Source organism: Pseudooceanicola marinus (assembly GCF_002786295.1).
In the GTDB taxonomy this organism is placed as follows: domain Bacteria; phylum Pseudomonadota; class Alphaproteobacteria; order Rhodobacterales; family Rhodobacteraceae; genus Pseudooceanicola; species Pseudooceanicola marinus.
This window is the reverse complement of record NZ_PGTC01000021.1, coordinates 1-99416: the sequence shown is the minus strand read 5'-3', so window position 1 is coordinate 99416 and position 99416 is coordinate 1. Positions and strand designations below refer to the sequence as shown.

At 63.3% G+C, this 99416-nt stretch carries 96 protein-coding genes, 1 tRNA gene and 4 pseudogenes; 52 read left to right on the top strand and 49 right to left on the bottom strand.

Annotation, left to right across the window (positions count from 1 at the left end; genetic code table 11):
• Window positions 1–417 (top strand): LysR substrate-binding domain-containing protein (locus tag CVM50_RS17070; protein ID WP_157792217.1); only part of this gene is annotated, 417 nt, incomplete at its 5' end.
• 483 nt (window positions 418–900) lie between these two features.
• Here the strand turns inward: CVM50_RS17070 and CVM50_RS17065 are convergent.
• Window positions 901–1353, bottom strand: a complete 453-nt coding sequence (locus CVM50_RS17065) for an Lrp/AsnC family transcriptional regulator (RefSeq protein ID WP_085886491.1) — start codon at window positions 1351–1353, stop codon at window positions 901–903.
• A gap of 102 nt (window positions 1354–1455) precedes the next feature.
• Between CVM50_RS17065 and CVM50_RS17060 the strand changes: the two genes are divergently transcribed.
• Window positions 1456–2136: an AzlC family ABC transporter permease gene (locus tag CVM50_RS17060; RefSeq protein ID WP_198431930.1), complete on the top strand. Its 681-nt coding sequence runs from the start codon at window positions 1456–1458 to the stop codon at window positions 2134–2136.
• Window positions 2133–2429, top strand: a complete 297-nt coding sequence (locus CVM50_RS17055) for an AzlD domain-containing protein (protein ID WP_085886493.1) — start codon at window positions 2133–2135, stop codon at window positions 2427–2429. The genes CVM50_RS17060 and CVM50_RS17055 overlap by 4 nt, the downstream gene beginning before the upstream one ends.
• Window positions 2430–2657: 228 nt before the next feature.
• On the opposite strand, the gene CVM50_RS17050 is transcribed toward CVM50_RS17055, so the two are convergent.
• From CVM50_RS17050 to CVM50_RS17030, 5 genes are all read right to left on the bottom strand, one after another.
• Window positions 2658–5117, bottom strand: coding sequence for a glycoside hydrolase family 3 C-terminal domain-containing protein (locus tag CVM50_RS17050; protein WP_085886494.1), 2460 nt, complete (start codon window positions 5115–5117; stop codon window positions 2658–2660).
• A gap of 13 nt (window positions 5118–5130) precedes the next feature.
• The gene (locus CVM50_RS17045) at window positions 5131–5961 is read right to left on the bottom strand and encodes an ABC transporter permease (RefSeq protein ID WP_085886495.1); all 831 of its coding nucleotides are present in this window, start codon (window positions 5959–5961) and stop codon (window positions 5131–5133) included.
• 1 nt (window position 5962) lies between these two features.
• Window positions 5963–7015 carry an ABC transporter substrate-binding protein gene (locus CVM50_RS17040; protein WP_198431929.1) on the bottom strand — a complete coding sequence of 351 codons (1053 nt, stop codon included), beginning with the start codon at window positions 7013–7015 and terminating at the stop codon, window positions 5963–5965.
• Window positions 7016–7099: 84 nt separating this feature from the next.
• Entirely contained in the window at window positions 7100–8164 is a 1065-nt protein-coding gene (locus CVM50_RS17035; RefSeq protein WP_085886497.1) for an ABC transporter ATP-binding protein, read from the bottom strand.
• 21 nt (window positions 8165–8185) lie between these two features.
• Window positions 8186–8998, bottom strand: coding sequence for an ABC transporter permease (locus CVM50_RS17030; protein WP_085886498.1), 813 nt, complete (start codon window positions 8996–8998; stop codon window positions 8186–8188).
• A gap of 85 nt (window positions 8999–9083) precedes the next feature.
• Here CVM50_RS17030 and CVM50_RS17025 point away from each other — a divergent pair, with 85 nt between their 5' ends.
• The 5 genes from CVM50_RS17025 to CVM50_RS17010 all read left to right on the top strand — a co-directional run bounded on the left by CVM50_RS17025 (window position 9084) and on the right by CVM50_RS17010 (window position 13792).
• Window positions 9084–10184: a LacI family DNA-binding transcriptional regulator gene (locus CVM50_RS17025; RefSeq protein ID WP_232618281.1), complete on the top strand. Its 1101-nt coding sequence runs from the start codon at window positions 9084–9086 to the stop codon at window positions 10182–10184.
• A gap of 480 nt (window positions 10185–10664) precedes the next feature.
• Window positions 10665–10925 (top strand): hypothetical protein, encoded by a 261-nt coding sequence (locus CVM50_RS21460; protein ID WP_143515552.1) that lies wholly within the window; start codon window positions 10665–10667, stop codon window positions 10923–10925.
• On the top strand, window positions 10922–11761 hold the full coding sequence (locus CVM50_RS17020; RefSeq protein ID WP_085886499.1) for a hypothetical protein: 840 nt from the start codon (window positions 10922–10924) through the stop codon (window positions 11759–11761). Before CVM50_RS21460 ends, CVM50_RS17020 begins: the two co-directional genes overlap by 4 nt.
• Before the next feature lie 226 nt (window positions 11762–11987).
• Complete coding sequence (locus tag CVM50_RS17015) at window positions 11988–13427, top strand: hypothetical protein (protein WP_085886500.1); 1440 nt, start codon at window positions 11988–11990, stop codon at window positions 13425–13427.
• Window positions 13424–13792, top strand: a complete 369-nt coding sequence (locus CVM50_RS17010) for a hypothetical protein (protein WP_085886501.1) — start codon at window positions 13424–13426, stop codon at window positions 13790–13792. Before CVM50_RS17015 ends, CVM50_RS17010 begins: the two co-directional genes overlap by 4 nt.
• A 20-nt stretch (window positions 13793–13812) precedes the next feature.
• On the opposite strand, the gene CVM50_RS17005 is transcribed toward CVM50_RS17010, so the two are convergent.
• Complete coding sequence (locus CVM50_RS17005) at window positions 13813–14085, bottom strand: helix-turn-helix domain-containing protein (protein WP_085886502.1); 273 nt, start codon at window positions 14083–14085, stop codon at window positions 13813–13815.
• 84 nt (window positions 14086–14169) lie between these two features.
• Here CVM50_RS17005 and CVM50_RS17000 point away from each other — a divergent pair, with 84 nt between their 5' ends.
• From CVM50_RS17000 to CVM50_RS22270, 3 genes are read left to right on the top strand one after another with little or no spacing between them, the layout of a single operon-like run.
• Window positions 14170–15048: a hypothetical protein gene (locus CVM50_RS17000; protein ID WP_085886503.1), complete on the top strand. Its 879-nt coding sequence runs from the start codon at window positions 14170–14172 to the stop codon at window positions 15046–15048.
• Window positions 15045–15461 carry a hypothetical protein gene (locus CVM50_RS16995; protein WP_085886504.1) on the top strand — a complete coding sequence of 139 codons (417 nt, stop codon included), beginning with the start codon at window positions 15045–15047 and terminating at the stop codon, window positions 15459–15461. The genes CVM50_RS17000 and CVM50_RS16995 overlap by 4 nt, the downstream gene beginning before the upstream one ends.
• Window positions 15458–15913: a DUF6634 family protein gene (locus tag CVM50_RS22270; RefSeq protein WP_408634069.1), complete on the top strand. Its 456-nt coding sequence runs from the start codon at window positions 15458–15460 to the stop codon at window positions 15911–15913. Before CVM50_RS16995 ends, CVM50_RS22270 begins: the two co-directional genes overlap by 4 nt.
• On the opposite strand, the gene CVM50_RS16990 is transcribed toward CVM50_RS22270, so the two are convergent.
• Window positions 15813–16304: a hypothetical protein gene (locus CVM50_RS16990; RefSeq protein WP_085886505.1), complete on the bottom strand. Its 492-nt coding sequence runs from the start codon at window positions 16302–16304 to the stop codon at window positions 15813–15815. The genes CVM50_RS22270 and CVM50_RS16990 overlap by 101 nt on opposite strands.
• Window positions 16305–16820: 516 nt before the next feature.
• On the opposite strand from CVM50_RS16990, the gene CVM50_RS16985 reads away from it, so the two are divergent.
• The 7 genes from CVM50_RS16985 (at window position 16821) to CVM50_RS16960 (ending at window position 27341) form a co-directional block, all read left to right on the top strand.
• Window positions 16821–17096 carry a hypothetical protein gene (locus CVM50_RS16985; RefSeq protein ID WP_085886659.1) on the top strand — a complete coding sequence of 92 codons (276 nt, stop codon included), beginning with the start codon at window positions 16821–16823 and terminating at the stop codon, window positions 17094–17096.
• Between the two features lie 19 nt (window positions 17097–17115).
• Window positions 17116–18843: an N-6 DNA methylase gene (locus CVM50_RS16980; RefSeq protein WP_085886506.1), complete on the top strand. Its 1728-nt coding sequence runs from the start codon at window positions 17116–17118 to the stop codon at window positions 18841–18843.
• Between the two features lie 112 nt (window positions 18844–18955).
• Complete coding sequence (locus CVM50_RS16975) at window positions 18956–20977, top strand: type I restriction-modification system subunit M (protein ID WP_085886507.1); 2022 nt, start codon at window positions 18956–18958, stop codon at window positions 20975–20977.
• On the top strand, window positions 20974–22197 hold the full coding sequence (locus tag CVM50_RS16970; RefSeq protein WP_085886508.1) for a restriction endonuclease subunit S domain-containing protein: 1224 nt from the start codon (window positions 20974–20976) through the stop codon (window positions 22195–22197). The genes CVM50_RS16975 and CVM50_RS16970 overlap by 4 nt, the downstream gene beginning before the upstream one ends.
• The gene (locus CVM50_RS16965) at window positions 22194–25421 is read left to right on the top strand and encodes a type I restriction endonuclease subunit R (protein WP_085886509.1); all 3228 of its coding nucleotides are present in this window, start codon (window positions 22194–22196) and stop codon (window positions 25419–25421) included. Before CVM50_RS16970 ends, CVM50_RS16965 begins: the two co-directional genes overlap by 4 nt.
• 37 nt (window positions 25422–25458) lie before the next feature.
• Window positions 25459–26454: a hypothetical protein gene (locus CVM50_RS21455; RefSeq protein WP_143515553.1), complete on the top strand. Its 996-nt coding sequence runs from the start codon at window positions 25459–25461 to the stop codon at window positions 26452–26454.
• Window positions 26455–26492: 38 nt separating this feature from the next.
• A complete protein-coding gene (locus CVM50_RS16960) occupies window positions 26493–27341 on the top strand; it encodes a hypothetical protein (protein ID WP_085886510.1) in 849 nt (282 codons plus the stop codon).
• Between the two features lie 93 nt (window positions 27342–27434).
• On the opposite strand, the gene CVM50_RS16955 is transcribed toward CVM50_RS16960, so the two are convergent.
• Window positions 27435–27959 (bottom strand): helix-turn-helix domain-containing protein, encoded by a 525-nt coding sequence (locus CVM50_RS16955; RefSeq protein WP_157792215.1) that lies wholly within the window; start codon window positions 27957–27959, stop codon window positions 27435–27437.
• A 366-nt stretch (window positions 27960–28325) separates the two neighbouring features.
• Between CVM50_RS16955 and CVM50_RS16950 the strand changes: the two genes are divergently transcribed.
• Both CVM50_RS16950 and CVM50_RS16945 read left to right on the top strand, forming a co-directional pair.
• Window positions 28326–28535, top strand: coding sequence for a hypothetical protein (locus CVM50_RS16950; protein ID WP_085886512.1), 210 nt, complete (start codon window positions 28326–28328; stop codon window positions 28533–28535).
• On the top strand, window positions 28532–29548 hold the full coding sequence (locus CVM50_RS16945) for a tyrosine-type recombinase/integrase (RefSeq protein WP_232618279.1): 1017 nt from the start codon (window positions 28532–28534) through the stop codon (window positions 29546–29548). The genes CVM50_RS16950 and CVM50_RS16945 overlap by 4 nt, the downstream gene beginning before the upstream one ends.
• A 69-nt stretch (window positions 29549–29617) precedes the next feature.
• On the opposite strand, the gene CVM50_RS16940 is transcribed toward CVM50_RS16945, so the two are convergent.
• A tRNA-Cys gene (locus CVM50_RS16940) sits at window positions 29618–29691 on the bottom strand.
• Window positions 29692–29863: 172 nt separating this feature from the next.
• A complete protein-coding gene (locus CVM50_RS16935) occupies window positions 29864–30841 on the bottom strand; it encodes a zinc-dependent alcohol dehydrogenase family protein (protein ID WP_232618278.1) in 978 nt (325 codons plus the stop codon).
• Window positions 30842–31177: 336 nt separating this feature from the next.
• On the opposite strand from CVM50_RS16935, the gene CVM50_RS16930 reads away from it, so the two are divergent.
• Genes CVM50_RS16930 through CVM50_RS16920 form a run of 3 tightly spaced genes read left to right on the top strand, consistent with a single transcriptional unit; the run spans window position 31178 to window position 33983 of the window.
• Complete coding sequence (locus CVM50_RS16930) at window positions 31178–32188, top strand: ABC transporter substrate-binding protein (protein WP_085886662.1); 1011 nt, start codon at window positions 31178–31180, stop codon at window positions 32186–32188.
• Complete coding sequence (locus CVM50_RS16925) at window positions 32185–33222, top strand: FecCD family ABC transporter permease (RefSeq protein WP_085886513.1); 1038 nt, start codon at window positions 32185–32187, stop codon at window positions 33220–33222. The genes CVM50_RS16930 and CVM50_RS16925 overlap by 4 nt, the downstream gene beginning before the upstream one ends.
• Complete coding sequence (locus CVM50_RS16920; protein WP_085886514.1) at window positions 33219–33983, top strand: ABC transporter ATP-binding protein; 765 nt, start codon at window positions 33219–33221, stop codon at window positions 33981–33983. Before CVM50_RS16925 ends, CVM50_RS16920 begins: the two co-directional genes overlap by 4 nt.
• Before the next feature lie 614 nt (window positions 33984–34597).
• Here the strand turns inward: CVM50_RS16920 and CVM50_RS16915 are convergent.
• The 3 genes from CVM50_RS16915 to CVM50_RS16905 all read right to left on the bottom strand — a co-directional run bounded on the left by CVM50_RS16915 (window position 34598) and on the right by CVM50_RS16905 (window position 37533).
• Window positions 34598–35374, bottom strand: a complete 777-nt coding sequence (locus CVM50_RS16915; protein WP_085886515.1) for an ATP-binding cassette domain-containing protein — start codon at window positions 35372–35374, stop codon at window positions 34598–34600.
• A complete protein-coding gene (locus tag CVM50_RS16910) occupies window positions 35371–36435 on the bottom strand; it encodes an ABC transporter permease (RefSeq protein ID WP_085886516.1) in 1065 nt (354 codons plus the stop codon). Before CVM50_RS16910 ends, CVM50_RS16915 begins: the two co-directional genes overlap by 4 nt.
• Window positions 36436–36516: 81 nt before the next feature.
• Complete coding sequence (locus tag CVM50_RS16905) at window positions 36517–37533, bottom strand: sugar ABC transporter substrate-binding protein (protein ID WP_085886517.1); 1017 nt, start codon at window positions 37531–37533, stop codon at window positions 36517–36519.
• Between the two features lie 182 nt (window positions 37534–37715).
• Here CVM50_RS16905 and CVM50_RS16900 point away from each other — a divergent pair, with 182 nt between their 5' ends.
• From CVM50_RS16900 to CVM50_RS16850, 10 genes are all read left to right on the top strand, one after another.
• Window positions 37716–38879: an ROK family transcriptional regulator gene (locus CVM50_RS16900; protein WP_085886518.1), complete on the top strand. Its 1164-nt coding sequence runs from the start codon at window positions 37716–37718 to the stop codon at window positions 38877–38879.
• Window positions 38880–39844: 965 nt separating this feature from the next.
• On the top strand, window positions 39845–40726 hold the full coding sequence (locus CVM50_RS16890; RefSeq protein WP_198431928.1) for a helix-turn-helix domain-containing protein: 882 nt from the start codon (window positions 39845–39847) through the stop codon (window positions 40724–40726).
• A 160-nt stretch (window positions 40727–40886) separates the two neighbouring features.
• The gene (locus CVM50_RS16885) at window positions 40887–41897 is read left to right on the top strand and encodes a TRAP transporter substrate-binding protein (RefSeq protein ID WP_085886520.1); all 1011 of its coding nucleotides are present in this window, start codon (window positions 40887–40889) and stop codon (window positions 41895–41897) included.
• A 106-nt stretch (window positions 41898–42003) separates the two neighbouring features.
• The gene (locus CVM50_RS16880; RefSeq protein ID WP_085886521.1) at window positions 42004–42501 is read left to right on the top strand and encodes a TRAP transporter small permease; all 498 of its coding nucleotides are present in this window, start codon (window positions 42004–42006) and stop codon (window positions 42499–42501) included.
• Entirely contained in the window at window positions 42498–43781 is a 1284-nt protein-coding gene (locus tag CVM50_RS16875) for a TRAP transporter large permease (RefSeq protein ID WP_085886522.1), read from the top strand. Before CVM50_RS16880 ends, CVM50_RS16875 begins: the two co-directional genes overlap by 4 nt.
• Window positions 43782–43809: 28 nt before the next feature.
• Window positions 43810–44655: a dihydroorotate dehydrogenase electron transfer subunit gene (locus tag CVM50_RS16870; protein ID WP_085886523.1), complete on the top strand. Its 846-nt coding sequence runs from the start codon at window positions 43810–43812 to the stop codon at window positions 44653–44655.
• Window positions 44652–45578 (top strand): dihydroorotate dehydrogenase, encoded by a 927-nt coding sequence (locus CVM50_RS16865; protein WP_085886524.1) that lies wholly within the window; start codon window positions 44652–44654, stop codon window positions 45576–45578. Before CVM50_RS16870 ends, CVM50_RS16865 begins: the two co-directional genes overlap by 4 nt.
• Window positions 45575–46855: a Zn-dependent hydrolase gene (locus CVM50_RS16860; protein WP_085886525.1), complete on the top strand. Its 1281-nt coding sequence runs from the start codon at window positions 45575–45577 to the stop codon at window positions 46853–46855. The genes CVM50_RS16865 and CVM50_RS16860 overlap by 4 nt, the downstream gene beginning before the upstream one ends.
• Window positions 46852–47562, top strand: coding sequence for an orotate phosphoribosyltransferase (locus tag CVM50_RS16855; protein WP_085886526.1), 711 nt, complete (start codon window positions 46852–46854; stop codon window positions 47560–47562). The genes CVM50_RS16860 and CVM50_RS16855 overlap by 4 nt, the downstream gene beginning before the upstream one ends.
• Before the next feature lie 32 nt (window positions 47563–47594).
• Window positions 47595–47915, top strand: a complete 321-nt coding sequence (locus CVM50_RS16850; protein WP_085886527.1) for a hypothetical protein — start codon at window positions 47595–47597, stop codon at window positions 47913–47915.
• 325 nt (window positions 47916–48240) lie between these two features.
• On the opposite strand, the gene blaRCP is transcribed toward CVM50_RS16850, so the two are convergent.
• Window positions 48241–49122 (bottom strand): RCP family class A beta-lactamase, encoded by an 882-nt coding sequence (gene blaRCP / locus CVM50_RS16845; RefSeq protein ID WP_085886528.1) that lies wholly within the window; start codon window positions 49120–49122, stop codon window positions 48241–48243.
• 138 nt (window positions 49123–49260) lie between these two features.
• Here blaRCP and CVM50_RS16840 point away from each other — a divergent pair, with 138 nt between their 5' ends.
• Together CVM50_RS16840 and CVM50_RS16835 are read left to right on the top strand one after the other, a co-directional pair.
• Complete coding sequence (locus CVM50_RS16840; protein ID WP_085886529.1) at window positions 49261–50130, top strand: LysR family transcriptional regulator; 870 nt, start codon at window positions 49261–49263, stop codon at window positions 50128–50130.
• Between the two features lie 373 nt (window positions 50131–50503).
• Complete coding sequence (locus CVM50_RS16835; RefSeq protein ID WP_085886530.1) at window positions 50504–51520, top strand: alpha/beta hydrolase family protein; 1017 nt, start codon at window positions 50504–50506, stop codon at window positions 51518–51520.
• On the opposite strand, the gene CVM50_RS16830 is transcribed toward CVM50_RS16835, so the two are convergent.
• The 6 genes from CVM50_RS16830 to CVM50_RS16805 form a co-directional block, all read right to left on the bottom strand.
• Window positions 51483–52547 (bottom strand): helix-turn-helix domain-containing protein, encoded by a 1065-nt coding sequence (locus CVM50_RS16830; RefSeq protein ID WP_085886531.1) that lies wholly within the window; start codon window positions 52545–52547, stop codon window positions 51483–51485. The two genes, CVM50_RS16835 and CVM50_RS16830, sit on opposite strands and share 38 nt — an antisense overlap.
• A 652-nt stretch (window positions 52548–53199) precedes the next feature.
• Window positions 53200–53553: an alpha/beta fold hydrolase gene (locus CVM50_RS16825; protein ID WP_085886532.1), complete on the bottom strand. Its 354-nt coding sequence runs from the start codon at window positions 53551–53553 to the stop codon at window positions 53200–53202.
• A complete protein-coding gene (locus CVM50_RS16820) occupies window positions 53550–54203 on the bottom strand; it encodes a glutathione S-transferase family protein (RefSeq protein ID WP_085886533.1) in 654 nt (217 codons plus the stop codon). Before CVM50_RS16820 ends, CVM50_RS16825 begins: the two co-directional genes overlap by 4 nt.
• 4 nt (window positions 54204–54207) lie before the next feature.
• Window positions 54208–54561 carry a DUF1428 domain-containing protein gene (locus CVM50_RS16815; protein ID WP_043146993.1) on the bottom strand — a complete coding sequence of 118 codons (354 nt, stop codon included), beginning with the start codon at window positions 54559–54561 and terminating at the stop codon, window positions 54208–54210.
• Complete coding sequence (locus tag CVM50_RS16810; protein WP_085886534.1) at window positions 54558–55277, bottom strand: glutathione S-transferase family protein; 720 nt, start codon at window positions 55275–55277, stop codon at window positions 54558–54560. Before CVM50_RS16810 ends, CVM50_RS16815 begins: the two co-directional genes overlap by 4 nt.
• On the bottom strand, window positions 55267–55701 hold the full coding sequence (locus CVM50_RS16805) for a VOC family protein (protein WP_085886535.1): 435 nt from the start codon (window positions 55699–55701) through the stop codon (window positions 55267–55269). Before CVM50_RS16805 ends, CVM50_RS16810 begins: the two co-directional genes overlap by 11 nt.
• A 67-nt stretch (window positions 55702–55768) precedes the next feature.
• On the opposite strand from CVM50_RS16805, the gene CVM50_RS16800 reads away from it, so the two are divergent.
• The 3 genes from CVM50_RS16800 to CVM50_RS16790 all read left to right on the top strand — a co-directional run bounded on the left by CVM50_RS16800 (window position 55769) and on the right by CVM50_RS16790 (window position 58882).
• Window positions 55769–56467 carry a winged helix-turn-helix transcriptional regulator gene (locus CVM50_RS16800; protein ID WP_085886536.1) on the top strand — a complete coding sequence of 233 codons (699 nt, stop codon included), beginning with the start codon at window positions 55769–55771 and terminating at the stop codon, window positions 56465–56467.
• Window positions 56468–56848: 381 nt separating this feature from the next.
• Complete coding sequence (gene nirK / locus CVM50_RS16795; protein ID WP_085886537.1) at window positions 56849–57997, top strand: copper-containing nitrite reductase; 1149 nt, start codon at window positions 56849–56851, stop codon at window positions 57995–57997.
• A gap of 84 nt (window positions 57998–58081) precedes the next feature.
• On the top strand, window positions 58082–58882 hold the full coding sequence (locus tag CVM50_RS16790) for a formylglycine-generating enzyme family protein (protein ID WP_085886538.1): 801 nt from the start codon (window positions 58082–58084) through the stop codon (window positions 58880–58882).
• 28 nt (window positions 58883–58910) lie between these two features.
• On the opposite strand, the gene hemN is transcribed toward CVM50_RS16790, so the two are convergent.
• From hemN to CVM50_RS16755, 8 genes are read right to left on the bottom strand one after another with little or no spacing between them, the layout of a single operon-like run.
• Complete coding sequence (hemN, locus tag CVM50_RS16785; protein WP_085886539.1) at window positions 58911–60266, bottom strand: oxygen-independent coproporphyrinogen III oxidase; 1356 nt, start codon at window positions 60264–60266, stop codon at window positions 58911–58913.
• A gap of 50 nt (window positions 60267–60316) precedes the next feature.
• Window positions 60317–61006 carry an NnrU family protein gene (locus CVM50_RS16780; protein ID WP_085886540.1) on the bottom strand — a complete coding sequence of 230 codons (690 nt, stop codon included), beginning with the start codon at window positions 61004–61006 and terminating at the stop codon, window positions 60317–60319.
• Window positions 61003–61221 (bottom strand): NnrT protein, encoded by a 219-nt coding sequence (locus tag CVM50_RS16775; RefSeq protein ID WP_085886541.1) that lies wholly within the window; start codon window positions 61219–61221, stop codon window positions 61003–61005. The genes CVM50_RS16780 and CVM50_RS16775 overlap by 4 nt, the downstream gene beginning before the upstream one ends.
• Window positions 61218–61391 carry a hypothetical protein gene (locus CVM50_RS21765; RefSeq protein ID WP_198431926.1) on the bottom strand — a complete coding sequence of 58 codons (174 nt, stop codon included), beginning with the start codon at window positions 61389–61391 and terminating at the stop codon, window positions 61218–61220. The genes CVM50_RS16775 and CVM50_RS21765 overlap by 4 nt, the downstream gene beginning before the upstream one ends.
• 1 nt (window position 61392) lies before the next feature.
• Window positions 61393–63270, bottom strand: a complete 1878-nt coding sequence (locus CVM50_RS16770; protein ID WP_085886542.1) for a nitric oxide reductase activation protein NorD — start codon at window positions 63268–63270, stop codon at window positions 61393–61395.
• Between the two features lie 4 nt (window positions 63271–63274).
• Window positions 63275–64069: a CbbQ/NirQ/NorQ/GpvN family protein gene (locus tag CVM50_RS16765; RefSeq protein WP_085886543.1), complete on the bottom strand. Its 795-nt coding sequence runs from the start codon at window positions 64067–64069 to the stop codon at window positions 63275–63277.
• Between the two features lie 4 nt (window positions 64070–64073).
• Window positions 64074–65429: a cbb3-type cytochrome c oxidase subunit I gene (locus CVM50_RS16760; protein ID WP_085886544.1), complete on the bottom strand. Its 1356-nt coding sequence runs from the start codon at window positions 65427–65429 to the stop codon at window positions 64074–64076.
• Window positions 65430–65452: 23 nt separating this feature from the next.
• Entirely contained in the window at window positions 65453–65905 is a 453-nt protein-coding gene (locus tag CVM50_RS16755; RefSeq protein WP_085886545.1) for a c-type cytochrome, read from the bottom strand.
• Between the two features lie 125 nt (window positions 65906–66030).
• Here CVM50_RS16755 and CVM50_RS16750 point away from each other — a divergent pair, with 125 nt between their 5' ends.
• Window positions 66031–66237 carry a DUF1858 domain-containing protein gene (locus CVM50_RS16750; protein WP_085886546.1) on the top strand — a complete coding sequence of 69 codons (207 nt, stop codon included), beginning with the start codon at window positions 66031–66033 and terminating at the stop codon, window positions 66235–66237.
• A gap of 24 nt (window positions 66238–66261) precedes the next feature.
• Here the strand turns inward: CVM50_RS16750 and CVM50_RS16745 are convergent, their stop codons facing one another.
• A complete protein-coding gene (locus CVM50_RS16745; protein ID WP_085886547.1) occupies window positions 66262–66957 on the bottom strand; it encodes a Crp/Fnr family transcriptional regulator in 696 nt (231 codons plus the stop codon).
• Window positions 66958–67056: 99 nt separating this feature from the next.
• Between CVM50_RS16745 and CVM50_RS16740 the strand changes: the two genes are divergently transcribed.
• Together CVM50_RS16740 and CVM50_RS16735 are read left to right on the top strand one after the other, a co-directional pair.
• A complete protein-coding gene (locus tag CVM50_RS16740) occupies window positions 67057–67485 on the top strand; it encodes a pseudoazurin (RefSeq protein ID WP_085886548.1) in 429 nt (142 codons plus the stop codon).
• Between the two features lie 76 nt (window positions 67486–67561).
• Window positions 67562–68788, top strand: coding sequence for an NnrS family protein (locus CVM50_RS16735; RefSeq protein WP_232618277.1), 1227 nt, complete (start codon window positions 67562–67564; stop codon window positions 68786–68788).
• 196 nt (window positions 68789–68984) lie between these two features.
• Here CVM50_RS16735 and catB read toward each other — a convergent pair whose 3' ends face one another.
• Window positions 68985–69620, bottom strand: coding sequence for a type B chloramphenicol O-acetyltransferase (catB, locus tag CVM50_RS16730; protein WP_085886550.1), 636 nt, complete (start codon window positions 69618–69620; stop codon window positions 68985–68987).
• A gap of 545 nt (window positions 69621–70165) precedes the next feature.
• Between catB and CVM50_RS16725 the strand changes: the two genes are divergently transcribed.
• The gene (locus CVM50_RS16725; RefSeq protein ID WP_085886551.1) at window positions 70166–70918 is read left to right on the top strand and encodes an SDR family oxidoreductase; all 753 of its coding nucleotides are present in this window, start codon (window positions 70166–70168) and stop codon (window positions 70916–70918) included.
• A 694-nt stretch (window positions 70919–71612) separates the two neighbouring features.
• Here the strand turns inward: CVM50_RS16725 and tcuB are convergent.
• From tcuB to CVM50_RS16710, 3 genes are read right to left on the bottom strand one after another with little or no spacing between them, the layout of a single operon-like run.
• Window positions 71613–72674 (bottom strand): tricarballylate utilization 4Fe-4S protein TcuB, encoded by a 1062-nt coding sequence (gene tcuB, locus CVM50_RS16720; protein ID WP_085886552.1) that lies wholly within the window; start codon window positions 72672–72674, stop codon window positions 71613–71615.
• On the bottom strand, window positions 72664–74058 hold the full coding sequence (gene tcuA, locus CVM50_RS16715; protein ID WP_085886553.1) for an FAD-dependent tricarballylate dehydrogenase TcuA: 1395 nt from the start codon (window positions 74056–74058) through the stop codon (window positions 72664–72666). Before tcuA ends, tcuB begins: the two co-directional genes overlap by 11 nt.
• On the bottom strand, window positions 74055–74735 hold the full coding sequence (locus CVM50_RS16710) for a GntR family transcriptional regulator (protein WP_085886554.1): 681 nt from the start codon (window positions 74733–74735) through the stop codon (window positions 74055–74057). The genes tcuA and CVM50_RS16710 overlap by 4 nt, the downstream gene beginning before the upstream one ends.
• A gap of 114 nt (window positions 74736–74849) precedes the next feature.
• Here CVM50_RS16710 and CVM50_RS16705 point away from each other — a divergent pair, with 114 nt between their 5' ends.
• Window positions 74850–75875, top strand: coding sequence for an AbrB family transcriptional regulator (locus CVM50_RS16705; RefSeq protein WP_085886555.1), 1026 nt, complete (start codon window positions 74850–74852; stop codon window positions 75873–75875).
• On the opposite strand, the gene CVM50_RS16700 is transcribed toward CVM50_RS16705, so the two are convergent.
• The 6 genes from CVM50_RS16700 to CVM50_RS16680 all read right to left on the bottom strand — a co-directional run bounded on the left by CVM50_RS16700 (window position 75850) and on the right by CVM50_RS16680 (window position 82131).
• Entirely contained in the window at window positions 75850–76824 is a 975-nt protein-coding gene (locus CVM50_RS16700) for a D-2-hydroxyacid dehydrogenase family protein (RefSeq protein ID WP_085886556.1), read from the bottom strand. The two genes, CVM50_RS16705 and CVM50_RS16700, sit on opposite strands and share 26 nt — an antisense overlap.
• A gap of 9 nt (window positions 76825–76833) precedes the next feature.
• Window positions 76834–76992, bottom strand: a complete 159-nt coding sequence (locus CVM50_RS21760) for a hypothetical protein (RefSeq protein ID WP_188790191.1) — start codon at window positions 76990–76992, stop codon at window positions 76834–76836.
• Window positions 76993–77008: 16 nt separating this feature from the next.
• Window positions 77009–77824, bottom strand: a complete 816-nt coding sequence (locus CVM50_RS16695) for a universal stress protein (RefSeq protein ID WP_085886557.1) — start codon at window positions 77822–77824, stop codon at window positions 77009–77011.
• A 1-nt stretch (window position 77825) separates the two neighbouring features.
• Window positions 77826–78914: a 4-oxalomesaconate tautomerase gene (locus tag CVM50_RS16690; RefSeq protein WP_085886558.1), complete on the bottom strand. Its 1089-nt coding sequence runs from the start codon at window positions 78912–78914 to the stop codon at window positions 77826–77828.
• Window positions 78915–78932: 18 nt separating this feature from the next.
• Complete coding sequence (locus CVM50_RS16685; RefSeq protein WP_085886559.1) at window positions 78933–80963, bottom strand: tripartite tricarboxylate transporter permease; 2031 nt, start codon at window positions 80961–80963, stop codon at window positions 78933–78935.
• 91 nt (window positions 80964–81054) lie between these two features.
• Window positions 81055–82131, bottom strand: a complete 1077-nt coding sequence (locus tag CVM50_RS16680; protein ID WP_085886560.1) for a type 2 periplasmic-binding domain-containing protein — start codon at window positions 82129–82131, stop codon at window positions 81055–81057.
• A 151-nt stretch (window positions 82132–82282) separates the two neighbouring features.
• Here CVM50_RS16680 and CVM50_RS16675 point away from each other — a divergent pair, with 151 nt between their 5' ends.
• The 5 genes and pseudogenes from CVM50_RS16675 to CVM50_RS22010 form a co-directional block, all read left to right on the top strand.
• On the top strand, window positions 82283–82954 hold the full coding sequence (locus CVM50_RS16675) for a response regulator transcription factor (RefSeq protein ID WP_085886561.1): 672 nt from the start codon (window positions 82283–82285) through the stop codon (window positions 82952–82954).
• Complete coding sequence (locus CVM50_RS16670; protein WP_085886562.1) at window positions 82951–84303, top strand: sensor histidine kinase; 1353 nt, start codon at window positions 82951–82953, stop codon at window positions 84301–84303. Before CVM50_RS16675 ends, CVM50_RS16670 begins: the two co-directional genes overlap by 4 nt.
• Window positions 84304–84684: 381 nt before the next feature.
• Window positions 84685–85086 carry a DNA cytosine methyltransferase gene (locus CVM50_RS16660; RefSeq protein WP_143515555.1) on the top strand — a complete coding sequence of 134 codons (402 nt, stop codon included), beginning with the start codon at window positions 84685–84687 and terminating at the stop codon, window positions 85084–85086.
• Between the two features lie 306 nt (window positions 85087–85392).
• A complete protein-coding gene (locus CVM50_RS16655) occupies window positions 85393–86043 on the top strand; it encodes a tyrosine-type recombinase/integrase (protein ID WP_085886564.1) in 651 nt (216 codons plus the stop codon).
• A 175-nt stretch (window positions 86044–86218) separates the two neighbouring features.
• A pseudogene (locus tag CVM50_RS22010) lies at window positions 86219–86392 on the top strand (IS66 family transposase); the annotation flags it as partial.
• Between the two features lie 144 nt (window positions 86393–86536).
• Here the strand turns inward: CVM50_RS22010 and CVM50_RS16645 are convergent.
• Window positions 86537–87054 (bottom strand): annotated as a pseudogene (locus CVM50_RS16645) (IS3 family transposase); the annotation flags it as partial.
• Between the two features lie 157 nt (window positions 87055–87211).
• On the opposite strand from CVM50_RS16645, the pseudogene CVM50_RS16640 reads away from it, so the two are divergent.
• Window positions 87212–87349 (top strand): annotated as a pseudogene (locus tag CVM50_RS16640) (transposase); the annotation flags it as partial.
• 22 nt (window positions 87350–87371) lie between these two features.
• On the opposite strand, the gene CVM50_RS16635 reads toward CVM50_RS16640, so the two are convergent.
• Together CVM50_RS16635 and CVM50_RS16630 are read right to left on the bottom strand one after the other, a co-directional pair.
• Window positions 87372–89648: an ATP-binding cassette domain-containing protein gene (locus CVM50_RS16635; protein ID WP_100148536.1), complete on the bottom strand. Its 2277-nt coding sequence runs from the start codon at window positions 89646–89648 to the stop codon at window positions 87372–87374.
• The gene (locus CVM50_RS16630; RefSeq protein ID WP_232618275.1) at window positions 89641–90213 is read right to left on the bottom strand and encodes a MarR family winged helix-turn-helix transcriptional regulator; all 573 of its coding nucleotides are present in this window, start codon (window positions 90211–90213) and stop codon (window positions 89641–89643) included. The genes CVM50_RS16635 and CVM50_RS16630 overlap by 8 nt, the downstream gene beginning before the upstream one ends.
• Between CVM50_RS16630 and CVM50_RS16625 the strand changes: the two genes are divergently transcribed.
• From CVM50_RS16625 to CVM50_RS16615, 3 genes and pseudogenes are all read left to right on the top strand, one after another.
• Window positions 90200–91228 carry an IS110 family RNA-guided transposase gene (locus CVM50_RS16625; RefSeq protein ID WP_085886567.1) on the top strand — a complete coding sequence of 343 codons (1029 nt, stop codon included), beginning with the start codon at window positions 90200–90202 and terminating at the stop codon, window positions 91226–91228. The genes CVM50_RS16630 and CVM50_RS16625 overlap by 14 nt on opposite strands.
• Window positions 91229–91502: 274 nt before the next feature.
• Window positions 91503–91622: pseudogene (locus CVM50_RS16620) on the top strand (IS5/IS1182 family transposase); the annotation flags it as partial.
• An 88-nt stretch (window positions 91623–91710) separates the two neighbouring features.
• Window positions 91711–92739 (top strand): IS110 family RNA-guided transposase, encoded by a 1029-nt coding sequence (locus tag CVM50_RS16615; RefSeq protein WP_085886568.1) that lies wholly within the window; start codon window positions 91711–91713, stop codon window positions 92737–92739.
• 321 nt (window positions 92740–93060) lie between these two features.
• Here the strand turns inward: CVM50_RS16615 and CVM50_RS16610 are convergent, their stop codons facing one another.
• From CVM50_RS16610 to CVM50_RS16585, 6 genes are all read right to left on the bottom strand, one after another.
• Entirely contained in the window at window positions 93061–93864 is an 804-nt protein-coding gene (locus CVM50_RS16610; protein WP_232618274.1) for a FadR/GntR family transcriptional regulator, read from the bottom strand.
• Window positions 93795–94799 (bottom strand): galactofuranose ABC transporter, permease protein YjfF, encoded by a 1005-nt coding sequence (yjfF, locus tag CVM50_RS16605; protein ID WP_198431925.1) that lies wholly within the window; start codon window positions 94797–94799, stop codon window positions 93795–93797. The genes CVM50_RS16610 and yjfF overlap by 70 nt, the downstream gene beginning before the upstream one ends.
• A complete protein-coding gene (locus CVM50_RS16600) occupies window positions 94796–95857 on the bottom strand; it encodes an ABC transporter permease (protein WP_085886570.1) in 1062 nt (353 codons plus the stop codon). Before CVM50_RS16600 ends, yjfF begins: the two co-directional genes overlap by 4 nt.
• Window positions 95854–97368, bottom strand: coding sequence for a sugar ABC transporter ATP-binding protein (locus tag CVM50_RS16595; protein ID WP_085886571.1), 1515 nt, complete (start codon window positions 97366–97368; stop codon window positions 95854–95856). The genes CVM50_RS16600 and CVM50_RS16595 overlap by 4 nt, the downstream gene beginning before the upstream one ends.
• Before the next feature lie 89 nt (window positions 97369–97457).
• A complete protein-coding gene (gene ytfQ, locus CVM50_RS16590; RefSeq protein ID WP_085886572.1) occupies window positions 97458–98411 on the bottom strand; it encodes a galactofuranose ABC transporter, galactofuranose-binding protein YtfQ in 954 nt (317 codons plus the stop codon).
• A gap of 438 nt (window positions 98412–98849) precedes the next feature.
• The coding region (locus CVM50_RS16585) for an integrase core domain-containing protein (RefSeq protein WP_157792109.1) at window positions 98850–99416 on the bottom strand (567 nt) is incomplete at its 5' end.

Here is a 99416-nt window from a genome sequence, read left to right as displayed (position 1 = left end):
TTTCAGCAGTTCCGCACGGTGAACATGGTTGCCGTGACCCGCAAGAAGGACCTCGCCAAGCCGCAATCCTGGGAGGCGCTCACCCACGAGCAGTGGGTGCTAAACCCCTCACCTGCGACCACGGATGCCTACTTCCACAGCTGGATGTCTCGCAAGGGTGTCAAATTGCGAAACAAGACCATCCTCTGCCGCTCGGCGCAGATGCTTTCTTCTCTTGTCGAGGAGCTGGACGTGATCGCTGTCTGTCCGGAACCGCTATACTATGCTCGGCTGGCCCCGGCGGGAATCTACCGTGTCGGCCTGCCGGAACTACCCGAGCCCATACCCATGGGCGCGCTCACGATGACACATATGCCCAAGAGCCAGGCCGTTCAGGACCTGATCTCCATCGCTGAACATATCAGCTTGAAGATCTAGCCCCACCTCTTCGAATTCTGACGCTCATAGCTTACGCCCGAAACAATTAAGATCCCGACAGCAAAGAAATGCTCGCAAAATATCAATCCAGTACCGGGAATTGGAATTCTCAGCTGGCTTCTTTCTCCAATTAGCCGAGCACAAAAATGAAGTCTCCTCACAAGTCAGGAGCACTTTGCCCTGCTTTTCAGATATCCCCCCGGGAGGGGCGAGCCCCGCCAGAGCCTAAGCTGACCTAGCTCCGGGGATAGATAGGCCTGCCGAACTCGGCGCGATCGGCTCAGAGCCGCTGTTGGCAAGGATCGCCATTGGCGCAGGGCGGCTTCCCCATGCCGGAATTTCATGGCACCGCGCAGCGTTGATCTGGGCCCCGACGTCCGCATAGCGGGACAAACCGACGAGCCGCAGCGCAGTCTCGAATGACCGCTACGGTTCTGCGAATTTCGAACGTGGTCATTGCCGATGAGGATCATATCCACCTTGTCAGATCGGCAACTCCGACGTGGCCTTCTCTGTCGACACCACAATGGACGTTCTGAACTTGCGGACGTTCCTGTCGGCAAAGAAGAACCGATGCGTGAACGCCTCGTAATCCGCCATGTCTGCGGCCATCACGACAAGAATGAAGTCCGCGTCCCCGGCAATGCAGTAACAATGGGTCACCTGCCGATCCTCCCGCGCCTTGCGCTTGAAGGCGTCGATCTGGTCGAGCCGATCACGCTCGAGCTCGATCGCAACGATGGCCGTGATGCCAAGGCCCAAGGGTTTGGGGTCGAGGATGGCTACTTCGCGCTGGATGACGCCGGCCTCTCGTAGCGATCGCATCCTCCGCTGCACGGATGCAGTCGAGACCCCGATCGTGTCGGCAAGAGACTGGATCGATATCTTCGAGTTCCGCTGCACCTGATCGAGTAACTTCCGGTCCGTCGCATCCATGATTGCCTCCCATGCATAACATACCAAATATGATGTTATCCGATCATCACTCTGCCAAGATAAGCGTATTTCGCATCATCATATCCACCTATGTTGAATGGCATGAAACACGGTGCCCTTACCATCCTTCCCCTTGCCCTCGGCGCAGCCGTCTACGGCTTCGCATTTGGGTTGCTGGCGGCGCAGGTCGGCTTTCCGTCGTGGAGCGTTGGCCTGATGAGCGCGTCCGTCCATGCCGGGTCGTCGCAGATCGTAGCCGTCGAGCAATTCGCCACGACCGGCACGGTTCTGGGAGCGGTGCTGGCCGGGGCCGCGCTAAACCTGCGCTACGTCGGCATGATCGCCTCGCTCTCGGAGGTGTTGGTCGGGCTTTCATGGCGGTGGAAGATCCTCGCGATCCACGTCACGGGTGACGAGAACTGGGCCCTGACCATGGCAGAGCGCGCGAAGTCGCCGGAGGTCGGCGCGGCGTTTCTTTTGGGGTCGGGTTTCGTGATGATTTCTGTCTGGACCGCGTCGACCGTCGCGGGCGCGGCGATTGGAGCCGTGTTGCCCGACCTCGAACGCTTCGGCCTCGGCTTTGCGTTCACAGCCGCCTTCATTGCCATGGCGCGGGGCCTGTGGCGGGGCCGGTCGCAGGCTCTGCCTTGGGTCCTTGCCGCAGGGGCGACGGTGGCCACAGTCTCCCTCGGGGTGCCGCAGGCATACGGGATCGTCGTCGGGGCACTTGTCGGGCTGGCGGCCTGCGCTCTGATGCGCCGCAAGAAGGTCGCCGTCGCATGAGTGGGCAATACTGGGCGGTGATCGGGCTGTTGGCCCTCGCGGCGTTCGCGATCCGTGTGACCGGGCTTATCGCGGGCGGGCGCATCCGGGCGTCGCGTCACGCCTGGGTGCTGGATGAATTGCCGGGGCTGATCGTGGTCAGCCTGGTCGCGTCGTCGCTGGCCGGACAACCACCGGCGACCTGGCTCGCGGCCGGTATCGCGGTTGGCGTCGCGATTGGAACGAACCACGTTATTGCGACCATGGCCCTCGGTATGGCCGCCTTCGCGGGGTTAGGGTGGCTGGGCGTTTAAACGTTCCTGCCAGAACGCGCCTCAAAGACCGTAAAGCAAAGCCAATGCAATCTGGACTGGCCGACAGGGACAACCGAGAACGGACGAAGCCGTCGTTCAGCCCCCCCGCTGCATCTGGTGGTGAAGACTAGTTCCGGACTTCGCTGCGCGGCAGGGCCAATCGCCTGGCCGCACCGTGGGCGGCGTCGCTCCCGGCCCATGGCCGCCATTCGCCAAGTGGCCATCACGTCAACGCAGCGTCTCCGAACCAGCCGTTTGTGACATCGCAAAGCAGTGCTTCGATCCAGCCAGGTCGACCATATGGGTATTGTGGATCACCTCCACCGAACGGCCGATGAGAATTTCAACGGGGCCAACCATCTCGCGCCATTCCCCATCCTCCTCGGACCAGCGGCTGAAATCTCGCCGCGTCAGGTCGAGCCTCACTTCGCCTCGCTCGCCCGGCTGCAGACGCAGCTTCCGGAAGGCACGAAGCCAGCAAGCGTTGTCCTCCGCCCCCCGCAGGTAGATCTGGACCACCTCCTGACCCGGGCGGTCAGAATGGTTCTGCAACACGACCTCGACCGACGCGCCCTCGGGCGTCGCGCTCACGCGGCTCTCGCCAAAACGGATGTCGGCGTAGCCGAGCCCGTGTCCGAAGGGAAAGGCCGGTCGATCGCCGCGCCGGAGGAAGCCACGGTATCCGATAAAGGAGCCTTCGTCGTAGGGAACGCTCGCGCCTCGGTCCGGTCGCTGCATGACGCCTTCCAACCCTTCGGGACCTGCGGGAAAGCTCTGCGGCAGCCTGCCACCGGGCTCTGCCCGCCCCGTCAGCACATCGGCCAGGGCGTGACCGCATTCCTGTCCCGGATACCAGAGCTGAAGGATCGACCGCGCACGGTCCGCCCAGGGCATCTGCACGGGAGACCCGGACTGGATGACGACCGTGGTGGCCGGGTTCGCCGCAAGCACCGCCTCGATCAGCGCATCCTGCGGCTCTGGCAGGGCAAGCGAGGCGCGGTCTTCCGCCTCGGTCTCCCAGCTGTCGTTCAACCCGGCGACGACGATCACGGCGTCGGCCTCTTTCGCCAGCGCCACGGCCTCTTCCAACGAGCCCTTCGCCGAAGGCGGGCGCAGACCGAAGCGCACGGCCTTCAGCGTGGTGGTCAAACCGTCGCCGCAGGCATAGTCCAACGTGATCTCGTAGCGGCGACCGGCCTGCATGTGAAGCACCGTCCGGCGCTCGTCGGAACCGTGGCCAAAGTAGCTTTGCCCGCGCGACCAGCCGTTCCAGGCGTCGAGCACAAGGACGCCGTCGACATAGAGCCGACTGGTGCCCGCGCTCATGAGGCCGATTTCATATGCGCCGGTTTCCGGCGCCTCGTATGTGGTCGCGAGCCGCGCCGAGAAGGCCAGATGATCGACCTCGGGCGCGACCGGGCCGAACCAGCGGAATTCGCTTGTCTCGCCCTGCTTCACGAGGACCGGATCTCCCTGCATCGTCACGCCTTCGAAGAAACGGATCTCGACGGGCTGATCCAGAAGCGGCAGGTAGCGGTCGCCGGGGCAGCCGATTGCATGTGTGATTTCGACACCGGGCAGCGCCTGCCTAAGGCCCTGCAAAGGGGACACGCTGTAGTGGGCGTTGATCTGCGCCGATCCGCCCCCGAACATCACCGCCTTGGCGCTATTGGGGCCGATCACCGCGACGCGCGACAGCCGGGCCGGGTCGAGCGGCAACTGCCTGTCGTCGTTTTTCAGCAATACCGCGGCCTCTGCCCCCAGCCGCCGGATCAGCGCCCGGGTCTCGGGACGGTCCTCGGCCCGTTCCGTGTCGAGATCGTCTTGCTCCCCTGCCCCGACCCTGTCGGCCAGCGCGAGGATGCGCCGCGCCGAGCGTCGCACGGCCCCGGCCAGCGCCGCATCGTCCCGCGCGGCCGCGATCAGCTTCGCGCCCCGGTGGACCGTCGGCCCAGGCATCTCCAGGTCGAGCCCCGCCAGAAGCCCCTCGGCGGTGGAATGTGTGGCCGTCCAGTCGGACATGACCACCCCGTCGAATCCCCATTCGCCGCGCAGGACATCCTCCAACAACCAGTGGTTCTGCGAGGTATGCACCCCGTTGAGGGCATTGTAGGCCGTCATCACGCAGGCGACGCGGGCTTCCTTCACAGCGGCCTCGAAGGGCGGCAGGTAGATCTCGCGCAGCGTGGTTTCGTCGATTTGCGAACTCGTCGTGCGCCGCTCGTGTTCGCATTCGTTGCCGATGAAATGCTTGATCGTCGCCCCAACACCCTGGGACTGCACCCCCCGGACATAGGCCACCGCCATCGCCGAGGCGAGCGTGGGGTCCTCCGAGAAGCACTCGAAATTCCGGCCGTTCAGCGGGTTCCGGTGCATGTTCACCGTCGGCCCGAGCAAGACCCGCGCGCCCTTGCTGCGGGCCTCGCGTGCCAGATCGGCAGCGGCCTCCTCCACCAGCGAAGGGGCCCAGGTGGCAGCCAGGGCGATACCGACCGGATAGGCGGCGGATCTGATGCCGCCGCTGAAATCCTCGCCCCGGGCGCCGTTCGGCCCGTCCGTCAGCTTGACCGGGGCAACACCCAGCCGCTCGATGGCCGCCGTGCGCCAGAAGCTGGCACCGGACAACAGGCTGACCTGCTCCTCGAGCGTCATCGCCTCGAGGAGGGCATCGTAGTCTTTATCGGGCATTGGGTCGGTCGTCCTAGCGCGTGCGGCGTTTCAGGGATCTGGTGAGGAAAAGGCTGACAGCCAGCGTCAGGATCAGCGTGGCGCTGAGCAGGACAAAGGCCAGCGCGGCGCCGAAGGGCCAGTTGCCGGCGCTGACGAACTGCTCATAGACCGCCGGCGCAAGCATCGTGAATCCGGGCCCGCCCAGCAGAACCGGGGTGGCATAGGCGTTCATCGACAGGATGAACACCAGCACGCAGCCCGCCAGCACCCCCGGCGCCGCCTGCGGCAACAGCACGCGAAAGAACATCCGCAGCGGCGAGGCGCCAAGGTTGATCGCAGCTTCCTCGGTCTGGCGCGGGACGGCCTCGACCACCGAGGCCAGGGTGAGGATCATGTAGGGCAGCACCACCGCGGTGGTGGCGACCACCACGGCAAAGGGCGTGTACATCATCTGAAGCGTCTCGCCGCCGAGGCTGCGCCAGAAGGCGTTGATCGCCCCGTCGGTGCCGAAAAGCGCCATCCAGCCCGCCGCCCGCACGACATTGCCCACCAGCAGCGGGAACAGCGTCAGGATCATCACCAGCGATTTCCATCGGCTGCGCATCCGCGCAAGCCAGTAGGCCGGCGCCAGCGACAGCGCCAGCGAAAGCACCATGCAGAGAAGGGCGACCCCGATCGTGGTCAGCAGGATGCGCTGATAATAAGGGTCGCCCAGAGCGTCGAGATAGTTTTCCCCGCTCAGGGCCTGAACCATCAGCTCCTGCGGCGAATAGAGGTTCAGCGACGTCCGGAACAGGCCGAGCATTGGCAGGACCAGCAGGACGACGACCATCAGGGTCGCGGGGAAAACCAGCAGGAACATGTCAGCCCTTGAACTCGCGGTTCCAGAAATCGAGGATCTCGGCCTGGTGCTCCATCAGGTAGGCCTCGTCGAGCGACAGGAGCCTGTCGCGATCCTCGACCGGCAGGCCGATGGCCGCTTCAAGCTCGGGATCGAGTACGGCGTCGGTGACCGTAGGCAGATAGCCCATCATCTCGGCGAACCCGGTCTGCGCCGAAGGGTCCAACGCCGCGTTCAGGTAGGCGATGGCGCCTTCGGGGTTCGGTGCGTTGGTCGGCACCGCCATCTCGAAGGCAATCGGAATGGCGCCCTCGCTGGCCACGGCGCGCTCGATGTTCAGGCCGGACTTCTTCCAGGAATAGGCCCGCGAGACATAGTTGACCGTGATCCAGATATCGCCGGAATCGAAGGCTGCCGCGATCGCTTCGTTCGACGGCAGGATCTTCACGTCCTGATCGTTCTTCAGCTCCAGAAGCTTGTCGCGCCCGGGTGCGAAATCGCTCATCGAGCCGCCGGCCACCAGCGAGGCCACAGCCGAGGTTGCCACGTGAAGCGCGTCCGAGACGCCGACCTTGCCCTTGTACTTCGGGTCCCAGAGATCCGCGAAAGAGGTGGGCGGCGTGTCCACCTTCTCGGGATTGTAGAGGATCGCGATGTAGGAATAGATCTGCGGGATCGCATAGGGCTTGCGCAGGGCCGGAAGCACGGCCGAAAGCCGCGGCACGCTGGCTTCGTCGATCTCGGTCAGCGCGCCGATCTGCGCCATCGGGAACATGTCGAGATCGGCCAGAACGGCGACGTCGAAGCTTGCGTTCCGGCGCCGACGTTCGGTGCGCAGTTTGGTCTGCCGCGCCTCGGTCGAGGAGATATCCTGAATCACCTCGTAGCCTTCGGGGGCCATGATCCCCTCGTCGACGGTGCGGCGCAGGATATCGCCGTAATCACCGCCAAAGACCGAGGCGATCACCTGGCCCTTGTCCTGGGCAAGGGCGGGGCCGCTGAGACCGGCAACCACGGCCGCGGCGCTGCTGCCGGCCAGGAAGGCGCGGCGGGACGGGAGCATTCTGTTGGACATCAGTTTTTCCTTTCTGGGGGCTCTCGCGCATTGGCCGGCCCCGGCTTCATCCGCCGGTTTTCCCGGCAATCCTTGAAACGAAAATCACGCCCCGGCCGGGAGCAGGCGCGCATCTTCGGGCGCCCAATCGGCGCTGACCATATCGCCTTCGGCCAGACCCGCCATCGGATCGCGGGCCTGCGGCGTCGGCATGGTGACCAGGATACGCGTGCCCTGCAGATCGACACGGATTTCGGACTGGGCGCCCAGATAGGTCACGCCGACCACTTGGGCCGAGGCAGCCCCCTGCTGCGGCGGCGACAGCCGGACCCGCTCGGGACGCAAGGCAAGCACCCTGCTCTCGTCTGCGTCAGCGGCCTCCGACCTAGCGCAGGGAAGCAGCGCACCCGAGGTGCTGCGGAACATGCCCTCGCCCTCGCGCTTGCCCTCGATGAGATTGCAGTTGCCGACAAAGCTCGCCACGAAAACGCTGTCGGGCGCGTCGTAAAGCTCTCGCGGGGCGCCCACCTGGCGGATACGGCCGCCCTGCATGACCACCATCTTGTCGGACATGGTCAGCGCCTCTTCCTGATCGTGGGTCACGATCAGCGTGGTCAGACCGAGGCGCTGCTGAAGGGCGCGGATCTCGTGCTGGACCTCGCCGCGCAGCTTGGCGTCGAGGTTCGAAAGCGGTTCGTCCAGAAGCAGAAGGTCCGGGTTGACGGCAAGCGCCCGCGCCAGCGCGACCCGCTGCTGCTGACCGCCGGAAAGTTGTGCCGGCATCCGATCTGCCAGATGCCCCAGCTGCACCATGTCCAGCGCCTGCCGGACCTTGGCCTCGCGGTCGGAACGGCCGATCTTGCGCATCTCCAACCCGAAGCCGACGTTGTCCGCCACACTCATGTGCGGGAAAAGCGCGTAGGACTGGAACACCATTCCGGTGTTGCGGCGGTGCGCGGGTGTCGCCGTGATGTCGGTCCCGCCCAGCTCGATCCGCCCGGATGTCGCCGTCTCGAAACCGGCCACGATGCGCAGCGTCGTGGACTTGCCGCAGCCAGAAGGCCCCAGCAGGGCCACCATCTCGCCCTCCGCGATGCCGAGGTTGATGTCCTGCAGCACCTCTGTCGTGCCGAAGCTCTTTGCCAGGTGTTCGATCTTGAGACTGCTCAAGGAAGGTCTCCCGAAAAGGGGTTAAAAGACGCGCGACAGCTTCACGTAGCGGTCGGTGATCAGCATCAGCACGCCGATCAGAAGGATCTGGAGCGTGCCGACGGCGGCCAGGGTCGGGTCGATGCGGAATTCCAGATAGTTCAGCATGGCCACCGGCAGGGTGATCTTGCCCGGCGCCACCAGCAGCAGTGAAAGCTCGAGGTTCTCAAAGCTCTGGATGAACGAGAACATGCAGCCCGCCACGATCCCCGACCGCAGCATCGGCAGGGTGACCCGCCAGACCACGACCCGGGGCGGCGCACCGAGGTTCGCCGCCGCCTCTTCGACCTTCATGTCCATGCCTTCCATCGAGGCCGAGACCAGCCGCACCGTCCAGGGGATCGTCAGCAGCACGTGCGCCGCAACGAGGCTGGCCATTGTCCCGACAACACCGCGGTCGAGGATGAATTCGGCCCGGATATAGAAGATGTAGAGCGCCGTCCCCGCGATGATCGCTGGCACCGCCAGCGGACCCAGCAGCAGCCCCGAAATGGCCCGCCGCCCGGGGAACCGCCCCCTGTGCAGACCATAGGCCGCGGCCGTTCCCAGTGGCACGCCGATAAGCGTCGCAAGCGCCGCAAGCTGAAGCGAGAAGATCATGCCGTCGGTGAACTCGCGCCTGGCCCAGGCATTCGCGAACCAGTCGAGCGTCAGGCCCTGCGGCGGAAAGCTGACGATCTCCTGATCGAAGAAGCTGATCACGATCACGGTCAGCACCGGCGCCATGACCACGACGTAGGCCAGAAGCACAAGCGCCATGAACAGCAGCCGCTTCAGCGAAAATCCGGTGGTCATCAGTTGGAAGGCCCTTCACTGGCGTCGCGATACTCCGGTCTGGCGAAATCGCTTCGAATCGTTATGATGACGTCATCAATTGCAAATGATGACGTCATCATCAACGGATAAAACTGGACATCAGGTGCGTGCCACAAAACGGATGGCGACCATGGGCGACGTTGCACGATATGCGGGCGTCTCTCCGGCGACGGTCGCAAGAGTGCTCTACGAGCCCGAAAAGGTCAGCGAAGAGAAGCGCTTGCGCATCCGCGAGGCGCTGAAGGCGACGGGCTATCGCCCAAATGCCGCCGCCCGCGGATTGCGCACCCAAAAAAGTCACAGCATCGGCCTCCTGATGGTCGACGGCTCGCTCAACCCGTTCTTCAGCCAGCTGAGCCAGGTCATCCGGTCGGAAGCGATGAAACGCGGCTACACCGTCCTGACCTACCAGCACGGCATGAATGCCCGGCGCGAGGCCGACGCCGTGGCGCAATGCCTCCAGCAACAGGCGGATGCGGTGATCTTCGCCTATGCCGTCACTGCCGAGGGCATGCAGCCCCTTCTCGATGCGGGCGTGCCAATCGTTCAGGTCGAACAGGCGCGGCGCCCCGGCACCGACATGGTGCTTGTGGACCCGGCAACCGGAATCGACGAGGCGGTGCGTCACCTCACGGATCTCGGGCACCGTCGCATCGGCTTCATCGGCGCCGATCCCGATCGGTATGCCCGCGCACGGCACCATGGGCGCACGCAGGAGGAGGACCGTATCCTGGCGTTTCAGGGGGCTGTCCTGCGCCACGGCGCCTCTCCCGATCCGGATCTGATCCGGCTCGGGCTCTACTCGGCCCCGGACGATGACCCCGCCCGGGAAGGCCGCCGGATGATGCAGGAGCTTCTCGACCTCCCTCAGCGCCCGACGGCGGCGATCAGTTCCGGCGACATACTGGCCGCAGGCGCCCTGCAGACACTGCATGCTGCGGGGCTCAACGTTCCCGGAGACATCTCCCTGATCGGCTTCGACAACTCGATCTCGAACCTGCTGTCGCCCCCCCTGACGTCGATCGGCCGACCGCTGGAAGAAATGGCCCGCGCCGCGCTCGACATGGCCCTGGCGGCCACGGCCGACGAAACCCGAGACCACCGCTGCGAAATCTTCTTGACCTCGCTCGTGCTGCGCGCCTCTACCGGACTTCGCGGGGAATAGCCCAAGACCAAGCGCGCTAGGAGGCCCGCAGAGGCCAAGGTCGTGCTGGCTCGGGATGGTCGCAATGACGGCCCGAAAGTGACCCAGCTTCGGCTACTGAAGGCCCATCCCCTTCGCCCCCCCCGCTGGCGCAGAATTGCGATACCGTCGACACGTCGCTCACGAGACCTACCTCTCGGATGCATGCACAAGGATTTTCATGCGGCAGCCCGAACAGCTGCCACCTGCGCCTCGCGCACACCCGCCTGAGTTGCAGAAAATGATCGCGCCCCGCGTCTCGTGACGATCAGACGGGGGCTGCTGGCCCTGCTCGCCAGCGAGCTCGCGCGAAACTGCCCAGTCGAGACGGCGGTAGGACTGAGTGACACGCCTCTCTCGCCACTGAACAGAACGTGACCGAAACCGGAATGTTGAGAGCAGTGTTGAGACGAAGAAGCCAGAACTGGCTAAGTAGTGGAGGCGAGTACCGGAATCGAACCGGTGTACACGGATTTGCAATCCATACATTTTCTACTTATTTTCAAATCATTAGCGCCATTTTCGTATCAGGACAAAGTCCGAACAGATGGGGAATCTGATACACGGAAAACTGCTCATCATGGCGATGAGCTGAAATCGGTTACGGCGCAAGGAAAAGCCGCCGGGGAAGCTGCAACTTCCGCCGACGGCACTAAAGAATTCTATTTGAAATCAACGTACAGCCGCGATGCTCTTCTGGCAAGTGGCAGAGGTGCAGCATGAAGGTCCATTGCTTTGACCCGAAGCTTGCAAATCAAGTCGGCATGGCTGCCGCGGTGATCTTTTATCATATTTCGTTCTGGATCGATCATAACGCCAAGAACGAGCAGAATTTTCGCGATGGCCGCTACTGGACGTACAACTCCGTTAAAGCTTTCTCTCTGCAATTCCCCTACCTGACGCCAAAACAGATCAGAACAGCCTTGGACAAGCTCGTGACGAGCCGCTTGATCATCAAGGCGGAACACAACGCTGATCGCTCTGATCGGACGACCTGGTATGCACTGGGGGATGCCATTTGCCCTGAGGGGCAAGCCGACTTGCCCGGGGAGGCAAATGAGGGAGTTGCCCCTCAGGGCAGCTCTAAAGAGAACAGATATAAACCAGATAAAGAACCTCCTTCACGCGCGGAAGCGCGTGAGGAAGCGGATCCCAACTTTGACAAGGTTTGGCACGCCTATCCGGCTGACAGGCGCCGGAACTGGGCTGCCAGCCGTGATGCTGCGAGAGCTGCCATTGATCGTGGTGAAGTCTCGCTGGAAGAGCTGCAGTCTGCGGCGGAGGCTTATGCAACTGAGAGCTCTGGATACACGCGAAGCAAGGTCAGCTATTCGGATAACTGGTTTGGCGGACGCCGATGGCAGCGATACGTCGATCGACATCGCGTAGATCGCGCAGGGGCAGCCGCGAAAAGCCAAGCCGCGCTGGCTGGTTTCGCTGAGTGGGTCATCAGCAGATCGGAGCTCTGTCGCAACATATCGAGATCGCAGGGGATCGCGATGCAAGAGGCTGGGCTGGTCACGTTTGGGCAGCTGAGGGCGGCAGGGGTCAACATATGATCGGACTTCGGACAACGCCTTCTCCTTTGCATCCCGAGATCGCCCGGCCAAAAGGCAGGCGAGGGTTGGAAAGGAGGTCGACGGGACGTCGACTACGACGCGCCTTGGCGTGTCGGCGTCCTTCAGGACGCGGGCTGGGTCGAGGGGCGCAGCGTCCTCGCCGACATGTTGCTTGCAACATAATAGTCGGTCCATATTGCGTTTCCCGGGGAACGGTGGCGGCGCGATGAGCGGCCCTCAGTTCTTCCACCTCCAGAGCTTTTCGCGCAAGGCCAACCCTGCCGGACAATCGGTGGAGCAGGTGCTGGCCGAAGCAGGCCGTGTGCCCCGGTTTTCCACCCACGTCACCGCACCCCGGCCCCCGCGCGTTGTCGCTGGTCTGCACCCGGCGCGGATCAAGGAGCGCCACGACGCCATGGTCGAAGCCGGGCGGATTTCCGTGACGCTTGCCGATGGCTCGACCAAGGAGCGCGGCATCCGCAAGGACCGTCACACCCTGCTGACCTGCGTGGCCTCGCATCCGCTTCTGTCCAGCCAGGTCGAGGCGGACGCGGAAGCCCGGCGGAAATACGAGACTTGGGTCGAGTACAATCTCGCCCATTTCCGGAGGATGTTCGGCGAGAATCTGATGGGCGTCGTCGAGCACCTCGACGAAGAGCACCCGCACCTGCACGCCTTCGTCCTGCCGACAGATGATCCCACCTGTTCGGCCCGTGACCTGAACCCTGCCTGGGCCGCGAAGGCCGAAGCCGAAGCCGCCGCCCGGGAGGCCGGTCACGACGCCAAGGCCGCGGTGAAACTCGGGAACGCGGCCTACAAGGTCCGGGCGCGGGAGCTTCAGGACGAGTACCACCGCGAGGTCGGCATCGCAGCCGCCCTGACCCGCCTGGGTCCGAAGCGGGAAAGGCTGTCCCGGGCGGAGTGGCGGGCACGCAAGGCGACTGCGGAGCAGGATGCGCTGCTACTGAGGGAGATGGAGGATCGTGTCTCGGCGCTGGCCATCCACGAGGAAGAACTCTCGGCCACGGAGGATGAGATCACGGCCCGTCTGGCGGAGCAGCTGGAACAAGCCGCACTCCTGGACGCCGAGGCAGAGGCGAAGCGACAGAGCGCATCGACCGAAAGCGACGCGCTGCTCGAGGCGGCCCGTCGCGATCGGGAGGCGGCAGTGGCCAGGCTGGCCACTGCGGAGGCGGAGGCAGGAAGGTTGGAAAAACGTGCCCGGAAGAAGGCCGAGGAAGATACCGCGGTGGCCGACGCCTACCTCCTCGACACCAAGCGCAAGGCGCGGCAGCTGCGGCTCGACGCCGAGCGTAAGATGGAAGAGGTCCACTCCCAGGCCGATGCCTACCGCCGTGACGGGGTGCGCGAGGCCTTCGAGCTGGCCCGCAAGTTGATGATCGGCGTACTGACCGGTGAAGTCGTGCCGGCGCCAACGGGGGAAGGCTGGACCATCCACGATGAACGCCTGAAGCGTCGGGTCGGAGAGCTGGATGTCGCGAGCTCCCTGAACCGCATCCTTCAGATCGTCTCCCGGTGCTGGGAGCTGATCAAGCGCCACCTGAGACCGGCTGCGGCCGAGGCTGAACTGAGCGACTTGGTGGAGGATCAGCCCCCGGCCGGGCGCAATCCACGACTTCAATCCGAGAGGGAGATCGAACCATGACCAGAGAGCTGGACGCCCGGATCGAGGAGCTTCGGGCCAGGCGAAACGACACGATCCGGAAGACGGAGGCAGAGCTGGTGGAGATGCAGGCTGAGCTCGAGCGGCAGATGACGGCCTTCCGCAAGGAGGTGGCGGCTGAGGCAAATCGGATCGGTGGCGTCATGCAGGTCACCGGCCGAAGGGTTGTTGCGGCAGAGAAACGGCAAGCAGATCTTGAGGAAAATCTTACCGCTTTAGGACAGGAAAGGCGGGCAATCCTGCGGAAACACAGGCGACTTGGCCTCGGGATACTAATCGGAAGCGCTATGGTAGGTAGCGTGATCGTTTTTGGCGCTACGTGTAGCACGCTTCTTGAACCTTGGTAGTTATTCTCGAAACGCAATGATCACGCACGGTTCGTGGTATCCGCTGCTTCAATGCCGACTGTGCGCAGAACAGGCTCGAGCAGATCGCCATAGTCGGCGCCTAGGGCGATGGTCCACTCGGCGAACTCAACGACGTCCAGGCGCCGCTCACCACCTTCCACTTTCGCGACAAACGACTGGGGTCGTTTCATGCGGTCTGCGAGTTGCTGCTGGGTCATTCCAGCGGATTTGCGGGCATCCGTCAGTGCGCGAAGCAGCGCCAGATGCCCCGGTGTTCTGAGACTACGCGCCAATCGCCGCTCTCCAAAAGGGTCATACCCTTGCCGCGTAATCCTGTTTTGGTATTATCCCATTATAGGATAATTGGAGATGTTGAGATGAATTCAGTTCTGTCCGGTTCTTGTCGCACGTCGTCGATAGCGCTTTCCGCCATCATATTACTTGGTGCCGCGAGCGGGTCGGCTACCGCCGACAACTTGCAGGAGGTCGGCGGCATCGAGGCGCGGCCTTACCCTTACAGGCTCCTTGGCCTGCGGCCGGGTGATCCGGTCGATGATCTGGCTGAACTTCTCGCTGAGCGGTCGGAGGCAGCGCCGACACAAACAGAGCGCCGCCTGCGCATTCAGTCGCCACAGGGAAAGGCGTTTGACCTACGCTATGAAGCGACCCGTGAGATCGGCGATGTCGGCATGCAGGGGCGTCTTGCTAACGCGCCGCAAGACGACATCACGGCGTTCCTGGCCACTGAAGCCTTCGGAAAACGTCCATTGGCACTGTTCCGGGTGCTGAAGGTACTGACTGAGGAGGCCCCTGAGCCTGCTGCGCTGAGAGCCCAGATGGAAGAGCTTTACGGGCAACCTTCCATGGCGGAGATGCAAGGGCAGTCGATGACCCTCATCTACGCTTGGGGAACCGATGGCTTCATCGCGGACCTCGAAGGCCAACCGGTGCAGACATTCGTCGAGGATCTTGGCGGAAATCGTACCAGCGAGCGCCAATTTCGGACCTGCGCAGCTGGTGGACCGTTCAACACCTCCGTCGAATACACCTTCAAGTCTCCGCGCCGCGCCGAAGATGAGATCATGCCGGACTGCGTCGCGACCTATGAGATCACGTATCAGGGCGGCCCGGAGATCAGCACCATCAAGTTCGCGCTGAAGGACTACGAGCTGGCGCGCTTGCACCAAGCAGAGACCGATCGCCAGATCATGGAAGCACTCTCATCCCCCACCTCGCAATCGGATATGGACCTATGACCCGCATGGCAGACTGGGCAGAGCCCATCCAAGTGGAACACATGTATCGCGAGCTATTCGGCAGCACGCTGATGCTTGTGGACCAAGCCCGGTGGGAAGATGCCTCCCCCGGAACGGCTGCAGAGACCATGCAGAGATTTCGGCAGGCCATGCCCCCCATTCACCAGCACTGTGAGGTCTTCACCGAGGTCGAGGTGGATGAAGCGGCGACGCAGATCACATTCACCGATGAAGCACGAGGAAAGGTCTTCCGGTTGTCGGCGCGTCCCGATGGCCTTTGGGACCTCTACGTCCGTAAGCCAGGGCTGCAATCAGATGAGCTTGGGTTGGTTCAGGACGTCGCCTTGCTCAAGCTGCTCGCCTACGATTGCGGACCAGCGGGGGACGTCCCGCTAGGGGAAATTTTCGAATGAAGCTTCACGCTATCGATAACGTCGATGGCGCGCGGAACAGAGAATTTGAGGTTATGCGCTATATCAACTGTGAAGACTTGCTAGTGGCTCTCGACGAGGCAGAATCCGGCCCCGAACCGGATGATCTTCAGGACGCCCCGATGATCGACAATTGGTTCCTGATCTGGCGCGACGGTGATGCCGTGCGCGCCGACGGTGATGTGCACGGCCACCCGACGATTAACGACCCTTGGGTCACGACCTCGCCAGTGCTTGCATACGACTATCACTTCGACAGGGAAGAAGGCTGGCTGCGTTCAATCTCGCGCTGGTACCGCCTTGGGCGGCTAAGGGAGGTACCAGTCAACTCGACTAGTCCTGAGCAAGCGCGCCGTGACACTTTGTCCGCTGCAAACCGCCACCTCGCGCGGCAGCGGTCTGATTGGCGCGAACGCTACGGGCCGTCTCGCTAATGGCGCGCGTCACTTCGTCATCAGCCTCGTGGTCTGCCTCACGCACGGCGGCGAAAATCTGGGTATCGCGAAGTTCGATCTGGTCGATGTTCGCGTCGGTCAGGAGCTGGACGCCATCGGTATAGACGTACTCGCGCGCGCACCAGGTGACTTCGCCAATCTCCTGAAGGAAGACCCGTGAGACGAGACGGATTTTCGGCTTGATGGTATCGGCGATGCGGTAGCCGTCCTGCAGGATGGCGACGATGTCGAAGATGTGTTCCCGGAGATCATCTTCATCTTCGGGGAAGATGAACCGCTGCTCCTCGGCGAGGTCGGCAGCTGATTGCCAATGGAGATATCGAACATGGGAGCCCCCTCTACGCGGTAGTCCGGATCGGCGTCCGGACAAGAAACGGTGAGATCGGCCGTAGACCGGCGGGGGCACGGGCGTATCGCGTCGAGGAGTGGTGTGAAGATGTGGAGCATGCACACCTTCGCGGGAATCATCGGAGGACCGGCGTTGAGACCGGTCACGGGGCCGGGGTCAGGCCGTCCGTATGAAAGCGAAAGGGTGTGCTGCGTCGTCTTCATCGCGCGGTGAACCTTGGGTGCCACGGGGAATCTGTCAAAGGTGGCGATGAAAGACCTGTTTTTCTCAAGGTCCTGAAGTTGAGATCGGGGATCGAGACGCTCAACACCTCCGTCGCTAATTTTTCACTTGTAGAGAGATGCTTGACGACTGAAACCGACGGTTGGTAGGGGCGGGATTTCCGTGGGCAAGGTGGCAAAAATTCTTGTCTGGCCCCCCGCAGCAGAAAGAAACATGCATCTCAATTATAAAAAGGTAGCTTCTGCCTATTTAATTTTCATTGACTCGTGTATCCAGGTCGTGCATAACTCCATCATCAACACGGAGCGTCCCCTCATGAACATGTCCACCCATTTCGATTGCAGGATGAACCAACGCGGCATCAGGAAAGGCCTGACCGATCTCGCCCTCGAGCTGGGTGAGATGGACGGCGATCGCTACGTCCTGACCACGAGGATCATCGACCAGGAAAACGAGAAGATGCGCCTCAGGAAGAAACTTCTCGACGATGCCCGCAAGAAGGGCGGCGTGGTGGTCATAGCCGAGGACGGCACCCTGATTACCACCTATCACACCGACAGCTTTAACGCTAAGCTCGCCAAAAATAAGTAACTCCTGCCTCTAGGTTATCATGAAAACTCAAGAAATCCTCGACCAGCTCAGGTCTGCCATGACCCTCTCGCAGGGTGTTTCCGGGCTCCTGGAGATCACCGCAAACCTGGTTGGCGACAACCGGCCGCTTGAAGCGCTCGAATGCGCCGATACGCTGCGCAAGGAGGTCGCCCAAATCTTTGAAGGCGTAGGCCGCGCAATCCTCGGCACCACGCAGCAGGAGCGTTATCGGACGCTGTCTGAACTGCTTGATGCTGTCTCCGACGACCGCTTCCTCGGAGAGGAGTGGATCCGACCTGAGGCCAGCCAGAAGCTCATCGCCATGATCGGAGACGCAGCTTTGGTCCGGTTCTCCTATCCGGCCGCCATGCGCCCCTGCTTGGATTACACGATGGACTGCGTCCTTGCCGGACGCGCTCCGAACATCCGTTTCGTGACGCCCTCCGCGAGTCAGTCGAGCATGATGGGGCACATTCTGACGATCCTCGATCTGCAGGGCATGGTTTCCCTGGACATCGACTGGGGCTGGGATCGCCCTGGGGTCAGCGAGACCGATGTCGAGGTCATGCTCCCGCCGTTCGGCGTGACCGGGAAAGATGACCACACCATTCCGCAGCGCACCCTGGCCAGCCTCGGTCTGGAGCGCGGGAAGATCGGGCGTCTGCTCTCAGAAACCCTGGCCATTGCCGATGCGATGGAGATGACGCTTGGTCGAGTGATCCTCTCGACGACACCGGGCTCCATGTTCCGGATGGTCGGCAGCGAGACCGTGGCGCGGGAAAACCTCCTGCGCAGCGATCGCCTTGAAGCGATCATGGGTGTGCCGTCCGGCATGATGTTCACCAACACGGCCATTCCGACCCTGCTCGTCACCCTGTCGCCGGCGGACGGGAAGCGCAACACCGTGCGGTTTGTCGACCTCGGGCATGAGCTCGTGGCCTCGAAGGGGCGCCGTGGTCGGTTCGAGGTACTGCCGAGCGCATCCTGGGCGGACCTGGCGGCCGGAGCGAAGGTCAAGGACCGCGCGCTGGCGCGGGACGTCTCCTTCGAAGAAATCCGCGAGAACAACCTCGTGCTCGTGCCGAACCGATACCTGAGCACAGGGGCCCGCGAGCGTATCGATGCGCTTCTGGCAAAGCACGATGTCGCTGCACTGGAGGAGCTCGTCGAGTTCATCCGCCCAGTCAGCATTTCCGAGGATGAAGGGGGTGAACTCACCCTGCTCGAGGCCATGCCGTCGGACATCGGACTGGACGGGTTCGTCGGCGAACCGAGGCGCGCCGTGCGTGTGGGTGCGGCCAAGTACAACAAGGCTCGCAACCAGCGCCTGATCCCTGGCGACGTGCTCATCGCCGTGAAGGGGACCGTGGGTTCGGTCGCCCTGGTGCCGGAAGGCATCCCGGAGGAAAACGCCGAGACGATCTGGACCGCGGGCCAGTCGATGATGATCCTGCGCCCCACCCGGCGCGGCGGCATCGCGGCGCTGACGCTCTACGAGTACCTCTCTGACCCGACGGTGCAGGAGCACATTCAGTCGCTTGCCGGCGGCGCGGTGATCCAGTCGATCGGCATGAAGGACCTCAAAGCGCTGCCGATCCCTCTGCCGGACCTCGAGACCCTGACGGAGATGCACGAGGGCTTCCAGCGCCGGCAGGAAATCCTCGTCCGGATCGAGGAGCTGCGGAAGCAACTCGAGGATGACAGGGCCGCCTGCTGGCCGCATCAGAAGCTCCGAGCGACTGACTGAATAAAAGGCCGGGATTCCACAAGAATTCCGGCGACCAGCTATATCAATCCGCAATCCTTGCGCCTACTTTCCCGGTAGGTCGAGCATTGCACTACGAAATTGGAGACCGGCCTTGAGCCAAGAAACGAAGAACAACACGACCCTCGCGGACTTCATCTGGAAAAACGCGGACGACCTCTGGGGCAATTTCAAACACACCGATTTCGGCAAGATCATCCTGCCGTTCACCCTTCTACGCCGCCTGGAATGCGTGCTCGAACCGACGCGCGAAACCACCCTGCAAGCAGTCGAGACCTTCAAGGACAGTGGCATCGACATGGGCGTGCTGCTGCGCCAGCAGACCGGCTATCCGTTCTACAACACCTCGAACTACACCCTGGCAAGCCTGGGTGCGACGCGGACCCGTCAAAACCTCGAGGACTACATCGGTCAGTTCTCGGACAACGCCCGGGTCATCTTCGACCAGTTCGATTTCATCAACACGATCGCCCGCATGGACCGGGCCGGTGTGCTCTATAAGATCTGCTTGAACTTCGCCGCGATGGACTTGCACCCCGAGGCGGTCCCCGAGCGGACCATGTCCAACGTCTACGAACACCTGATCCGCAAGTTCGGCGCCGAGGTGAACGAGGCTGCGGAAGACTTCATGACGCCGCGCGACGTGGTTCACCTGGCAATCGAGCTTCTGCTGGAGCCGGACGACGAGTTGTTCCGCCAGGACGAAGGCCTGATCCGCACCCTTTACGACCCGACATGCGGCACCGGTGGCTTCCTGTCGGACGGCATGGAGCACTTCGCCAACCTGCGTGACCGTTTCAAGGTTGCCCCGGTGATCATCCCCTACGGCCAAGAGCTCGAACCCGAGACCCATGCGGTCTGCCTTGCAAGCATGCTGCTCAAGACGGTGGAGTCCGACCCGGGCCGCGACCTGTCGAAGAACATCAAGCTAGGCAGCACGCTGTCGGACGACCAGCACCGACCGGAGAAGTTCCACTACTGCGTTTCGAATCCCCCGTTCGGAAAAAAATGGGAGATGGATCAGGTTGCAGTGACCCGCGAGCACAAGGAGCAGCAGTTCGAGGGCCGCTTCGGACCCAAGCTGCCGCGCGTCAGCGATGGGTCCATGCTGTTCCTGCTGCACCTGCTGAGCAAGCTTGAACGCCCCGAGAACGGCGGCGGCCGCGCGGCGATCGTCCTGTCGGGGTCTCCCCTGTTCAACGGCAACGCTGGCCAAGGTGAATCCGAGATCCGTCGCCATCTGCTCGAGCAGGATGCGGTTGAGGCTATCATCGCCCTGCCGACGGAGATCTTTTTCCGGACCGGGATCGGCACCTACATCTGGATCCTGTCTAACAAGAAACCCGCTCATCGCAAGGGTAAGGTCCAGCTGATCAATGCCACCGGTCTTTACGAGTCCCTGCGCAAGAGCGAGGGCAACAAGCGCCGCAAGGTCGGCGAGGAGCAGACGCGCGAAATCGTGCGGATGTACTCCGAATTTGAGGCGTCTAAGGAAAGCCTGATCCTCGACAGCACCGAGTTCGGCTATCGCCGTATCAAGGTGTTGCGCCCGCTGCGCAAGAAGATGGTCCTCTCCGAGGACGGCATCGCCGCACTGGCGGACGAGAAGGCGTGGGAGAAGCGGTCCGCCGAGGAGCAGGCCGCCTGGCTGGACCTGTTCCGTGAGAACATGGACCGCGAAGAAGGTTGGCACTGGATGGAGTCCTTCGCCAAGAACTCCGCGAAGCGCACCGATGCCCTGGGCAAGGTCGATGCGGCCCTGATCAAGGCGTTCCAGAAGGCCTTCGGCGTGCGTGCCCCCGAACTCGACGAGGTGGTCGACAAGAAGGGCAACGTGATCCCGGATGATGACCTGACGGACCACGAGAACGTGCCGCTGGGGACAGACATCCGCGACTACCTGGCCGCCGAGGTGCTGCCCCATGCGGAAGACGCCTACATTGACGAGACCTTCCGGGATGAGACAGATAACGGCATTGGCATCGTGGGCTACGAGATCAATTTCAACCGCTACTTCTACGAATACCAGCCGCCGCGCGAGCTGGAGGATATCGACGCCGAGCTAAAAGCTGTGGAAGCTGAGATTGCCGGGATGCTGGCGGAGGTGACGGAATGAGCCTGCCGAAACATACCTCGTTCAAGCCCGCTGTTGCGCCGTGGATCCAGGAAATCCCCTCGCATTGGGTTGAAAAACCCTTCTACGCTTTGGCACGCGAACGGAAGGTGAAGAACAAGGGGATGAAGGAAGACAATCTCCTGTCTCTAAGCTACGGGGAGATTGTTCGCAAAGACATTAACACCCCCAATGGCTTGTTGCCGGAGAGCTTCGAGACCTATCAAATCGTTGAGCCCGATGATGTTATATTTCGCCTAACTGATTTGCAGAACGACAAACGCAGCCTTCGAAGTGCAATCTGCTCCGAGCGCGGCATCATCACGTCTGCATATTTGGCGGCTCAGTTTGAAGGCATTCTGCCTGCATTCATGAACTACCTTATGCGTGCTTATGACGTGCAAAAGGTCTTCTATTCGATGGGCGGAGGCCTTCGACAGTCGTTGGGCTTCGAAGATCTGCGCAGAATGTCGATTGTCTCGCCTTCTATCGATGAACAAGTCGCCGTCGTGAATTTCCTCGATCATGAGACCTCGCAGATCGACAGATTAATCAAGAAGAAGTCCCGGTTCATAGAGCTTCTAACAGAAAAACGCGTCGTAGAAATCATCGCAGCAATTTCTCCAAAGGAAAGTTGGAAAGTTTTCCCGTTCTGGTCTATTGCGAAATCGAAGTCCGTCTCAGGGCACCCAGAAGAAGGGCTATTGTCCGTTTATCTCGACAGGGGCGTCATTCCATATTCAGAGGGTGGGGGCCTTGTTCACAAGCCGGCCGAAAGCCTTGAGAAGTATCAGCTGGTTGAACCTGGAGATTTGGTCATGAACAACCAACAAGCATGGCGCGGATCACTGGGTGTTTCTAACCATCGAGGTATTGTAAGCCCTGCTTACCTCGTTTTGCATCTTGATCAGACCAAGATCGATCCCAGCTTCGCCAATTATATGTTCCGCGCTCGTCCTTACGTGGAAAAATTTATGCTGGCGTCCATGAGCGTTGGCGACATTCAACGTCAGATTAAATGGCCCCACCTTAGGGTGGTACCTGTCACAGTACCTGATGTGGCAGAACAAAAGAGGCTTGCAGTAGCACTCGATCAGGAGGGTGACCGCATCGCCGGACTTATCACCAAGACCGAACGCAGCATTGAGCTTTTGAAAGAGAAACGCTCTGCCCTGATCACCGCCGCCGTGACCGGCAAAATCGACGCAAGGACCGCGGCATGAGCGACCTGCACCACGAAAAGCACCTCGAAACCTACATCGTGTCCAAGCTCCAGGCGCAAGGCTGGCTGGTGGGCACCTCGGCCGGATACGACCAGGACCGCGCACTCTACCCCGAGGACCTCGAGGCTTGGCTGAAGAATAGCCAGAAGGCCAAGTGGGATCGTCTGGAAGCCACCAACAGCGCCAACACCATGAAGAAGGTGATGAACCGCCTCGAGGACGCCCTCGAAAAGCACGGCACCATGCACGTCCTGCGCCGCGGGTTCGACATCGCTGGCGCCGGGCACCTCGACATCTCTGAGGCTGCACCCGAGGACAAGCGCAATGCCAGCATCCTGGCGCGTTACGCCGCCAACCGCCTGCGCGTGGTGCCCCAGCTGCGCTACCATCCCGGTCGCGAGCTGGCGATCGACCTAGCGATGTTCCTGAACGGCCTGCCGCTCGCCACCGTCGAGCTGAAGACCGACTTCACCCAGTCGGTCGAGCACGCAAAGGAGCAGTACCGCACGGATCGCCTGCCGGTGGACCCGGTATCGAAGCGCAAGCACCCGCTGCTGACCTTCAAGCGCGGTGCCGTGGTCCATTTCGCCATGTCGGACAGCGAGATCTGGATGACGACCAAGCTCGCGGGTGAAGGCACGTTCTTCCTGCCCTTCAACAAGGGTTTCGAAGGTCATGGTGGCAACCCGCCGGGCGAGAATGGCGAATACCCGGTGTCCTATTTCTGGGAGGATATCTGCCGCCCGGATGCCTTCCTGCGGATCTTCCACAACTTCGTTTACGTCGAGAAGAAGAACGTAGTGGACCTGAAAGGTAACTGGTCCGTCAAGGAGACGCTGATCTTCCCGCGCTTCCATCAGCTCGACGCCGTCAACAAGATGATCTCCGACGCCAAGGAAAAGGGCCCGGGCCAGTCCTACCTGTGCGAACATAGCGCAGGTTCCGGCAAGACATCGACGATTGCCTGGACCGCACATGACCTAGTGAAGCTGCGCCAGGATGACGGCACGCCGGTCTTCGACGCGGCGATCATCGTGACCGACCGAAACGTGCTGGATGGCCAGCTGCAGGATGCCGTTCAGCAGATCGACCACCAAGCAGGCCTGATCGCAGCGATCGATCGCGAGGGCACCTCGAAGACGAAAAGCGAGCAGCTGACTGAGGCGATGCTGAAAGGCACGCCGATCATCGTCGTGACGATTCAGACGTTCCCCTTCGCTATGGAGGCCATCCTCACCGAAGGCTCTCTGCAGAACAAGAACTTCGCCGTGATCATCGACGAGGCCCACACCTCCCAGACCGGCAACACGGCGTCGAAGCTGCAGGCGACCTTGGCGCTTTCCTCGAAGACGGACATGGCGGACATGACGATCGAGGAAATTCTTCTCGAGGTGCAGAAGGCCCGCAAGCGTCCGGAAAACGTCTCTCATTTCGCATTCACGGCAACGCCCAAGCATTCGACCATGATGCTATTCGGCCGCCCGGAAGACCCGACACGGCCGGCTGCCGACGACAACCTGCCGGTCTCGTTCCACAAGTACGAGATGCGTCAGGCGATCGACGAAGGCTTCATCATGGACGTCCTGCAGGGCTACGTACCCTACAAGACCGCGTTCAACCTCGGTCAGGACATGGTGGAAGAGGAGCGGGTTGACGGGAAGGCCGCGAAACGGGCGCTTGCGAAGTGGATGGCGCTGCACCCGACGAACGTGACCCAGAAGGTCCAGTTCATCATGGAGCACTTCTCTGCCAACGTGGCGCATCTGCTCGAAGGCAAAGCGAAAGCGATGGTCGTCACCAGTTCGCGTGCCGCAGCTGTTCGCTACAAGCTGGCCATCGATGCCTTCATCGAGCAGAACCCTTCTTACCAGGGCATCCGCGCGCTGGTTGCATTCTCGAGCAAGATTACCGGTCGAGAAGCCATGCATCCCAGCGATGAGATGCTGCAAAACGACCTGTTCATGGTCGACGAGGATGCCGAATTCACCGAGTCAAACATGAACCCGGGCCTGGGCGGGCAGGATCTTCGGATCGCGTTCGACCGGCCGGAATACCGGGTCATGTTGGTCGCCAACAAATTCCAGACCGGCTTTGACCAGCCGAAGCTGGTGGCAATGTACATCGACAAGAAGATCGCGAATGCCGTCGAGATCGTTCAGACACTGTCACGCCTGAACCGGAATTTCCCCGGCAAAGAAAACGTGTTCATCATTGACTTTATCAATGATCCCGAGACCATCGAGGCTGCGTTTCAGCAGTACGACAGCGGCGCCAAAATCGAACAGGTACAGGACCTGGATGTCATCTACGACATGAAGGACCAGCTCGACGAGCAAGGCATCTACGACCTTTCGCACGTGGAAGCTTTCAGCATCGCCCGATACCAGACCGCTGCGGCCTTCGCAGCGAAAAGCGACACCGAGCATCGGGCCATGTACGCAGCGACCCAGGCGCCGACCGACACTTACAATGCCCGCCTCAAGGATCTTCGAAAGGTCGCGCAGGATGCGGAGGACGCCTTCGAGGCAGCTGAGGCTTCAGGTAATGAAGAAGCGAAGAAGAAGGCTGACCATGATCGCCGGAAGGCGGCCGAAGCAATCGGGCAGATGACTGAGTTCAAGGCCGGTTTGGCGCGCTTCTCGCGGACCTATGCCTACATTGCGCAGCTGATCGACCTCGGCGACCCCGACCTCGAGAATTTCGCGGCCTTTGCGAAACTGCTGGCCAACCGTCTCGACGGTGTACCGCTGCAGAACGTCGACTTGATGGGCATCACCCTGACCGGCTACGACATCAAGGAACTGGACCCGACAGGGAAAGCTCCCGAGCCCGCAGAACCTCTCGCGCCGGTCGGGCCGGGCGGCTCACCGCAGCCTGGAGGTTTGCCGGTTTACATCCGGGAGATCATCGAGAAGCTGAATGGCATCTTCGGAGAGGCAACTCCTCTGAACGACCAGATCAATTTCGTGAACCAGATTGCGTCCATCACTCGTGAAAACGGGAACGTCATGGCTCAGGTGGAGAAGAACACCAAAGAGCAGGCAATGAAGGGCAACCTGCCCGGCGCTGTTGAGGCGGCAGTCGCACGCGCGATGTCTTCGCATGCGGCCCTGGCGACGATGCTCCTGAAAACCGACAAGCAGGGGCTCGGGCTGTTGAATGCCGTCGTCTACGACATGCTGAAGTCAGGTGGGCACATCGATCTGGAGGGGCCGGGAGCATGAGCGACATCCCTATCTCAGGAACACAGCGCGGTTTGGCATGCCAGTATTGAACCTTCCTTCAGCTGAAAGGCTCCATGACTTTGCGCTGTCGCTGCACTTCGACGCGTGGGAACGCTTACTCAGGCTCATCGAAGATTTCGAAATGGACGAGCAAGGTGACTTTAAAGCTCGTGCGGATGAATGGGCTGCATTCACGGCAACAGCAAACCGTGAACTCGAAATGACAACAAGCTATATCGCACAGGCGTCGGAACTAGCGATGAAGGCCACACTTTGTGAGGTTTCACCATACCTATTATTGCTCGGGCACGGAGATGCGTTGAAGTCCGGCAAGACTAATATCGATTTTTCTGACCTCAGAACAATTGATGCAGTCGATTTGCCAAATGCTATCAAGGTTTTCGGCACCACACCTCTGCCGGATCGGTTTATCGACAGCTTCAACGAGCTACGAAAACTGAGGAACAAGTCGACACATATGGGTGAGAGTTTCACGTCACTGGATCCCAAATTTCTCGTTGAAGCTCTCACCGTGCAGTTCTGCAGCCTCTGGCCAAACCGAAGATTTCTGCATGAATGGCTGAGGCTTTCTGAGCGCGGAACCAATTCATACTGGAAGAAAGACGAAAACTGGTCACGCGAAAACCACGTTTTTCGTTTTCTTCCATTCCTCCAAAGACTGCTGACCAAGGGTCAATTCAAGAGGCTACTCAATCGAGAAAAGTCCACCCGCAGATATCTTTGCCTGAAATGCCTGTATGAAGCTGAAAATGATTGGAGTGACTGGCATCTCTCTGAAATTCAGACTTGTTTCTTATCAGAAAGCGGAGACACCCTTGAGTGCGAGGTGTGCCTGCAGTCCTATCCAGTAACACGCCAGAAGTGCCTCGATGGAAAATGCCGTGGAAACGTGATTTCGGGAAACCACCCCGAGGTGGACGCGGGCTTGTGCCACACCTGCAGGCAGGACCAGGAAGAATTGGCGGCAAGCGCCAAGAAGCCCCCTCCGCAGCCTGATTTGAAAATCGTGTGAAGCTCAGCTCAACTGAAATGAACGAGCAAGGCAGACTAATGAAAGACCCCAAGGTTTTCCTCAAGAAGATCGGCATGCAATTCGACGTCAAGCCGGCGCAGATCGACAAACGCTTCCAGAAATCGCTCTCCCCTGACAAACAGGATGAAGTCGAAGAGATCTGGGCGATGATGTCCATGAACATGGCGACTGGATGTGACCTGTACCCTTTGCCAGAGACCCTGAAGCAGGCCGCGATCCTTTTCTCTCACGATGCTCCGCGCTACCGCGCCAGCCTTGCATGGTTGCGAACGGTTGCCTTGGCGTCGGAGGCATCAAGCGTTTTTGAAGTTGGGTCTGGCGCTGGCTTTGCCAGCGCATTCCTTCAATCCGAGATTGCTGGCGTGTCCGTCGGCGGCATTGACGCCATTCCGAGCCTTGTCGACATTGCCTCCGAACTCACTGGATCCGAGTTCGCCTGCGGGAACTACCTTGATACAGAGGGGCGTCCCGAGAACGATCTGGTCATCTGTGATTTTGGCTTCGACCTTGCGAATTTCCATCCCTCTCGCAAGCCACATGGAACCGCAGTCGCTGGTCGATATGAATACTGCCCAGGGTGCAGTGAGGACTTCGTCCCGCAGTTTGCACCGTACTTCGCAGCTTGGAAGTCTTGGATGCGCCCGACGGGGCGTTTGGCAGTTGTCGGGCGTTTCCAGAACGTTGGGATGGTGCTGGCCGCCGGGCGCGCCGCTGCGAGCTGTGGCCTCGGCCTCGTGGATGACCTTTCGACCAAGTTGAGAGTCGACACACCTGTCGGCAAGCAGGCGTTCCCGGCGCTGGTGTTCGAAATTTCCTCAGAGCCTACCTTCACACCTGAGGATTCGGCCAGGGTCTACGCTCGCTGATCAACGCAAACGCGGCCGACCCAGCGTCTCCGCGCGCTCCAGCATTTGCACCACGTCCCGCAGGCTCATCCGGCGCCCCGTCAGCGGGGGCACTCAGTCATGGGAAATGTCATCGTCTCGAAACATTGCGTTGTAGAAGTTTGAGACCTTGTCGAGATCAATGGGCTGCTCGGGATCACTTACCGCCACGTAGACATGAGAGAGCTTCCTTACCTCAACCATCGTGAGGCTGGGGTGGACTGAGAGTAGAGCGTCCTGCACCCGGTCGTAGTGCTGCAAGAGAGCTTCGGCCTTCTCTGGTGCGATGACCGAAGGCTTACCTGTGAAGAGCTCTTCTAGATCGCAACCCGTCATGATCAGAAGCTCCTTGATGGCCTCGCTGGGAACCGCACGCTCGCCTTGCTCGTAAAAGCGGTAAGTGCGCAGGGATACGCCCATCAGCTTGCCCATCTCCGTTTGTGACAGCTTCCACTGCTTTCGAAGGCGTTGCAGTCCCTTGTCGATCGCGTACCGGTCTCGTTTCGCCGCTCGCTCCCTATCTTGAGTCTCCGCAAAGACGTCAGGACCTTGGTCCTTCAAGGTCTCTGGGGGCTGGGGCTTGAAGCGAAACTTGTCCATTTGAACTCCTATGGGTCGCATCCTGCCTACCATGGCTTGACATGGATTTCTATGGGTCTCATTGTGCCTAAGTGTGACGGACATGGGTTCCATACGACCCTTTTGCCGAAAGGAGGTTGATATGAGAAGTGAGTTTCTCGGCGAATGCCGCACGCCAGAACAATGGTGCCAGCTGCTGCGGTCTCAAAACGTTGTCATGTCGTCCCGCCGTTTGCGGTCCAATGCGCGCCGATTGGGTCAGTTTTATCGACTTGGGCGCACCATGCTTCTCGATTCCGATCACCTTAAGGCGATTCTTGAAGCGGAGGCTGACGGCACAAGGGTCCAATGCAAGACCGGGGCAAAATCGCCCGAGGAGCGTTAGTGATGTCGAGGATTGCTCCATTCTTCGCGAAGGAGGAGACCGCAGCACGTCTGCTGGACATGGGCGTTACCGAGTTCCGTGCGCTTGTCATGGACGGCCATCTCCCGAAAGCACGCGAGATAGCGCCTGGCGTGTCGCGCTGGAATTCAGAAGACATACGGAAGCTCGATCAGGGGAGCAAAATTGACGGCATGGATGAGGTCGACTGGTGAAAAGAAAAAAGTACCTTTGGCAGCATCCATCGGGCCGTTGGTATGTTCGTAAGGCTGGGCGCTATTATCCGATCGACGCGCTTGAAGGGACTTCAGAGTTTGATGCGCTGTATTGGCAGATACTGAGCGGTCGAGCCATTCATGCGCGAAGGTCTTGGTCTCCACTGATCGTAGAGCTCAAGCAGACCGAGAAATGGGCGAATTTCTCGGCTCGCTACCGAAAGGACCTTGAGCCGATTTTTCTCTATCTCGATGAAAAGATTGGATCAAAAGACGTTTCTCTGCTGCGTCCCAAGCACGTTTATGAAGCCATGGATGCGAATGCTCATCGTGTGAGGTTTGCGAACTACATCCCCGTAGCGATCACCTTATTGGCCCGCTTGGCTCGGCGAAAAGGTTGGCGGACTGATAACCCAGCCGAGGGTATCGAGCGACTGGCGGTTCCGAAAGAACGACAGAAGCCCCACTATGCTTGGCCAGACGATGCGGTCCAAAAGATGCGCGAAGAAGGTGCCGAGTTGCCAAAGCTGATCCTCGAGATAGGGATCGGCAGCGTACAGAGGCCAGGAGATTGGGTCGGCTTTACTTGGGGTGACTACGACGGGGAAAGTTTGAGGCTTGTCCAGAACAAGACTGGCACCTCGCTGAAGTTGCCATGCACCGAGGAGCTCAAGCTGAAGCTCGATGCCGCTAAGGCAAGCCTAAAGGCGCCGCCCTTGCCAGAACGGCCAATTCTGGCGCGGGCCGATGGCACGTCGATGTCATACTACATGCTCGCTCGTATCATGCGAGAGGAGCGAGCCAGGCTGGGTCTGAGCAAATACGATCTTCACGCCCTGAGGTACCGGGGGGTGAAGGAGTTAGCGTACGCTGGATGCACTGACGACGAGATTGCAAGCTACTCTGGCCACATGTCGAAGTCCATGATCCGCAAATATGCGGGGGAAGCGCGGCAAGAAATGCAGGCGAAGCTCGCGCATGCGAAGCGCGAACGGTTCCGAACCAAATCATGAACGAACAGAGAAACTGATACTAGGAGTGATACACTATGAGACTTCAAGCTGCTAAGCGCTTGAAAATATTGGAGGCGAGTACCGGAATCGAACCGGTGTACACGGATTTGCAATCCGCTGCGTCACCACTCCGCCAACTCGCCATCCGTGGTGTGTTTCAGGCGTTTAGACGACTCGACGGTGTTGCGCAAGTGGTTCTGCCATACAGTTTCCCACACATTCCTGTTCCGTTCTTGGTCCAGCCTGAGCGACGTTTGGCCTGGTCGCCAGACGGAGTTCGGCAAGGGCGACGGTGGCGCTCGACGCTGTCCTTCCTCAGCTGAGGCTGGAAAGGTCGAGTATCGGCTTCTGGCCACCGGGGCGTTCGGCCTCGGCAAGGGCTTGTTGCCATTGCGGGGCCGGGAATACTCTTGGCTCTGAGGGCGGGGCCTCTGCGAGCAACGGCCAGATTTCCGAGAACGCGGCCTGCATGCCCTGCCTTGCCAGGACCGTGAAATGATCGCGCATGTGAAACCGGTGATAGCGCGCCCTGAGCCCGGCTCCGGTTGTCACTGGTTTGCCCGTCAGAAGGCCATAGGCCACGAAGTTCGCCTCGCCGCGCATCCCTCCCAGAACATGTGTCCCGATGTCGCCGCCAAGAGAGTCGAAGACAATGTCGGCCAAGGCGGAGGCCTTCGAAATGGTGCCGAGATCCTGGGTTGAGATCGGTTCGATGCCCATTTGGCGCAACCGACCCTTCCGGCTCTCCGAACGATAAGTACCCATGACACGCGTGGCTCCGTGGGCGATGGCCCACCGCCCCAGATGTTCGGCACAGCTAGATCCCGCGCCACTGAGCAGAACCACCTTGCCGCAGGCGGGCCAAAGCCGAAGCATCGTGGCGGCAGCCATGGGATTGATATAGGCCCGCGCCGCAACGATGTCGGGAATCGTGTCGGGCACCTCCACGGCATGGTGGGCCGGACACTCGACATAGGTTTGCCAGGTGCCTTCTCCCCGCAGCGGCAGGACACGTCGACCAACCATGTGAGAGAGGGCCTCCGGAGCTTCAACCACACGCCCGACACCTTCGTATCCCGCGACGGCCGGCAGCGAAATCCGATGGGCATAGGCTCCGGTGATCGGGATCAGATCGGAGGGATTGACCGGCGCATGTGAGACTTTCACGCGAAATGTCCCAGGGGCGCGGGGCGGCAGCTCGCGATCAAGCATTTCAAGGGTCGTTTGTGGCGCGCCGAACGCCCTGTAGATGAACGAGACACGCTTGCGCACCGGAAGGCTTTTGCTGGACATGCGTTGCCTTAGCCCAAGACAAGAGCGTCAGGAATAGGCTGGATCCGGCCATGCGACGTCGCCGCGGGTCGGGCACCGGGCAGACAGCAGCGGACGTCGCTCACGGTCCAGAGCCGCCCTTGATGGTCTGCGCCGTGAGTGTCCGGCGCTGTGCCGCGTTGATCGTGAATACCTCATGTTCGCATTTGGCATGACCGGCTGCTCAGGAGGTGGTCACACGAGTCTGCGCGCTCTTCTGCCTCGCGGTGAAGTTCCTGAGCAAAACACCTTGATATCGCCGCCGGACGCCACTAGTCGGGTTTCCGACAGATACACTCGACAATGGGGGCGCTCTCGATGCCGCACAAAACGATCATGGCGATTGCAATCGCATCTGCGGCCTGCCTTGGCTCGGCGGCCCTGGCAGAAACGGACTACCCCCTCACGATAGAAAACTGCGGGCAGTCGGTCACCTTCGAAGAGGCGCCGCAAAACGCCGTCGCCCTCGGACAGAACAGCGCCGAGATCATGCTGATGCTGGGGCTCGAGGACCGCATGGCCGCAACCGCCTTCTGGCCCAACACGGTGCTGCCGGAATTGGCCGAGGCGAATGACGAGGTGGAGCTTCTGACGGTCGAATTTCCCTCGCTGGAATCGGTGCTGGCAAAGCAGCCCGATTTCGTGGCGGCGATGCTGGTCACGCTCATGGGGCCTGACAGCAAGGTCGCCAAGCGCGAGGATTTCGAGCGCCTGGGCATTCCGACCTACCTGTCCCCGAGTGCCTGCTCGGTGACCGAGGTCTCCACCGACATCTACGGCGCGCGCTCCGAGCTCTGGACCATGGAGCAGCTCTACAAGGAGATCGAGGACCTGTCGCGCATCTTCGATGTCGCCGATCGCGGCGAGGCCGTCATCGCCGAACTGAAGGCGCGCGAGGAGGCCCTGCGCGGGCGCTTCGAGGACCGTGAGGACCTGTCCTTCCTGTTCTGGTTCTCCAGCCCCTCGCCCGAAGACGATGCGTACCTTGCCGGCGGCAATGGCCCCTCAACTTATATCGCGGACCTTCTGGGCGGCACCAACGCCGTCAAGGCATCCTCCGAATGGCCGACCCTTGGATGGGAAGGCATCATGGCGACCGATCCCACCGTGATCGTCGCGGCCCAGGTTGACCGCAAGCGCTGGAGCCTCGACGAGGCCGAGAACAAGATCGCCTTTCTCGAGAACGATCCGATCGTCAGCCAGATGGAGGCCGTGCAGAAGGGCCGCATCGTGGTGATGCCCGGCGCCGCGACCAATGCCAGCATCCAGACCCTCTACGGGGCCGAGCAGGTAGCCGAGCAGCTCGAGGCGCTCGACCTCTCGGAATGAGTACGGGCGTCATGGATCGCGGCATGGTGCGGCTCGGGCTGCTGACGTTGGTCTCGGCCGCGGTCCTGGCCTTTGCCATCGCCTTCGCGACCGCCATCGGGGACTACACGATCGGGCTCGGCACCGTGTCCCTGGCCATCACCAACGGGCTTGGACTGACCTCCGCCGAGCTTCCGCCCATAGAGGAAAGTGTGGTCTGGGATCTGCGCCTCAGCCGGGCGCTCGTCGCGGCGCTTGCCGGGGCGGGGTTGTCGCTCTGCGGCGCGATTCTCCAGGCGCTGCTGCGCAACCCGCTGGCCGAACCCTTCGTGCTGGGCATCTCGGCCGGCGCCTCGACCGGCGCGGTCTGCGTGATCGTGCTCGGCGTCGGTGCGGGCAGCCTCTCGCTCTCGGCCGGCGCCTTCGCCGGGGCCTTCGCGGCCTTCGGCGTGGTGGCGATCCTGTCGAACGGCGCGACCAGCGGGCCGAACCACACGATCCTGGCCGGCGTCGCCGCCTCGCAGCTGTTCAACGCCCTGACCTCCTACATCGTGACTACGTCCGGGAATGCCGAACAGGCGCGCAACGTGATGTTCTGGCTGCTGGGCAGCTTCGGCGGCGTGCGCTGGCCCGACGTCCAGCTTCTGATGCTGATCGTGCCGATGGGCCTGGCGCTCTGCATCTACCTGGCGCGCGCCCTCGACGCCTTCACCTTCGGAGACGAGGACGCGGCGGCGCTCGGCGTACCGGTGGGGCGGATACGGCTCGTGCTCTTCGCACTGACGGCCGTGATGACGGCCACGATCGTCAGCATGGTCGGCGCGATCGGCTTCGTCGGCCTTGTCGTGCCCCATGCCGCGCGCTTCGTCGTGGGGCCGATGCACATGCGCCTTTTGCCCGCATGCGCGGTCATCGGGGCGATATTCATGGTGACCGCGGACATCGTGTCGCGTGTGATCGTGGCGCAGCAGACGGTGCCGATCGGCGTCGTCACCGCGCTGGTGGGCGTGCCCTTCTTCGCCATCATCCTCTACCGTGCGAGGCCGCAGGCATGAGCGTCGTTGCGGAAAACCTCTTCTGGGGCGTCAAGCGCAGGACCATAGTGTCGGACGTGTCGCTGACGGTCGCACCCGGCGAGACGCTGGGCCTGATCGGCCCCAACGGATCGGGCAAGTCCTCCCTGCTGAGGCTCCTGGCAGGGCTGCGGCGCCCCACCTCGGGGCATGTCGAGATCAACGGCCAGGACGTGACGCAGGTCTCCCGCAAGGCGCTGTCGCGCGAGGTGGCCTTCGTCCAGCAAAGCTCCGCGACCGATACCAATGTCACCGTCGCGGACGTGGTGCGGCTCGGGCGCACGCCGCACCGCTCGGCGCTCGCGGGCTGGTCCGAAACCGACGAGGCTGCGGTTGGCGAAGCGCTCGAGAGCGTCGGCATGACCTCGCGCAAGCGGCAGTCTTGGCAGACCCTTTCCGGCGGCGAACGCCAGCGGGTGCATATCGCCCGCGCGCTGGCGCAGACGCCGAAGGTGATGTTCCTCGACGAGCCGACCAATCACCTCGACATTCATCACCAGATCGAGATCCTCCGCATGGTGCGCGATCTCGACCTGACCAGCATCATCGCCCTGCACGACCTCAACCTCGCCGCGATGTTCTGCGACCGCATCGTGGTCCTTCAACAGGGCGCTATCTGCGCCTGCGGGACGCCCCAGGCCGTGCTCACGCGAGATACCCTGCGCGATGTGTTTCGCGTCTCGGCACACATCGGCGTATCGGAAGATGCCGGTCGCCCGCATATCCGCTTCAGCGCAGAATGAGCCTCTTCGGATCGAGCAGGATGATGGAATGCCCCGCTGCACGCGCCGACGCCCTGGCCGTGCAGGCGTGAACGTGGCGCTACCACATGCAAGCAACCTGGCGGCCTGACCGGACGCAGCGCCTGGCAACACACTACGTGTCCTTTCGCCCCTCGCCTTTGCCATCATGGGCGCCTGACCGCAGCACGCCCTAGCTGCCGGTGACCGCGTCTGCCCCGTGGCGGGGCTCCAGGCCAGTTCGGTCCAGCCGTGCCAGCGGCCCTCGGCATCCATCCAGCTGGCGCCGAGAGAGGTGTTGACCGACAGGCGAGCGCCCCTGGTCGACCAGCGAGAAGCCCCCTACGCATCGCAGCCTAGGGGGCGCAGCGCGGATCACCGACTGACCCGCCGCCGAACGATTGGGTTCAGGGGGGCGCCGAGGAGGATGCCGAGGTTCCAAGAGGACCGCGGCTCCCGCAGGCGCGCGCAATCTCCATCCACCTGTCGAAGATGGGGATCGCGACGGGCCACCGGTTTCCATCGAAAAGGCGCGCCAGCGTTCTTGCGAAACCCGCGATTCGAAGGTTCAGCCCGTGCCGTTGCGGGGCAGGAGGCCGCGCCGCCCGCCCCCCGCGTCAGGCCGCCCGGGGGCCGTCTGGCTCCTTGGCGCCGGTCATGAAGGCCACGGCGTCGGACATGCTGTATTCCTTCGGATCGATCACGCAGAGGCGACGGCCAAGACGGTGGACATGAATCCGGTCGGCCAGCTCGAAGACATGGGGCATGTTGTGGCTGATCAGGATGATCGGGATGCCCCGCTTCTTCACGTCCTGGATCAGTTCCAGCACGCGGCGGCTCTCCTTGACGCCGAGGGCCGCCGTCGGTTCATCGAGGATGATCACCTTCGACCCGAAGGCCGCGGCCCGCGCCACTGCGACCCCCTGCCTCTGGCCGCCCGAAAGGGTCTCGACCGGCTGACTGATGTTCTGGATGGTCATCAATCCGAGATCCGACAGCTTCTGCCGGGCGAAATCCTCCATCGCCTTTCGGTCGAGCTGGCGCAGGAGTTTTCCCATCCACCCTTTCTTCCTGATCTCGCGGCCCATGAACATGTTGTCGGTGATCGACAGCGCGGGCGACATGGCGAGGGTCTGGTAGACGGTCTCGATCCCGGCCTCACGACCGTCGTTGGGCGATGCGAAACGGACTTGTTTGCCCTCAACGTAGATCTCGCCCTCGTCGGCGGTCACGGCCCCCGACAACGCCTTGATCAAGGTGGACTTGCCGGCCCCGTTGTCACCGATCACGGCAAGGATCTCACCCGGGTAGAGCTCGAAATCGCAGTTATCCAGCGCGGTGACCTTGCCATAGCGTTTGGTCAGGTTCTTTGCAGAGAGAACGGGCTCAGTCATGCCGACACCTTTCTGATCCATTGGTCCACGGCGACGGCGACGATGATCAGCACGCCGATGAAGAAGTAGGTCCACTGCGCGTCGGCCCCCAGAAGCCGCAGCCCCAGGGAGAAGACACCGACGATCAGCGCCCCGAACAGCGCGCCCAGGATCGACCCACGCCCCCCGAACAGGGAAATGCCGCCGATCACCACGGCAGTGATGGATTCGATATTCGCCTCGTAGGCCGAGGTGGGGGAGACCGAGCCGAGCCGCCCGATCAGCGCCCATCCGGCAAAGCCGCAGATCAGGCCGCCCAGCATGTAGACCGACATCAGGGTGCGGTGGACGTTGACGCCCGACAGCGCCGCGGCCTCGGCATCGTCGCCCACGGCATAGACATGCCGCCCCCAGGCCGTGTTCTTCAATGCCCAGGCGAGCCCCAGCATCAGCAGGATCATGAAGACCACACCGATGGTAAAGACCGCGCCGGCGACCTCGAACCGCGTGCCCATGAATTGCAGGATCGGCGCGCTGGCCTCGATGTCCTGAGAGCGGATCGTCTCGTTCCGGGAATAGAGGTAGTTCGACGCCAGGATGATCTGCCACGTGCCAAGCGTGACGATGAAGGGCGGCAGCTTCATCTTGCTGACAAGCAGCCCGTTCAGCGCGCCGCAGAGCGTACCGAACCCAAGCCCGCACACCACCGCGATGGAGGGCGGGATCCCGTAGCGGAAGGCGAACTGGCCCATCACGACGGAGGAGAACACCGTGATCGCCCCCACCGACAGGTCGATCCCGGCGGTCAGGATGATCAGCGACTGCGCCGCTGCGACGATGCCGACAATCTGCACCTGCTGCAGGATCAGCGTCAGCGCGAAGGGCGAGAAGAACCGCGATCCCAGCAGCAGCCCGAAGACTGCGATCGAAGCCAGCAGGACGATCAGCGGCACCAGCGCGGGGTTCCCGTGAAGGACATCGTGGACCTTGTGCAGCAGGCCCTTCTGCCGGCTTTCGAACGAGGCGAAACTCTCCTCTCGCCGCGTTTTGACGACATCCTCGTAAGCGTCATCCTGGCTCATGAGCTGTCCCTCCCGTGACAGGCGTTATGACCGGGGCGCATGCGCCCCGGCTCTTTCAGGCTTGGCGTGTCGCGGTCTGGATCAGCCCCAGCACCGCTCCAGCCCCTCGTCCACGGTGATCGACGTGACGCCCTCGACCGGTTCGCCCGTCACGAGCTCGACCCCGGTGTCGAAGAAGTCCTTGCCTTCGGTCGGCTGCGGCAGCGTGCCGTCCTGAGCATACTGGTGGATCGCCTCGATCCCGAGGGCCGCCATGTCCAGAGGGTATTGCTGCGCCGTCGCCCCGATCACCCCGTCGCGGATGTTCTGGACGCCCGGGCAGCCGCCATCGACCGACACGATCAGCACGTCGTCGGCCCGGCCAAGCGCGTCCAGCGCCTCGTAGGCGCCAGCGGCGGCGGGTTCGTTGATCGTGTAGACCACGTTGATGTTGGGGTCCTTCGCCAGCAGGTTCTCCATGGCGCGGCGACCGCCTTCCTCGTTGCCCTGCGTCACGTCATGTCCGACGATGCGCGGGTCATCCTCGTCCCCGTAGCGGCCCGGATCCTTGATATCGATCCCGAAGCCCTGCATGAAACCCTGGTCGCGCAGCACGCCCACCGTGGGCTGGCTGACATTCAGGTCGAGGAACGCAATGCGGGCGTCCTCGGCCGCGTCGCCCAGCTTGGCGGCGGCCCATTGCCCGATCAGCTCACCGGCACGGAAATTGTCCGTCGCGAAGGTCGCGTCCGCTGCATCCGCCGGGCTCAGCGGCGTATCCAGGGCAATCACGATGGCACCCGCCTCCTGGGCCTGTTCGACTGAGGACACGATCGACGAGGTGTCCGAGGCCAGCAGCAGGATACCGTCGGCTCCGGCGGCGATGCAGGTTTCGATGGCCTGGGCCTGCGTTTCGTGGTCGCCGTCATACTTGCCGGCGAAGTTCATCAGCTCGATGCCCAGCTCTTCCGCCTTCTGTTGCGCGCCTTCACGCATCTTCACGAAGAACGGGTTGGTGTCCGTTTTGGTGATCAGGCAGGCCGTGGTCTGGTCCTGCGCCATCGCCGCGCCGCCGGACACGGCAAGCGCCATGGCCGTGAGTGCCGTTGCGTATTTCATGATGTCTCCTCCTGAATTTTGCCCACGGTTGCGACAGGTCAAGCCCACCGAACTGCCGAAAGCGGCCGACTCCTCCAGTCGGCAGGCAGAGCATGGACCAACGAAAAAGCGCTCGTCAATGCCTTTTGTAAACTTGCTTTATAAAGTCTGGTTGACAAAAATAGCCGAAGGGAGGGGCTGACATGGACGATATGCTGCAAGATCGCCTGGCCGCCGCGCAGGAGCGCAGCGCGAACGAACGGGCGATCCTGAACCTGCTCCGGCAGGAAGGGCCAACGCCGGCGGCCGAGATCGCCCGGCGGATGGATCTTTCCGTTCAATCGGCCTCGGTCATCACCCGCAAGCTTGAGGCCGAGGGACTCGTCCAGCGCGGCGCGCCCGTTCGGGGCGGGATCGGCAAGCCGTCGCGGCCGATCAGCCTTAATCCGAACGGCGCGTTCTCGATCGGGTTGCGGATCGGCAGGCGGCGTTCCGACCTGATCCTCATCGATTTCGAGGGGCGGGTGCTGGGCCAGCGCACGGCCACCTATGCCTATCCGACGCCCTCGCTATGCCTCGACCTCGCGCGGGCCGGGCTCGAGGCGTTCGGCAAGATCCTGACGCCGGAGCAGAGAGAGCGCATCGCGGGGATCGGAATCGGGATGCCCTTCGACCTGTGGAACTGGCTGGACCTTCTCGACGCCCCCCAGGCCGAGATGCAGGCCTGGCGCGACTTCCCGGCGCAGGAAGCCTTCTCCGAAGCGCTCGGGCTGCCCGCCTTCGTCGGCAATGACGGCTCTCTCGCCTGCCATGGCGAGCATCTTTTCGGTGCCGCGCGGGACCTGCCGGATTTCGGCTATATCTATGTCGGCGCCTTCCTGGGGGGCGGTATCGTCATCGACGGGCGCCTCTATCTCGGGACGCGCGGAAATGCCGGGGCCCTGGCCTCGCTGCCCGTGCCGGGGGCGGACGGTGCCATGACACAGATGGTCGAGTTCGCCTCGATCCACAGTCTCGAACGTCGCCTCGATGCGCGCAGTCCCGGGGATGGGGCGTCGCTGCTGAAGCAGGATGCCTGGCTCGGCTTCGACGACCTGAAAGCGACCTGGATCGAAGAGACGGCCCGGCAGATCGCGGCGGCCAGCATGACCCTCGTGGCCGTCCTCGATGTTCCCGTCATCGTCATCGACGGCAGCTTTCCCTCCGAGGTGCGGGAGACGTTGGTGTCGCGGGTCGACGCCCTCGTTGCGGTCTGGGACGCGAGGGGCATCCACCGCCCGCAGATCGTCGCCGGCACGCTGGGAACCAAGGCCTGCGCGCTCGGTGCGGGCTATCGTCCGATCGTCGCACGCTACCTTGTGGAGTGAAGCCCTCCGGTCATCGCATTGCGGGATGCGCGCATTTGTCTTCTGCTCCGAATGATCCGTAGAAGTGAGCGCGAAGCGATCTTGCAGCGGCGTTGCGTGAAGCTGAGTTGCGAACTGTCGAGTGTCGGTTCGGCGGACCCGCGCAGGGTATTCGATTGCGCAGCGAGCCTCCGCTGTCCGCCCTTCGTGTCGGCGCCTGGCTATTGGTCCGGCGTGCCGCTGTCGGCAGTGTGCTTCGAGGTGATTTCCTGGACGGGCTTCCGACCTATCGACGCGGTGTCTATCGGCCCTGGCCACGTCGACCGCGACGGAGTGATGGTGTTTCGGCAGTCGAAAGTGAAGGCCCCGGCCTTCATGCCCAGGACCGCCGCCGGCGTCGAGAAGTGCGCACACAGCCTGAGAAAGAGCCGCGGATTCGCTCTAGCCGAGGGTGGAGCCTCGGCGCATCAATTCATGAGCTGGGGAGGTTGGCAGACCCTTAAGGAAGCCGAGCATTACTGCCGCCTGGCAGACCGCAGATGTGCTGGGTGACGGGCGACAGGGCCAAGACGGAGGCACCGCCGTCCATTTCGAACCGCTTCGTCAGGCCGGACACACTGATCACGAGGGATGTCCTCTTCTTCGCATACGACTTCGGCCCCAGTTCCGAGCGGCAGGCGGCGCGAGATTCAAGCGCCAGCTCTCATTTTTTAGACTGCGCGGCACGTTCTTCTCAAAAAATGGGAAAAATCGCCCAAAAAGGGGGCGCCAAATGTGGAAGATCTAAAAAAATGCAGCTGATTGGCGCCTGATCCCTTCGTCTGAAAGCCGACGTTTTCCCTTCAAAACTTGGAGAGTCATCGAATCCAGCTGGGATTGCAGAGGCTTGCATCTCGTGATTGGATCATTTCCGAGACGGACCATGGCCGGGGCGCATTGCGCCGCCAGCCACAAGGACCGTCAGAAAGATCCGGAGGGGCCAGCCCGTGACGCAGGCAAACAAGGTGAATTTCGTCGAGCTGGGCGCCCGGTTGCGCGCCCACAGGCTAGGCCGCGCCCTGTCGCCAGAGGATCTGGCCGCCCGCCTCGGCATCTCTCGCGCAGCGCTCTACCGCGCCGAAAAAGGCGAAATCGCCAAGATCGAGATGCTGACCGCCATCGCGGACGAACTGCAGGTTTCCCTGCCCTCCCTGCTGGGCGTGGGCATCGAATATGTCGACAACGCCGTCAGCTTCTTCGAGCGGATGCGCCAGATCGAAGAGGATAGCGAGCAGATCATCGGCCTCTTCAGCCCGATCTCCTACTTGGTCACCACGGGCGGCTATGACGCCGTGCTGGCAGACGTGATGCGCGAATCGACCACCGCCGACCAGGGGAAGGATGTCGATCAGATCCTTGATATCCTGAAGAAAAGAAAGACGCGCTTCGATCAACGCCGGCCGCACCTGGCCTCGATCATCTCGGACGCGGACATCGAACGCTTCCTGCGCGAGGGCCTGATCGGCCGCAGCGAGCTGCCCCCCGCGACGCTGGACGCCCGCCGCCGCATGGCCCTGCGCGAAGCACAGCATATCTCGGCGATGCTGCGTGAACCGCTCATCGGAATCCAGGTCGGCGTCGCGCGCGAGCCGATTCCCGCGACCTCTTTCCAGATCGTGCGCAAGGGCAGCGAGTCGACTCTGACCATTTCGCCCTTCCGGCTGGGCCATAACCCCAACATCGGGATCGGTGTCGGCCTGATCACCTCGGCCCCCGAGGCGCTGGAGCTGCACGAAGGGATCACCCAACGCCTCTGGACCAGCTCGCTCAAGGGTCGCGAGGCTGCCGACCACGTCGATGCGCTGATCGAACGGCACGGGATTCGCTAAGCGGCCGTCACCCCCTCCGCTCAAAAACTAGACGACCTAAAGCTGACCATCCGATAAATTTTCCCTGCCGTCTCATTTTTTAGATTTTTCCGTTGACCCCTTGCACGACCATCGTGATCCTTCAGGCATCAGACAAGATGAGCATGACAGGGAGTCACAGATGTTCCGCAAAACCACCGTCCTCTCCGGACTGACCGCACTGGGCCTGGTTCTGGCCTCCGGCGCGCAGGCGCAGGAATACGTCGCCAAAATCGGTCACCTCGAAAGCCCGGCGCAAAGCCGCAACGTGACGCTTGAGAAGGTTGCCGAACTGGTGAAAGAGCGCACCGACGGCGAGGTCGAGTTCCAGATCTTCCCGCAGGGCCAGCTGGGCAACCAGCGCCAGATGAACGAAGGCGTCCAGCTAGGCACCATCGAGGGCACCGTGGCCCCCGCCGCTTTCCTCGGCGGCTTCAACCCGGCCGTGTCGATCATGGACATCCCCTACCTTCTGCCCGAAGACGACGCCAAGGCGCAGGAACTGCGCGACGGTCCTTTCGGCCAGGCGCTGCTGGACACCTTCTCGGACAAGGGCATGTTCGCCGTGACGCTCTGGCCCAACGGCAAGAAGCAGTTCACCTCGAACAAGCCGCTCGACACCTTGGCCGACTTCGCCGACCAGAAGTTTCGCGTCATGGACAGCTCGATCCTGATCGAACAGTTCAACGCCCTTGGGGCCTCGGCCATCGCCCTGCCCTTCGGCGAGCTCTACACCTCGCTGCAGACCGGCGTCGTGGACGGGGAAGAGAACCCGCTGGATACCATCATGAACATGAAGTTCTACGAGGTGCAGGAGTACCTCGTGGTCTCTGATCACGGCGCGATGGAGGACGTCGTGCTGTTCAACCCGATGTGGTGGGACAGCCTGCCGGCCGAGTACCAGGAGGTGATCACCACCGCCTTCCACGAAGTCATCCCCGAGCTGACCGCCCACAAGGCCGCCGCTGTGGAAGAAGCGCTGGAAACCATCGAGGCCGCCGGCACCAACGTCCGCGTCGCCGGTGAGGAAGAACGCGCCGCGCTGCGCGAAGCCACCTTTGGCCCGGCCTCCGAGGCCTATGTCGCCAAGGCCGGCGACACCGGCAAGGCCCTGCTGTCCACCTACGAAGAAGCCTACGAGGCCCTTCATTAAGCCGTTTCCACGGCTTCGCTCCCCGGGCCCGTCCTTCGCGGCGGGCCCTCCCCCTTCCGGCCCCACTTCTTCAGGCGGCCCGCCCCGACTGTACGAGGCACATCCCATGAAATTCCTGACCCTGCTGAGGACGATCGAGCGCAGCCTTCTGGTGGCTCTCTTCCTTGCAATGGTGGTTCTCTACACCGGCTCTGTCGTCACCCGCGAAATCGGGGGCACCTTCGCCTCGCGCTTCGCCTGGGTCGAGGAAGCGGTGCGGATGATGAACCTCTTCCTCGTTTTCCTGGCCCTGGGCCTGGCGCTTGAACGCGGCAAGCACGTCGGCATCACCAACCTACGCGAACGTCTACCGGCCGGCGCCATCCGCGCGGTCTGCAAGCTGATCGACCTTTGCGGCCTGTTCTTTGGCCTCTACTTGGCCTGGTTGGCTTTCAGCCTGGTGCAATTCGTCCTGAAGTCCGGCCAGGCCTCGCCCACGCTGGGCGTGCCCATGGGCTACATCTACCTCGCCCCCGTCGTGGGATTCCTGCTGCTGGCGCTGCGCTATGGCCTCAGCCTGTTCGGTATCATCGACCGTTTCAACGCACAGGAGCAGGCAGAATGATCCTCGCCCTCATCCTCCTTCTTGCCGTGCTGCTGCTTGTCGCCGGCTTCGAAATGTTCCTGGTGCTGGGCCTGCCCGCGCTGGCTTACAAGGAAGCCTTCTACGGCCGTCTGCCCGATGCGGCGGTGGTGCAGAAGATCGTCGGCGGAATCGACCATTCGACTCTGCTGGCCATCCCCTTCTTCATCTTCGCGGCCAACCTCATGGGCTCGGGCCAGATCGCCCGCCAGCTGGTGGGCGTGGTGACCGCGCTGGTCGGTCACAGCCGCGGCGGCATCGGCCACGTGGTGGTCGGCGGCTCCATGGCCTTCGGCGCCGTCTCAGGCTCTGCCCCCGCCACCGTCGCGGCCATGGGCCGCATGGTCTACCCCGAGATGCGGAAGGCCGGGTATTCCGAGAAGTTCTCGCTGGGGCTGCTCGTCTCCTCCGCCGAAACCGCTCTGCTGATCCCGCCCTCAATCACGCTGATCGTATACGGCTGGATTACCGGCACATCGATCTCGCAGCTGTTCGCCGCAGGGCTGGGCGTGGGCCTGGTGCTCGGCGTGGCTTTTGCCATCTTCGTCGAGATCCAGGCCCGCCGCGACAACGTCAGCCACAGCGACCGCCTGCCCTGGGGCGCCCGCCTGCGCGCCATTTGGAACGCGAAATGGGCGCTTGGCATGCCGGTCATCATCCTGGGCGGCATCTACTCGGGCGTGATCACCCCCACCGAGGCCGCCGCCGTCAGCGTGGTCTATGCCATCCTGGTCGAGACCCTAGTCTTCCGCAGCCTGAACTGGGGCGCCCTGGTCAAGATCACCGAAGACAGCGCGATCAACACCTCGATCATCTTCGTGCTGCTGGCCATGGGGGGTCTGATCTCGTTCTTCGTGACGCTGGCGCAGGTACCGACGGCGATCCTGGGGCTGCTGGACAGCGCCGACGCCGGCCGCATCGCCTTCCTGATCGCGGTGAACATCTGCTTCTTCATCGCCGGCATGTTCATCGACCCGAACTCGACCCTGCTGGTCCTCGTGCCGCCGCTCTACCCCGTGGCGCAGAGTTTCGGCATCGATCCGGTGCACTTCGGGATGCTGGTCACCTTCAACGTCTGCCTGGGCATGATCACCCCACCCTTCGGGTTGGACATCTTCGTCGCCTCCTCGACCCTGGGCAAACCGGTGGCCGACATCATCCGCGGCGTCTGGCCCTTCGTGCTGGTCAACGTGATCGTGCTCCTGCTGATCACCTACATCCCGCAGATATCCCTCTTCGTGCCACGCCTGATCTACGGCTGATCCGCGCACTTCCCCGAAAGGTCCTCTCATGACCCTCATCCCCTCAATCCTGTCCGTCCCCCCCTCGCCCGGTGTCACCGCACGCTGCGCCGAGGCCCGGGCCATCGTACTCTCGAACATGCCGGTCAACGGCGAGTACCGCCTGCTGACCCTGGACGCCCCGGCCGAGGTGCTGGACTGCGCCCCGGGCCAGTTCTTCCAGTTGCTCTGCCCAGTACCCGAGGGCGAGCACCCCTTCCTGCGCCGCCCGATGTCGATCTACGGCTACGACGCCCACGCAGAGCAGTTGCAGTTCCTCTACAAGATCGCAGGCGCCGGCACCCGTGGCTTGGCCACCCTGCGCGCGGGCGACACGCTGAACGTGCTGGGCCCGCTGGGCCAGGGCTTCACCATGCCCGACGCCTGGCAGAACCTGATGCTGGTGGCGCGCGGCGTGGGCTTGGCCACCCTGGCGCCACTCGCCCGGATGGCACAGCAACAGGGCCGCAGCCTGACCGCGATCTGCTCGGCCCGCAGCCCGGAACTGGCCATGTCGGTCGACCTCTTCCGCAGCTACGGCGCCGAGGTCATCGTGGTGCATGACGAAGACGGCTCGTCCGAAGTGCCGGCGCTGGAAGCCCTGATTGAGGCGCGCATCGCCGCAGGCAGTGTCGATGCCTTCTACACCTGCGGCTCCCGCCGTCTTTTGACCATGCTGCAGCGCCTGGGCCAGAAGCATGGCATCCCCGGCGAAATCGCCATGGAGCAGCAGATGGCCTGCGGCCTGGGCATGTGCCAGGCCTGCGTCCGCCCCTTCCGCGAAGGCAACGAGGTCGTCCACCGCCGTGTCTGCCGCGAAGGTCCAGTCTTTCCCATCTCGGAGGCCATCGCATGAGCACCTCCGACCTCTCCGTCAAAGTCGGCGAGCTGACCTTCGCCAACCCGATCATGCCCGCCTCCGGCACCTTCTCCGAGGATCTATCGGATGTTTTCGACCTGGATGTGCTGGGCGCCCATGTGTTGAAGACGATCATGCACGGCAAGCGCGCCGGCAACCCGACGCCCCGGGTCTGCGACCTGCAGGGCGGCATGCTGAACGCCATCGGCATCCCGTCCAAAGGGATCGACGATTTCCGCGACCGGATGCTGCCCTATTGGTCCGACTACAAGGCGCCGCTAGTGGTCTCGATCTCGGCCCATTCGATGGATGAGTTCGCCCGCCTCGCCGCCGAGGTCTCGCTGCCCGGCGTGGCGGCGATCGAGGCCAATATTTCCTGCCCGAACATCGAGGCAGACGGCAACGCCTTCGCGATGCGTCCCGACACCACCGCCGAAGTGATGCGCCGCCTGCGGGCCGAGACGGACCTGCCGCTCTGGGCCAAGCTGACGCCCAACACCGGAGAACCGGTCGCCGTGGCCCTGGCCGCCGAAGCCGAGGGCGCCGATGCCATCGTCACCGCGAACACTGCGCTTGGCATGTCCATCGACGTGCGCACCCGGCAGCCCAGGCTGGGCAACGTCATGGGCGGCATGTCCGGCCCCGCGGTGAAGCCCATAGCGTTGCGCATGACCTACCAATGCGCCCACGCCTGCCGCGTGCCGGTGATCGGCTGCGGCGGCATCGCCACGCTGGACGACGTGCTAGAATTCCTCATCGCCGGCGCCGCCGCCGTGCAGGTCGGCACCGCCACCTTCCAGTCGCCCACCGTCATGGCCCGGCTGATCGCAGAACTCTCGGACTGGATGCAGGCGCAGGGCGTCACCTCGCTCGGCGAGATCATCGGCTCGGTGCAGATCCCGGGCGGAGAGGCCGCATGATGCTGCAATCCTTCAAGGGCCACGACGATGCGGCCATGGGCGCCCTGGCGGCGCAGGTCTTCGACGGCATTCGCGCCCTCTCGCCCGACAGCGCGGGCGTCAGCCGCCCTGCCTTTTCGGACATCGAGACGCGGACGCTGGACTGGCTGGCCGATTTCGCCCGCACCGAGGGCCTGCACGTCGAAGAAGACGCAGGCCGCAACCTGCTGTTCTGCCTGCCCAAGGATGCGCAGGCGGAAAGCTGGGTGCTGATCGGCAGCCATGTCGACAGCGTGCCCATGGGCGGCAACTACGATGGCCTGGCGGGCGTCGTGGCGGGGCTGATCGTCCTGATCCGCGCCGCGCGCAGCGGGCGTTCCTTCCGGCGCCCGGTCAAATGCCTGGCCATGCGCGGCGAGGAAAGCGCCTGGTTCGGCGCCTGCTACCTGGGCTCCAAGATGCTGACCGGGCAATTGCCCGACGCGGAGCTTGCCGCGGCCCACAAGGGCGATGGCCGCTCGCTGCGTGATCACCTGGACGGCCTGGGCATCGACACCGCGCCGCTGGCCGCGCGGACCCCGATCTGCGACCTGTCAAAGATCGAAGGCTACCTGGAACTGCACATCGAGCAGGGCCCGCTGCTGGTCGAACGGGGCCTGCCCGCCGCCGTCGTCTCGGGCATCCGGGGCAACTTCCGCCACCGGCTGGTGCGCTGCATCGGCGAGGCCGGGCACTCCGGCGCCGTGCCCCGCGCCTACCGCCACGACCCGGTGCTGGCCTTCGCCGAACTGATGCACCGGCTGGACGATACCTGGGATCACCTACTACGGACCGGGCGCGACCTGGTGCTGACCTCGGGCATCGTGGGCACCGACCCGGCCTCGCACGCGATCTCGCGCATTCCGGACGAGCTGGGCTTCTCGCTCGACATCCGTTCGCAGGATGCGGCGATCCTCGACCAGATGCGCGCCTACCTGCGCGAGCAGATGGACGACATCGGCCGTAGCCGTGGCGTGCGTTTCGACACCGGCGCCGAGGTGGCCGTGGCCCCTGCCCTTATGGACCCCACCGTCATCGCCGGGCTGGAGACAGCCATGGCCCGGGTCACGGACGAGCCCTTCACCATGCCCTCGGGCGGCGGCCATGACGCGGCGATCTTCGCCCAAGCGGGCATTCCCGCCGGTATGGTCTTCGTGCGAAACCGCAATGGCAGCCACAATCCCGACGAAGCGATGGAAATCGGCGATTTCCTCGTAGGCACGGCGATCCTCTCCGCTTATCTGGAGGCGGAAGAATGAAGGAAGCCCTGCCAATGCAGCTCTCGCCCGAGACCCGCAAAGACTTTGCCCGCCGCACCGCGCGGGCGCTGCTGGACATCGGCGCCGTGGAATGCGCGGACCAGCGGCCCTTCATCCTGTCCTCCGGCGTGGCCAGCCCGGTCTACATCAATGTCCGCAAGGTAATCTCTTACCCCGCGCTGCGCGAGATGATGATGGGCTTCGCGACCGAGATCCTGGACTCCGAGATCGGGCGCGACCGCATCGATGCTGTCGCCGGCGCCGAAACGGCCGGCATCCCCTTCGCCGCCTGGATCGCGGCCCTGTCCGGCCTGCCGATGCAATACGTGCGCAAGCGCGCCCAGGGCTTCGGCCCGGCGGCGCGGATCGAGGGCGTCTCGACCCCAGGCCAGCGGGTCCTGCTGATCGAGGATCTGACCACCGACGGCGCCTCGAAGATCCGTTTCTGTCAGGCCCTGCGCGAAGCCGGGCTGAAGGTGTCGCACGTGCTGATGCTGTTCCACTACGACATCTTCCCCGAGACCCGTGTCGCGCTGGACCAGCACGGCCTGCGCCTGCATGCCCTGGCCAACTGGGGCGACATCTTGGCCGAGGCCGAGACCCGCGACAGCTTCCCCCGCCCGGCGCTGGATGCGCTGCGGGCCTTCATCGACGCCCCTCTCGACTGGTCGGCCGCCCATGGCGGCGTCGGCAGTCTTTCCTTCTGACCCTTCACGTCCCGTTCCGAAAGGAGACACCTATGTTCACCCCGCTTCTGGAGACGCTCGCCGAACAGGGCAACGGTATCCATGCCTACCGGGCAGCTTCGCAGATGTCGTGGCAAAAGGCCGCCGAGATCCCCGACCATGCGGCCGCCTTCTACCTGCTGGCGACGACTATCGACGCCTTCGTCGACCGCCACGAGCGCATGCCCCTGATGTTCGCCGAGGTCAAACAAAGCTTTGACACCCTCAAACAGGAGATCGAAGCCCTTGGCGCAGCCTATGCGGCCGGCGACCCAGCCCAGATCCTCGAGGCCCTGAACAAGATCGCCGCAACCCGCGCGGCAGAACTGGACTGAGCGCAAACATCACGGCACCCCAGGCTTTCGAAGGCCGGCTCTTCTTGCGAAGGTCCGGCCTTCGTCGTTCTTCCCTCCCGCGTCCCTGCGGCAAATCGGACGCGAAATCAGGCTCTGGACGTCGGTAACGGGTCTCCGTCCGTCAGGCGATTTTGCGTTTGAGTTCAGCCACTCGTCCATTTCGATGCGCTGCAAGGGCGCTTCGATCTCAAGACCCTGTCCGTAAGGTCCACCGGCACTGGCAGCTGCGCAAGCGCGCGATGTCGCGCTGCGCCCCGGCCCAACGCTTCTTCTGGCTCAGAGCGGAAGCCGCGCCCGAGAGACTTCACTCTCGAACAACAGCGACCACCGCCCTGCTCAGGTCCTTCAGCGCCTCGTTGCGAGCCTCGAACTCCGCGTCCGTATCCGAGACGAACATCGTCGCGATCCAGGGCGCCTCGCCGTCAGGCTGGATCACCGCGACGAGGTTGCGCGTGTGGCTTCCGCTGCCCGACTTGTCGAGGATCAGCCAGTCGTCGTCGGCCTCGGCGCGCAGCAATGCGCCGGTCACGCCGCCGTGGCGCATCCACTCCGCCAGCTGCCCGCGGGCCTGCGGAGACAGCGCGTCGCTCAGCAGCAGCGCCCGCAGCGTCTCGGACATGGCGGCCGGGCTCGTGGTGTCCCGCTCGTCTCCAGGCGTGAAGTCGTTCAGCTCGGGCTCGATGCGGTCGAGACGGCTCGTAATGTCGCCGACGCTGCGGAAGAACTGCGTCACTGCCTCCGGCCCGCCGAGATGCCCGATCAGGAGGTTCGCCGCCACGTTGTCGCTCATGTCGATCGCCGCGAGGCAGAGCTGGTCGAGGGTCATGGTGCCGCCGACCCGCGTCTCTGTGACCGGCGCATAGGGCACAAGGTCGGCCTTGCGCACCGGCAGCGCTTCGGAGAGCGACAGCGTGCCCGCGTCCCAGCGTGCGAGGATGGCGCCGCAGACCGGCACCTTGACCGTGCTGTTCATGAGGAAACGCTCGTCCTCGCGGTGCGACCAGGACCACCCCGAGCCGGTCTCCACAAGCGAGAGACCGACGCGGGCGTCGAGCTGCTCTTCGATCCGGGCGACGGTGTTCGAGAGCGCCTCGACAGGCGTTTCGGCGAGGGAGGCGGTGGCCATGAACAGGCCGAGAGTGAGCCCTGTCGCGACACGCGACAGGACGGAAGCGGGGAACCGCATGAGACCATTCCTTTCAGGATCTGCGCCACTGGCGCCTGGGAGGCGACATCAAATGATGTCATGCGGACTATATATTTCGGCTTGATCGCAGCCATCAAACGACAAATCTTATGGCCTACCATTAGCTGAGGTACTGCCATGGACCGCCCCGACCTGCCGCTCAATGCCCTGCGCGTATTCGAGGTCGCCATGCGCCAGGGCAGCTTCACCAAGGCCGCGATCGAGCTGCGCGTCACCCAAGCTGCCGTCAGCCACCAAGTCGCACGACTTGAGGACCTGCTAGGCGCGGCGCTGTTCCTGAGGACATCACAAGGGCTGGTGCCGACTGACGAGGGCCGCCTGCTCTTCCCCGTGCTCGAACATGGCTTCGACGCGATGGCGCGGGTGCTCGACCGGCTCGGCGGGCGGCGCGACATCGAGGTGCTGAAGGTCGGCGTCAACACGACCTTCGCGATGGGCTGGCTGATGCCAAGGCTCGAGGCGTTCCGGCAGGCCCATCCCGAGATCGACCTCAGGATCTCCACCAACAACAACCGCGTGGAGATCCTGCGCGAAGGGCTCGACATGGCGATCCGCTTCGGCACCGGAGGCTGGACCGGCCACGATGCGATCCCGCTGGCAGACGCACCGATGGCGCCGCTCTGCGCGCCTGGCGTTGCGTCACGGCTCCTGCACCCTTCGGACCTCGGGCAGGTCACACTCCTGCGCAGCTACCGAAGCGCCGAATGGCCGGGCTGGTTCGAGGCCGCGGGCGTGCCCTGCCCGCCTGTCACCGGGCCGGTCTTCGACAGCTCGGTGGCACTCGCCGAACTGGCAACCTCAGGCGCGGGCGTTGCGCTGCTGCCGATCTCGATGTTCGAAAGCTACATCACGCAGGGTCGCCTGGCGCAGCCGTTTGGGGTCACCGTTTCGGTCGGAAGTTACTACCTCGCCTGGCCGTCTGACAGGCCTGCCACCCCAGCGATGAGCACGTTCTCCCGTTGGCTGACCGGCCAGAGCGCTGAGTAGCCAACCAATTCGTGCAACCCAGCCTGCCGTGCGCACCAGTCACCGCGGAGCGCGGTGAGCAGCCATCTGGATGCCCTTCATGCATTATGCAACATGAGATCCAAGACCGACACGAAGGGCGGGGAGCGGCCATTCGCTGCGTCCTGGTCGAACGGCAGCGAAGCGCAGGAAGCGGTCATTGGAACTGAAGCTTGCTCACGGGTATGTTCGGTCAGCATCGCTCTATCACCAAAGGTCAGCCATGCGGACAGAGCGGGCCTTTGGGTTGAGGCGGATCTCGCTCAACAAGCCGGTCCTGAATCGCGTTTCAGGTCTCATAGTCCGTTTCTGGCCTGTATGCCTGCTCAGGTCTGGACCAAGGAATGACCTGAAAATGCTAAAAATATCCCTGAGCGCCATTGCGCTGATCGCCCTCACATCCATTGCCCAGGCCGATTCCGTCGGCTTTCGCACCATTGGGATCGGCGGCGAAACCCCGCGTCCACTGAATGTCGCACTCTGGTATCCGAGCACGGAGGCTGGACCCGAAACCATCGTCGGAGAAACCCCGGCCTTTGTCGGCACGAAGGTTCTCCGCAATGCGCAGCCCTCGGAAGGGGCGCATCCGCTGGTCGTGCTCTCGCATGGCTATGGTGGCACCTGGCGCAACCTGAGCTGGCTGGCGGAGGAGCTGGCCAAAGACGGCTATGCCGTGGCCGCGCCGGACCATCCCGGAACCACGCATTTCAACCGCGATCCGCAACAGGCCGCAATGCTGAGGGAGCGTCCGCGCGATCTCAGCCGGGTCATCGATGCGCTGGCAGGAGATCCCGCGCTGGCCGGCGCCATCGACCCGGGGCGTATCGCGGCCATTGGCCATTCGCTCGGCGGCTGGAGCGTCACGGCACTGGCCGGCGCGCGGTTCGATCCTGATCTCTTCGCGCAGGAGTGCGCCTCGGGCCCCCGTTCGAGGGCTTGCGCATTGGACGACCTGAATCTAACCGCCCCCGCACTCGGACAGGATATGCACGATCCGCGCATCCGGGCCTTTGTCACGCTTGATCTGGGGATGGCGCGCGGCTTTACGCCGGAAAGCGTTGCCGGGATAACGGTTCCCGCGCTGCTGATCGGAGCAGGGATCGACATCGGCGATTTGCCTGCCGAGCAGGAAACCGGCTGGCTGGCGCGGTATCTTCCCTCTGAGACCACGGAAACAATCATACTCCCGGACGCGATGCATTTCAGCTTTCTTCAGCTTTGCAAACCGGGCGCGGAAGCGCTGATCGAAACGGAAGACCCGGGTGACGGGATCGTTTGTCGCGATGGCAAAGAGCAGGGCCGAGCCGCGATTCACGCCGAGGTGCTGGACAGGGTCACGGCGTTTCTGGATCGCTCGATGCCCCCGCGCTGAGGTCGTTTGTCGCCCGGCGGCGCCAGTCGCTGGGCGACAAACCCGTCAAGCGCCGGAAGGTGGTGTTGAAATTCGATTTTGTTTGAAAGCCGCAGTCGAACATGATCGCCGTCACGGCGCGGTCGGTTTGCTCGAGAAGCGTCTGGGCCTCGCGGATACGCCACTGATTGATTTCCTGAGAGACATTCCGCCCGAGTTTACGGTTTATCGCCTGCGAAATATGCCGGGCCGGAATGCCGACCCGCCGCGCCAGCCGCTCCAGCGTCAGATCGGGGTCGCGGTAGAGATGGCGTTCTCTCAGAATTCGATGAACCTCGGTCAGAACATGCGCATCATCGGCCGTCGGCACGTCCCGCATATCGGGCGTCGTCTCGGCCTCCTCCTGAGGGGGATCTTCGGTCTCGGGCAGGCTGCGCGCCACGACAAGCGCCGCCCCGGCGATCAAAGGCAAGGTCAGCATATTGCCAAGGCTCACAATCAGCCCGATATGCGCGCCCCTGCTCAGGCCGACATCGAAGGCGATGGCAAGATCGACCGTCCCTGAGAGCAGCAACAAGATCCCGACCAGAATTGCGACACGGCCAGGCCTCACAGGCTCGCCCAGACGCGCGGCAGCAAAGCCTTCCTCACTCCCCATACCGCGCCATATCAGGGCGCAGCCGTAGCCGAGGAACAAGCCTGCCAGCAGAGCGTCAATCGGTGTCGGAAAACGGGGCCACAGCAGGGACAAGAAAAAGACCAGGGCGACGGGGAGGAAATGCGGCCAGACCGGACGTCGTCTCCCGCCCCTGAGCCCCGAAAAGCACAACCACGCCGTCGGTGGCAACAGTGCCGCGATCACTGGTTGCAGAAAGCGGAAAATCGGGGCGTCAAAACTCCAACGCAGGCTGACTACGATCATGAGTGCGATGCTGACCGCGAGAAACACAGAGATGGCGCGGAACCTGCGCTCTCGCCGGGTCGCAACAAGGCAGAGCAGGAAACCAAGCAGGATCGCGACAACGGCAGGCAGCGGGACCAGAATCATGTGACATCATTATCCCAGCCCCAATTTGCATAAACAGGGCGAATTGAGTCCCCTGTGACCTGTTCGTCTGTTGGTCTGTTGGTCTGTTGGTCTTGGGGTTTGAAACGAGGCGTACATGCACAATCCATACCGCACGAACTCAACCAGATCACAAGATATCGCATGCCATCGGTGTGAGTTGACTTTGAACCGGGCTTTGCTTGGTCCTCTTCCGGCTGCGGTCACGCTTCACGCAGCCAAAGGAGGAGGCGGGCCGAAAATGGCGAATGGCCATGCCTGGTGTTTGGAACAACGACACGCATCTGTTGAAGCCAGCTCATGAACTCCCCTACGGGAGAGAAGTCCGCTTCCGCGGCCTGCGCCGTTTCGCGATGCACGGTGGCCAATTCACACTTTCCACCCTTCGTGTCGGTGCCGGGTCCGAGGCACGAAGGTCGTGGACGGGCTGGGAGCGATCATCTGCTGCGCGCTTCATGAACGGCGTGTTTGGACCGGAGGTTACATGTCTATCTTTGTACCTGCCGCCAGCTCCGCTTTAATCGTTACTCGGGCGCACGAAGAGCGCACCGAAATGGCCTCTCGCCACCACGACTCCCAACCAGCATCCATGAAGGTTTTGAGGTCAAAATCAGGATCTCGCGCGCCTAAGTGCTCAACCTGATCCTGAATTGGTCGCAACCGTTCGAGCAGATCCTGTTCTGCCCCTATGCGCGCCACGCGCGACCGGGGTGAAGTCACTGTCTCCAAGGGCGAGCAGACTCGGAACCGCGAGCGTGGCAAGCTCCTCGGGCGCGAAAACACCCAGATCCAGCGCTAGCATGCCACCCATAGAGAAGCCCACCGCGTGAACCCGCTCAACGTCGAGCGCGTCCAGCACGGCCAGGGTGTCTGCCCGCATCGCATCCAGAGACATCGGCGCGTCATGCCCGCCGGTCCGTCCATGGCCCTGCTGTTCCACCCCGATCACTGGACGCCTTGCGGCAAGGAACGGCAAGCCGCCGTTCATGCCTCGCGGGTCTTGTCGGCCCTGGAGAAATGCGCGATCTGGTCCGCATGTGCCCTGGCAAAGGCTGGCCGCGCGCAAATCCGATCGATGTAGGCATCGGTTGCGGGATAGTCGCCGATCCCCCGTATCCAGGGCGGACGCAGGACGTCGGCCAGGATCAGATCCGCCGCGGTAAAGCGACCATCCACCAGCCAGTCGCGTGCCGTCAGGACGTCTTCCAGCACAGCGAGACGGGCCCGCAGCCAGCCCTCCAAGGGGTTCTCCGGCGGGGACGACAGTCCGACGAACCACCAGGGCACGCTGAACATCTCGACCGAGTTCAGGGCCGCGAGGACCCAGGACACGGTTTCCGCCCGCAGTGCCCTCTCCCGCGGCATGAGCGTTTCGCTCTTCTCCGAGAGGTGCAGCAGGCAGGCGCCGCTTTCGAACAGGCTGACATCTCCGTCCGTCAGATACGGCACCTGCCCGAAGGGCTGCATGGCAAGATGCTCCGCCCCGCGATCCTCGAAGGGCACGGAGCCCACGCGATAGCTCAGCCCGGCCTCTTCGCAGGCCCAGCCAAGCCGCAGGTCACGCACATAGCCCCGCGGCCCCTCCGGCACCCAGTCGAAGGTCCAGATCGTCAGCTGCTCTGGTGCCGTCTGGTTCATGGCGTCAGGCCTTGTCTTCGAAGATCGGCGTGAAGCTGCCCCACATCATGCGCTTGCCATCGAAGGGCATGTCCATCTCCTGCCAGCGCGGATCGGTTGCCATGCTGGCGCCACACCTGTCGTGGCTTTCCTTGTCGGGCCAGATCATCCACGAGAAACAGACCGTCTCGCCGTCTTCCAACGCGACGGCCCGCCTGAAATCGGTGTGCTCGCCCGCGGGAACTTGGTCGCCCCAGGTCTCCATGATTTGCAGGGCCCCATATTCCTTGAAGAGCGGCCAGGCCTTGCGGGCACTTTCGATGTAGGCCTGCTTGTTCCCGTTCGGGACCGGGGTCAGAAATCCGGCAACGTAGGTCATGCGAGCTCTCCTTGTTTTGCTCTGAGGTCCGCCATCCATTCGTCGAAACCGGGCGGCGGATTGCCCGTGAAGCCGGCAAGCTGATCGGACAGGGCCCGCTGGAAGGCCGGCCGTTCGGTGGCCCGCGCGACATAGTCGGCGAGGTTGGGAAAGGCTTCGACGAGACCCTCGCCCTCGATGATCCGCAGGACGCTGACCATCATCAGGTCGCCGGCAGAGAAACTGCCGCCGAGCCACTCCGCGGTGCCGAGGCGATCGGACGCCTCCTGCAGGCGTTCGTTGATCCGCTCGTCGATGCTGGGCAGGCGCGGCCCCGCCCAGGGCTCGGCCACTTCAAAGATCGTCATCTGTGCCCGATCCATGATCGGCGGCTCCAGGGTGTTCAGCGCGGCAAACAGCCATTCCAGCGACAAGCTCTGCCCCGCTGGCTCTGTCGGCCGCAGACCGGGGAACCGCTCTGCGATATGCCAGACGATCGCCCCGCTTTCGAACAGCGTGAGGTCACCCTCCTCGTAGGTCGGAACCTGGCCGAACGGTTGCAGCGCGCGGTGCGCGGCTTCCTTCTGTTGCCCTTGTGAGAGATAGCGAACGGCGTAGTTCTGGCCCGTTTCCTCAAGTGCCCAGCGTACTCGCAGATCGCGGACCTGCCCTTGGGCAAAGTCCGGCACCCAGTCGTAGGCGGTGATGGTGATGGCGGCTTCGGGATCAACCGGCATCGGACACCTCCGCCGGGCCCTTCTCGACGGCCTCGGCACTCATCCACATGGGTTCCCAGATATGGCCATCGGGATCCGCGAAACTACGTCCATACATGAAGCCGTGGTCCTGCACCGGGCAAGGGTCGGCCATGCCCCCGGCAGAGACCGCCGCTTCGGTAATGGCATCAACGGCAGCCCTGTCTTCACGGCTGATGCAAAGCAGCACCTGCGCCTCCTGCGCCGGATCGACGCGGCGACGATACGTGAAAGTTGCCCAGAACTCATGGGTCAGCAGCATCACGCAAATGGTGTCCGACAGGACCATGCTGGCCGCCTGGTCGTTGCTGCACCGCGGGTCCCGGGAAAAGCCGATGGCCTCGTAAAATTCGACAGATCGCCTCAGGTCCGCGACCGGCAGGTTCACGAAGATCATTTGCGGCATTGCCATTCCTCCCTTGCCGTATCGTAATTATGGACAGCGTAGCGGCATGAGATTACAAAAAGCAACTATGAAGAAACAAAAAGTAACCGAGTTGGCGAAATCCCCCCACGGACGGTGGTATGCAGATGCCTGCGGCACGGCCTTCGGGCTTGAACTTCTCGGCGAACGCTGGGCGATGCTGATCGTGCGAGAACTCATGTTCGGGCCGCGCCGTTTCAGTGATATCCGCGCAGATCTTCCAGGGGTCAGCGCCAAGGTGCTGGCAGAACGCCTTGCCGGCCTGGAGGCCAATGGTGTCATCGTTCGGTCCACCGCCCCCCAGCCAACTCCGGCGCAGCTTTATGGCCTGACGGAATGGGGATACGCGGCCGAGCCGATCCTGCAGGAGATCGGTCGCTGGGCCGCCGCATCGCCATTGCACGACCCGACGCTGCCACTCTCCCCTGTCTCCTTCATGCTGTCATTGCGCACCATGCTGGATACGGCAGCCGCACGCGGCACCTCCCTGGTCATAGTCTTTGAAATCGGGACGGCGCAGTTCACCGCACGACTGGATGACGGCGCCATGCCAGTGGAACGCGGCGCGGCGGAACGGGCTGACATCCGCTTCAAAGCGCAAGCCGCGCCCCCCCTCGCGGCTGTCTTCTACGGGGACGTGGCGCCAGAGGCTGCGGGCGTGGAAACCTTCGGCGATGCTGCTCAGTGCCGAGACTTCATTGCGCTCTTCAGCCTCCCGCAGCCACAGACGAACCTGGCATGCCCTTGATCGGAGAAAGCTTGACCGAGCCTGGCGCCTGATAGGCTTGGCCTCTGTTGAATCTGCCTCCCCCCCACAGCGCCGATGTCATTGGTTGTTTTCGGCATCCACCGGTCATCCAGGGAAGTTCGCACGCCGACCGCTAGCTACGCATTTCGGCCGTTCGCGTTGGCGCCTATCCCGGCCTGGTACTCCTTCAGGAGGCCAATAATCTGCCCTTCACTGAAACGGCTTTTTCGCATCGTCTGTCTCCTCGTTTGGAGAACAGGCTAACTGCAACTTGCGAACTGTTCAGGGGACCACGTCGGTGTTTGTTCCAGCGCAACGTTCCGAGAGGGCCGGACCGTTAGGCTCGTCTCAAACAGCACCACCACGGGAAAGGAAAGTGAGATGCTGACGAGAAGAGCCGCAATGATGGGTGTCGCAGGCATCGCCGCGCTCCCCATGCTCGCCCAGGCCGCCAAGACCGAGGAAATCATGGACACCTCCATGGCCCCGCCGGCCGACTTGTCGAGCCTGCAACGCATCAAGCGCCGCCTGATCCGCCCGCCGATGGTACATGAGCATGAACAGGTGGCCCCCGCCGAACCGCGCATCGTCGAGTTCGAGATGCAGATCGTTGAGAAGGAGGTCGATGTAGGTGACGGTGCCTTCCTTCAGGCGATGACCTTCAACGGGTCGATACCGGGGCCGATGATGGTGGTCCACGAGGGCGACTACGTCGAGCTGAACCTGTACAATTCGCCCGAAAACCTGATGCAGCACAACATCGACTTCCACGCCGCCACCGGCGCACTGGGGGGTGGGTCCCTCACCCTGGTGAACCCCGGCGAGAAGACCACGCTGCGCTTCAAGGCCACACGCCCGGGTACCTTTGTCTACCACTGCGCCCCTGGTGGCCCGATGATCCCCTGGCACGTCGTCAGCGGCATGTCCGGTGCGATCATGGTTCTGCCGCGCAATGGGCTGACCGACCACAACGGGGATCCGGTGCGGTATGACCGCGTGTTCTACATCGGGGAGAACGATTTCTACATTCCCCGCGATGCGCAGGGCAATTTCAAGCGGTTCGCGGATGTCGGCGAAAGCTATCCGGATACCTTGGAGGTGATGAACGGCCTGATCCCGAGCCACGTTGTCTTCAACGGCAAGATCGGCGCACTGACCGGCGACAATGCGCTGCATGCGGCGCAGGGCGAGAAGGTCCTCTTCGTCCACAGCCAGGCGAACCGGGACACGCGCCCGCACCTCATCGGGGGCCATGGCGATCTGGTCTGGGAAACCGGCAAGTTCAACAACCCCCCGGAACGCGACCTGGAGACCTGGTTCATCCGCGGCGGCTCCGCGGGGGCGGCGCTCTACGAATTCCGCCAGCCCGGGGTCTATGCCTACGTGAACCACAACCTGATCGAGGCCGTGAACCTTGGCGCCACGGCGCACGTGATCGTCGAGGGCGACTGGAACAACGACCTGATGGAACAGGTGCAGGCGCCGGTCGAATACAACGCCGCCTATGAGGGTAAGACCGCCCTGCCGTGACGTCGACCGGCCTAGACAACACCATCGACCGGACGGGGCGGCCAAAGGATTGGCCGCCCCTCTTTTGACAACAGGAGACCGGACATGAGACAGATTGCCCTTCCCGCCATCGCGATCGGCTTCGTCGCGCTTGCCGCGGCCGTGGCTTGGCCCCTGCGGCACGACCCCGCGCCTCCCTTCGTCCCGGTTGAGACCGTATCCGTCGCCAGCGGCACGATCGACTATCGCCCCTTCGGCAACTTCGAGCTGGCCGGCAAGGCCAGCACCCCACGAACCGTGTCTCTGCGGGTTGGGGGCTTTGCGATCATGAAATACCAAGTCTCTCAATCCCAGTATGCCGCCTGTGTTGCGGCGGGCGACTGTGATCCGGCCCCCGGTTCAGGGGTTGATCTGCCCCAAACCCAGGTGAACTGGGAGGACGCCACCGCCTTCGCCGCCTGGTATTCGGACGTGACCGGAGAGACATGGCGCCTGCCCACGGATCTTGAATGGCAGCTTGCCGCCGCCGAACGCTACGGAGACGCCGTGGCCGATCCGGGCGATCTGGACCCCGGTCAGCGGATGCTGGCCCGGTACAAGGCCGGCGTTCTTCTGCGCGGCACCTCCAGCCCGGCGCTGCGCCCTGCCGGCGGCTTCGGCATCAATTCCAACGGCCTTGCCGATCTGTCAGGCAACGTCTGGGAATGGACGAACGGCTGCATGATGAACGGGACCCTGGCCCCGGACGGCACTGTCGCCTCCAGCGAAGCCTATTGCTGGGTTCGGATCGCGGGCGGTCTCCACCGCGCCGCCATTGTCGACTTCATCCGGGACGCGCGTGCCGGTGGATGTGCGGTAGGCCTACCACCGGATCACCTGGGATTTCGCTTAGTGCGGGACCTCTAGGCCCCGCACCCGCAGCACGCCCGCCCCGTCACGATGCCTGACTGTAGCGCATCCCTTCCGGCACATGGGCATCGAAGGCGCTGGCGATGATCCGCGTCAGCGGGCGACCCGCGGCGGTGATCCGCAGCCCAGACTCACTCAGTGCGACGAAATCCCCAAAATGCGCGGCGACCTCCGCAACGACCGGATCAAGCGTTTCGGCGGCGGCACCGAATGTCTCGCGCAGAGCGGCGCGGTCCAGGCGGAAATCGCACATAAGCATCTCGATGGCCCGGGCGCGCAGTAGGTCGTCGGGGGTCATCACGTGTCCCCGGGCGCCTGCCAGCTTCCCGGCCTCGATCCGCTGGATGTAGGCGGCGGTCGCTGCGGCGTTCTGCACATAGCCCGCCGGCAGGCGCGAGATCGAGGAGGCGCCCAGGCCGATCAGCGTCGGACAGGTATCATCGGTATAGCCTTGGAAATTGCGGCGCAGGTGGCCTGTGGCGGCCGCGCGCTGCAGCCCGTCACCTGGGCGTGCGAAATGGTCGATACCGATGGGGACTTGCCCGGCCGCCACGAAACGATCGGCGGCATGGGTGGCGAGGGCATACCGCTCCAACTCTCTTGGCAGCGCCGTTTCGTCGATCAGCTTCTGCCGCTTGGACACCCACGGCACATGGGCATAGCCGAAGAGCGCGACCCGGTCGGGCACAAGCTCCAGCACCTTCGTCACCGTGTCATCCAGCCGGACGATGTCCTGATGCGGCAACCCGTACACCAGATCAGCGTTCAGGGACACGATCCCCGCGGCACGCAGGTCCTCCACGCAGCGCCGCGTGATGTCGAAGGGCTGGATGCGACCGATGGCCTGCTGCACCTTAGGGTCGAAATCCTGGATGCCGATGCTGGCGCGGGTCATGCCCTCTTCGGCGAGAGCGGCAATCTTGGCGCGGTCCACCATGGTGGGATCGATTTCGACCGAGAACTCCCAGTCGTCAGTTTCGGGGAACACCGCCCTCACCGCGCGGGCCAGCCGATGGATCAGGGCCGGCGGCAGGATCGTCGGCGTGCCGCCGCCCCAATGCATCCGCCCCATCCGAAGTCCTGCGGGCAGAGTGTCCCTGAGAAGGGCCAGTTCCTGCTCCAGCGTGCCGATGTAGCTTTCGACCGGCGACAGGGTCTGTGTGCCCTGGGTTCGGCAGGCGCAGAACCAGCACAGGCGCTCGCAAAAGGGGATATGCAGGTAGACCGAGACCGGCTCGCCCGGGTTCAGCGCCGCGAGCGCGCGGGCCTGCTCTGCCGCGCCGACCTCGGGAGAGAAGACGGGCGCCGTGGGATAGGAGGTGTAGCGGGGCACCCGGGCGTCGAAAAGGCCCAGGGATCTGAGGCGGTCGATCTGTTTCATACGCCCCGTATGTGTCTTTTCGGCGCCCTCGACGTTGCGCAAAATCAACGTCAGAGCGGAAAAGGCGACACGCCTGCCAGGTCGTGCAATTGCAGTGCCCCCTGCCATAGGACCAGCCCCAGCACGGCCCGCAGGGCCAGCCGGCGATCATTGGACCGGCGCCATGCGCCGTCGAAAAGCGGCACAGGCGAAAGCAACGCGGTGGCGCGGAAATAGGCCTCTGCCTGATCTCCGAGGCAGTGCCGGGCCTTGGCGTCAAAGGCGGGGATCGCCGCCAGCGCCATGGCGAAAAAGCTGCCGAAGAGGATCGCATGGGCCAGGTCGCCGTTCGGGAACAAGTGCGCCGCCGACCACAGGGCGAGGGACAGAAACAGCGGATGTCGGGTGATGGCGGCAAAACCGGGATTGGCCGGATCGAACCGCGCCTTGCTTTTGCCCCCCAGCGTGACCGCCGCCGGCAGCCCGATCCCGCAGACGGCCAGCACAAAGGCGACGGGCATCACGACATTCGGCACCCACCGGGTCCAGGGCAGCTGCGGCCAGAGTGCGACGTAGGGTGCGCGCCCTGCCGCCACAATCAGCCAGGCCAGCAGACAAAGGGACAACATCCCGTAGGCCGCGAAATACACGCGCCGCCCGAAAGTTCCTATCAGGCGCTCACGCAGCCCGCCGACGCGCGGCAGGAAGTGGCTGGTCACGAAGATCGCCAGCGCCAAGGCATACTCGCTCCATCCGGTCATTTTCCCTCCGCTTTCTCCATCAGCGCCGTGATGTGACGGGCAAAGGCATAGGTCGCCGGAAGGCCGAGAACCAGCCCCCCGAGGGCCGCCTGCCAGGGTGCCAGCACGGGCCAGCCCAGCCAGGAGCCGATGAGGGAGGCGAAGAACAGGTTCACCCCCGTCGCGCCCGCCCCGAAGGGGTAGAGCGCGGCCAGAAGCCCACGCCCGGGTCTCATCGCCGGCTCACCAGCATCTGCACGGCCACCAGCGACAGCACCAGCGCGATCGAGCTGATCAGAAACCAGACCTCAGCCGACTCTGTCTGCGGCTGCGGGATCGGACGTTCGAAGCTTTCGGCCAGCACGGTCGTGGGCAGAAGAAGGACGGATGCGAGGATGCGTTTCATGTCAGCTCTCCATGGTCAGGGTTTGATAGATTTCCGGCAGCGCGCGCGGCAGCCGCTCGGGGTGGGGCAGAAGGGTGAACCCCGCGCGCCCGAAGATGCGGGCGAACCAGTCCTGCCCATCCTGGTCAACGATGACCCCATGCACCGCCTGCCCTTGTGCGCGCGCCTCGCGAACGGCCATGCGGCTGTCCTCGATCCCATGCTGGCCTTCATAATGGTCCAGATCATTGGGCTTGCCGTCGGTCAGCACCAACAGCAGGCGGCGGGTCGCGCCTTCATGCGCCAACTGGCCAGAAACATGGCGGATCGCCGCGCCGAGGCGCGTGTAATGGCCAGGTGTCAGCCCGCCGATGCGCGCCGTGACCTCGCCCGACATCGGTTCGGCAAAGGTCTTGGCGTGGTGCAGGAACACCCGGTCACGGCGCAAGGAGGAAAAGCCCCAGATGCCCAGCCGGTCGCCCGCCGTGTCGATGCCCGAGGCCAGGGCCGATACGGCCTCGCGCGCGACCTCTATGACCGACGTATCCCCGATGGCCGCTTCGGTCGAACGCGAGCAATCCATCAGGATCGCAACAGTAAGATCCCGCGCAACGGCGCGCCCCGCCTGCCAGACCCGGTCCGAGCCCTCCTGCCCGCAGGCGATATCGGTGCGCGACGTGACCAAGGCGTCGAGGTCCAGGTCATCACCGTCGATCTGCCGGGGCAAGATCACGCGGCGCGGATGCAGCGGCGCGAACTGGCGCTTCACCCGCGCGACAAGCCGCGGGTCGGGGGCATATTCCGCACGCGGCTTCGCGGGGGCTTCCAGCACGCGGGTATGGGCGGTCATGTAGTCACCCGTGCGGCGGTTCCACTCCGGATAGGTGAAGCTGCCCGCCAGCCGTTCATGCGCGGCATCCTGCGGCGAGAGGTCCAGCGACAGGCGCAGCCGGGTCGCGGCGCGTTTGATGTTCTGTGAAAAGGTCAGGTGGTCCTGATCCTCGGCCGCCTTGGCGGCGTTGTCCTGGTCGTCGTCATCCACCAGCCGGTTGATGTTCAGGCTTTCGGCCCAGGACATGATCGTCTCGAAGCGATGGATGATGAAGCCGTCGTTGCGATTGGCCTGATCGCGCTCCTCGCGCTTGGCCTCCTTGCGGCTGGGCACCGCGAATGCCGGCGCGGGTCCGGGTTCCTCGGCATTGTCCGAGGCCCCCTTCCCCGCCCCGCGCGACAGGAAGCGCAACCAGATCGGCACCGGGGCATAGCTTCGGTAGCCGCGTGGCGCGGGCGTGGCCAGTTCCTCGACCTCGCCGCGCTGACACCCGATCTGATCCAGGATCAGGCGCTCGATGGAGGCCTCGTGACGAGGCAGCCCCCCACGCTGCCGCAGCGCACAGGTTTCCAGGCAAAGCGCGCCATAAGCCGATCGCAGCCCGGGACAGGCGGCAAAGGCACGATCCATCGCGGCCTCGTTTGCCGCGATCTGGGCCAGGTCGTTGCGATAGGGGTCGTCCTGCCTTTCTGGCCGCTCGGCAAAGGCCGCGAGGGCTGCCAGCCAGAGATAGGCAGCCCGGTTCAGCGCCCGTGTCGAGAAGACGTCCATCACCGGTGGCAGCCGCAGACGCTCGCCGTCGAAATCGGCCAAGTACCCAATCTCGCGCGGGGTGCCGATGCGGCGCAACAGACCGGGCCGGTGATCGGAACCGGCCAGCGGAGAGACCACGATTTCGACCGACGCCCCGCCCCCCAGCGCCCGGAAGAGCGCGGCGAGGCTCGGGCGCATCCGCTCGAAGTCGACCGCGCGGGCGCCGGCATCGCCCCCCGCCCGGCGCGTGGCCATGTCATGCCAGAGGTTGCCGATGGTTTCCTCCGGCTCCATCAGATCGAGAACGTGGATCATGATGTCACCCGTAAACGGCGCTGGCGAGATCGCGCAGGGCCTGCTGGACGTCCGGTTCGTCGGACAGGGGCTCGACGATGGCGGCCTCAAGCGCCCGGTCGATGGACATACCCGCTGCGATCAGCGTGGCGGCATAGATCAGCAAGCGGGTTGAGACCCCCTCCTCCAGATCCATGCCCGTCAGCTTGCGGATGCCGCCGGCCAGACGCACCAGGGACCGGGCCTGGTCTTCCGCCAGCCCGCTTTCGCGCATCACCACCGGCACCTCGACCTCGGGCGCGGGAAAGTCGAAGCCGACGGAGACAAAACGCTGACGGGTCGATGGCTTCATCTTCTTCAGGATGTTCTGGTAGCCGGGGTTGTAGCTGGCGACGAGCATGAAGCTCTCCGGCGCCTCCAGCTCTTCGCCAGTCTTGTCGATGACCAGCCGGCGCCGGTCGTCGGTCAGTGGGTGCAGCACAACGGTGACATCTTTGCGCGCCTCCACCACCTCGTCCAGGTAGCAGATCCCGCCCGACCGCACCGCCCGGGTCAGCGGCCCGTCGACCCAGACGGTCTCGCCGCCCTTCAGCAGGTAGCGCCCGATCAGATCGGCGGCCGACAGATCGTCATGGCAGGCCACCGTGTAAAGCGGCAGGTCGAGACGCGCCGCCATATGCTCGACGAAGCGCGTCTTGCCGCAGCCGGTCGGCCCCTTCAGAAGAAGGGGCAGAACCTTTGCCTGGGCCATTTCGAACACCGCGCATTCATCCGCGACGGGTTGGTAGAACGGCAGGTCGGGGGTGTTCAGGTCTTTCATCGGATCATTCTCCCGGAACGGTTGCGTCTTTGACCACGGGGCCGGGTTTCACCACCTCACGGCGCACCACGAGCATCGAGTAGATGAAGAGGATGGCCCCAAGAACCACGGCCACACCGGAGCCAAAGCGCATCAGGTAGAAGAGGCCCAGCTGATCCTGCACATCCATGTAGTAGTCGCCCACGATGCGCTGCATATGCGTCTGGATCGTGCCGGCGAAGGTCAGGGTGAAGGTCATGAAGGCCATGCCCCCCGTCATCAGCCAGAAGCTGGCCATGTTGAGCACCTGGTTATAGGGCGCGCGGCCCCGCAGCAGCGGCATGGCATAGCTGAACATCGCCAGGTTCAGGGCGACATAGGCCCCGTAAAAGGACAGGTGCCCGTGCGCGGCGGTGATCTGCGTGCCGTGGGTGTAGTAGTTCACCCCGTGCAGCGTGTGCAGGAACCCCCAGACACCGGCCCCGAAGAAGGCCACGGTGGACGATCCCAGCGACCACAGCAGCGCGGCCTTGTTGGGGTGGTTCTTCCGGCCCTTCCAGACCATCAGGAAGGCAAAGGACATCATTGCGAAGAAGGGGACCACCTCGAAGGTCGAGAAGATCGAACCGACCCACTGCCAGTAGCCCGGCGTGCCGATCCAGTAAAAGTGGTGCCCGGTCCCCAGGATCCCCGAGAAGAGCGCCGTGGCGACGATGATATAGAGCCATTTCTCGATCACCTCGCGGTCGACGCCGGTGAGTTTCAGCATCAGGAAGCCGAGGATCGCGGCCATGACCAGTTCCCACGTGGCTTCGACCCACAGGTGCACGACGAACCACCAGTACATCTTGTCCAGCGACAGGTTGTCGGGATTGATGAAGGCGAAGACCCACAGCAGGCAGAGCAGCCAGAGCCCCATCATCAGGATGTTGGTGATCGCCGTCTTGCGGCCGGCCAGGAAGGTCAGAGAAACGTTCACGAGGAAGATCACGGCGGCGACGAGGATGCCGAACTTGACCCACAGGGGCTGTTCCAGGAACTCGCGCCCGCCGTGGATGCCCACGAGGTAGGATCCGACGGCGCCGAGGGTACCGACCACCAGGATGGCCAGCTGGATGTAGGCCAGCTTGACCGAGAAGATCTCGCGCTCGCTTTCCTCGGGCACCAGATAATAGGCCGCGCCAAAGAAGCCCAGCAACAACCAGACGATCAGCGCATTGGTATGGATCATGCGAATGACATTGAACGGCAGCAGCTCGGACAAGGTATTCGGCGAGACGTAGATCCAGCCGGCCAGCAACCCGCCAAGCACCTGGATCGCGAAAAGCCCCATCGCCACGATGAAGTAGGCGTAGGCAACCTTCTGAGTTTTGTATTTCATCGGTATTCTCCTCTGTCCGTCGATCAACCCGCGTCGTTCGGCGGCCAGTTCTGTGTGTCGGTCTGATCGGCCCAGCGGAGGAACTCGGCGAGCGCGCGCATCTCCTCCTCGGTGATCTCGAAACGCGGCATCTGGCGGCGGCCCTCGATGCCCGAGGGCTGTGCCTGCATCCAGCCGTCGAGGATCTCGTAGGCCAGCTCCGGGTCGTCCTGCGCGCCCCAGCGGGTCATCACGTTGCCAAGCTCGGGGGCGAAATAGGCACCCTCACCGTGCAGCGTGTGGCAGTTGATGCAGGAGTGGCGTTCCCAAACGTGCTTGCCCAAGGCCACCTCTTCGGTGAGCGGCATGCCCGCCGTGGACTGCTCGACGATGTGGCGGTGGCTCTGCGCCGTCAGGGCCACGAACACGACAACGAAGAAAATGGATCCCCCGTAGAACACGTTCCTGGCCCGCGATTTCGTAAGTAATTCTGACATGTCGCGGTCCCGACAGATTGTTGCGGATACCGGATGTCTAGGCGGGGGCATTGGGCCACTTATTGCGCAATCGCAAAGAAGCGGACGAAAGATGCACGCAGCATATGGGTCTGAAAGGACACGCCATGCGCTCGCTCGACTTCGACGACCCCAACCTGTCTCTGTCTGAGCTGTTCTCGGCCTGGCCGCAGATGGCGTCGGTTTTTCTGGCCCACCGGATGCTTTGCCCCGGGTGCCCGATCGCGCCCTTTCACTCGATCACGGATGCCTGTCTGGAGTATGATCTGGACGAAGAGCAGTTCCGGCGGGAACTCTCGGCCCTTCTGGACTGAGAAGCGCTGCGCGCTGGCGCGGGGTCAGCTTTGCAAGCCGCTTAGCACCACCAGCCGATGCGGGTCTGTCACGACGATATGCTTGCGCGTCGAGCTGACGACTCCGTCTTTCTGCCAGGCTGACAGCAGGCGGCTGACTGTGTGCAAGGTCGTCCCCGTCATCTCCGAGATGTTCTGGCGTGTCACGGGGAACGCGATCTCGATCCCCGCATCGCTCTTGCGACCAGACTGGTTCACCATGCGCAGCAGCGCGCAGGCAACGCGCTTTTCGACGGCCTGGGTGGCCATTTCGGTCAGTGTCTCCTGGATCTGTCCCAGCCGTTCGCCGAGGGTCTTGTAGCTTTCAGTCGCAAACCCGGGGTAATTCGCCACGAACTCGGGCCACAGGCTGACCGGCCAGGACAATGCAATCGATTCGGCGGCGGCAATGGAGGTGGCCGGATAGGTGTCCCGTCGGAGCGCGGGCGCGATGCCAAACAGTTGCCCGGGTGATATATGCAGCACGATCACCTGATCCCCACCAGGGGTGGAGCGCACGACCCGCAGGTAGCCATCCAGCAGAAGGTAGAAGCGGTCGGCGTCGTGGCCCTCCCGGAAGATCGCCGTTCCTTCCTCGTAGCGTTTCGACACCGCGCGATTCAGGATCTCGCGAATCTGCGACCGCTCCAGCAGGGAGAATGGGGGGAGATCCAGCAGAAGGCTTTCGTCGAGCTTGGGCACGTTTCGTGTCCGGAGTTTGTTTCAGAGCAATGTTCGATTTGCGGACTTAACGCACATAGGGGCCAGAGAACGCAACCGGACATATGAAAGGAAGCTCCGATGCTCACCAAATTGATGATGACTGCCGCCCTCGCCCTGACCGCCACACTCGCCCAGGCAGAAACGATCGAGGTGCACATGCTGAACAAAGGCGAGGCGGGTGCCATGGTCTTCGAACCGGCCTTCGTGGCCGCTCAGCCCGGCGACGTCATCCACTTCATCCCAACAGACAAGGGTCACAACGTCGAGGCGATCGAAGGTATGGTTCCCGACGGTGTCGAAGGTTTCAAATCCAAGATCAACGCAGAATTCGAGCTGACCGTGGATGCAGAAGGTGTCTATGGGATCAAGTGCACACCGCATTACGCCATGGGCATGGTCGCCCTGATCCAGGTCGGCGCGCCGGTGAACCTCGATGAAGCCGAGGCAGTCAGGCAGCGCGGGAAGGCCCAGGCCCGCATGGCCGATCTCATCGCTCAGGTCGAATGACCCGACGCTTTGCGTCGCACAACGATCCGGGCGGTGCCAATGGCGCCGCCCGATTGTTTTCGGAAAGGAATTGATAGTGAAAACGCGCGACACCTATGAAGGGCCCGCTCTGTTCAGCTGCGGGTTTCGCCCTTTCTTCCTCGCCGCCGGCGGCTTCGCCGTCTTTGTAATCCCTCTGTGGTGGCTCATCTGGCACGGCGATTTGAGCGTGGACAGCCCCTTCGCTCCCACAGACTGGCATATTCACGAGATGATCTTCGGCTACGGCTCGGCCGTCGTCGCAGGCTTCCTCTTCACCGCCGTGCCCAATTGGACCGGCAGGATGCCGACGCGCGGCGGGCCCCTAGCAATTCTGCTGGCGATTTGGATCCTCGGTCGATTTGCGGTTGCGGGCCTTCTGCCGATAGGCGCGCCCTTGGTCGCCGCGCTGGACCAGTTGTTCCTGCTAGCGGTCGTGGCCATGATCGCGCGGGAGATCGTGGCTGGTAAGAACTGGCGAAACCTCAAGGTCTTGGTGCCCGTGTCTCTGCTCTGGTGCGCAAACCTGCTTTTCCACATCGAGGCCATGACCGCAGGCATTGCTGACATGGGTCGTCGCTCGGGGATTGCCCTGCTAATCATTCTGATCATGCTGATCGGGGGACGAATAATCCCCAGCTTCACCCGCAACTGGCTGGCGCAACAAGGTTCACTGCGAATGCCCGTCGCTTTCAACCAATTTGACGGCATCTGTATCCTGTTTGGTGTCGCAGCATTGCTTCTTTGGAGCATGGCCCCATTTCACCCTGCAACCGCACTTGCGAGCGGCGTTGCAGCTCCCCTGCACCTCATGCGTATGCTACGCTGGCGTAGTTTTGTGACGTGGCGTTCTCCCCTGCTGCTGATGCTGCACATCGCCTACCTGGCCGTACCACTTGGCTTCGCAACCATCCCTACAGCCCTTCTGGACTTCGCCGCCCCCATCGTCACCGCCCATGTCTTTGGCATTGGAGCCATCGGTGGCATGACCATGGCGGTGATGATACGGGCCACCATGGGACACACTGGACGGCCCCTTATCGCCGGTCACGCCCTGACCGTCGCCTTCGCGATGGTTTGCGGCGCAACTATAATCCGAGTTGCCCACCAGTACGGTCTACCATGGGACATTGATGGGATCGGCTTGTCAGCCATCTTGTGGACAAGCGCCTTCGCTATCTTCCTGTGTCGGATCGGCCCATGGCTCGCAAGACCAAAAGCCGGCAGGAAGCCCGCCTCCCGCCCAGGAAAGTCGGGGAACGCAAACCTGATCCTACAAAAATAGGCGTTATCTTATTTTGCGGTGACCAGCATGCAACGAAACTGCAAGTTAAGCTTGTACCGCTTGCTCAACTTTACGCCCCACCTTACGCGCCCCGTGAGCTGCGTTGGAGGCGGGATACAGCGATCGGCCCCTTAGAGCCCGATGTGGACGATTGCGCGCGCCACAAAGCCATAAGGTTGATGGCGCGCGCGTGGAGTCAGCCTCGTCGGATATGGGTACTCCAATGCGCGTGTAGAGCTTCGATGTCGTCACTGGTTAGAAGCGACATCGCAATACTCAGCTGGTCTTCTGACCACTCCCACCACCGCAGTTCGAGCAGAAGCTCGACTAAACCGCTATCAAACCGCTTCCGGATCTCCTTCGCCGGATGCCCGCCAACGATGGAGTAGGGCTCGACATCCCTCGTCACCACGGCGCGCGTTCCGATGACGGCACCATCGCCGATCTTGACCCCCGGCATGACGATGGCTTCGGAGCCAATCCACACGTCACTGCCGATGATCGTGTCACCGGCTGGGCGGAACCCGTTCTCAGCGCCTTTGAATTCAGGCACGTCGGACATCCAGTAGAATGGAAACGTGCTAACCCAGTCGTATCTATGGCCCTGATTTCCCGCCATGATGAAGGCAGCGCCGGACCCTATCGAGCAGAAGCTCCCGATTATCAGGCGGTCAACGCCCTCGTCTGGCAACAGATAGCGGGCACAGTCATCGAAGCTATGGCCATGATAGTAGCCTGAGTAGTAGCTGAACCGTCCGACCAGAATGTTGGGGTTGGTAACCTGTTTGTCCAAGGTGATGCCCCGGAAAGGGCTCTCGAAGTAGTTCTGCATTTTCAAACCTCTGAATGAATGGCTTGTGTCCTCACACGCAAGCCAGCCGCGACCGCCGGTGGCGGCACGCTATTCCCCTGCGCCTTCGCACAGGGAGCTATTCAGATGGTTCGGTCCGCAGACTTCATCGGGTGTTCAGCCTTTCAAACTCTACCCGATGATAGCCCTATGGTCCGCAGGCGCAAGTCGGGTCATCGGCAGCCTCGTCCGCACACTGTTTGTCCGCGCTCTCGGATGAAGGTCCAGCTCCGCTGGACGAGGCATCTCGAGGCAAAGGGCAGGAAAGGGCTGTGAAAGGTCATCAGCAGAACTTGCCCTGAACGGCAGCTCAGGGCCGGGAGCGACGGCGCGCTTGGGGCAACCACGCGTGTGCCTCGCGCTGCGCCGCCGCATGACGGCTTTGAGCCCGAACTCCCAAATGCCGCACCATGAGCGAATGGCTGGTGACATCACTTGAACGAGAGGCATTTGCGCAGGAACCGGGTCGATCGAGCAGCCTGCCATTGCCTAAGCAGTTTCCGACACATCATCAGACGGAGACTGAAATGCTTCTGGAAGGCAAGACAATCATCATTACCGGCGCAAGCAGCGGCATCGGTGCCTCGGCTGCAAGGCTCTTCGCGGCGGAGGGCGCAAGACTTGTCCTCGGTGCGCGCCGAGTTGATCTGCTTGAGAAAACCGTCAACGAAATTTCGGCTGACGGTGGCGAGGCGGATTTCATCGCCGGAGACGTTGAAGAAAATGGGTATGCAGAAGCACTGGTGAAACGCGCAGAAGAGCGCTTCGGTGGTCTTGATGGCGCCTTCAACAATGCAGGCACTACAGGGGACATTGCGCCTATCCCCTCCATGGAGGAGAGCAACTGGCACAGAGTGATGTCAGTGAACCTCAACAGCGGATTCTATGCAGCAAAACACCAGATACCGGCGATGCGCAAACGCGGCGGCGGCTCGATTGTCTTCACGTCCTCTTTTGTCGGGCACACGATCGGGCTGCCCGGCATGGGCGCCTATGCCGCGGCAAAGGCGGGCCTGATCGGCATGACGCAGGTTTTGGCGGCGGAACATGGGCCCGAGAACATCCGCGTGAACGCGCTCCTGCCTGGAGGCACCATGACGCCGATGGCTGGCGAGGATGCCGGCTACCATGAGATCGTGCGGGGTTTCCACGCGCTGAAGCGCATGGCCGATCCGTCCGAGATCGCGCGGGCCGCTCTCTTCCTTCTGTCTGATTATGCGTCTTTCGTGACCGGGACCGCAATGATCGCGGATGGCGGAAACTCGATCAACAAACTCTGAGGCACGCGAAGCGGACAATGGCTGGTTAAGTGCCCGCGTCCGCTTCGTCCGCACTGCCGACCTTTGGCCCTCCGAAAATGCTGCGCGATGGACGAATGGCCGGTCTGGTGAAGCTGCACCGCGGCGATCGGCAAGGGACTGAACGGCAGGTCAGGGCTGGAAGCGCCTAGTGGTGCGGCTGGAGACGGCCCCCCTGGCGTGTCAAACAGCCCGAAAAGCTCCATAAAGCACTCATCTCACAGTGACCCTGCAGGTCTTTGAACCTGCGACCTGCCCCGTAGGAGGGGGCACCTCCCCGCGCAGAATATGGAAAGCGCCCCCAAAGCCTACCCCCATCCGGGCGATGTTCCCGGTCTGTGCATAGACTATGCACGTCTTGCAGGTTCAGCGAACCTAAGAGCATACCCCATATTACCGGCCTAGCTCAGCGAGTGTTCATGGACTTTCTGCTGACACGACTGACACCAGCGCCTTAGCTGCCGCGACGGCGGCCTGACCATGCAGCGGCAACGACTGGGTCAGCCCCTCGAGGATCAGCAACAGCGTCACCTCATGGCCTGCCAGCCCGGTCGCATCCGCTTGCCGCTAAGCGACCTCTTATTTGTGATCGCCCGACAGCTGCCGAAGCGGCTGATTGGTCGGCTCGGAGGCCACAGCGGCAGGAAACTGGAGCCATGTCGGCCCCGGGCCACCCTCACCCCTTGCGCTGCGCATCGACCGTCAGGGCGGCAAGGCGATAGAAGCCATGCGCCATCTTGGTGAACGGCGTCAGCAGGAAGAAGGCCAGCACGGCGCCGAGGTGCAGCACCAGCAGTATCGGCATCGCAGGCGTCTGGCCAAGCGCATAGAGCGCCAGCCCACTGAAGGCCACGAAACCCAGCAACCCGATGAAGGCAAGCTCGCCGCCAAAAGCGCGCACCGCGCCAAGATGGCGATCCGCGCGCAGCTTCAGCCGGATCATCTCGACGCAGCCAACGGTCAGCAGCAGACCACCCGCGATTCCCAACAGTTTCGGCACGGAAAACAGCCCGTACGGCGCGGGCATGCCGAACACATAGTGCATGACCGTTGCGACGCTGGTCGCGGCAAAACATAGAAGGAAACCATACATCACCGCTTGATGCACGGCGCGGCGGGCGTGGGTGCACCGGTCTTCGTCCTCGAAGTTGCAGCCGTCGCCGTGGCCACCCTTCAGGTTCTTCATCTGCGCCGCGCTGCGCAAGGCCGCGAGAACCTGGCCGGGACGCAACGGCCCTGCCCCGACATGCCGCCAGTAGCGGCGCAAGCTGACGCCGATACTGACCAGCGGAAACAGGAAGGCAGGCAGGAAGATAGCAACCATCGCATTGTGGGACAGTACGGCATAGAACCCTTCTCCGCCCACCGAGGCCAGGGCACGCGCGGCCCAGAACAGCAGGGCAAAACCCAGCACCGTCACCAGTGCAATCAGCGCGCCATTCTTCTGGAACGCCTTGCCGGCGGCACGCGGGAAGGCAAGTTCCTCCCAGCTGTCCTGCCGTATATTGGCCAGCGCCTGAGGCAGGTTCAGGTCAAACTCGTGCGGGGCCGTATATTGGCAAGCGTAGTAGCAGCCCCGGCAGTTGTGGCACAGGTTGGCCAGTTGCGTCAGATCCCCATCTGCAAAGGCGCGTTCGGCATGCAGCGCCGGGAAGACCGAACAATAGCCTTCGCAGTAACGGCAGGCGTTGCAGATCTCGGCCTGACGACGGGCCTCCTGCAGCAGATCAGGTTGCATTTGCATGGGCGGCGGCCTCCTTGCCTGCGATGCGTCCAAAGACGGTTCCGATGGTCATGCCGAACCCGGCAAGATAGCCTTGGCCGAGGATTGACCCGGCCATGGTTTCCCCGGCGGCCCAGAGGTTCCTGACCGGGCGATTGCCGATGGCGCATTGCGCGCGGCCATCCACCTTCAGCCCGAGATAGGTGAAGGTCACGCCGGTGCGCAGCGAGTAGCCATAGAACGGCGGTTCGGTGATCGGGCGGGCCCAGTTGGTCTTGGGCGGGTTGAGGCCGGTGGTCGAGACACCATCCAGCTCGGTCGGGTGAAACTGGGACGTGTCGCCACAGCTGTTGTTGAACTCAGCCACGGTCTGCACCAGCGCGTCGGCGGGCAGACCCATCTTGTCGGCCAGCTCTTCCAGCGTGTCGGCCTTTATCGGCGGGAAGACCGAGGGCATGAACAATTCCAGCGACTTGGCGTCGATGATCACATAGCCCACCTGATCGGGTTGCGCGGCCACCAGCCGGCCCCAGATGGCGTATCGTTTGGGCCAAACGTCTTCGCCTTCGTCGTAAAAGCGCTGCGCGTCCTTGTTCACCACGATGGAAAACGGCACGCAGTCCAGGCGGGTGACGATGCCGCCGTCGAACTTCGGCGCGCGGCCGTCGATGGCCACGGCATGGCATTGCGTCGGGTCACCCACCTGTTCGATGCCCTGATCCAGCAGGTCAGCCAGCACGACGCCACGGTTGTAGGGCGTGCCGCGAATGAGGAAGTTCTTCGCCGCAGGCCCCCATGCACGCGCAAGCCAGTCGGTATCGGCCTGGAACCCACCCGACGCAACGACGACGGATTTCGGCGCAATCGAGTGGCTCTTGCCGTTCTGCGTGTAGTCGATGCGCGTCACGCGATCATCGTCGAGGTCCAGATGGGTGACCGCGGCCTCATATTCGACCTGCACGCCCAGCCGTTCGGCGGTGCGGTAGTAGGCATTCACCAGGCTCTTGCCGCCGCCAAGGAAAAAGGCATTCGTGCGTGCCAGTGACAACGTGCCGGACAGCGACGGCTGAAAGCGCACACCGTGGTCCTGCATCCATGGCAGGCACTCTTCGGAGGAGCGGATGGCCAGCCGCGCGAGGCCTTCGTCGGTCTTGCCACCGGTGACCTTCATCAGGTCGGCGAGGTATTCCTCTTCGGTGTAGCTGTCTACCAGCGGCCCGAGCGGGCCGTGGTGCATGCAGCGAAAATTGCGGGTGTGGCGGGAGTTTCCGCCGCGATAGGGCTTTGGCGCGGTTTCGAGGATCAGCACGCGCGCACCGGCCTCGGCTGCGGTGATGGCTGCACAGAGGGCCGCATTGCCGCCGCCGATGATAGCGATGTCTGGACTGTCAGAGGTCACAGCAGGTCTCCATCGTAGCTGGGCGTTTGATCAGGACGGGCGCGCAGGGCCCGAACGCGGACGCGCTGGGCTGCCTCGATGTGGGCGCGCATGGCGGCCTCGGCCAGGCTACCGTCGCGCGCCTTGATCGCATCGAGCACGCCGAAATGCTCTTCCACCGCCTTCTCGGCCCGGTCCGGTTCGGTCAGGGTCGTCGGGCCGAGGATCATCAGCGCGCGTTGCAGCGCGTGGATCGACCGCGTGAGAAATCGGTTCTTGGAGGCATCCAGCAGCGCGGCATGAAACTGTCGGTTCAGGATGAAAGCCTCTGGCGCGCTGCCAAGCGATTTCATCTGTCGGTTCATTTCAAAAAGCTCCTCGATCTCGATATCCGAGGCCGCCCGCGTGGCCAGCCGAGCGGCGGTGCCTTCGAGCACGGCGCGCATCTCGTAAAGCTCCATGACCTCTGCGTAGTCGAGGCTGCGGATGCTCGCGCCCTGCCGGGGCAAATGGGTGACGATCCCGTCCGCCTCGAGCTGACGGATGGCCTCGCGCACCGGGGTGCGCGACATGCCCAGACGCTCTGCCAATTCGGTTTCGCGCAGACGATCGCCCGGGTTCAGGCGCCCCTCGCGCAGTTCCATAAGCAGGCGGGCATAGGCGCTGTTGCCCTGTGGCGTGCCGTCGTCGGCTGTCATGGTCACCCTCCATTCGCTCAAATCGATTCTTGTATCCAGCTGGATACAATCGTATTCATTTTCGCGTCAAGCCATTCGGAGGACGTTTTGCGCCAACATCTCACACAGCCCCACATGCGCCGCGCGCTGACCTTCGTGATTGCAGCCCTTGGCACCGGGCTGTTCTGGTGGCTCGGCCTTCCCCTGCCCTTCCTCTTTGGGCCAATGGCCTTCTGCCTGGCCGGGGCGCTTCTGCATCTGCCGCTGAAAGGCTTCGGGCAGGTGTCCGTCGCAGCCCGCACGATCCTCGGTGTGGCCGTGGGTGCGTCGATCACGCCAGAGGTGATTGCAGAGCTACCGCGCATGGCAATGTCGGTGGCACTGGTGCCTATCTTCATTGCGCTGATCGCAGTGGCGGGCGTGCCGTTCTTTCGGCGAATCTGGGGCTTTGACCTGCCCACCGCCTATTACGCGGCGATGCCGGGCGGCCTGCAGGACATGGTCATCTTCGGCACAGAAGCGGGCGGCAATCCGCGCGCCCTGTCACTCATCCACGCAACCCGTGTGCTGCTGATCGTGACGCTGGCGCCGCTCTTCCTCGGTCACTTTTACGGCGCTGAACTAAGCAATCCAATCGGTGCGCCGGTGGCGGATCTGCCATGGCACGAGCTGGCGATCATGGGGCTGGCGGCGGTGATCGGCTGGAAAGGCGGAGAGCGACTGGGCCTCTTCGGGGCCTCGATCCTCGGGCCGATGATCGTCACGGCAATCCTGTCCTTGACCGGCGTGGTCCATTTCCGCCCCCCGGCAGAGGCAATCCTCGCGGCGCAGTTCTTTATCGGCTGCGGTATTGGCATCCATTTCCTCGGCGTGACATGGCGCGAGCTGACACGCGTGGTCGCGGCGGGCGTGGCCTATGTGCTGCTGCTGGCGCTGCTCGCGGCGGGGTTCACCGCCTTGGTCACGGGCCTTGGTCTCGGCGATCCGGTGCCAGCCTTCCTGGCCTTTGCGCCTGGCGGTCAGGCCGAGATGACGGTGCTGGCCATCGTGACCGGCGCAGACTTGGGATTCGTCATCACGCACCACCTGACGCGCATCGTGATCGTGATCGTCGGCGCGCCCGTGGTGGCGGGGCTTATCGCGCGACGACGGAAGGGTTGATCATGTGGATCGGCGCGCCCGCCGCATAGGCGTTCACCTGTTCGAAGATATCGGCAAACTGCTTGTCGAACTCGTCTTCAGTGACAAAACCGATATGCGGCGTGGCGATCAAGTTGGGATGGGACAGCAACGGATCAGCAGCGTTGGTCAACGGTTCGCTGTCGAAGACATCCACCGCCGCCATCCCCGGCCGCCCAGCCTTCAGCGCCTGCAACAGAGCGCCGGGCGCGATCAGCCCGGCCCGCGAGGTATTCACCAGCACGGCGCGCGGCCCCATCACGGCAAGGTCCTGCGCGGTGACGATGCCGCGCGTCTCCGGCGTCAGTCGCAGATGCAGGGAGACCACGTCACTGTCGGCAAAGAACGCCGCGCGCGAGGTGGCAACGCTCTCGCCATCCGCCTCTGCCCGCGCCCGGCCTGCCTCTGAGGACCACCAGACCACTTCCATTCCGAAGGCCCGGGCGTAGTCGGCCACGACCCGCCCGATGCGTCCGTAGCCATAAAGGCCCAACTGGCGTCCACGCAGGCTGCGCCCGACCCCCATTTGCCAGCCACCTGCCTTCACGCTGGCCATCTGCTGCGGCAACTGGCGCATGGCGGACAGGATCAGCGCAAATGTCAGTTCGGCCGCTGCGTGGTTTGCGCCCTCGCCGCCCCTATTGGAACACAGCAGAACGCCATGGTCGGTACAGGCCGCGACATCCACATGCGGATACTGCCCCCGCTGCGAGATCAGACGCAGCCTGGGCAGCCGTTGCAGCAGTTCCCCGGTAACCTGTGTCCGCTCACGGAACAGCACGACGCAGTCTGCCTCTGCCAGCCGTTCCGCCAGTTTCGCCGGATCGGGCTCATGATCGGTCCACACCGTGACGTCATGGCCTTTCAGCAGGTCAAAGCACGGCAGACCACGCAGCGTATCGAACCAGTCATCGAGGATATGGACCTTCATGGCACGCCTTCAGCCTTGTCCCGAAAGCGCCTTGATCGCCCGGCTGACGCGCTCGTGCAAGAGGTTCAGATCACCCTGGTCCTGCGCCTGCTCCATGCGGTGACACAGATCCTTGCGCAGGGCTTCCAGCTCCTGACGGATGCGGCTGATGTGTTCGAAATCGTTCATATCTAGCTCCTTGACGTCAGTGAGAGAGGAGGACGGGGATCGTGGTGCGCGACAGGATCTCCGATGTCACGCCGCCAAGGAAATCCTCACGGAACTTGGAATGCTCATAGGCCCCCAGCACCAGCAATGCGGGGTCGTGCCTGCCACACCACGACAGCACGGTGTCTGCGACAGGATGCGTGCTGGGCCACTCTTCATGAACGGCGCTGACGCCGTGCCGGTCGAGATGGCGCAGAAGATCCGCCACCGGCCAGTCCCGGCGCGGCCCGACCGTCAGAACGCTGACCTGGCCATCGTCTTCAAGCAGGCGCAGGCTGTCCGACAGGGCACGCGCCGCGGCACGCCCGCCGTCCCACACAAGCGCCGCATGGCCGTGATCGGCCCCCGCGTCATAGCCGCGCGGGACCACGATCACCGGGCGCCCCGACAGCAATGCGATGCGATCCGGATGCAAGGTGACATGCTCGTCATCGGTGTCGGAATGGTTGCCGACAACGAGCATGTCGTAATGCCGCGCGGCTTCCGACAACACGGCATCGACACGCCCTGTCACCTCCTTGAGCTGGAGCGCGCTGGACAGCCCGAGCGCCGCGCGTTCTGTCTCGAAGCGCGCCTCGATCTCCTGCAACAGACCGGTGTTGGCGGCCTCCAGCAGGGCGCGGGCCTCGCGCGGGATCCAGCGGGACCGACGGTCGATCACCTCATGTGTCGTATGCGCCAGCATAGCCGTCACATGGGCATCGAAGCGTTTCGCCAGCGCCGCCGCATAGCGCAGCGCCGCCACCGATCCGTCCGACCCGTTGAAGGCCACCAGCAGGTTCATCACCGGCATGTCATTTCCCTCCCCAGACGGTTGCGGGCACATAGACACGGCCATCCGCCAGCTTGCGGGCGGTCCGCAGCAGACCGGCAGAGTTGAGCTTGAACTGGTTGTTTAGCTCGAAGTCCACCAGCACCTCGATGGTACCGGAGGCATGTTCCAGCACGACATTGGCGGGGCTCTGCGCCGGGCGGTCCAGCAGACCGTCCGCCACGGTCCCCGGCGTCAAGGCGCAGGAGGCCAGGCATTGCGATCCGGTCACCGCCATTGAGGGATGCGTCGTCCAAGGCATGAAGTAGCGGGTGCAGATCGTACCGCCATCCCGTGCGGGGGCCAGCAAGCCGAATTTCGGCGTCACCGATTGCGAGACATCGCCCATACCCATCGCGGCCCCTGCCTGCAGGCGCACCGCCTCCATCCGGGCAAAGAAGTCGCGGTTGTCGTCCAGCTCCTGAACGGTTTCATACCCGCTCAGGCCGAAATCCGCCGCACGGGCAATCACCATGGGCATGGCCACATCCATGCAGGTGACCTCGATCCCGTCGAAGCTGTCGCGCAGGTTGCCTGTGGGGAGGAACGCGCCGGTGGACGATCCCACCACGCCCATGAAGTTCAGCGCAATGGGCGCCGCCGTGCCAGGCACCCCGGCAATCGCCGCGTCTCCGCCGTAGCGCATCGCGCCGCCCGGCGTCTGGACCCGCGCCAGCACGCGCGCGCCTGTGTTGACGGCGCGAATGCGCACCTCTGTCTCGTCGCCGGTGGGCGCGACAAGCCCCATCTCCACCGCGGCCGGACCGACGCCCGACAGGATGTTGCCACAGGTGGGTTTGAAGTCCACCAACCGATCCTCGACCGAGACCTGGGCAAAGAAGTAATCCACGTCGGCCCAGTCATCGTCTGACGGCGAGAGCATCGCCACCTTGGTCGTGACGGCGACACCGCCGCCAATGCCGTCGATGTTGATCGCGTGGCCCGACCCGACGACCGCCAAAAGCACCTCGGCCAGCGTCTCGCGGTCCTCGGGAAGATCGGCGCGATTGAAATACGGCCCGCGAGAGGTGCCTCCGCGCATGAAGACGTAGGGAATCCCTGTCTGTGTCATGTCATTCATCCTGTTGGATCAGTTCATCGGCCAGGGCAGGTCGGTCACGTCCTGCAGCAGTCCCGGCGGGAAATCGCGGTTCAGCGCCCCGGCCATCACGCACATCAGCGCGATGCCGGCGGCGGTGAGGATCAGCGTCTTCGGCCAGCCCGCCTGCGCGCGCACCCGCAGGAACGACACGAGGAAGCCCAGCAGCGCGAGGATGAAGCCAAGCACGTAGGTTGCCGCGATCAGCCCGGCGAACCACGCCAGCGTCGACCACAGCCCATAGGGCGCGTCGGCGTCCTCTCCGGCCATTTCCTTGTCGGCGAAGATGCTGTCGGTCTCCGGGCGCAGCAGCATCTGCACCAGCACGATCAGCACGGCAGCCAGCGTGATGCCCCCCACGACCAACGGCACGATCTTGTCGGTCATGTTGTAGTCGGGGATCATGTTCGCGTTGATCAGCGCGGCCACGACATAGGCCAGAAGAACCATCAGGAAGACCAGCGGCGCGCGCTTCGATCCGGCTTGGACGTCACCCTCGGCCATGATGGATTTCGCCTGCCGCAGACCCAGCACCACTGACACCACCGTGATGATCAGCAGCACGATGACGATCGGCGAGAAGATGTATTGCATCCCTGCCTCGAACGAGTCGCGAAAGCGGAAGGACGCGATCTGGAACGCCTGGTTGGAGAATTTCTCCACCGGGTTGGACAGCACGAAGCCGATCAGGAAGGCCGGGCGCGACCAGTCGAAGCGGCGCAGGAAGATGCCGATCAGACCGATGGCGAACAGCGCGAGGATGTCTTCGAAGTTCTGGCCAGACTGGAACGCAGCGAAGCTGATCAACATGAACAGGAACGGCGCGAGATAGGTGAAGCGGATCGTGGTCAGACGTGCGATCCCGCCCGAGGCCGCGATGCACAGCAATGTGCCGACCACGTTTGCCAGCGCCAGCAGCCAGACGATGGAATAGGTGATGTCGAGATTGTCACGCAGCATCGACGGGCCAACTTCGATGTCGCCCGACCCCAGCAGGGCAATCGCCCCGATGAAGATCGCCATCGACCCAGAACCGGGGATGCCGAACAGCAGCGTCGGCACCAGACCGCCGCCTTCCTTGGCGTTGTTCGAGCTTTCCGGCCCGACGACGCCGCGGATCTCACCCTTGCCGAAGTTCGACTTGTCCTTGGTGGTCTGCACCGCGTGGCCATAGGCGATCCAGTCTACGACAGACCCGCCGAGGCCCGGGATCACACCCACGACCACGCCGATCAGCGAGCAGCGCAGCGACAGCCACTTGTTGGCCACCCAGTCGCGCACACCGTCGCCCCAGCCCGCGCCGAGTTCGGCGTTCTTGGCAATGGCGCGATCCTGGCGCAGCAGGCTGACAATCTCCGGCACGGCAAAGATGCCAAGGCCCACGATCACCAGCTGCAGCCCGTCGGTCAGGTAGGGAATGTCATAGGTGGCCATGCGCAGGCTGCCGCCCGCGTCGGCCTCGCCGATGGTCCCGATCAGCATGCCCAGACCGGCCGCCGCAAGGCCCTTGAGCGCAACACGCCCCGCCAGAACCGCCACCATGGACAGGCCGAGGATCGAGATCATCAGCATTTCCGGCAGGCCGAAGGCCAGCACCAGCGGCCGCGCCACCACGATGAACAGCGTCAGGAAGGCCGCACCGACCAGCCCGCCGAACAGTGACGAGGTAAAGGCAGCCGACAGCGCCCGCGCCGCCTGCCCCTTTTTCGCCAGCGGGAACCCGTCCAGCACCGTCGCCTGTGACGCCGAACTGCCGGGAATGCCCATCAGGACCGACGCAAAGGTGTCGGAGGTCGGCACGACGGCCACCATCCCCACCATCAGTGCCAGCCCCAGCACCGGGTCCATGCCGAACATGAACGGCAGAAGCAGCGACAGGCCCGCGATGCCGCCAAGCCCGGGGAAGACGCCCACGGCAAGGCCCATGACGACGCCGAGGACAAGGTAGCCCAGGACGGCAGGTTGCAAGATCATGGCCCATGCCTGGCCAAGCGCAGGCAGGGCGGTGACGAAAAGGTCCATCACACCGGCTTTCGATTGAGTTGTGAAGAAAAGAGGAGGACGGTCCCGCGTCAGGCCAGAGGCCGCGCGGCGGGACCGTCCGAAACGGCGCTTATTCCAGCGTCACGCCATAGGCTTCTTGCAGCCAGTTCTGGACGTAGGCCTTGGCCTCCGGCGACACGGTAGTGCCGGTTTCGGTGGCGCGCTTGGCGCCTTCGCCGACGAAGACCTCGTACTTGCCCACCTGCTTTGCCGCGATGGCGGCGAAATCGTCGCGCGAGCGCACCGCGTCAAAGGCCTCCGCAAAGGTCGCGGCGACGTCATCCGGGGTGCCAGCGGGCAGGAAGGCGATCTTCTGCACCGGGAACCCGGCCACGAAGAAGGCTTTCCACGCGTCCCATGCCTCGCCGGAGGTCTCGCAGCCGTCGGTGGCCTCGCAGACTTCCTTGAAGGTGGGGATGTCCGGGAAGGTGGGGTCGCGCACGATGTTGCCGTCGTCGTCCAGTGCGCCCCAGGTCATCATCGGCACAGCCTTGCCTTGCTCGGCCAGATCCGCCGAGGCACCGAGGTAGCCCGAGGACGTCTGGTAGTCGATCGTCGCTTCGCCGCGTTCGAACATCAGGCGGCCGTCACCGCGCCCCTTGATGCCGAAAACCGGCTCCACGTTCATGCCCAGCATTTCCCAGGCCAGCAGCGGCACCAAGTCGAGGCGCGTCGCGCCCTGCGAACCGTAGATGAAGTCGATGTCCTGAAGGTTGTTGGCGGATCCGTCGAATTTCTCGCCGTCCTCGGCGTTCAGATAGGCCACGCCGCCGGTGCCAGAGGCCATGACCGGCACCCAGTCGCTGTATTCATAGCGCACACGCGGATCGCCCAGCAGGTAGGGGAACTGGGTCGAGCCGGAGGTGCCGAACAGCAGCGTGCCGTCGTCGTATTCCTGCTCCTGGAACCAGTTCGCGCCCTTGGTCGAGCCTGCACCCGGCATGAATTTCACCACGACCGTCGGGTTGCCCGGCAGTTCTTCGGACAGCAGCGGTGCAAAGAAGTTCGCCCATTTGGCCGAGCCGCCGGTTTCCGAAAACGGAATAACCCATTCGATCGTTTTCCCGGACATGTCGACTTCGGCCAGCGCCGGGGCTGCAATCAGTGTGGCTGCCGCAACCGAGGTTGCAAGTTGCTTGATGGTCATTGGTGTCCTCCCGTAGACCTATGCCGGCGCCGACCTTGGATCGGCACCTTGCGGTATTATCATTTCAAGGGAATGATTCCCTCCTCCAATGGCGCCAACATTGCCGTCCCAACCTTGCGCGAAACTTGCGCAACATGCTGAAGAAGTAGCCATGCGCATTGCCGTCATCGAAGACAACGAAGCCCTCGCCCAAGGTATCGCATTCAGGTTGAAGGATCGGGGCCATGCGGTAGACCTTCTATATGACGGAACGGAAGCGGATGCCTTCCTGTCGCAAGAGGGCGCCGACCTTGTGGTGTTGGATCTGAACCTGGCCGGCATGGATGGACTCGATGTGTTGCGGGCCCTGCGCCGCAGGGGCGACGGGACGCCGGTGATCTTGCTGACCGCTCGATCCGAGACCGCAGAGCGTGTGGCGGGACTGGACGCCGGGGCGGACGATTATCTTACAAAACCCTTCGAGATGGACGAGCTCGAGGCGCGGCTGCGCGCCATGGCCCGGCGCAAGGAGCTTGAATTCAGCGCGCGCGACGCACTTGGCCCACTCGTCTTTGACCGCACATCCCGCCAGCTGTTGCAGGATGAGACGCCGCTGGATATCCCCCGCAAGGAAATCGCCACGTTGGAATGCCTGCTGGAACGGCGCGGCCGGATCGTGTCGAAGGCGCAGCTGATCACGCATGTCTATGGCACCGGGTCGGACGCCGAAGACAGCGCGATCGAGCCGCATGTCTCGCGCCTGCGCAAACGGCTCGACCCCTTTGGGATCAAGATCAAGACAGCCCGCGGACTGGGCTACATGCTCGAGATCGTCGACACATGAAGGCGCTGTCGCTGCGGATGCGGCTGGTCCTCGTGATCCTGCCGCCGTTGCTTCTGGTGTCCGTGCTGTTGGGCTGGTGGCGGTTCGAGGTGGCACAGCGCACCTCCGAAGAGCTCTTTGACCGCAGCCTGTTGTCCGCAGCACTGGCGATTTCGCGAGATGTGGCGATCTCCGAAGGGGATGCGCTGTCGCCCGGCACCCGGCGCGTGATCTCGGACGCGGGCGGGGGCGAGCTGTTCTACCATGTCACCGGGCCGGGCGGCATTTACGTCACCGGCTACGCCTACCCTCCCCGCCCGGAAACGAAGGTCGAGCGCGACGTGCCCTTCTACTACGTCGCGCAATACCGGGGCGAAGAAATGCGCGTGTTGCGTCTGATCGAAAGCCGCACCATCGGCAACCTCTCCGGCGAGACTGTCGTCACGGTCTGGCAGCGCGTCAGCGAACGTCGCGCCTTTGCGCGGGAGCTCGCGCTGCGCGCCGCGGCGCTCATCGCTGGTCTGATGACAGCGCTGGCGCTGGTGATCTGGTTCGGCGTGCAGATCGGGCTTCGCCCGCTCAACGACCTGCAGGACGCGATCCGCAAACGCTCACCGGACGATCTGGGGCCAATCCGCCGTGCTGTCCCGAAAGAGGTGTCAGGCATCGTCTCCACCCTCAACCGACTGTTTGGACAGGTGCAAGACAGCATCGAAACCCATCAGGCCTTCATCTCGGATGCAGCGCATCAGCTGCGCAATCCGGCCGCAGCGGTGCTGGCCCTGGCAGAAACCCTGCCCGATGTACGCGACCCGGCCGCCCGCACCGCGCGTCATCACGAACTGATCAAGGCCGCCCGCTGGTCAGCCCGACTGTCGGAACAGCTGCTGTCCCTGGAACGGCTGCGCTACGACACCGGGACGGCGATGAGCCCCTTGGATCTGAACAGGGTTGTCGAAGAGACCTGTCGCAGCTTCGCACCCAAGGCGCTGTCAGGCGATCTCGACTTCGTCATGGACACGGCACCCGATCCGCTGGTGGTCGCGGGCAACCCGGTGCTTCTGGGTGAAGCTGTCATGAACCTGTTGGAAAACGCTTTGACACACGGCGGACCGGACCTGCGCAGCATTGCGGTACGCACACTGCCAGACGGCGACAAATGCGTCGTGCTGATCGAAGACGACGGCGAGGGTATCCCCGAGGATCAGACGGACGCCGCCTTTCGGCGCTTCTCACAGTTGCGCAACGGTGAGGGATCGGGTCTGGGGCTGGCCATCGTGGAACAGATCGTGCAGCGGCACGGCGGCACCGTGCGTCTGGACAACGGGACCGGGGGGCTGACCGTCAGGCTGGCTCTGCCGCGCCTGTGAGCTACTCACCATCTCTTGGACAGGATCTGGCGCAATTTAAGCTACTCCTTGCACCTGCTGATCGGGTTGGTTGATATCGTTTCGCTGCCAATAGGCCAGCGTCGGAGGCTCGCCGCCGAGTGCTAAGTGCGGGCGCTGGTAGAAAGTCATCCATTTCCGGATGGCCGCTTTCGTCTCTGATCCGGCCCCCAGGCATGCAGGTAGACGCATTCGTATTTCAGGGTACGCCACAGCCGCTCGATGAAGATATTGTCGAGGAACCGGCCTTTCCCATCCATCGATATCCGCACATGGGACTGACGGGGCCGCTCGGTCCAGGCAAAGGACGTGAACTGGCTGCCCTGATCCGTGTTCATCATCTCGGGCGGGCCGAACTTGTGGATGGCCCATATGCAGGCCGCCCGGCAGGCCCCGCCGTTCACCGAAGCGCATGCGGCCAAGGCGCGCGAAGTGGCCGAGTTCCTCCGCGCCCATGGCGCCTGGGACGGCGGCAACCTGGTGACCCTCGACATCGCCGGCACCCGTTACGTCATCGCCGACATCGGCATGCGCATGCTCACCCCGCGGAAGCTCTTCACCGCCCAGGGCTTCCCCCGCGACTACGTCATCGAGGGCGTCTGGGAGCAGGACAGCGATGGCGCGTGGGACTGGCGCAGCTTCACCAAGCACACACAGGTCAATTGCGTGGGGAACTCCGTCTGCCCGCCCGTCGCCGCGGCGGTGGCGAAGGCGAATTGTGGGCAGTTGGCTGAGAAGGAGGAAGCAGGGGAGATGAGCAAATGAGCGCCGCAAGAGCATCCGCCGCCGTGATCCGAAATGCAATCAAGGCCGCAAGAGAATGTGGCATCCCCATCAGCGCTGTCGAAGTCCTGAGAGAGAGGTCAGTACGGATCCTTGCAACGCCCCCGGAGGCACTCCTACCCTCCGGAGATCAGGGGGTGAATTCATGCGACGGATTGTTCGGGGAGGCGTCAGGTTGAAGCACCTCAACAGATCGGGCACGTTTCCAAGCGGCAACCCGCGCGTCTATCTCCGCCCCAAGGGCAAGAAAGGGGTGCCCCTGCCCGACCTTCCCTCAGACCACCCGGAATGGCACTCTGCCTACAGCGCACTGCTCAGCGCTCACGATCAGCGCATGCCTCCTCCGCACGTCCATCACCGAACAGGGTCGATTGGCGCAGGCCTGCGCGCCTATATGGCCTCAGACCACTTTCTCGGCCCTGCACCGTCGACCAGCAGCGCCTTGCCTTTGAACTGATGCACCGGACCTGTGCCAGCATCGGTGATGCCTGCCGCCTTGGGCCCGGGATGGTCCACAATGGCTGGCCTCATTACCGGCGCAAGAAATCAGGCAGCGAAGCCGTGTGTCCCTTCACGGTTCCGGGGCCCGCCTGGTATGAGGCAGACGATCACCTCGCTCGATGCCTGACGGCTGCACCGAGACACATGACCTTCCTCACGACCCGGCAAGGTGCTCCACGTTCGCACAAGAGTGCCGCCCAGTGGTTCAGCCGCGCTTACACCGACGCGGGCCTCACGGGGCTGAGCGCCCACGGCATCAGAAAACACCGTGCCTCGGTCTTCAAGGAGAACGGCGCCACGCCCGAGCAGCGCATGGCGTTCCTTGGACACGAAACACAAAGCGAGGCCGCGCGCTACAGCAAGAGCGCGGACCTTCAGAAGGTCGTATCGGGAACGGAAAGCTCCAACTCAGCCGGAACCAAGTTCAAAATTGGGTGATTTACCCAATGTTTTCAAAGCTGGATGAAGAAAGTGGCGCACCGGGGAGGATAGCCGGATCCATTGATAATGCTGATACTTTCAACGATGTTGTACTTTTCCGGCTCATTGCAGATCAATGACTTATGCGCCGCAATGTACAAGATTTCATGCCCGCGCAACTCCCTGAAAGCCTCTGGCCGAGTTACGCCACATTCTTCAGGCGGACGCCTATATGGGCTTCAAGGCGCTCTATGCGCCCGATGCCACCGGCGCGGTGCGCATCCGGTAGGCCGCATGCTGGGCACACCTGCGCCGGGACTTCCACCATGTCTGGACCGGCACCAAGTCGGAGATCGCCCGGGAGAGTAGCACCTGTTGGACATCAAGATTCTGGGCACTGACTCGGGCAAGATCCTTTGCAGTCTTGCCGGGCTGGATGAAGCGGGAGCAGTTGTGTTTCGCAAACGGCTTCAGCAGCATCGGCTACTGAACTTGACCTGCCATTTAACTTTCATCCAGCTGCGACTTGAGCCCGGTTGGTGTTTACGCCGATCGGCACAGGTTGAGCAATCGCCCGACGCGCGGAGCTTTCATCTCGCGCAGCGGGGCTGGCGATTGCGGTGGTCAGTGCGGGCGCGACCCGGCGCCCCGAAATCGAAGTGTCCCGGATGGCGGCAAGGCGCTCCCGAGTAATAATGTCGACCACGCTGAGCACCCGGACTCGCGGGCCTCTGGCGAACTGGTCGTGGACAAAATCCAGCGACCAGCGGGCATTGGGACGCGTCTCGACTAGAATCGAGGCTCGCGTCCCGGTAGCCTTGCGACTGACCTCTCGCTTGCGCACTGTCAGCCCCTCCTAGCGGTAGAGCCGATAGATCCGGTTAATGTCGGAAGGCTCGCCCTCACGCGCAGCAGGACGAAGAGCCGTCTATAACCGAACGGTCGACGCTCGTTAGCCAGCTCTCGCAACCGCCCACGCAGCACCGTGGCCGGCTCACTCCGCGCCTTGTAGCAGACCATCCTGCGATCCGGCCCGGCTACCGTTGGTGGACATCTAGCAGGCACTCCATTACCCCGTCAAAGCGGGGAAGCCGGACGCTCACAGCCCTACTGCAGGGCGCCAGCTCATCATGGGTCAGATAGCTATTGGCCAGCCCTGAAATGTGGGCCGCAGACGCCACTTGCCTACAAACGCCGCAACCGGATCGAGATCATGTTCGGCAGGCCCAAAGACTGGAGGAGGGTTGCGACCCGTTATGACCGCTGCCCACAAATCTTCTGCTCAGCAATCGCACTCGCTGCGAGTGTAATCTTCTGGCTTTAGAGAGAACGAGTCCTGACCCTAATTAAGCTGGAACGTCGCATCCAAAGGCCCTGGCCAGATAAGGTCCGGTGATCGAAAGATTGTCCGCGATCAGCCCGGCCGGGCCTCCCTGATAGATGATATTGCCGCCGCGCCGCCCGGCACCGGGGCCCATCTCGATGATGTGGTCGGCCGCCGCGATCATGTCGAGATTGTGCTCAACGACGATCAGCGTAATTCCCCGGTCGGTCAGAGCCCGAAACAGCCCTATCAGCCGATCCACATCGGCCATGTGAAGACCGGATGTCGGCTCGTCGATGACGTAGATGCGGCCGGCGCGCCCAAGCTCGGCGGCCAGTTTTAATCTCTGCCTCTCGCCGCCCGACAATGTCGAAAGGCGCTGTCCGATCTGCATGTAGGCCAGCCCAACCTGCTCCAACCGGGCCAGCGCGTCCAGGATCGCCCCGTGACGGCGGAACAGGGCCCGGGCTTCTGCTGCGCGCATCCCCATGACCTGATCGATGGAACATCCGGCGACCCGGACTGACCGGGCTTCGACGCCATAACCCGATCCGCCGCAGGCTTCGCATGTGGTTTCGACAGCATCGAGGAAGGCAAGATCGGTCTTGACCGTCCCACGCCCCTTGCAGACCGGACAGGCACCGGCCGCATTCGTGCTGAACAGCCCGACAGGTTTCCTGCTGGATCGAGCGAATTCCCGGCGGATATCGTCCATGATGCCGAGATAACTGGCGGGCGTGGAACGGGACGACCCGCGCAGCTCGGCCTGATCGATGACGACGACATCGGAGCGAAGGCCCGGCAATATGCGACTGGCAAGTGTGGTTTTCCCCGAGCCCGCAACCCCCGCGACCACGGTCATCACACCCAGGGGGATATCGACGGAAAGGTCATGCAGGTTGAACATCGACTGGTTGCGGACCCCGATCCAGCCGGAGGGCCTGCGGGGCATTTGATTGAGGCTGCGAGATTTTCGAAAGCCGCGGCCGGTCGGGGTATCGGCCTGCCGCAGACCTGCCAGCGCCCCCTGATAGACGATGCTGCCGCCGGATGTCCCGGCGCCGGGGCCCATATCGATCACGTGATCGGCGATGGCGATCAGATCGGGATCATGCTCGACCAGAAGGACGCTGTTGCCCTTGTCACGAAGACGAACGAGCAATTGGCCAAGATGATCGACGTCGCGGGCATGAAGCCCGACGCTCGGCTCGTCGAAGATATAGGCGATATCGGCAAGGCTGCTGCCGAGATGCCGGATCATCTTGATCCGCTGCGACTCGCCTCCCGACAGGCCCGAGGTCCCGCGATCCAGACTGAGATAGTCGAGACCGATATCGATCATGCTCTCGAGCTTCTCGGTCAGCGACGAGATCACCGGGCGCATCTCGGGCACATCGATCCCACGAAGGAACTCCAGCAGATCGCCGGCCTCCATCCCTGCGCAATCCGCGATATTGCGCCCCGCGATCCGGCAGGACAGCACCGCCGGATTGAGACGGCCGCCGCCGCAGGCGTCGCATGGCCCGCTGGTGGTGACGCGGTTCAGCGCGTCCCGCTCGCCCTCCGAGTTATCCGCCTCGTCCCGGTCCAGGAAAGAGCGCCGCAGACGCGGCAGAACGCCCTCATAAACCGTGCTTTTCAGCCAGCCTGGTTTCGGGTCGGTGACAGGCGTTCCCTGTTCGACGGTCAGGCGCCGCCATTCCTCGTCGCTATAGGCGGAAAGCGGCTTCGAGGTGTCGAAGAAGCCGGAAAGGGCGTAGCGTTTCCAGCGCCACGACCCCGGTTCGAACCCCGGAAACAGGATCGCGCCCTCGTCCAACGTGCGGTCGCGGTCGAACAACGCGGCCTCGTCGATCCTGCGCACCGTCCCCAGCCCCTGGCATAGCGGGCACATCCCGTCCGGGTTGTTGAATGAAAACAGGCTGGATTCACCCACATGCGGCTTGCCGATGCGGGAAAAAAGCAGACGCAGGAGGGCATAGATTTCGGTCGCGGTCCCGACCGTGGATCGACGATTCCCGCCGAGACGACGCTGATCGACAACAATCGATGCCGGCAGGTTCTCAAGCCGGTCCGCGTCCGGCTGGCCATGATGCGGAAGCCGGTTGCGCACGAAGCTCGGATAGGTTTCGGCCAGCTGGCGTTGGGATTCAGCGGCGATGGTGTCGAACAGAAGCGAAGATTTCCCCGAGTCGGAGACTCCGGTGAAAACCACGATCCGCCCCTTGGGGATCTCGACGGATAGATTCCTGAGATTGTTCGTACGGGCGCGCAGGATGCGCATCGGCTTGTCAGTCATTTCCATTTACTTCCGTCTGCAACCCGCGCACCGCCTTGCTGCAAAGCTCGGCAAACAATGCCTGTTCAGCCAGCGTCATGGCGGACGCCACCCGTTGCGCGGCGTCACGTCGCTGCAAGGCCGCGCGTTCCATGAAGGCCTTGCCATGCGCGCTGAGCGTGGTCGCCTGAACCCGCCGGTCCTCCTCATCCGGGAACTGATCCACCAGCCCCAGATCCTTGAGCACCCGCAAGGCCTTCGAAAGCTGCGGACGCGCGACACCCAGTCGTTCGCTCATGACCGACGGCCGCAGGGCGCCCTCGATACGCAAGACGTCCAAGACGTCATACTGAGCCCAAGTCAAGGTCTCGGGCGTAAACCGATTGCGTCGGGCAACCAGTTCAGATTGCAACAAGGAAAGCGCGTCTTCCAGCGCATCAGCATATATAGTTTCCATTTGGAAAATATATTTTCGTAATGATCCTATTTCAACGGCTCTGATGGTGTGACCGCCCCCCGACGGCATCGATGTGCCAAGGTGGGTCTGCGATGATCCACAGCGAGGAGCGGTCATGTCGAAGATCATCACAATCGGGCTCGATCTGGCGAAGAATGTATTCCAGCTGCATGGGGCCGACGCGTCGGGGCGCGCGGTGCTGCGCAGGACGCTGCGACGTGGTCAGGTGCCCGAGTTTCTCGGCGGCCTGCCGTCTTGCACCGTTGCGATGGAGGCATGCGGCGGGGCACACCACTGGGGGCGTGAGATAGGGAAGCTGGGCCATCAGGTCCGGCTCATCCCGCCTGCCTACGTGAAACCGTTTGTGCGCAGGCAAAAGAATGATGCGGCCGACGCCGAAGCGATCTGCGAAGCAGCGCAGCGCCCGAACATGCGGTTCGTGCCGGTAAAGAGCGAGGAGACGCAGGGTGCCGCTGCGGTGTTCCGGGTGCGCGAACTTCTGATCCGGCAGCGCACCCAGACGATCAATGCCCTCCGCGGCCACCTGACCGAGTTCGGCGAGGTCGTCCCGCAGGGCGCCGCAAGCATGCGCCGGCTGATCACGGTGATCGAGGAGCCCGGCAGTGGCCTGCCAGAGGCGGCACGCCCGACGTTGCAGGTCCTCGTGGATGTCCTGCGCCATCTCGACGAACGGATCGCCGAGCTTGACGCGGAGATCGCCCGCCGGGCGCGGGAGAACGACTTGGCACGACGGCTGATGACGATCCCCGGCATCGGCCCGTTAATCGCCCCGGCGTTCGCGACACTGGCTCCGCCGCCGGAGCATTTCTGCCGGGCACGAGACTTCGCGGCATGGCTCGGTCTCACACCTCGGCAGCACTCGACCGGCGGGAAACAGCGTCTTGGGGCGACGACCAAGATGGGGGAACGCTCGCTTAGGCGGCTGCTGATCATCGGTGCCAACAGCGTTATCATCAAACGGCACACTCATGCCGCGGCCAGGCCCGGGACGTGGCTGGGCGGCATGCTCGCACGCAAGCCGGGAATGCTCGTGCGGGTTGCACTTGCGAACAAGATGGCGAGGATCGTCTGGGCCCTCATGGCCCGCGGCGGCGTCTACAGGGCTCCGGTCGTAGCGGCGTAGTCCGCCGCGGCAGGGGAACGTCGGAGCGTAAGAGGGCAAGGAGCAGTATGGCGCAATCGTCGTGAGACAGGGTCGGGACACCCAGGGTGCAACAGAGTGCCACCGAGCACGCGGCTTTGATCTGGACCTGATCCTCGACCACCATACGGGCCCGCGGCACAAACGGCCGCATCACGAGGCCGGATACATGTCAGCACCCGATGATGCGTCATAAAGCTCCGAAAACCCTCTTGCGCATGGGGCGGTTATACATGTTTCACAAATCGGCTGGACGCGAAAAAGGGGGCGCGGTCGCCTGATCGGGCGAACCAAGGGCGGCATGAACACCAAGTTACATGCCGTCACGGACACGAACGGCCGCCCAATCAGCTTCTTCGTCTCCGCTGGCCAAGTCAGATGTAGTGGTTGCCGCCCTCCCTAGACGGCATCGCAATGTGCCAAGGTCGTGGTGTTCAACGCCACACGCGAAGGAGGACGGCGAGATGAAGAATCTGATGATTGGGGTCGATCTGGCAAAGGCAGTTTTTCAAGTTCATGGTGCCCTTCGAACGGGGGAAGTCCAGTTCCGCAAGAAGCTGACGCGGAAGCAATTCCCCGCGTCCATGGCGCAGCACGAGCCCAGCATGGTGATTTTCGAGGCGTGCGGCAGCGCACATTTTTGGGCCCGTGAGATGGAAGCTCTTGGGCACGAGGTAAAGCTGATCGCACCGCAATATGTGCGCCCTTTTGTGAAGCGGCAGAAAAATGATGCGGCCGATGCTGAGGCGCTTGTCATTGCGGCACGCCAGCCTGAGATGCGTTTCGTGGAGCCCAAAACAGTCGAGCAGCAGTCTTGCGCGGCGGTCTTCCGCGGCCGGGAACACCTGGTGCATCAGCGGACTGCTGATGTGAACGCCTTACGGGCTCTGCTGTATAAGCACGGCTATGTGTTTCCGGTCGGCATGTCCCACCTCAATCGCATGACGGCGCTTGTGCAGGATGAGACCGTCGACTTGCACGCGCTGATCCGGGAAGAGTGCCTGGACCTGCTCGGGCAAATCGCAGAGAAAACCGCGCGCATCATTGAGCGCACTAAGAAGCTCAAGACGCTGGCCACCCAGTCAAACAGAGCACGCCGGCTGCAGACGATGCCGGGTGTTGGACCGCTGACGGCCGTTGCAGTCGAAGCGTTTGGTCCCGACATGGTGGAATTCAAAATCGGGCGCAACTTTGCGGCTTGGTCGGGCCTTGTTCCTCGGCAACATTCCTCCGGAGGCAAGGAGCGCCTTGGTCGCATGACGAAGGCTGGTCAAGCCGATATCCGACGCCTGTTGATCATCGGCGCAATGTCGCGACTGAACTGGCTCGGACAGCGCACAATTACGGAGGGCAGCTGGCTGTCACGCATGCTGGCGCGCAAACCCAGGATGCTGGTCGCGATCGCGCTCGCCAACAAGATGGCCCGCCAGATCTGGGCGATGCTGACAAAGAATAAAGATTACAGAGATCCGGCGATGGCGGTCGTGGCATGATGCTCATGTCGAACCGTTAGGGCCGGTGCCGAGGGAGTGTGAGAAGACGACGACCTGAATGGGCAAAATGATCGAACAGATCTGGATTGGGAAAACCAGTTAGTCGCTACGAGCATTGAGCTCGAAAGCCAGATTTGGACCCAATCTGCTGATCACCGTCCCGGCCCGCGGCTTCTGGAAACGCCGTATCATGAAGGCCTCACAGAAGTTCGCACTCGATCACACGCTAATATGGTCAAAAGCTTCTTGCACTACGGGCGGCAACCACAGAAGAGGACGGGGCTCGGTGTCGTCAGCCAAAAGCCCACCTCACCCGGCGCCCTAACCCGGGATGGGCGCGCGCAGGACGACGTTGGAATAGCCGTCGTGGATCACCCGGCTCATGGCATCGCGGGCGTCCGTCTGGGCGCCGGAGGCGATGGCCGATACGATGGCACGGTGGCGCTGGGCCACGGTTTCACGGCGGTCCGCGAAATCGCCGATATGCTCTGCCATAAACAGCGAATAGAGCGCCGTCTGCACCAGATCGCCAAGGGATTGCAGGAACCGGTTGCCGGACAGCCGCAGCACCTGCTTGTGGAACGCGTAGTCCGCAAGGGCGAACTCCGTCGGCGTGTCGGCGGCGGCGAGCCGGTCGCAGATCGCGTGCAGCGCGTCCAGATCCACCTGGTTGACGCGCCCCGCCGCCTGCGCGGCAGCGGCCGGCTCGAAGATCATCCGGATCTCATAGAGCTCTTCGAAGAACCGTGTCGGGTTGCGTGCGGTCGCGTGCCAGCGCAGCACGTCCTCGTCGAACATGTTCCAGCCGTCGGCGGCCCGCACATGCGTGCCGACCTTGGCCTTGGACTGGATCATCCCCTTGGCGATCAGGGTCTTCTTCGCCTCGCGGACGACGGTGCGCGAGACGCCGAACATCTCGCACAGGTCGGGGTCGAGCGGGATCATCGTCTCGGCGGGGTATTCGCCTGCAACGATGGCGCGACCAAGCTGGTCCACCACGAAGGCCGTGTGATTGGACGCGCGTTCCGCCCCTGCGCCGCCCGCTGTGACCAGGGTCATGAGAGAGCGGCGGAACCAGTCGCTGTGCGCATCCTTGCCTGCGCTGCCCTTTTCTTTGCCGCCCACGTCAGCCCTTTCTGAAGGAGGATGAATGCGAAGAGCAGGCTACCGATCACGATCTTGGTCCACCAGCTCGAGAGGGTGCCGTCGAAGACAATATAGGTCTGTATCAGCCCCATGATGAGAATGCCGAAGAACGTCCCGGCGACAAAGCCGTAGCCGCCGGTCAGAAGCGTGCCGCCGATGACGACCGCCGCGATCGCGTCGAGCTCCACCCCCACCGTCGCCAGCGAATAGCCGGCCGAGGTATAGAGCGAGAACACGATGCCGGACAGCCCCGCCAGCCCGCCGGATACAGCGTAGATGCCGATCGTGGTGCGGGCCACCGGCACACCCATCAGCTTGGCCGCCTGCTCCCCGCCGCCGAGGGCATAGACATTCTGCCCGAAGCGCGTGCGATGCGCAACGAGGGCGCCGACGATGAAGGTCAGCACCATCAGACCGCCGATCAGGCGAAAGCGCGCGCCGTCGACCTTCCAGTAGAGGCCCTGAAGCGTGTCGTAGAACTCGTGCGTGATGGGCACGCTCTCGGTCGAGAGCACATAGGCCGCGCCGCGGGCCAGGAACATCCCCGCCAGCGTCACGATGAAGGGCGGCATCTCGAGATAGTGGATCGTCGCCCCCATGGCGGTGCCGAACGCGGTGGTCAGCAGCAGCACGAGCGCGAAGGCCGCCAGCGGATGCATCGAGGTCTCGCGCAGGATCACCGCGAGGAACACGCCGGTAAAGGCAATTACCGAGCCGATCGACAGGTCGATCCCGCCGGAGAGGATGACGAATGTCATCCCGACCGCTGCGATCCCGAGGAAGGCATTGTCGGTCAGCAGGTTCGCAACCACCCGCAGCGACAGCATCGCCGGGTAGGCCGAGGCGCAGAGCGCATAGGCCAACACGAAGGTCGCCAGCGTGATCAGGAGGGGCAGATGCGTGGACCGGATCATCGCGCGGTCTCCTCTTTCGTGGGGCGGGAGGCAGGGGCGTCGGGCTCGGGTTGCGGGCCGGAGGCTTTCAGCAGGTAGATGTAATTGCCGATGCGGGGCGACTGGATCACGAGGATGCCGAGGATCAGCAGCGCCTTGATGACGAGGTTGAACTCGGGCGGCAGGCCCGACAGCAGGATCACCGAGTTGACGGACTGGATGATCAGCGCGCCGATCAGCGAGGCGATGATGGAAAACCGCCCGCCCAGCAGGGAGTTGCCGCCGATCACCACCGCGAGGATCGCGTCGAGCTCGAGCCAGAGCCCGGCGTTGTTGGCGTCGGCCCCCTTGATGTCCGCCGCGACGATGACACCCGCCAGCGCGGCGCAGAGGCCGGACACGAGATAGACGCAGACCAGCAGCACGCGGCTGTTGATGCCGGCCAGCCGCGAGGAGCGCTCGTTGATGCCGATGGCTTCGATCAACATCCCCAGCGCCGTCTTGCGCACCACGAAGGTGACAAGCGCGCCCAGGGCCAGCCAGATCAGGATCGGCGTCGGAACCCCGGCCACAGTGCCCGCGCCGAGATGGATGAGCCCGGGATTGTCGAAGGTCAGGATCTTGCCCTCGGTCACCAGCTGCGCGATGCCGCGCCCGGCCACCATCAGCACCAGCGTGGCAACGATCGGCTGGATGCGCAGCACGGCCACGAGAAGCCCGTTCCACAACCCGCAGAGCCCTCCCGCGGCCAGCGCGGCGAGAAGGGCGGTGCCCCAGCCGTGGCCGTCCACCACCACCGAGGCCGCCACCGCGCCCGCGATGGCCATGACGGCGCCGACCGACAGGTCGATACCCTTGGTTGCGATCACCAGCGTCATGCCGATGCACAGCAGCGCCACCGGCGCGCCACGGTTCAGAACGTCGATCAGGTTGCCGAACAGCCGCCCGTTGCGGAAGTCGATCTCAAAGAACTCCGGAAACACCGCCACGTTGAGCGCCAGCGCCACGGCCAGGATCACCAGCTGCGGCAGGATGCGCCTCATGACGGACGGGCGGGGGCCAATGGTCTGGGACGTCATGCGACCTCCTCGGTTGCGATGGCGTTGATGATATTGTCGGGGGTGATCTGATCGCCGGTCAGCTCGCGCACCTGCTGCCGGTCGCGCAGCACCACGACGCGCGTGGAATAGGCCACCAGCTCCTCGAGCTCGGAGGAGGCCACCAGCAGCGCCATGCCATCGGCGCGCAGCTGTTCGATCAGGGTGATGATTTCCGCGTGTGCGCCGACATCGATGCCGCGCGTCGGCTCGTCGAGGATCAGGAAGGCCGGATTGGTGGCCAGCCAGCGCGCCAAGAGCGCCTTTTGCTGATTGCCACCGGACAGAAGCCGGATCGGCATGTCGAGCGATGCCAGGCGGATGTCGAGTGCGCGCACGTAGCTTCGCGCGATCTCTTCCACCTTGGCGCGGGGGATCGGGCGCATCCAGCCCTGCCGCGCCTGCAGCGCCAGAATGATGTTGTCGCGCACCGAGAGGTCGCCGACGATGCCGTCGATCTTGCGATCCTCGGGGCAGAGCGCGAACCGGTGCGCCACCGCGTCGCGCGGGTTCTTGATGGAGATGTCCTGCCCGCGCAGCGCGATGCGGCCCTGATCGGCGGGCTCCACGCCGAAGATCAGGTTGGCGGTCTCCGTCCGGCCGGAGCCGAGCAGACCGGCAAGGCCCACGACCTCGCCCTCGCGAATGTTCAGCGAAAACGGCGCCATCATGCCGCGCTTTCCCAGATCATCGATCTCGACCAGCGTCTTGCCCGCCGGGCCGACATCGCGCGCCTTGGTCCGCGCCTCGAGCTGGCGGCCGAGCATCATGGTGACGACGTCGCGCTGGGTCATCTCGGCCAGCAGGCATTCCCCCACGACGCGTCCATTGCGCAGGACGGTGGCGCGGTCGGAGATCGCGAAGACCTGATCGAGGAAATGGGTGATGAACACCACCGCCAGACCGCGCGCCTTGACCTGCCGGATCACGTCGAACAGCAGCTGCACCTCGTCGTGATCGAGGCTGGCGGTCGGTTCGTCGAGGATCAGAACCTTGCCAGACATCTCGACGGCGCGGGCGATGGCGATGACCTGCTGGATGGCGACCGAATAGGCGGTGAGCGGCTCGGCCGGATCGATGCGCAGGCCGTAGCCGGCCAGCACGGCGCGGGCCTCTTCGTTCATCCGCCGCCGCGCGATGAAGCCTCCGCGCATCGGCTGCCGCCCGAGAAACAGGTTCTCGGCCACGGTCAGGTTGGGCAGCAGGTTGACCTCCTGATACACGGTGCCGATGCCGAGGCGCTGGCTGTCGGCGGTGGAGACCGGGTGGATCTCCTGCCCGTCCATCAGCAGGGTGCCTGCGTCGCGGCGATAGGCGCCGGTCAGGCATTTGATCAGGGTGGATTTGCCGGCACCGTTTTCGCCAAGAAGCGCATGGACCTCGCCGGGCATGAGGCGCAGTTCCACGTCGTCCAGCGCGATGGTGCCGGGGAAGAACTTCGAGATGCCGCGTGCGTGCAGCACCGGCGCGTCGGGGGTGTGGGTGTCTGTCATTCGGGGACCTTATCCGCCGGGGGCCCTGCCGCGTGCAGGCGTCGCATCGGGCCGGGCGGACAGCGCCGCCCGGCCCCGTGGATCAGGGCTCAGTAGCCGAGATCCTTCTTCTCGTTGAAGATGGCCATGTTGTCATCGTCGGCGGTGAACAGCCGGGATTCGGTCTGGATCCACTTCTCGGGCTCGGTGCCGTCGGCAAGATAGGCCTCGAGCGCGTCGAGGGCAGGCCCGGCCATGTTCGGCGTCAGCTCGATCGTGGCGTTCATCTCGCCGTCGGCGATGGCCTTGTGCGCGTCCGGCACGGCGTCGATGGCGACGATCCTGATGTCTTCGCCCGGCTTGAGCCCGGCTTCCTTGATCGCCTGGATGGCTCCGACGGCCATGTCGTCGTTATGCGCATAGAGCGCGCAGATGTTCTCGCCGCCCTCGGCCTTGAGGAAGCTCTCCATCACCACCTTACCCTGGGCACGGGTGAAGTCGCCGGTCTGGCTGCGGACGATCTCGAGGTTGTCATGGCCCTCGATACCCTGCTCGAACCCGGTCTTGCGGTCGATGGCAGGGGAGGAGCCCGTGGTGCCTTGCAGCTCGACAATGCGGCACTCTTCGCCGTTCATCTCGTCGACCAGCCACTGGCCGGCCACCTCGCCTTCGTGCACGAGATCCGAGGTCACGGCGGTCAGGTAGAGCGACTCGTCTGCATCGACGGTGCGATCCAGCAGGACCACGGGAATCTCGGCGTCCTTGGCCTCTTCCAGCACCTCATCCCAGCCGGTGGCCACGACGGGCGCGATCAGGATGGCATCGACGCCCTGCGCGATGAAGCTGCGGATCGCCTTGATCTGGTTTTCCTGCTTCTGCTGGGCGTCGGCGAATTTCAGGTCGATGCCGCGCCTTTCGGCCTCTTGCCTGGTGACGGTGGTCTCCGCCGCGCGCCAGCCGGATTCCGAGCCGATCTGGCTGAAGCCAATGGTCAGGTCTGCCGCCATGGCGGCCATCGGGGCAAGCGCAATCGCAGACGCCAGAAGCGTTGTCTTCAGTTTCATGATTTCCTCCCATTCGGAGCCTCTCCTTGCTCCATGGAGGGGATTAAGTATTATTTTATTAGTTTTGTAAACAGTTCTGTGATGTGGCCGTGAGAAAAGGTCCGGTCGAGGCTCCTTCCTCTTGGATACGACCGGTTAGCGGTGCTGCGCTGCAAGGGCGCAGCATAGTCCGCGCCGCTCTAGTTTTCTTATGGGGTAGGGTGTCTCGCCCGGCTCTCGGCTTGCGAAGGCATGCTCCGAGTTCTATCGCGCGCACATACCCGCAGAGCGAAGCAGTCCTGCGCAAGGTGTTCCACCGGTCGGGTGGGCGAATGTCGATGGCCGGAAAGGGGCGGTTCCTCGGCACCACCTACAGTGAAATATCACGGCGCTCATCGAGATACGCGTGCGCGGCCCTTCGTGCATGGGGAATTGCTGCGGTGACCTGCCACCGGTCTTTCATCCAGCCGCGACCGGAGTCCGGTTGGTATTTACGCCGAGCGGCGCAGGTTGAGCAATCGCCCGACGCGCGGAGCTTTCATCTTGCGCAGCGGGGCGGGCGATTGCGGTGGTCAGGGTTCGAGCGTAGTCGGCGGGGGTCTGGTAGTCCAAGGCCGAGTGTGGGCGTTCGGTGTTGTAGTCGGCGGCCCAGGCAGCAATCACGATCCGCGCATGGGCCTGGTTACGGAACATGGTCTCGTTGAGCAGCTCGTCTCGCATCCGTCCGTTGAAACTCTCCACGAAGCCGTTCTGCATCGGCTTTCCCGGCGCGATGTAGTGCCATTCGATCCGGTGCGCGGCAGCGAAGGCTAAGATTGCGTTACTGGTCAGTTCGGTGCCGTTGTCGGAGACGATCATCCCCGGCTTTCCGCGGCGCTCGATCAGGGCCGTCAGTTCACGTGCCACACGGCGCCCCGAAATCGAAGTGTCCGGGATTGCCGCAAGGCACTCACGGGTGACGTCGTCGACCACATTGAGCACACGAAAGCGCTGGCCATTGGCGAACTGGTCATGGACGAAATCCAG

What these genes read in the sequence shown, in the direction of transcription:
- CVM50_RS17065 (WP_085886491.1), bottom strand. Translation starts at nt 1,353, where the DNA reads ATGGATGCGACGGACCGGAAGTTACTCGATCAGGTGCAGCGGAACTCG.
- CVM50_RS17060 (WP_198431930.1), top strand. Translation starts at nt 1,456, where the DNA reads ATGAAACACGGTGCCCTTACCATCCTTCCCCTTGCCCTCGGCGCAGCC.
- CVM50_RS17055 (WP_085886493.1), top strand. Translation starts at nt 2,133, where the DNA reads ATGAGTGGGCAATACTGGGCGGTGATCGGGCTGTTGGCCCTCGCGGCG.
- CVM50_RS17050 (WP_085886494.1), bottom strand. Translation starts at nt 5,117, where the DNA reads ATGCCCGATAAAGACTACGATGCCCTCCTCGAGGCGATGACGCTCGAG.
- CVM50_RS17045 (WP_085886495.1), bottom strand. Translation starts at nt 5,961, where the DNA reads ATGTTCCTGCTGGTTTTCCCCGCGACCCTGATGGTCGTCGTCCTGCTG.
- CVM50_RS17040 (WP_198431929.1), bottom strand. Translation starts at nt 7,015, where the DNA reads ATGTCCAACAGAATGCTCCCGTCCCGCCGCGCCTTCCTGGCCGGCAGC.
- CVM50_RS17030 (WP_085886498.1), bottom strand. Translation starts at nt 8,998, where the DNA reads ATGACCACCGGATTTTCGCTGAAGCGGCTGCTGTTCATGGCGCTTGTG.
- CVM50_RS17025 (WP_232618281.1), top strand. Translation starts at nt 9,084, where the DNA reads ATGATGACGTCATCATCAACGGATAAAACTGGACATCAGGTGCGTGCC.
- CVM50_RS17020 (WP_085886499.1), top strand. Translation starts at nt 10,922, where the DNA reads ATGAAGGTCCATTGCTTTGACCCGAAGCTTGCAAATCAAGTCGGCATG.
- CVM50_RS17015 (WP_085886500.1), top strand. Translation starts at nt 11,988, where the DNA reads ATGAGCGGCCCTCAGTTCTTCCACCTCCAGAGCTTTTCGCGCAAGGCC.
- CVM50_RS17010 (WP_085886501.1), top strand. Translation starts at nt 13,424, where the DNA reads ATGACCAGAGAGCTGGACGCCCGGATCGAGGAGCTTCGGGCCAGGCGA.
- CVM50_RS17000 (WP_085886503.1), top strand. Translation starts at nt 14,170, where the DNA reads ATGAATTCAGTTCTGTCCGGTTCTTGTCGCACGTCGTCGATAGCGCTT.
- CVM50_RS16995 (WP_085886504.1), top strand. Translation starts at nt 15,045, where the DNA reads ATGACCCGCATGGCAGACTGGGCAGAGCCCATCCAAGTGGAACACATG.
- CVM50_RS22270 (WP_408634069.1), top strand. Translation starts at nt 15,458, where the DNA reads ATGAAGCTTCACGCTATCGATAACGTCGATGGCGCGCGGAACAGAGAA.
- CVM50_RS16985 (WP_085886659.1), top strand. Translation starts at nt 16,821, where the DNA reads ATGAACATGTCCACCCATTTCGATTGCAGGATGAACCAACGCGGCATC.
- CVM50_RS16980 (WP_085886506.1), top strand. Translation starts at nt 17,116, where the DNA reads ATGAAAACTCAAGAAATCCTCGACCAGCTCAGGTCTGCCATGACCCTC.
- CVM50_RS16970 (WP_085886508.1), top strand. Translation starts at nt 20,974, where the DNA reads ATGAGCCTGCCGAAACATACCTCGTTCAAGCCCGCTGTTGCGCCGTGG.
- CVM50_RS16965 (WP_085886509.1), top strand. Translation starts at nt 22,194, where the DNA reads ATGAGCGACCTGCACCACGAAAAGCACCTCGAAACCTACATCGTGTCC.
- CVM50_RS21455 (WP_143515553.1), top strand. Translation starts at nt 25,459, where the DNA reads ATGCCAGTATTGAACCTTCCTTCAGCTGAAAGGCTCCATGACTTTGCG.
- CVM50_RS16960 (WP_085886510.1), top strand. Translation starts at nt 26,493, where the DNA reads ATGAAAGACCCCAAGGTTTTCCTCAAGAAGATCGGCATGCAATTCGAC.
- CVM50_RS16955 (WP_157792215.1), bottom strand. Translation starts at nt 27,959, where the DNA reads ATGGACAAGTTTCGCTTCAAGCCCCAGCCCCCAGAGACCTTGAAGGAC.
- CVM50_RS16950 (WP_085886512.1), top strand. Translation starts at nt 28,326, where the DNA reads ATGTCGAGGATTGCTCCATTCTTCGCGAAGGAGGAGACCGCAGCACGT.
- CVM50_RS16935 (WP_232618278.1), bottom strand. Translation starts at nt 30,841, where the DNA reads ATGTCCAGCAAAAGCCTTCCGGTGCGCAAGCGTGTCTCGTTCATCTAC.
- CVM50_RS16930 (WP_085886662.1), top strand. Translation starts at nt 31,178, where the DNA reads ATGCCGCACAAAACGATCATGGCGATTGCAATCGCATCTGCGGCCTGC.
- CVM50_RS16925 (WP_085886513.1), top strand. Translation starts at nt 32,185, where the DNA reads ATGAGTACGGGCGTCATGGATCGCGGCATGGTGCGGCTCGGGCTGCTG.
- CVM50_RS16920 (WP_085886514.1), top strand. Translation starts at nt 33,219, where the DNA reads ATGAGCGTCGTTGCGGAAAACCTCTTCTGGGGCGTCAAGCGCAGGACC.
- CVM50_RS16915 (WP_085886515.1), bottom strand. Translation starts at nt 35,374, where the DNA reads ATGACTGAGCCCGTTCTCTCTGCAAAGAACCTGACCAAACGCTATGGC.
- CVM50_RS16910 (WP_085886516.1), bottom strand. Translation starts at nt 36,435, where the DNA reads ATGAGCCAGGATGACGCTTACGAGGATGTCGTCAAAACGCGGCGAGAG.
- CVM50_RS16905 (WP_085886517.1), bottom strand. Translation starts at nt 37,533, where the DNA reads ATGAAATACGCAACGGCACTCACGGCCATGGCGCTTGCCGTGTCCGGC.
- CVM50_RS16900 (WP_085886518.1), top strand. Translation starts at nt 37,716, where the DNA reads ATGGACGATATGCTGCAAGATCGCCTGGCCGCCGCGCAGGAGCGCAGC.
- CVM50_RS16885 (WP_085886520.1), top strand. Translation starts at nt 40,887, where the DNA reads ATGTTCCGCAAAACCACCGTCCTCTCCGGACTGACCGCACTGGGCCTG.
- CVM50_RS16880 (WP_085886521.1), top strand. Translation starts at nt 42,004, where the DNA reads ATGAAATTCCTGACCCTGCTGAGGACGATCGAGCGCAGCCTTCTGGTG.
- CVM50_RS16875 (WP_085886522.1), top strand. Translation starts at nt 42,498, where the DNA reads ATGATCCTCGCCCTCATCCTCCTTCTTGCCGTGCTGCTGCTTGTCGCC.
- CVM50_RS16870 (WP_085886523.1), top strand. Translation starts at nt 43,810, where the DNA reads ATGACCCTCATCCCCTCAATCCTGTCCGTCCCCCCCTCGCCCGGTGTC.
- CVM50_RS16865 (WP_085886524.1), top strand. Translation starts at nt 44,652, where the DNA reads ATGAGCACCTCCGACCTCTCCGTCAAAGTCGGCGAGCTGACCTTCGCC.
- CVM50_RS16860 (WP_085886525.1), top strand. Translation starts at nt 45,575, where the DNA reads ATGATGCTGCAATCCTTCAAGGGCCACGACGATGCGGCCATGGGCGCC.
- CVM50_RS16855 (WP_085886526.1), top strand. Translation starts at nt 46,852, where the DNA reads ATGAAGGAAGCCCTGCCAATGCAGCTCTCGCCCGAGACCCGCAAAGAC.
- CVM50_RS16850 (WP_085886527.1), top strand. Translation starts at nt 47,595, where the DNA reads ATGTTCACCCCGCTTCTGGAGACGCTCGCCGAACAGGGCAACGGTATC.
- blaRCP (WP_085886528.1), bottom strand. Translation starts at nt 49,122, where the DNA reads ATGCGGTTCCCCGCTTCCGTCCTGTCGCGTGTCGCGACAGGGCTCACT.
- CVM50_RS16840 (WP_085886529.1), top strand. Translation starts at nt 49,261, where the DNA reads ATGGACCGCCCCGACCTGCCGCTCAATGCCCTGCGCGTATTCGAGGTC.
- CVM50_RS16835 (WP_085886530.1), top strand. Translation starts at nt 50,504, where the DNA reads ATGCTAAAAATATCCCTGAGCGCCATTGCGCTGATCGCCCTCACATCC.
- CVM50_RS16830 (WP_085886531.1), bottom strand. Translation starts at nt 52,547, where the DNA reads ATGATTCTGGTCCCGCTGCCTGCCGTTGTCGCGATCCTGCTTGGTTTC.
- CVM50_RS16825 (WP_085886532.1), bottom strand. Translation starts at nt 53,553, where the DNA reads ATGAACGGCGGCTTGCCGTTCCTTGCCGCAAGGCGTCCAGTGATCGGG.
- CVM50_RS16820 (WP_085886533.1), bottom strand. Translation starts at nt 54,203, where the DNA reads ATGAACCAGACGGCACCAGAGCAGCTGACGATCTGGACCTTCGACTGG.
- CVM50_RS16815 (WP_043146993.1), bottom strand. Translation starts at nt 54,561, where the DNA reads ATGACCTACGTTGCCGGATTTCTGACCCCGGTCCCGAACGGGAACAAG.
- CVM50_RS16810 (WP_085886534.1), bottom strand. Translation starts at nt 55,277, where the DNA reads ATGCCGGTTGATCCCGAAGCCGCCATCACCATCACCGCCTACGACTGG.
- CVM50_RS16805 (WP_085886535.1), bottom strand. Translation starts at nt 55,701, where the DNA reads ATGCCGCAAATGATCTTCGTGAACCTGCCGGTCGCGGACCTGAGGCGA.
- CVM50_RS16800 (WP_085886536.1), top strand. Translation starts at nt 55,769, where the DNA reads ATGAAGAAACAAAAAGTAACCGAGTTGGCGAAATCCCCCCACGGACGG.
- nirK (WP_085886537.1), top strand. Translation starts at nt 56,849, where the DNA reads ATGCTGACGAGAAGAGCCGCAATGATGGGTGTCGCAGGCATCGCCGCG.
- CVM50_RS16790 (WP_085886538.1), top strand. Translation starts at nt 58,082, where the DNA reads ATGAGACAGATTGCCCTTCCCGCCATCGCGATCGGCTTCGTCGCGCTT.
- hemN (WP_085886539.1), bottom strand. Translation starts at nt 60,266, where the DNA reads ATGAAACAGATCGACCGCCTCAGATCCCTGGGCCTTTTCGACGCCCGG.
- CVM50_RS16780 (WP_085886540.1), bottom strand. Translation starts at nt 61,006, where the DNA reads ATGACCGGATGGAGCGAGTATGCCTTGGCGCTGGCGATCTTCGTGACC.
- CVM50_RS16775 (WP_085886541.1), bottom strand. Translation starts at nt 61,221, where the DNA reads ATGAGACCCGGGCGTGGGCTTCTGGCCGCGCTCTACCCCTTCGGGGCG.
- CVM50_RS21765 (WP_198431926.1), bottom strand. Translation starts at nt 61,391, where the DNA reads ATGAAACGCATCCTCGCATCCGTCCTTCTTCTGCCCACGACCGTGCTG.
- CVM50_RS16770 (WP_085886542.1), bottom strand. Translation starts at nt 63,270, where the DNA reads ATGATCCACGTTCTCGATCTGATGGAGCCGGAGGAAACCATCGGCAAC.
- CVM50_RS16765 (WP_085886543.1), bottom strand. Translation starts at nt 64,069, where the DNA reads ATGAAAGACCTGAACACCCCCGACCTGCCGTTCTACCAACCCGTCGCG.
- CVM50_RS16760 (WP_085886544.1), bottom strand. Translation starts at nt 65,429, where the DNA reads ATGAAATACAAAACTCAGAAGGTTGCCTACGCCTACTTCATCGTGGCG.
- CVM50_RS16755 (WP_085886545.1), bottom strand. Translation starts at nt 65,905, where the DNA reads ATGTCAGAATTACTTACGAAATCGCGGGCCAGGAACGTGTTCTACGGG.
- CVM50_RS16750 (WP_085886546.1), top strand. Translation starts at nt 66,031, where the DNA reads ATGCGCTCGCTCGACTTCGACGACCCCAACCTGTCTCTGTCTGAGCTG.
- CVM50_RS16740 (WP_085886548.1), top strand. Translation starts at nt 67,057, where the DNA reads ATGCTCACCAAATTGATGATGACTGCCGCCCTCGCCCTGACCGCCACA.
- catB (WP_085886550.1), bottom strand. Translation starts at nt 69,620, where the DNA reads ATGCAGAACTACTTCGAGAGCCCTTTCCGGGGCATCACCTTGGACAAA.
- CVM50_RS16725 (WP_085886551.1), top strand. Translation starts at nt 70,166, where the DNA reads ATGCTTCTGGAAGGCAAGACAATCATCATTACCGGCGCAAGCAGCGGC.
- tcuB (WP_085886552.1), bottom strand. Translation starts at nt 72,674, where the DNA reads ATGCAACCTGATCTGCTGCAGGAGGCCCGTCGTCAGGCCGAGATCTGC.
- CVM50_RS16710 (WP_085886554.1), bottom strand. Translation starts at nt 74,735, where the DNA reads ATGACAGCCGACGACGGCACGCCACAGGGCAACAGCGCCTATGCCCGC.
- CVM50_RS16705 (WP_085886555.1), top strand. Translation starts at nt 74,850, where the DNA reads ATGCGCCGCGCGCTGACCTTCGTGATTGCAGCCCTTGGCACCGGGCTG.
- CVM50_RS16700 (WP_085886556.1), bottom strand. Translation starts at nt 76,824, where the DNA reads ATGAAGGTCCATATCCTCGATGACTGGTTCGATACGCTGCGTGGTCTG.
- CVM50_RS21760 (WP_188790191.1), bottom strand. Translation starts at nt 76,992, where the DNA reads ATGAACGATTTCGAACACATCAGCCGCATCCGTCAGGAGCTGGAAGCC.
- CVM50_RS16695 (WP_085886557.1), bottom strand. Translation starts at nt 77,824, where the DNA reads ATGCCGGTGATGAACCTGCTGGTGGCCTTCAACGGGTCGGACGGATCG.
- CVM50_RS16690 (WP_085886558.1), bottom strand. Translation starts at nt 78,914, where the DNA reads ATGACACAGACAGGGATTCCCTACGTCTTCATGCGCGGAGGCACCTCT.
- CVM50_RS16685 (WP_085886559.1), bottom strand. Translation starts at nt 80,963, where the DNA reads ATGGACCTTTTCGTCACCGCCCTGCCTGCGCTTGGCCAGGCATGGGCC.
- CVM50_RS16680 (WP_085886560.1), bottom strand. Translation starts at nt 82,131, where the DNA reads ATGACCATCAAGCAACTTGCAACCTCGGTTGCGGCAGCCACACTGATT.
- CVM50_RS16675 (WP_085886561.1), top strand. Translation starts at nt 82,283, where the DNA reads ATGCGCATTGCCGTCATCGAAGACAACGAAGCCCTCGCCCAAGGTATC.
- CVM50_RS16670 (WP_085886562.1), top strand. Translation starts at nt 82,951, where the DNA reads ATGAAGGCGCTGTCGCTGCGGATGCGGCTGGTCCTCGTGATCCTGCCG.
- CVM50_RS16660 (WP_143515555.1), top strand. Translation starts at nt 84,685, where the DNA reads ATGGCCCATATGCAGGCCGCCCGGCAGGCCCCGCCGTTCACCGAAGCG.
- CVM50_RS16655 (WP_085886564.1), top strand. Translation starts at nt 85,393, where the DNA reads ATGGCACTCTGCCTACAGCGCACTGCTCAGCGCTCACGATCAGCGCAT.
- CVM50_RS16635 (WP_100148536.1), bottom strand. Translation starts at nt 89,648, where the DNA reads ATGACTGACAAGCCGATGCGCATCCTGCGCGCCCGTACGAACAATCTC.
- CVM50_RS16625 (WP_085886567.1), top strand. Translation starts at nt 90,200, where the DNA reads ATGTCGAAGATCATCACAATCGGGCTCGATCTGGCGAAGAATGTATTC.
- CVM50_RS16630 (WP_232618275.1), bottom strand. Translation starts at nt 90,213, where the DNA reads ATGATCTTCGACATGACCGCTCCTCGCTGTGGATCATCGCAGACCCAC.
- CVM50_RS16615 (WP_085886568.1), top strand. Translation starts at nt 91,711, where the DNA reads ATGAAGAATCTGATGATTGGGGTCGATCTGGCAAAGGCAGTTTTTCAA.
- yjfF (WP_198431925.1), bottom strand. Translation starts at nt 94,799, where the DNA reads ATGATCCGGTCCACGCATCTGCCCCTCCTGATCACGCTGGCGACCTTC.
- CVM50_RS16600 (WP_085886570.1), bottom strand. Translation starts at nt 95,857, where the DNA reads ATGACGTCCCAGACCATTGGCCCCCGCCCGTCCGTCATGAGGCGCATC.
- CVM50_RS16595 (WP_085886571.1), bottom strand. Translation starts at nt 97,368, where the DNA reads ATGACAGACACCCACACCCCCGACGCGCCGGTGCTGCACGCACGCGGC.
- ytfQ (WP_085886572.1), bottom strand. Translation starts at nt 98,411, where the DNA reads ATGAAACTGAAGACAACGCTTCTGGCGTCTGCGATTGCGCTTGCCCCG.